The organism is Pseudomonas sp. N2-3-1-14, assembly GCF_041228395.1.
In the GTDB taxonomy this organism is placed as follows: Bacteria; Pseudomonadota; Gammaproteobacteria; order Pseudomonadales; family Pseudomonadaceae; genus Aquipseudomonas.
In genome coordinates, this window is record NZ_CP166199.1 from 2,680,660 (window position 1) to 2,792,447 (window position 111,788).

110 protein-coding genes and 3 pseudogenes (1 of these 113 running past the window's edge) are annotated in these 111,788 nt (G+C 60.3%); 73 read left to right on the forward strand and 40 right to left on the reverse strand.

Annotated elements, in window-relative coordinates; all coding sequences use genetic code 11:
- Positions 1-24: 24 nt before the first annotated feature.
- Complete coding sequence (locus tag AB5I78_RS12410; protein WP_106580301.1) at positions 25-930, forward strand: hypothetical protein; 906 nt, start codon at positions 25-27, stop codon at positions 928-930.
- 102 nt (positions 931-1,032) lie between these two features.
- On the opposite strand, the gene AB5I78_RS12415 is transcribed toward AB5I78_RS12410, so the two are convergent.
- A complete protein-coding gene (locus AB5I78_RS12415) occupies positions 1,033-2,244 on the reverse strand; it encodes a multidrug effflux MFS transporter (RefSeq protein ID WP_369303246.1) in 1,212 nt (403 codons plus the stop codon).
- 92 nt (positions 2,245-2,336) lie between these two features.
- Here AB5I78_RS12415 and AB5I78_RS12420 point away from each other — a divergent pair, with 92 nt between their 5' ends.
- Positions 2,337-3,758 (forward strand): PLP-dependent aminotransferase family protein, encoded by a 1,422-nt coding sequence (locus AB5I78_RS12420; protein ID WP_369303247.1) that lies wholly within the window; start codon positions 2,337-2,339, stop codon positions 3,756-3,758.
- Positions 3,759-3,803: 45 nt separating this feature from the next.
- Complete coding sequence (locus AB5I78_RS12425) at positions 3,804-4,004, forward strand: hypothetical protein (RefSeq protein WP_369303248.1); 201 nt, start codon at positions 3,804-3,806, stop codon at positions 4,002-4,004.
- A 160-nt stretch (positions 4,005-4,164) separates the two neighbouring features.
- Here the strand turns inward: AB5I78_RS12425 and AB5I78_RS12430 are convergent, their stop codons facing one another.
- Both AB5I78_RS12430 and AB5I78_RS12435 read right to left on the reverse strand, forming a co-directional pair.
- Positions 4,165-5,073, reverse strand: coding sequence for a MurR/RpiR family transcriptional regulator (locus AB5I78_RS12430; RefSeq protein ID WP_106580294.1), 909 nt, complete (start codon positions 5,071-5,073; stop codon positions 4,165-4,167).
- A gap of 83 nt (positions 5,074-5,156) precedes the next feature.
- Positions 5,157-5,360 carry a hypothetical protein gene (locus AB5I78_RS12435; RefSeq protein ID WP_369303249.1) on the reverse strand — a complete coding sequence of 68 codons (204 nt, stop codon included), beginning with the start codon at positions 5,358-5,360 and terminating at the stop codon, positions 5,157-5,159.
- Between AB5I78_RS12435 and iolC the strand changes: the two genes are divergently transcribed.
- From iolC to AB5I78_RS12495, 12 genes are all read left to right on the forward strand, one after another.
- Positions 5,359-7,296, forward strand: a complete 1,938-nt coding sequence (iolC, locus tag AB5I78_RS12440) for a 5-dehydro-2-deoxygluconokinase (RefSeq protein WP_369303250.1) — start codon at positions 5,359-5,361, stop codon at positions 7,294-7,296. The genes AB5I78_RS12435 and iolC overlap by 2 nt on opposite strands.
- Before the next feature lie 148 nt (positions 7,297-7,444).
- Entirely contained in the window at positions 7,445-8,332 is an 888-nt protein-coding gene (iolE, locus tag AB5I78_RS12445) for a myo-inosose-2 dehydratase (RefSeq protein WP_369303251.1), read from the forward strand.
- 3 nt (positions 8,333-8,335) lie between these two features.
- Positions 8,336-9,124: a 5-deoxy-glucuronate isomerase gene (gene iolB, locus AB5I78_RS12450; protein ID WP_369303252.1), complete on the forward strand. Its 789-nt coding sequence runs from the start codon at positions 8,336-8,338 to the stop codon at positions 9,122-9,124.
- Positions 9,125-9,149: 25 nt separating this feature from the next.
- Positions 9,150-9,971 (forward strand): TIM barrel protein, encoded by an 822-nt coding sequence (locus AB5I78_RS12455; RefSeq protein ID WP_369303253.1) that lies wholly within the window; start codon positions 9,150-9,152, stop codon positions 9,969-9,971.
- Positions 9,972-10,120: 149 nt separating this feature from the next.
- A complete protein-coding gene (gene iolD / locus AB5I78_RS12460) occupies positions 10,121-12,052 on the forward strand; it encodes a 3D-(3,5/4)-trihydroxycyclohexane-1,2-dione acylhydrolase (decyclizing) (RefSeq protein ID WP_369303258.1) in 1,932 nt (643 codons plus the stop codon).
- A gap of 19 nt (positions 12,053-12,071) precedes the next feature.
- Complete coding sequence (locus tag AB5I78_RS12465) at positions 12,072-13,082, forward strand: Gfo/Idh/MocA family protein (RefSeq protein WP_369303259.1); 1,011 nt, start codon at positions 12,072-12,074, stop codon at positions 13,080-13,082.
- A gap of 158 nt (positions 13,083-13,240) precedes the next feature.
- Positions 13,241-14,101 (forward strand): sugar phosphate isomerase/epimerase family protein, encoded by an 861-nt coding sequence (locus AB5I78_RS12470; protein ID WP_242197514.1) that lies wholly within the window; start codon positions 13,241-13,243, stop codon positions 14,099-14,101.
- A gap of 197 nt (positions 14,102-14,298) precedes the next feature.
- Positions 14,299-15,327, forward strand: a complete 1,029-nt coding sequence (locus AB5I78_RS12475; protein WP_369303260.1) for a Gfo/Idh/MocA family oxidoreductase — start codon at positions 14,299-14,301, stop codon at positions 15,325-15,327.
- A 128-nt stretch (positions 15,328-15,455) separates the two neighbouring features.
- Positions 15,456-15,638, forward strand: a complete 183-nt coding sequence (locus AB5I78_RS12480; protein ID WP_145164602.1) for a hypothetical protein — start codon at positions 15,456-15,458, stop codon at positions 15,636-15,638.
- 48 nt (positions 15,639-15,686) lie between these two features.
- Positions 15,687-16,622, forward strand: a complete 936-nt coding sequence (locus AB5I78_RS12485) for a sugar ABC transporter substrate-binding protein (RefSeq protein ID WP_145164600.1) — start codon at positions 15,687-15,689, stop codon at positions 16,620-16,622.
- Between the two features lie 63 nt (positions 16,623-16,685).
- Entirely contained in the window at positions 16,686-18,239 is a 1,554-nt protein-coding gene (locus AB5I78_RS12490) for a sugar ABC transporter ATP-binding protein (RefSeq protein ID WP_262206318.1), read from the forward strand.
- 58 nt (positions 18,240-18,297) lie between these two features.
- Positions 18,298-19,320, forward strand: a complete 1,023-nt coding sequence (locus AB5I78_RS12495; protein ID WP_026013640.1) for an ABC transporter permease — start codon at positions 18,298-18,300, stop codon at positions 19,318-19,320.
- A 103-nt stretch (positions 19,321-19,423) separates the two neighbouring features.
- Here AB5I78_RS12495 and AB5I78_RS12500 read toward each other — a convergent pair whose 3' ends face one another.
- Positions 19,424-23,914, reverse strand: coding sequence for a dermonecrotic toxin domain-containing protein (locus AB5I78_RS12500; RefSeq protein WP_369303261.1), 4,491 nt, complete (start codon positions 23,912-23,914; stop codon positions 19,424-19,426).
- A 624-nt stretch (positions 23,915-24,538) separates the two neighbouring features.
- Here AB5I78_RS12500 and AB5I78_RS12505 point away from each other — a divergent pair.
- From AB5I78_RS12505 to AB5I78_RS12515, 3 genes are all read left to right on the forward strand, one after another.
- Entirely contained in the window at positions 24,539-24,943 is a 405-nt protein-coding gene (locus AB5I78_RS12505) for a TraR/DksA C4-type zinc finger protein (RefSeq protein ID WP_010564800.1), read from the forward strand.
- 545 nt (positions 24,944-25,488) lie between these two features.
- Positions 25,489-26,721 (forward strand): methyl-accepting chemotaxis protein, encoded by a 1,233-nt coding sequence (locus tag AB5I78_RS12510; protein WP_370004753.1) that lies wholly within the window; start codon positions 25,489-25,491, stop codon positions 26,719-26,721.
- A 115-nt stretch (positions 26,722-26,836) separates the two neighbouring features.
- Positions 26,837-27,040, forward strand: coding sequence for a hypothetical protein (locus AB5I78_RS12515; RefSeq protein ID WP_242197497.1), 204 nt, complete (start codon positions 26,837-26,839; stop codon positions 27,038-27,040).
- Between the two features lie 7 nt (positions 27,041-27,047).
- Here AB5I78_RS12515 and AB5I78_RS12520 read toward each other — a convergent pair whose 3' ends face one another.
- The 3 genes from AB5I78_RS12520 to AB5I78_RS12530 all read right to left on the reverse strand — a co-directional run bounded on the left by AB5I78_RS12520 (position 27,048) and on the right by AB5I78_RS12530 (position 27,972).
- Entirely contained in the window at positions 27,048-27,284 is a 237-nt protein-coding gene (locus AB5I78_RS12520; protein ID WP_106580278.1) for a DUF2789 domain-containing protein, read from the reverse strand.
- Between the two features lie 71 nt (positions 27,285-27,355).
- The gene (locus tag AB5I78_RS12525; protein ID WP_119741687.1) at positions 27,356-27,586 is read right to left on the reverse strand and encodes a hypothetical protein; all 231 of its coding nucleotides are present in this window, start codon (positions 27,584-27,586) and stop codon (positions 27,356-27,358) included.
- 110 nt (positions 27,587-27,696) lie between these two features.
- Entirely contained in the window at positions 27,697-27,972 is a 276-nt protein-coding gene (locus tag AB5I78_RS12530) for a hypothetical protein (protein ID WP_145164590.1), read from the reverse strand.
- A 387-nt stretch (positions 27,973-28,359) separates the two neighbouring features.
- Between AB5I78_RS12530 and AB5I78_RS12535 the strand changes: the two genes are divergently transcribed.
- Both AB5I78_RS12535 and AB5I78_RS12540 read left to right on the forward strand, forming a co-directional pair.
- Positions 28,360-28,830, forward strand: coding sequence for a hypothetical protein (locus tag AB5I78_RS12535; protein WP_145164588.1), 471 nt, complete (start codon positions 28,360-28,362; stop codon positions 28,828-28,830).
- A gap of 133 nt (positions 28,831-28,963) precedes the next feature.
- Entirely contained in the window at positions 28,964-29,980 is a 1,017-nt protein-coding gene (locus tag AB5I78_RS12540) for an ABC transporter substrate-binding protein (protein ID WP_369303263.1), read from the forward strand.
- Between the two features lie 151 nt (positions 29,981-30,131).
- Here the strand turns inward: AB5I78_RS12540 and AB5I78_RS12545 are convergent, their stop codons facing one another.
- Together AB5I78_RS12545 and AB5I78_RS12550 are read right to left on the reverse strand one after the other, a co-directional pair.
- Positions 30,132-32,258: a TonB-dependent receptor gene (locus AB5I78_RS12545; RefSeq protein WP_369303264.1), complete on the reverse strand. Its 2,127-nt coding sequence runs from the start codon at positions 32,256-32,258 to the stop codon at positions 30,132-30,134.
- A gap of 94 nt (positions 32,259-32,352) precedes the next feature.
- A complete protein-coding gene (locus AB5I78_RS12550) occupies positions 32,353-32,742 on the reverse strand; it encodes a DUF2946 domain-containing protein (protein ID WP_369303265.1) in 390 nt (129 codons plus the stop codon).
- Between the two features lie 92 nt (positions 32,743-32,834).
- Here AB5I78_RS12550 and AB5I78_RS12555 point away from each other — a divergent pair.
- A pseudogene (locus AB5I78_RS12555) lies at positions 32,835-33,271 on the forward strand (DUF3995 domain-containing protein).
- Positions 33,272-33,317: 46 nt separating this feature from the next.
- On the opposite strand, the gene AB5I78_RS12560 reads toward AB5I78_RS12555, so the two are convergent.
- The 5 genes from AB5I78_RS12560 to AB5I78_RS12580 form a co-directional block, all read right to left on the reverse strand.
- Positions 33,318-33,662 (reverse strand): hypothetical protein, encoded by a 345-nt coding sequence (locus tag AB5I78_RS12560; protein WP_370004595.1) that lies wholly within the window; start codon positions 33,660-33,662, stop codon positions 33,318-33,320.
- Positions 33,663-33,697: 35 nt separating this feature from the next.
- Complete coding sequence (locus AB5I78_RS12565) at positions 33,698-34,009, reverse strand: hypothetical protein (RefSeq protein ID WP_369303267.1); 312 nt, start codon at positions 34,007-34,009, stop codon at positions 33,698-33,700.
- Between the two features lie 426 nt (positions 34,010-34,435).
- On the reverse strand, positions 34,436-34,732 hold the full coding sequence (locus tag AB5I78_RS12570; protein WP_369303268.1) for a hypothetical protein: 297 nt from the start codon (positions 34,730-34,732) through the stop codon (positions 34,436-34,438).
- 447 nt (positions 34,733-35,179) lie between these two features.
- Entirely contained in the window at positions 35,180-35,815 is a 636-nt protein-coding gene (locus tag AB5I78_RS12575; RefSeq protein ID WP_369303269.1) for a hypothetical protein, read from the reverse strand.
- Positions 35,815-40,428 carry an RHS repeat-associated core domain-containing protein gene (locus AB5I78_RS12580; protein WP_370004597.1) on the reverse strand — a complete coding sequence of 1,538 codons (4,614 nt, stop codon included), beginning with the start codon at positions 40,426-40,428 and terminating at the stop codon, positions 35,815-35,817. The genes AB5I78_RS12575 and AB5I78_RS12580 overlap by 1 nt, the downstream gene beginning before the upstream one ends.
- A 254-nt stretch (positions 40,429-40,682) precedes the next feature.
- Between AB5I78_RS12580 and AB5I78_RS12585 the strand changes: the two genes are divergently transcribed.
- From AB5I78_RS12585 to AB5I78_RS12610, 6 genes are all read left to right on the forward strand, one after another.
- Entirely contained in the window at positions 40,683-43,175 is a 2,493-nt protein-coding gene (locus AB5I78_RS12585) for a TonB-dependent siderophore receptor (protein WP_369303457.1), read from the forward strand.
- Positions 43,176-43,263: 88 nt separating this feature from the next.
- Positions 43,264-43,593 carry a hypothetical protein gene (locus AB5I78_RS12590; protein WP_145164581.1) on the forward strand — a complete coding sequence of 110 codons (330 nt, stop codon included), beginning with the start codon at positions 43,264-43,266 and terminating at the stop codon, positions 43,591-43,593.
- A gap of 104 nt (positions 43,594-43,697) precedes the next feature.
- Positions 43,698-44,393 (forward strand): fumarylacetoacetate hydrolase family protein, encoded by a 696-nt coding sequence (locus AB5I78_RS12595; RefSeq protein WP_369303458.1) that lies wholly within the window; start codon positions 43,698-43,700, stop codon positions 44,391-44,393.
- 36 nt (positions 44,394-44,429) lie between these two features.
- A complete protein-coding gene (locus tag AB5I78_RS12600; protein ID WP_369303459.1) occupies positions 44,430-45,338 on the forward strand; it encodes a helix-turn-helix transcriptional regulator in 909 nt (302 codons plus the stop codon).
- Positions 45,339-45,467: 129 nt separating this feature from the next.
- On the forward strand, positions 45,468-45,914 hold the full coding sequence (locus AB5I78_RS12605) for a GNAT family N-acetyltransferase (RefSeq protein WP_369303460.1): 447 nt from the start codon (positions 45,468-45,470) through the stop codon (positions 45,912-45,914).
- Between the two features lie 4 nt (positions 45,915-45,918).
- Positions 45,919-46,179 carry a hypothetical protein gene (locus AB5I78_RS12610; RefSeq protein ID WP_369303461.1) on the forward strand — a complete coding sequence of 87 codons (261 nt, stop codon included), beginning with the start codon at positions 45,919-45,921 and terminating at the stop codon, positions 46,177-46,179.
- A gap of 265 nt (positions 46,180-46,444) precedes the next feature.
- Here the strand turns inward: AB5I78_RS12610 and AB5I78_RS12615 are convergent, their stop codons facing one another.
- Positions 46,445-47,389: a GGDEF domain-containing protein gene (locus tag AB5I78_RS12615; protein ID WP_369303462.1), complete on the reverse strand. Its 945-nt coding sequence runs from the start codon at positions 47,387-47,389 to the stop codon at positions 46,445-46,447.
- Between the two features lie 246 nt (positions 47,390-47,635).
- Here AB5I78_RS12615 and AB5I78_RS12620 point away from each other — a divergent pair, with 246 nt between their 5' ends.
- On the forward strand, positions 47,636-47,884 hold the full coding sequence (locus AB5I78_RS12620) for a DUF1652 domain-containing protein (RefSeq protein WP_369303463.1): 249 nt from the start codon (positions 47,636-47,638) through the stop codon (positions 47,882-47,884).
- Here the strand turns inward: AB5I78_RS12620 and AB5I78_RS12625 are convergent.
- Entirely contained in the window at positions 47,881-48,021 is a 141-nt protein-coding gene (locus AB5I78_RS12625; protein WP_178119734.1) for a hypothetical protein, read from the reverse strand. The genes AB5I78_RS12620 and AB5I78_RS12625 overlap by 4 nt on opposite strands.
- A gap of 225 nt (positions 48,022-48,246) precedes the next feature.
- Between AB5I78_RS12625 and AB5I78_RS12630 the strand changes: the two genes are divergently transcribed.
- From AB5I78_RS12630 to AB5I78_RS12645, 4 genes are read left to right on the forward strand one after another with little or no spacing between them, the layout of a single operon-like run.
- Positions 48,247-48,558: a YXWGXW repeat-containing protein gene (locus AB5I78_RS12630; RefSeq protein ID WP_242197447.1), complete on the forward strand. Its 312-nt coding sequence runs from the start codon at positions 48,247-48,249 to the stop codon at positions 48,556-48,558.
- A gap of 37 nt (positions 48,559-48,595) precedes the next feature.
- Positions 48,596-49,174, forward strand: coding sequence for an RNA polymerase sigma factor (locus tag AB5I78_RS12635; RefSeq protein ID WP_262206336.1), 579 nt, complete (start codon positions 48,596-48,598; stop codon positions 49,172-49,174).
- Entirely contained in the window at positions 49,171-49,602 is a 432-nt protein-coding gene (locus AB5I78_RS12640; RefSeq protein WP_369303464.1) for a hypothetical protein, read from the forward strand. The genes AB5I78_RS12635 and AB5I78_RS12640 overlap by 4 nt, the downstream gene beginning before the upstream one ends.
- A complete protein-coding gene (locus tag AB5I78_RS12645; RefSeq protein WP_369303465.1) occupies positions 49,599-50,093 on the forward strand; it encodes a periplasmic heavy metal sensor in 495 nt (164 codons plus the stop codon). Before AB5I78_RS12640 ends, AB5I78_RS12645 begins: the two co-directional genes overlap by 4 nt.
- A gap of 432 nt (positions 50,094-50,525) precedes the next feature.
- Here AB5I78_RS12645 and AB5I78_RS12650 read toward each other — a convergent pair whose 3' ends face one another.
- Positions 50,526-50,888 (reverse strand): NUDIX hydrolase, encoded by a 363-nt coding sequence (locus AB5I78_RS12650; RefSeq protein WP_145164559.1) that lies wholly within the window; start codon positions 50,886-50,888, stop codon positions 50,526-50,528.
- A 126-nt stretch (positions 50,889-51,014) separates the two neighbouring features.
- Between AB5I78_RS12650 and AB5I78_RS12655 the strand changes: the two genes are divergently transcribed.
- Complete coding sequence (locus tag AB5I78_RS12655; RefSeq protein ID WP_145164557.1) at positions 51,015-51,995, forward strand: Gfo/Idh/MocA family protein; 981 nt, start codon at positions 51,015-51,017, stop codon at positions 51,993-51,995.
- 44 nt (positions 51,996-52,039) lie between these two features.
- Positions 52,040-52,681 (forward strand): ribonuclease, encoded by a 642-nt coding sequence (locus tag AB5I78_RS12660; RefSeq protein ID WP_369303466.1) that lies wholly within the window; start codon positions 52,040-52,042, stop codon positions 52,679-52,681.
- Here the strand turns inward: AB5I78_RS12660 and AB5I78_RS12665 are convergent, their stop codons facing one another.
- On the reverse strand, positions 52,682-53,530 hold the full coding sequence (locus tag AB5I78_RS12665; RefSeq protein ID WP_369303467.1) for a helix-turn-helix transcriptional regulator: 849 nt from the start codon (positions 53,528-53,530) through the stop codon (positions 52,682-52,684).
- Between the two features lie 109 nt (positions 53,531-53,639).
- Between AB5I78_RS12665 and AB5I78_RS12670 the strand changes: the two genes are divergently transcribed.
- Positions 53,640-54,050 (forward strand): hypothetical protein, encoded by a 411-nt coding sequence (locus tag AB5I78_RS12670; protein WP_262206343.1) that lies wholly within the window; start codon positions 53,640-53,642, stop codon positions 54,048-54,050.
- 507 nt (positions 54,051-54,557) lie between these two features.
- Here AB5I78_RS12670 and AB5I78_RS12675 read toward each other — a convergent pair.
- Positions 54,558-54,905, reverse strand: coding sequence for a hypothetical protein (locus tag AB5I78_RS12675; protein WP_145164548.1), 348 nt, complete (start codon positions 54,903-54,905; stop codon positions 54,558-54,560).
- Positions 54,906-54,996: 91 nt separating this feature from the next.
- Here AB5I78_RS12675 and AB5I78_RS12680 point away from each other — a divergent pair, with 91 nt between their 5' ends.
- From AB5I78_RS12680 to glsB, 4 genes are all read left to right on the forward strand, one after another.
- Positions 54,997-55,119: a hypothetical protein gene (locus AB5I78_RS12680; RefSeq protein ID WP_369302380.1), complete on the forward strand. Its 123-nt coding sequence runs from the start codon at positions 54,997-54,999 to the stop codon at positions 55,117-55,119.
- Between the two features lie 31 nt (positions 55,120-55,150).
- A complete protein-coding gene (locus AB5I78_RS12685) occupies positions 55,151-55,546 on the forward strand; it encodes a hypothetical protein (protein WP_369302375.1) in 396 nt (131 codons plus the stop codon).
- Entirely contained in the window at positions 55,536-55,922 is a 387-nt protein-coding gene (locus tag AB5I78_RS12690; RefSeq protein ID WP_369302374.1) for a hypothetical protein, read from the forward strand. The genes AB5I78_RS12685 and AB5I78_RS12690 overlap by 11 nt, the downstream gene beginning before the upstream one ends.
- 81 nt (positions 55,923-56,003) lie before the next feature.
- Complete coding sequence (glsB, locus tag AB5I78_RS12695; RefSeq protein WP_369302378.1) at positions 56,004-56,912, forward strand: glutaminase B; 909 nt, start codon at positions 56,004-56,006, stop codon at positions 56,910-56,912.
- Between the two features lie 45 nt (positions 56,913-56,957).
- Here glsB and AB5I78_RS12700 read toward each other — a convergent pair whose 3' ends face one another.
- The 7 genes from AB5I78_RS12700 to AB5I78_RS12730 form a co-directional block, all read right to left on the reverse strand.
- On the reverse strand, positions 56,958-57,461 hold the full coding sequence (locus AB5I78_RS12700) for a signal peptidase II (protein WP_369302373.1): 504 nt from the start codon (positions 57,459-57,461) through the stop codon (positions 56,958-56,960).
- A 71-nt stretch (positions 57,462-57,532) separates the two neighbouring features.
- Positions 57,533-57,868: a hypothetical protein gene (locus tag AB5I78_RS12705; protein ID WP_262206349.1), complete on the reverse strand. Its 336-nt coding sequence runs from the start codon at positions 57,866-57,868 to the stop codon at positions 57,533-57,535.
- A 418-nt stretch (positions 57,869-58,286) separates the two neighbouring features.
- Positions 58,287-58,526 carry a hypothetical protein gene (locus tag AB5I78_RS12710; protein WP_369302372.1) on the reverse strand — a complete coding sequence of 80 codons (240 nt, stop codon included), beginning with the start codon at positions 58,524-58,526 and terminating at the stop codon, positions 58,287-58,289.
- A gap of 128 nt (positions 58,527-58,654) precedes the next feature.
- Positions 58,655-59,923, reverse strand: a complete 1,269-nt coding sequence (locus AB5I78_RS12715; RefSeq protein ID WP_369302371.1) for an NAD(P)/FAD-dependent oxidoreductase — start codon at positions 59,921-59,923, stop codon at positions 58,655-58,657.
- Positions 59,920-60,672 (reverse strand): amino acid ABC transporter ATP-binding protein, encoded by a 753-nt coding sequence (locus AB5I78_RS12720; RefSeq protein WP_242197411.1) that lies wholly within the window; start codon positions 60,670-60,672, stop codon positions 59,920-59,922. The genes AB5I78_RS12715 and AB5I78_RS12720 overlap by 4 nt, the downstream gene beginning before the upstream one ends.
- Positions 60,669-61,337, reverse strand: coding sequence for an amino acid ABC transporter permease (locus AB5I78_RS12725; protein WP_369302370.1), 669 nt, complete (start codon positions 61,335-61,337; stop codon positions 60,669-60,671). Before AB5I78_RS12725 ends, AB5I78_RS12720 begins: the two co-directional genes overlap by 4 nt.
- A complete protein-coding gene (locus AB5I78_RS12730) occupies positions 61,334-62,116 on the reverse strand; it encodes an ABC transporter substrate-binding protein (RefSeq protein ID WP_369302369.1) in 783 nt (260 codons plus the stop codon). Before AB5I78_RS12730 ends, AB5I78_RS12725 begins: the two co-directional genes overlap by 4 nt.
- A 215-nt stretch (positions 62,117-62,331) precedes the next feature.
- Here AB5I78_RS12730 and AB5I78_RS12735 point away from each other — a divergent pair, with 215 nt between their 5' ends.
- On the forward strand, positions 62,332-63,111 hold the full coding sequence (locus tag AB5I78_RS12735) for an IclR family transcriptional regulator (protein ID WP_145164526.1): 780 nt from the start codon (positions 62,332-62,334) through the stop codon (positions 63,109-63,111).
- 276 nt (positions 63,112-63,387) lie between these two features.
- Here AB5I78_RS12735 and AB5I78_RS12740 read toward each other — a convergent pair whose 3' ends face one another.
- Positions 63,388-64,632 carry a saccharopine dehydrogenase family protein gene (locus tag AB5I78_RS12740; RefSeq protein WP_369302368.1) on the reverse strand — a complete coding sequence of 415 codons (1,245 nt, stop codon included), beginning with the start codon at positions 64,630-64,632 and terminating at the stop codon, positions 63,388-63,390.
- Positions 64,633-64,660: 28 nt separating this feature from the next.
- The gene (locus AB5I78_RS12745) at positions 64,661-65,758 is read right to left on the reverse strand and encodes a carboxynorspermidine decarboxylase (protein ID WP_145164522.1); all 1,098 of its coding nucleotides are present in this window, start codon (positions 65,756-65,758) and stop codon (positions 64,661-64,663) included.
- 276 nt (positions 65,759-66,034) lie between these two features.
- Here AB5I78_RS12745 and AB5I78_RS12750 point away from each other — a divergent pair, with 276 nt between their 5' ends.
- From AB5I78_RS12750 to AB5I78_RS12780, 7 genes are all read left to right on the forward strand, one after another.
- A complete protein-coding gene (locus AB5I78_RS12750) occupies positions 66,035-67,054 on the forward strand; it encodes a LacI family DNA-binding transcriptional regulator (protein ID WP_145164520.1) in 1,020 nt (339 codons plus the stop codon).
- A complete protein-coding gene (locus tag AB5I78_RS12755) occupies positions 67,038-68,042 on the forward strand; it encodes an ABC transporter substrate-binding protein (RefSeq protein ID WP_369302367.1) in 1,005 nt (334 codons plus the stop codon). The genes AB5I78_RS12750 and AB5I78_RS12755 overlap by 17 nt, the downstream gene beginning before the upstream one ends.
- Positions 68,043-68,861 (forward strand): ABC transporter permease, encoded by an 819-nt coding sequence (locus AB5I78_RS12760; protein ID WP_369302366.1) that lies wholly within the window; start codon positions 68,043-68,045, stop codon positions 68,859-68,861. It abuts the gene before it with no gap.
- Complete coding sequence (locus AB5I78_RS12765; protein ID WP_242197392.1) at positions 68,858-69,652, forward strand: ABC transporter permease subunit; 795 nt, start codon at positions 68,858-68,860, stop codon at positions 69,650-69,652. The genes AB5I78_RS12760 and AB5I78_RS12765 overlap by 4 nt, the downstream gene beginning before the upstream one ends.
- Complete coding sequence (locus AB5I78_RS12770; RefSeq protein WP_369302365.1) at positions 69,649-70,680, forward strand: ABC transporter ATP-binding protein; 1,032 nt, start codon at positions 69,649-69,651, stop codon at positions 70,678-70,680. The genes AB5I78_RS12765 and AB5I78_RS12770 overlap by 4 nt, the downstream gene beginning before the upstream one ends.
- A gap of 9 nt (positions 70,681-70,689) precedes the next feature.
- Positions 70,690-71,523 (forward strand): phosphodiesterase, encoded by an 834-nt coding sequence (locus AB5I78_RS12775; RefSeq protein ID WP_369302364.1) that lies wholly within the window; start codon positions 70,690-70,692, stop codon positions 71,521-71,523.
- Between the two features lie 137 nt (positions 71,524-71,660).
- On the forward strand, positions 71,661-72,980 hold the full coding sequence (locus tag AB5I78_RS12780) for an OprD family porin (RefSeq protein ID WP_145164508.1): 1,320 nt from the start codon (positions 71,661-71,663) through the stop codon (positions 72,978-72,980).
- Positions 72,981-73,024: 44 nt separating this feature from the next.
- Here AB5I78_RS12780 and AB5I78_RS12785 read toward each other — a convergent pair whose 3' ends face one another.
- Together AB5I78_RS12785 and AB5I78_RS12790 are read right to left on the reverse strand one after the other, a co-directional pair.
- Positions 73,025-73,474: a hypothetical protein gene (locus AB5I78_RS12785; protein ID WP_369302363.1), complete on the reverse strand. Its 450-nt coding sequence runs from the start codon at positions 73,472-73,474 to the stop codon at positions 73,025-73,027.
- On the reverse strand, positions 73,465-73,953 hold the full coding sequence (locus AB5I78_RS12790; protein ID WP_369302362.1) for a GNAT family N-acetyltransferase: 489 nt from the start codon (positions 73,951-73,953) through the stop codon (positions 73,465-73,467). Before AB5I78_RS12790 ends, AB5I78_RS12785 begins: the two co-directional genes overlap by 10 nt.
- Before the next feature lie 370 nt (positions 73,954-74,323).
- Between AB5I78_RS12790 and AB5I78_RS12795 the strand changes: the two genes are divergently transcribed.
- Both AB5I78_RS12795 and metE read left to right on the forward strand, forming a co-directional pair.
- Positions 74,324-74,929 carry a LysE family translocator gene (locus AB5I78_RS12795; RefSeq protein ID WP_369302361.1) on the forward strand — a complete coding sequence of 202 codons (606 nt, stop codon included), beginning with the start codon at positions 74,324-74,326 and terminating at the stop codon, positions 74,927-74,929.
- Positions 74,930-75,027: 98 nt separating this feature from the next.
- Complete coding sequence (gene metE, locus AB5I78_RS12800) at positions 75,028-77,316, forward strand: 5-methyltetrahydropteroyltriglutamate--homocysteine S-methyltransferase (RefSeq protein WP_369302360.1); 2,289 nt, start codon at positions 75,028-75,030, stop codon at positions 77,314-77,316.
- A gap of 79 nt (positions 77,317-77,395) precedes the next feature.
- On the opposite strand, the gene AB5I78_RS12805 is transcribed toward metE, so the two are convergent.
- Positions 77,396-78,430, reverse strand: a complete 1,035-nt coding sequence (locus AB5I78_RS12805) for a HoxN/HupN/NixA family nickel/cobalt transporter (RefSeq protein WP_369302359.1) — start codon at positions 78,428-78,430, stop codon at positions 77,396-77,398.
- Between the two features lie 118 nt (positions 78,431-78,548).
- Here AB5I78_RS12805 and AB5I78_RS12810 point away from each other — a divergent pair, with 118 nt between their 5' ends.
- The gene (locus AB5I78_RS12810) at positions 78,549-79,100 is read left to right on the forward strand and encodes a DUF924 family protein (protein WP_145164495.1); all 552 of its coding nucleotides are present in this window, start codon (positions 78,549-78,551) and stop codon (positions 79,098-79,100) included.
- Here AB5I78_RS12810 and AB5I78_RS12815 read toward each other — a convergent pair.
- The gene (locus tag AB5I78_RS12815) at positions 79,097-80,530 is read right to left on the reverse strand and encodes a hypothetical protein (RefSeq protein WP_369302358.1); all 1,434 of its coding nucleotides are present in this window, start codon (positions 80,528-80,530) and stop codon (positions 79,097-79,099) included. The two genes, AB5I78_RS12810 and AB5I78_RS12815, sit on opposite strands and share 4 nt — an antisense overlap.
- 174 nt (positions 80,531-80,704) lie before the next feature.
- Here AB5I78_RS12815 and yfcF point away from each other — a divergent pair, with 174 nt between their 5' ends.
- Positions 80,705-81,337: a glutathione transferase gene (yfcF, locus tag AB5I78_RS12820; RefSeq protein ID WP_369302357.1), complete on the forward strand. Its 633-nt coding sequence runs from the start codon at positions 80,705-80,707 to the stop codon at positions 81,335-81,337.
- A 4-nt stretch (positions 81,338-81,341) separates the two neighbouring features.
- On the opposite strand, the gene AB5I78_RS12825 is transcribed toward yfcF, so the two are convergent.
- Positions 81,342-81,587, reverse strand: coding sequence for a hypothetical protein (locus AB5I78_RS12825; RefSeq protein ID WP_145164489.1), 246 nt, complete (start codon positions 81,585-81,587; stop codon positions 81,342-81,344).
- A gap of 143 nt (positions 81,588-81,730) precedes the next feature.
- On the opposite strand from AB5I78_RS12825, the gene AB5I78_RS12830 reads away from it, so the two are divergent.
- Positions 81,731-82,375 (forward strand): ATPase, encoded by a 645-nt coding sequence (locus AB5I78_RS12830; protein WP_145164487.1) that lies wholly within the window; start codon positions 81,731-81,733, stop codon positions 82,373-82,375.
- 46 nt (positions 82,376-82,421) lie between these two features.
- Positions 82,422-82,763: a hypothetical protein gene (locus AB5I78_RS12835; RefSeq protein ID WP_145164486.1), complete on the forward strand. Its 342-nt coding sequence runs from the start codon at positions 82,422-82,424 to the stop codon at positions 82,761-82,763.
- 132 nt (positions 82,764-82,895) lie between these two features.
- Here AB5I78_RS12835 and AB5I78_RS12840 read toward each other — a convergent pair whose 3' ends face one another.
- The gene (locus AB5I78_RS12840; RefSeq protein WP_119741790.1) at positions 82,896-83,642 is read right to left on the reverse strand and encodes a creatininase family protein; all 747 of its coding nucleotides are present in this window, start codon (positions 83,640-83,642) and stop codon (positions 82,896-82,898) included.
- Between the two features lie 30 nt (positions 83,643-83,672).
- Positions 83,673-84,386, reverse strand: a complete 714-nt coding sequence (locus tag AB5I78_RS12845) for a murein L,D-transpeptidase catalytic domain family protein (protein WP_145164484.1) — start codon at positions 84,384-84,386, stop codon at positions 83,673-83,675.
- A gap of 39 nt (positions 84,387-84,425) precedes the next feature.
- Between AB5I78_RS12845 and AB5I78_RS12850 the strand changes: the two genes are divergently transcribed.
- Complete coding sequence (locus AB5I78_RS12850) at positions 84,426-86,012, forward strand: murein L,D-transpeptidase (protein WP_369302356.1); 1,587 nt, start codon at positions 84,426-84,428, stop codon at positions 86,010-86,012.
- A gap of 54 nt (positions 86,013-86,066) precedes the next feature.
- Here AB5I78_RS12850 and AB5I78_RS12855 read toward each other — a convergent pair whose 3' ends face one another.
- Entirely contained in the window at positions 86,067-86,606 is a 540-nt protein-coding gene (locus AB5I78_RS12855; protein WP_369302355.1) for an AAA family ATPase, read from the reverse strand.
- 42 nt (positions 86,607-86,648) lie between these two features.
- Positions 86,649-87,689 (reverse strand): alginate lyase family protein, encoded by a 1,041-nt coding sequence (locus tag AB5I78_RS12860; protein WP_369302354.1) that lies wholly within the window; start codon positions 87,687-87,689, stop codon positions 86,649-86,651.
- A 109-nt stretch (positions 87,690-87,798) separates the two neighbouring features.
- On the opposite strand from AB5I78_RS12860, the pseudogene dapF reads away from it, so the two are divergent.
- Both dapF and AB5I78_RS12870 read left to right on the forward strand, forming a co-directional pair.
- Positions 87,799-88,598: pseudogene (dapF, locus tag AB5I78_RS12865) on the forward strand (diaminopimelate epimerase).
- A gap of 54 nt (positions 88,599-88,652) precedes the next feature.
- Positions 88,653-89,858: a YgcG family protein gene (locus AB5I78_RS12870; protein WP_369302353.1), complete on the forward strand. Its 1,206-nt coding sequence runs from the start codon at positions 88,653-88,655 to the stop codon at positions 89,856-89,858.
- Positions 89,859-89,862: 4 nt separating this feature from the next.
- Here AB5I78_RS12870 and AB5I78_RS12875 read toward each other — a convergent pair.
- Together AB5I78_RS12875 and AB5I78_RS12880 are read right to left on the reverse strand one after the other, a co-directional pair.
- Positions 89,863-90,144: pseudogene (locus AB5I78_RS12875) on the reverse strand (methyltransferase); the annotation flags it as partial.
- A 129-nt stretch (positions 90,145-90,273) separates the two neighbouring features.
- Complete coding sequence (locus AB5I78_RS12880) at positions 90,274-90,768, reverse strand: DUF1543 domain-containing protein (RefSeq protein WP_145164472.1); 495 nt, start codon at positions 90,766-90,768, stop codon at positions 90,274-90,276.
- Between the two features lie 106 nt (positions 90,769-90,874).
- Here AB5I78_RS12880 and AB5I78_RS12885 point away from each other — a divergent pair, with 106 nt between their 5' ends.
- Positions 90,875-91,696: an aldo/keto reductase gene (locus AB5I78_RS12885; RefSeq protein ID WP_145164470.1), complete on the forward strand. Its 822-nt coding sequence runs from the start codon at positions 90,875-90,877 to the stop codon at positions 91,694-91,696.
- 54 nt (positions 91,697-91,750) lie between these two features.
- Here AB5I78_RS12885 and AB5I78_RS12890 read toward each other — a convergent pair whose 3' ends face one another.
- Entirely contained in the window at positions 91,751-92,266 is a 516-nt protein-coding gene (locus AB5I78_RS12890) for an Hcp family type VI secretion system effector (RefSeq protein WP_106577823.1), read from the reverse strand.
- Between the two features lie 476 nt (positions 92,267-92,742).
- Here AB5I78_RS12890 and tssA point away from each other — a divergent pair, with 476 nt between their 5' ends.
- The 16 genes from tssA to AB5I78_RS12970 form a co-directional block, all read left to right on the forward strand.
- Positions 92,743-94,296 carry a type VI secretion system protein TssA gene (tssA, locus tag AB5I78_RS12895; RefSeq protein ID WP_369302352.1) on the forward strand — a complete coding sequence of 518 codons (1,554 nt, stop codon included), beginning with the start codon at positions 92,743-92,745 and terminating at the stop codon, positions 94,294-94,296.
- A gap of 32 nt (positions 94,297-94,328) precedes the next feature.
- Positions 94,329-94,826, forward strand: a complete 498-nt coding sequence (tssB, locus tag AB5I78_RS12900) for a type VI secretion system contractile sheath small subunit (RefSeq protein ID WP_369302351.1) — start codon at positions 94,329-94,331, stop codon at positions 94,824-94,826.
- Between the two features lie 27 nt (positions 94,827-94,853).
- Complete coding sequence (gene tssC, locus AB5I78_RS12905) at positions 94,854-96,332, forward strand: type VI secretion system contractile sheath large subunit (RefSeq protein ID WP_242197319.1); 1,479 nt, start codon at positions 94,854-94,856, stop codon at positions 96,330-96,332.
- Positions 96,333-96,346: 14 nt separating this feature from the next.
- Positions 96,347-96,748, forward strand: coding sequence for a type VI secretion system baseplate subunit TssE (gene tssE, locus AB5I78_RS12910; protein WP_369302350.1), 402 nt, complete (start codon positions 96,347-96,349; stop codon positions 96,746-96,748).
- Entirely contained in the window at positions 96,738-98,525 is a 1,788-nt protein-coding gene (gene tssF, locus AB5I78_RS12915) for a type VI secretion system baseplate subunit TssF (RefSeq protein ID WP_145164460.1), read from the forward strand. The genes tssE and tssF overlap by 11 nt, the downstream gene beginning before the upstream one ends.
- Positions 98,489-99,496: a type VI secretion system baseplate subunit TssG gene (gene tssG, locus AB5I78_RS12920; RefSeq protein ID WP_369302349.1), complete on the forward strand. Its 1,008-nt coding sequence runs from the start codon at positions 98,489-98,491 to the stop codon at positions 99,494-99,496. The genes tssF and tssG overlap by 37 nt, the downstream gene beginning before the upstream one ends.
- 12 nt (positions 99,497-99,508) lie before the next feature.
- Complete coding sequence (locus tag AB5I78_RS12925) at positions 99,509-101,947, forward strand: AAA family ATPase (protein WP_369302348.1); 2,439 nt, start codon at positions 99,509-99,511, stop codon at positions 101,945-101,947.
- Complete coding sequence (locus AB5I78_RS12930; protein WP_369302347.1) at positions 101,944-103,476, forward strand: sigma-54 interaction domain-containing protein; 1,533 nt, start codon at positions 101,944-101,946, stop codon at positions 103,474-103,476. Before AB5I78_RS12925 ends, AB5I78_RS12930 begins: the two co-directional genes overlap by 4 nt.
- 83 nt (positions 103,477-103,559) lie before the next feature.
- On the forward strand, positions 103,560-103,691 hold the full coding sequence (locus tag AB5I78_RS12935; RefSeq protein ID WP_145164452.1) for a type VI secretion protein: 132 nt from the start codon (positions 103,560-103,562) through the stop codon (positions 103,689-103,691).
- Between the two features lie 17 nt (positions 103,692-103,708).
- Complete coding sequence (gene tagH, locus AB5I78_RS12940; RefSeq protein WP_369302346.1) at positions 103,709-104,899, forward strand: type VI secretion system-associated FHA domain protein TagH; 1,191 nt, start codon at positions 103,709-103,711, stop codon at positions 104,897-104,899.
- A gap of 5 nt (positions 104,900-104,904) precedes the next feature.
- A complete protein-coding gene (gene tssJ / locus AB5I78_RS12945) occupies positions 104,905-105,390 on the forward strand; it encodes a type VI secretion system lipoprotein TssJ (protein WP_369302345.1) in 486 nt (161 codons plus the stop codon).
- A gap of 1 nt (position 105,391) precedes the next feature.
- Positions 105,392-106,720, forward strand: coding sequence for a type VI secretion system baseplate subunit TssK (gene tssK / locus AB5I78_RS12950; RefSeq protein ID WP_369302344.1), 1,329 nt, complete (start codon positions 105,392-105,394; stop codon positions 106,718-106,720).
- Between the two features lie 5 nt (positions 106,721-106,725).
- Positions 106,726-107,586, forward strand: coding sequence for a type IVB secretion system protein IcmH/DotU (gene icmH / locus AB5I78_RS12955; RefSeq protein WP_369302343.1), 861 nt, complete (start codon positions 106,726-106,728; stop codon positions 107,584-107,586).
- A 16-nt stretch (positions 107,587-107,602) separates the two neighbouring features.
- Positions 107,603-110,971, forward strand: a complete 3,369-nt coding sequence (gene tssM / locus AB5I78_RS12960) for a type VI secretion system membrane subunit TssM (protein WP_369302342.1) — start codon at positions 107,603-107,605, stop codon at positions 110,969-110,971.
- On the forward strand, positions 110,968-111,699 hold the full coding sequence (locus tag AB5I78_RS12965; protein ID WP_369302341.1) for a PP2C family serine/threonine-protein phosphatase: 732 nt from the start codon (positions 110,968-110,970) through the stop codon (positions 111,697-111,699). Before tssM ends, AB5I78_RS12965 begins: the two co-directional genes overlap by 4 nt.
- Positions 111,696-111,788, forward strand: partial view of a serine/threonine-protein kinase gene (locus AB5I78_RS12970; RefSeq protein ID WP_369302340.1) — the 5' portion only. Its footprint extends 750 nt past the window's final position; the window shows 93 of its 843 coding nt (coding positions 1-93); it begins with the start codon at positions 111,696-111,698; its stop codon lies off the right edge, out of view. The genes AB5I78_RS12965 and AB5I78_RS12970 overlap by 4 nt, the downstream gene beginning before the upstream one ends.

The following is a 111,788-nucleotide window of genomic DNA, read 5'->3' on the forward strand; positions in this document are numbered from 1 at the left end:
TTTCCTGCCGGGAGCAAAACAACAATGATCACATCGTCATCCACGCTGCAAGAATCGAGCTCGCACTCTGGGGTTTCCTGGGGGGCAATTTTCGCCGGGGCCGCTGCGGCGGCCGCACTGTCGCTGATCCTCGTGCTGCTGGGCTTCGGCCTGGGCTTTTCGGCGGTGTCGCCGTGGGCCGACAGCGGTATCAGCGCCAAAGGGCTAGGCATTTCCACGATTGTCTGGCTGGCGTTCACCCAGATCGTCGCATCGGGCCTGGGCGGCTACATTGCCGGCCGCTTGCGTGTGAAGTGGGCCAACATGCACGGTGACGAAGTGTACTTTCGCGACACCGCCCACGGTTTCCTCGCTTGGGCAGTCGCTACGCTGGTGACCGCAGTGCTGGTCGTCGGCTCGGTGAGCAGTGTGGTCAGCGGCGGCGTTAAAGCCGGTGCCGGTGTCGCTTCGAGCGCCGCCAGTGGCCTGACTCAGGCAGCCGGCAGTGCAGCCAAAGGCGCCAACAGCGGCGACTTTGACTACTACGTCGACAGCCTGTTTCGCGATGATCGCCCAGCCGCCGTCAGCGATGACGCCGTGCATGGCGTTGTAGCGCGCATCTTCACTCGCACCCTGAGCAACGACGGCCAACTGGCCCCTGAAGACCGTACCTACCTGGCTCAGTTGATCAGCCAGCGCACCAACCTCAGCCAGGCTGACGCCGAAGCGCGTATCGACAAGGTGTACGGCGATGCCCGTAAAGCCATCGAAGACGCCAAGGTCAAAGCCAAGCAAGCCGCCGACACTGCCGCCAAAGTGGCTGCCTACACCTCGCTGTGGACCTTCATTGCGCTGTTGATCGGTGCCTTCTTTGCCAGTTTCGCTGCCACCTTCGGCGGTCGTCGTCGCGACGCCGTGGTGTACGTCGAAACTGAAAACTACGTTCGTTAATCAAGGAGAACAACATGCGCTCATTACTGCTTTGGTTCCTCGGTGTGCCTATCCCGCTCATCATTCTGATCGCGATCTTCATGCACTGATCCTGATCGCGCTTCACCCAAGCCGCGCCTGACCCACAGGCGCGGCTTTTTGTTGCAAGGCCCGCCAACCTGCGACCAGCAATGCGCTGGCCACTGACGTCATGATCACCAGGGGGTGCGAGGTGCCGTCGGACAGCATCCCGGTGGCCCAACTGCTCACGGCCGTCAGGAACATCTGGATAAAAAAGAACAACCCCGACGCGGTTCCGGCAATCGCGCCGTAAGGCTGCAACACCGACAGCTGGCAGGCCGGGATCACCATCCCCACCGACACCATGATCACCACCATCGGCAGCACAATCGCCAGCCAGGTCTGGGGCAGGGCGACCGTGGCCCCGGCGAGCATCACGCAACCCAGCACATTCAAGGCGATGGCGGCACTGATCAACTGATCAGCTTCAACGCGCAGTACCAGTCGGCGGAACAGGTTGGCGCCGAGCATGTAGCCACTGATCGTCGCGGCAAACACCAGCGCGTAGGCCGCGGCCGACAAGTGAAAGCCGCGTTGCAGCAGAGCCGACGACTCGCTGATAAAAGGGAAATACGTGCTGTACACGCAGCCGATCGCCAGGGAGTACCGCAGGAAATAACGGTCGCGCAACAGCTGGCCGTACAGGCGCAACAGGTTGCTCGGCGGCGCGGCGGCGACTTCCGGTGGGCGGGTTTCCGGCAGCCGGCGTAGCACCACCAGGCACAGCGTCACGCCGATCATGGCCAATACGATAAACAGGCCGCGCCAATGGATAAACGGCAGCATCAGGCTGCCCAGCACCGGTGCGGCCATCGGCGAAATCGCCATGGCCATGGAGATCAGACCAAGCAGGCGCGCCTGTTCATGACGGTCAAAGTAATCGCGCACGATCACCCGGCCGATGACCGTGGTGCAGCAACCGCCCAAGGCCTGGAACAGGCGGGCGACGATCAGCACACCGATGCTGTCGGCCAGCGCGCAGGCCACGGTGGCGACCGCGTACACCAACAGCCCGCTCAGCAGCACCGGGCGGCGCCCGAAGCGATCGGTCAACGGGCCGCTGACCAGCAAGGAAATGGCCGAGCCCAGGGCGTACAGCGTGAGGGTCAGCTGCAACTGGCTGTCGCTGGCGTGGAAGTCGTCGGCCATGGCCGGCAGGGCTGGCAGGTGCATGTCCAGGGTGATACGTGGCAGGCCGATGAGTACGGTCAGCAGCACCAGCCAGAACCCGGAGGAGAGGGCGCGTTGCGTCATGGGAAGCTTCTTCGCAAGGAGTAGAGTTCGAACTCTAGCGGGTATGTGGTTTAATCCTCAGGGCCACTTGTGCCTCTAATGAATGGACCACTATGAGCCGAGGAAAAGCCGCCTCCCACCTGGACCTGCCGCGCCCCGATAGCCTGGACGCCGGCAAGCAGCAGGGCGCCTACGACGCATTGCGCGCCGCCATCCTGAATCGGCAATTGCCCGCCGGCAGCCGCTTGCCGTCTACCCGCAGCCTGGCCGAACGCTGGCTGGTGTCGCGCGGCACGCTTGAAGCGGCGTTCGAGCGCTTGCACAGTGAAGGTTACGTGCAGCGCGTGGCGGGTTCGGGCACGCGCGTCAGCGCGGTGATCCCCGAGCAATTCATTGCGGCGCCGGCGCCCAGCGCAAGTCCACGCCGCGCGGCCATACCGGATCAGCCCGACGCGGGCGTGCAAAGCCACGTCCCTTTTGTCGCGCGGCGCCCGGACGCGAGCCTGTTCGACCTGAAAACCTGGGCGCGGTGCATCTCCCGAGGCTTGTTGTCTGCGGGGCCAGGCGTATTGGAGGCCGCCCACCCGGCCGGCTTGCCCGCGTTGCGTGAACAGATCGCCGACTACGTGCGCAGTTATCGCGGCATGCACTGCGAGGCGGACGAAATCGTTGTCACCACCGGCATTCGCCATGGCCTGGACCTGATCGCGCGCACGCTGCTCAAACCCGGTGACACCGCGTGCGTGGAAGACCCCGGTTATACACCGGCACGCCGCCTGTTCAGCCTGGCCGGTGCGCAGGTGGTGCCGGTCCCGGTGACAGCCGAAGGTCTTGATACCGCGCAACTCCCCGACACGGCGCGCCTGGCCTATGTGACACCGGCGCACCAGGCGCCGCTGGGCATGACCCTGTCGGTTTCACGCCGCCTGGCGCTGCTGGATTGGGCCGCCCGCGCCTACGCCTGGGTGATCGAAGACGACTACGACAGCGAATACAACTACAACAGCGCGCCACTGGCGGCGCTCAAATCCCTGGATTCCGGCGACCGGGTGATCTACTGCGGCAGCTTCAACAAAAACCTGTTCCCGGGCCTGCGCGTGGGTTTCATGGTGGTGCCCAAGGCGGTGCGCCCCGCGTTGCTGCGCACCCTGCAACTCACCGGGCATTCGGTGGGCGCGACGGATCAGTCGGGGCTGGTGGAGTTTCTCGCCAGCGGCGCGTTTGTGCGGCACCTGCGGGCTTCGCGCCAGGCTTATCAGGCGCGTCGCGATGCGCTGCTCGCTTGTCTGCCGGGTGAATGCCCGGTGAGCGGCCAGCAAGCCGGATTGCACTTTGTGCTGTGGCTGCCAAGCGGTGTCGAGGAAAGCGAATTCTGCACCCGCGCCGCCGCCGCCGGGCTGACCTTGCAGCCACTGGGCAAGTTCTGCGTCGCGGCGAGCTTGCCGCCGGCGGTGATCATCGGCTACACCGCGCTGACCCTGGCGCAGATTCGCTATCACGGCCGAGTGCTCACGCAATTGTTAACAGCGGCTTAACCCGCGCCCCATGGGCCGCCTTCTGCGTTTAATCCTGGTCATGCTGTGCTCTACCTGAAAAGCGCCTGGGCTGAGCGCCAGGACGGTGACCTGCTGGCGGCCATCACCGAAGGCATGAGCCGCATCGCCGCGCCAATGATTGTCGTGGCCAGCGGGCTTGCTGTGGCAAGCAAGCTTGTTGTGGTGAGCCGGTCTGTCGTGGCGAGCGGGCTTGCCCCGCGTTGGGCTGCGCAGCAGCCCCAATAAGGCCGCCGCGCGCTCATTGATAGACCGCGGCGTCAGGTTTCAGGGCCGCTTCGCGCCCCAACGCGGGGCAAGCCCGCTCGCCACAACAAGCCCGCTCGCCACAGTAAACCGGCTCACCAGAACAAGCCCGCGCCCACAGCGGATCTTCAGTACCAGAAGATCAGTCGTCGAACCCCACCTGTTCATGAATCTCATCCACCTTCAACTCCAACCGATACGCCACCGCAATAAACAATGCCTGGCACAGGCACAAGGTGGCGCTCAGCGAGCGAAACGCAAACGACGACCCTTCATTCACCAACAGCACCGCGTTCGCCCGTTTGGCCAGGGGCGACAGGTTGCTGTCGGTGATGATCAAGGTCTTGGCCTGATGATGCTGGGCAATGCGCAGGCAATGCTGAGTCTCTTTGCCATACGGCGTAAAGCTGATGGCGATCACCAGGTCATTGGCACGCACGCTGCGCATCTGCTCGCGGTAACTGCCGCCCAAACCGGAAATCAAGTGAATGCGCTTGTTGGTGTGCTGCAGGTTGTAGACCAGGTAATCGGCCACCGCGAAGGAGCGGCGCACGCCCACCACGTAGATATTGTCGGCATTGACCACCAGGTCCACGGCTTTCTCGAAGGCCACATCATCGAGTTCCAGCCCCAAGCGCTCGATGCCGGAGAGGGTGGCGTTCACGCATTCGCGCGCCAGGTCGCCGCCGCTGGCCTTCTGCGACTTGTTGGCGATCATGCTGCGGATGCGTTGCTGGTAGTTCTGCACCGGCGTGGTCTTGTGGGTGTAGGCCTCGCGAAACAGCGCCTGCATCTCACTGAAACCACTGAAACCGAACCGCTGGGAGAACCGCACGATGGCCGAAGGGTGCACTTCGCACTCGCGGGCGATGTCGCTGATGCGGTCGACCATGATCCGGTCGCTTTGCTGGCTCATGTAGCTGGCGATGCGTTTGAGCTGGCGTGGCAGGCTTTCGTATTCGTCGGTGATCAGCTGCAACAGGCGCTCGGCATTGATCGGAGGGCTGGCAATAGTCTCTTCCAGGGTGGTCTCGGGATCGGTGCGGGACATGGGCAATCCTTCTGGCGTGTTCTTCTGATGCGCTGATGGGTGGGCGCAAGTCTACAGGGTAGGCGCAAAAAAATACCCCGGCATCACGGTGGCCGTGACCTGCTGAAACGATGCAGGAGGGCTGGCAGGCCATTATGCTGGCTTATTGGAAAAAATATTCCACTAAAAATAATTATGGAATAAATATTGATTGCGGCCGCCGGACGTTCTAGTCTGCTTTCACCAAGAGCGTGTGCCGCCACCACGGCGGCACCACGCAGGCTGATAAAAATAACAGGAGCCAGCATGGGCCAGACTCGTTTTGCCAGTGGGCGTCAATTGGATCTGATTTGCCTCGGACGCCTGGGCGTCGACCTCTACGCACAGCAAGTGGGTGCGCGACTTGAGGACGTGTCCAGCTTCGCCAAGTACCTCGGCGGGTCCTCCGCCAATATCGCCTTCGGCACCGCACGGCTGGGGCTTAAATCGGCGATGTTGAGCCGGGTGGGCGACGACCACATGGGCCGCTTCCTGGTGGAGTCCCTGGCCCGCGAAGGCTGCGATGTCAGCGGCATCAAGGTCGACCCGGAACGCCTCACCGCGCTGGTGCTGCTGGGCCTCAAGGACCGCGAAACCTTCCCGCTGGTGTTCTACCGCGAAAACTGCGCCGACATGGCCCTGCGCGCCGAAGACATCAGCGAGGCCTTTATTGCCTCCAGCAAAGCCCTGCTGATCACCGGCACGCATTTCTCCACCGATGGCGTGTACAAGGCCAGCATCCAGGCCCTGGACTACGCGGCCAAACACAACGTCAAGCGCGTGCTCGATATCGATTACCGCCCGGTGCTGTGGGGCCTGGCGGGCAAGGCCGACGGCGAGACCCGGTTTGTCGCCGACCAGAACGTCAGCCAGCACGTGCAGAAGATCCTGCCGCGTTTTGACCTGATCGTCGGCACCGAAGAAGAGTTTCTGATCGCCGGCGGCAGTGAAAATTTGCTCACCGCGCTGCGCACCGTGCGTGAACTGACCCCGGCCACCCTGGTGGTCAAGCTCGGCCCGCAGGGCTGCACGGTGATCCACGGCGCGATCCCCGCACGGCTGGAAGACGGCGCCATCTACCCCGGCGTGCGCGTCGAGGTGCTCAATGTGCTGGGCGCCGGCGATGCGTTCATGTCGGGCTTCCTCAGCGGCTGGATCAACGATGCCAGCGACGAGCGTTGCAGCCAGTTGGCCAACGCCTGTGGCGGCCTGGTGGTGTCCCGCCACGCCTGCGCGCCGGCCATGCCCACGCCTGCCGAGCTGGATTACCTGTTCAACAGCCCGGTGCCCATCACCCGGCCCGATCAAGACGTCACCTTGCAGCGCCTGCACCGCGTCACCGTGCCGCGCAAAGCCTGGAAGCAGCTGTTCGTGTTTGCCTTCGACCATCGCTGGCAACTGGTGGACCTGGCACAAAAAGGCGGCCAGGCCATAACCCGCATCAGCGACATCAAGCAGCTGTTTATCCAGGCCATCGAACGCGTCGAAGCCAAGCTGCGCGAGCAGGGCGTCGAAGCCGACGTGGGCCTGTTGGCCGACCAGCGTTTCGGCCAGGACGCGCTCAACGCCGCCAGCGGTCGCGGCTGGTGGATCGCGCGCCCGGTGGAAGTGCAGAACTCGCGGCCGCTGGCGTTTGAACACGGGCGCTCAGTGGGCAGCAACCTGATTGCCTGGCCCCAGGAGCAAATCATCAAGTGCCTGGTGCAATACCACCCTGATGACGAGCCGATGCTGCGCCTGGAACAGGAAGCGCAACTGAAGGCGGTGTACGAGGCCTCGCTGGTCAGCGGCCATGAGCTGCTGCTGGAAGTCATCCCGCCCAAGGATCACCCGTCCACCTATCCCGACGTGCTCTATCGCAGCCTCAAGCGCCTGTACAACCTGGGCATCTACCCGGCGTGGTGGAAGATCGAGGCGCAGTCGACGCAGGACTGGAAAAAACTCGACGAACTGATCCAGGAGCGCGACCCGTACTGCCGTGGCGTGGTGCTGCTGGGCCTGAACGCTTCAGCCGAATGCCTCGCCGATGGCTTCCGGCAAGCGAGCCAAAGCAGCACCTGCCGAGGGTTTGCCGTGGGCCGTACGATCTTCCAGGAACCGAGCCGCGCATGGATGGCGGGGGAGATTGATGATCAAACGCTGATCGAGCAGGTGCAGGGCACCTTCGAACAGCTCATCAACGCCTGGCGCAGCGCTAGAAGTTAAACACGCTCAAATGTGGGAGCTGGCTTGCCTGCGTTGCAGACAACTCGGTCCGTCAGATACGCCGGGCTGATGCCATCGCAGGCAAGCCAGCTCCCACACAAAGCAAACCTCACCAGGCTTAAGTCAGATAAAAACAAAAGGTGCAGCCATGCCCGCAATCCGAATTGGCATCAACCCGATCTCCTGGAGCAACGACGACCTGCCGGCCCTGGGCGGTGAAACGCCCTTGAGCACCGCCCTGGGCGAAGGCAAGGAGATCGGCTACGAAGGTTTTGAACTCAACGGCAAATTCCCCAAGGACGCCCAAGGCGTCGGCGACGTGCTGCGCCCCTATGACCTGGCGCTGGTCTCCGGCTGGTATTCCAGCCGCCTGGCACGGCGTTCGGTGGCGCAAGAAATCGAGGCCATCGCCGGTCACGTCGAGCTGCTCAAACTCAACGGCGCCAAGGTGCTGGTCTACGGCGAAGTCGCCGATTCGATTCAGGGCGCCAGGGTGCGCCTGATCGAACGTCCGCGTTTTCACAGTGAACACGCCTGGCAGGAATACGCCGACAAACTTACCGAACTGGCGCGTTTCACCCTGTCCCAAGGCGTGCGCCTGGCCTACCACCACCACATGGGCGCCTACGTCGAATCCCCCGACGACATTGACCAGTTGATGCGCCGCACCGGCCCGGAAGTCGGCCTGCTGTTCGATTCGGGCCACTGCTACATGGGCGGCGGCGAGCCTGTCGAGGTGCTGCGCAAACACATCGAGCGCGTCTGTCACGTGCATTTCAAGGACGTGCGCAAACCGGTGGTGCAACTGGCGCGCAACCAGATGTGGAGCTTTCCCGACTGCATCGTCAACGGCACCTTCACCGTGCCCGGTGACGGCGATATCGACTTTGCCGAGTTGCTCGACGTGCTGTTGGCGGCCAAGTACGAGGGCTGGCTGGTGGTGGAAGCCGAGCAGGACCCGGCCGTGGCGCCCAGCTATATCTACGCGAAAAAGGGCTACGACACGTTGCGCACGCTTCTCAGCGAGAGGACTTAAGTGATGAGCTTGTTGGTCAAGAGCAGCAAACGCGGGCAAACCATGGTTGCCCTGGAAGAAGGGCGCCTGGAGTACGTAGGCTTTGCCGCCTACCGCCTGAGCCTGGGTGAAACGTTGCCGGTCACCGCAGGTGATCAGGAGCTGTGCCTGGTGTTGCTCAGCGGCCGGGTGAATATCCAAGGCGAGGGCTTCAACTGGCAGAACCTGGGGGATCGTCAGTCGGTGTTCGAAGACAAATCGCCCTTCGCCGCCTACCTGCCGCCCGGCACCGATGCGCAGGTGACCGCGTTGAGCGATGTGCAAATTGCCGTGTGCGCCGCACCCGGAGCCCCAGGTTTTGAGCCGCGCCTGATTCTCCCCGAGCAGTGTAAGCGCAGCGTGCGCGGCAAGGGCGCCAACACCCGGTATGTGTGCGACATCCTGCCCGACAGCGAGCCGGCCCATTCGCTGCTGGTGGTGGAAGTGCGCACGCCGTCCGGGCACTCGTCCAGCTATCCGCCGCACAAGCACGACACCGACGACCTGCCGCACCAGAGCTTTCTCGAAGAGACCTACTACCACCAGATCAACCCGCCCCAGGGCTTCGTGTTCCAGCGCGTGTACACCGACGATCGCAGCATCGACCAGGCCATGGCCGTGGAAAACAGCGACTTGGTAGTGGTGCCCAAGGGGTATCACCCGGTTAGCGTGCCGTATGGCTACGAGTCGTATTACTTGAACGTGATGGCCGGCCCCAAACGCGCCTGGCATTTCCATAACGACCCGCAGCACAGCTGGCTGCTGGACCTCTGACCGGTTTGAACGGAGAACAACAATAATGAAGTCGCCGCTACGTTTTGCCCTTAACCGCATGGTCGCACCCAACCTTTCCCTGCCGGATTTCATCCAGTTGGCGGCCGCCCTCAAGTGCGATGCCATCGAGATTCGCAACGACCTCAAAGGCCACGAAATCGAATTCGGCACACCCGCCAGCCGCGTGCGCGAATTGTGCGCGGTGCAGGGCATCACGGTGCTGTCGATTAACGCGCTGTACCCGTTTGATGTGTGGAATGACGAGCGCCGCGCCCAGGCGATCAAGCTCGCCACCTACGCCCGCGAATGCGGCGCGCAAGGCCTGGTGATGTGCCCGCTGAACGAGCGCGGCGATACCCGCAATGAGGCCCAGCGCGCGGCCGGTTTGCGCACGGCGTTGAGCGAGTTGGCGCCGATCCTGCGCGAGTACGGGATTCTCGGTTTCATCGAGCCGCTGGGTTTTGAAGAATGCGCGCTGCGCCGCAAGCGTGTGGCCGTGGATGCGATCCAGGCGATTGGCGGCCTGGATGTGTTCCGGCTGGTGCACGACACCTTTCACCATCACCTGGCTGGCGAACAGGAATTCTTCCCGCAGCTGACTGGCCTCGTGCATATCTCCGGCGTCGAGGATCGCGACGCTCCGCTCAATGCCATTCGCGACGGCCACCGCGTGCTGGTGGGCGAGGGCGATATCCTCGGCAATGCCGCGCAGATCGACACCTTGCTCAGCACCGGCTACGGCGGTTATCTGTCTTTCGAGCCGTTTGCCGAAAGCGTGCATGCGCTGGCGGATATCCAGCAGGCATTGGGGGCGAGCATCGCCCATTTACAAAATTCCCGGACCTGACGCCGGCCAAACTGTGGGAGCGGGCTTGCTTGCGAATGCGGTGAGTCAGTAAATAAATCGGGTGACTGACACACCGCATTCGCGAGCAAGCCCGCTCCCACATTGGTTCACAGTTGATCGACAGATTTGCGTTCATACAAGGTGCGAACATGACCACAACAAGATTGACCATGGCCCAGGCCCTGGTGAAGTTTCTGGATAACCAGTACATCGAAGTCGATGGCGTGCAGAGCAAGTTTGTCGCCGGGATTTTCACCATTTTCGGCCACGGCAACGTGCTGGGGCTGGGCCAGGCGCTGGAGCAGGACAGCGGCGATCTGGTGGTGCATCAGGGCCGCAATGAGCAAGGCATGGCCCACGCCGCCATCGGGTTTGCCAAGCAGCACCTGCGCCGCAAGATCTACGCGTGCACCTCGTCGGTGGGGCCGGGCGCGGCAAATATGATTACCGCCGCCGCCACCGCCACGGCCAACCGTATTCCGTTGCTGCTGTTGCCCGGCGATGTCTATGCCAGCCGCCAGCCCGACCCGGTGCTGCAGCAGATCGAGCAGTTTCACGATTTGAGCATCAGCACCAACGATGCCTTCCGCTCCGTGAGCAAGTACTGGGACCGCATCAACCGCCCCGAGCAACTGATGACCGCCGCGATCCATGCGATGCGCGTGCTCACTGACCCCGCGGAAACCGGCGCCGTCACGTTGGCCCTGCCGCAGGATGTACAGGCTGAAGCCTGGGACTATCCCGACTACTTCCTGCAAAAACGTGTGCACCGTATCGAACGCCGTCCGCCGACTGAAGCGATGATCGGCGATGCGTTGGCTGCGTTTCGAGGCAAGCGAAAACCGCTGATCATCTGCGGCGGCGGGGTCAAATACGCCGGCGCGAATGCCGCGCTGCAAGCGTTTGCCGAACGCTTTGATATCCCCTTCGCCGAAACCCAGGCAGGCAAGAGCGCGGTGGTGTCCAGCCATCCGCTGAACCTGGGCGGTCTCGGCGAAACCGGCTGCCTGGCGGCAAACCTGCTGGCCCCGGAAGCGGACCTGATCATCGGTATCGGCACGCGCTACACCGACTTCACCACCGCGTCGAAGTCGCTGTTCAAGCACCCTGAGGTCAAGTTTCTCAACCTCAATATCAGCCCTTGCGATGCACTGAAACTGGACGGCGTGCAACTGCTGGCGGATGCCAGGGTGGGCCTGGAGGCGTTGGCGGATGCCTTGGGCGACTACCGTTCGGACTGGGCGGATCAGCCGCGCGACGCCAAGGCGCAGCTGGATGTCGAGGTGGACCGCATCTACCAGGCTGACTACCAGACGGACAATTTCGTCCCGGAAATCAACGACCACATGGACCCGGCCGTGCTGCGCGAGTTTATCGAGCTGACCGGTTCCTGCCTGACCCAAAGCCGCGTGCTCGGCGTGCTCAACGACACCCTGGCCGACGACGCCATCATCGTCGCCGCCGCTGGCAGCTTGCCGGGCGACTTGCAGCGCAGCTGGCGCAGCAAGGGCGTCAACACCTACCACGTCGAGTATGGCTATTCGTGCATGGGCTACGAGGTCAATGCGGCCCTGGGCGTGAAGCTGGCCGAGCCGGCGCGCGAGGTCTATGCGCTGGTGGGTGACGGCTCCTACATGATGCTGCACTCGGAGCTGGCCACCTCGATCCAGGAGCGGCGCAAGATCAACGTGGTGCTGCTCGACAACATGACCTTCGGCTGCATCAACAACCTGCAGATGGAACACGGCATGGACAGCTTCGGCACCGAGTTTCGCTTCCGAAACCCGGAGACCGGCAAGCTCGACGGCGGTTTTGTGCCGGTGGATTTCGCCATGAGTGCGGCGGCCTATGGCTGCAAGACCTACAAGGTCAGCACGGTGGAACAGTTGCAGGCGGCGTTGGCCGATGCACGTACGCAAACGGTGTCGACGCTGATCGATATCAAGGTTCTGCCCAAGACCATGATCCACAAATACCTGTCGTGGTGGCGGGTCGGGGTGGCGCAGGTCTCGACCAGCGCGCGCACTGACGCGGTGGCCAAACAACTCAATGAACGCCTGGCCAAGGCCCGGCAGTACTAATAACAAGAGGAGTGTTTGTATGTCTTTGAAGTTGGGCGTTATCGGTACGGGCGCCATTGGCCGGGACCATATCCGTCGGTGCAGCCAGACCCTGCTCAATAGCCAGGTGGTGGCGGTGACCGACATCAACCTTGAGCAAGCCGCCAGGGTCGTCGCTGATTTGCAGCTGACCGCCGAGGTGTACGCGGACGGCCATGCGTTGATCAACTCGCCGCAGGTCGAGGCAATTCTCGTGACTTCCTGGGGGCCGAGCCACGAAGAATTCGTGCTCGCTGCGATCGCCGCCGGCAAGCCGGTGTTCTGCGAAAAGCCCTTGGCCGTCACCGCAGAAGGCTGCCGCAAGATCGTCGATGCCGAAATCGCCTTCGGCAAGCGTCTGGTGCAGGTGGGCTTCATGCGCCCGTACGACGAAGGTTATCGCGCCCTCAAGGCGGTCATCGACAGCGGCCAGATCGGCGAGCCTTTGATGCTGCACTGCGCGCACCGCAACCCGACGGTGGGCGAAAACTACAAGACCGACATGGCGATCACCGACACCTTGATCCATGAACTGGATGTGTTGCGCTGGTTGCTCAACGACGACTACGTGTCGGTGCAGGTGGTGTTCCCGCGCAAATCAAGCAAGGCGTTGGCCCACCTGCGTGACCCGCAGATCGTGCTGCTGGAAACCGCCAAGGGCACGCGCATCGACGTGGAAGTGTTTGTGAACTGCCAGTACGGCTACGACATTCAGTGCGAAGTGGTGGGGGAGACCGGTATTGCCAAACTGCCGGAGCCTTCGCAGGTGCAACTGCGCAGCGAGGCCAAGCTGTCGAATGCGATTCTGATGGACTGGAAGGACCGCTTTATCGGCGCCTACGACGTCGAACTGCAGGCGTTCATCGACGGCGTACGCGCCGGGCAAGTGGGCGGGCCGTCGGCGTGGGATGGGTTTGCGGCAGCGGTGGCGGCGGATGCGTGCATTGAAGCGCAACGCAGTGAGCAGATTGTGAAAGTCGGCCTGCCAGAGCGCCCACATTTTTACGGCTGACACCTATTGCACTGGAGGAACCGGATCAGTGTGGGAGCTGGCTTGCCTGCGAAGACGGCGGCACATTCAATATAAATGCCGCCTGATGCACCGCTATCGCAGGCAAGCCAGCTCCCACATCCGAGCGGATTCCAATTTCAGATACGGGAGTTTCACCTATGCGTATCGCCTTAGACCCCTACATGTACCGCCATCTGCCCCTTGGCCAGATGGTCGACAAGGCCGCCGAACTCGGCTACCAGCACATCGAACTCTCACCCCGCGAAGACTTCCTGCCGTTCTACAAAGCCGCTCGCGTTGACCGTGCGCGCATCAAGGAATTTCGCAAGGCCTTGAGCGATGCCGGTGTGCAACTGTCATCCCTGCTGCCGATGTACCACTGGGCCGCGGCCGACGAAGGCCTGCGCGTCGCCGCCGTGCGCAACTGGAAGCGCGCGATCCAGATCGCCGTGGAAATGGACTGCGAGCTGGTCAACACCGAGTTCACCGGCCAGTCCGACAACCCGCTGGTGTGCGAAAACCAGTTCATGCGCTCCATGGACGAGCTGATCCCGGAGTTCGAGCGTGAAGGCATCAAGCTGGATATCCAGGCGCATCCGTATGACTTCTGTGAGCGCAACAACGAGTCGGTGGACATCATTCGCGGCCTCGACCGCGACTGGATCAACTACCTCTACGCCGCGCCGCACACCTTCTTTTATGACGACGGCAAAGGTGATATCGCCTCGATGCTCAAGTACGCCGGTTCCAAGCTCAGCCACTTGATCATTGCCGACACCTATAACCACCGCGCGTCGTCGAACCTGCGCTACATCGTCAACCCGCCGGGCGTTACCGCCACGGTGCATCAGCACCTGGACATCGGTCAGGGCGAGGTCAACTGGGAGGCGTTTTTCGGCACCTTGCGCGAGATCAAGTTCGACGGCATCGCCACGGTTTCGGTGTTTGCTTGGGAAGACCGGCCGGATGAATCCAACCGGATGATGCTGGAGCGGGTGACCCGCGAATTGTGCCAATAAGCAATCGATCATTCCAACGCTCTGCGCAGGAACGATCAAGGATCATTTTAGGGCAGGTGGAATGCAGTCAGTGTGGGAGTCGGCTTGCCTGCGATAGCGGTCTTTCAGTGGCGGGTTCATTGACTGACACGCTGCTTTCGCAGGCAAGCCTGCTCCCCCATTTGAACTGGGTTTCCACTTCATGAAGGAGCGCATCTATGCGAATCGGACTAGTTGGCTACGGCCACGGCGGCCGTTTTTTTCACGCACCGTTGATTGCAACGTTGCCCGGCGCAACGTTTGTCGGCGTGGTGACACGCTCACCCGAGCGGCGCCAGCAACTGGCGACTGACCACCCCGGCCTCAAGGCCTACGACACCATCGGCCAGATCGTCGAGGCCGGTGTCGACGTCCTGGTGATTTCCACCACGCTCAAGGGCCGTCCGGCGCTGGTACTGGAAGCCATCGAACATGGGGTTGCGGTGGTCAGCGACAAACCGTTCGCCAGCAATGCCGAACAGGCCCAGGCACTGATCACCGCGGCCGAACGCCAGGGGGTGTTGCTCAGCGTCTACCAGAACCGGCGTTGGGACTCGGACTTCCTCACGTTGCGCAAATTGATCGACGCCGGTGCGCTGGGCCAGATCACCCGTTTTGAGTCCCGCGTCGAGCGCTTCAATCCGCAAGCCGTGGGCAATGCCAGCGGCGGCGGATGGTTGCGCGACCTCGGCAGTCACCTGGTGGACCAGGCGATGCAGCTGTTCGGCCCGGTGGACCGGGTGTTCGCGCAACTGCAGTTCAGCCCGGAACACCCCACCCTCGATCACGGCTTTTTTGTTTCGCTGACCCACGCCAACGGCGTGATTTCCCACCTGTGGGGCAGTGCGCTGCAAAACAGTCAGGCCCCGCGCTTTCGCGTCAGCGGCACCCTGGGTTGTTACACCGTGGACGGGCTTGATGGCCAGGAAGAAGCGCTGATGGCCGGCAAGACGCCGAAAACCGAAGGCGAGCACTGGGGCGCTGAAGAGCACCGACGCTGGGGCTGGTTTGAGCAAGGCGCGGAACGCGAGCGTGTGCCCTCGGAGAAAGGCTGCTGGACGCAGTTCTATCGCCAGTTGCACAGTGCCGTGCAAGGGCAGGGAGCGCTGCCGGTGAACGCCTATGACGCACTGGAAACCACCCGTATATTGGACGCCGCGCGCCTTAGCAACGAGCACCAGCAGGTGGTTTCAATAAAAATAGAATAAAATTCTAAAACAGGTTGATATGGAAATTATTTTCCAATAAAGTCTTTTCCAGGTTGCAAAAAGTACGCTTCGGGCTTGATCCGGGCGACTCAACAAAAACAAGATCAAAAACAACCAGGTACCGTCAGATGAAAATCTTCAACGCTGTACTGCGAGTTTTACGCCCTGCCCAGCAAGCGCCACGCGGTCTGCCCCGCGCCCGGCCTTTTTATTTCTCCTTCCTCAATGTGCTGTGCGTCGAAAACAAAGGCGCCCTGGTGTGCTGCATTCCGGGGGCACCGATCGTGCGGCTGCCGGCCTCCTCGCTCTGAAAAACGCAACGTCCACAAAACCAACAAGAAATTGGAGACAGACCGTTCATGAAGACCCCGATCCGTTTCACCGCGCTGGCCTTGTCCATGCTGCTTGCCAGCGGTTTTGCCTCGGCTGCCGATATCAAAGTAGGCGTGAGCATGTCCGCCTTCGACGACACCTTTCTGACTTACCTGCGCGAGGACATGGACAAGCAAGCCAAGTCCTACCCCAAGGGCGATGGCGTGCAGTTGCAGTTTGAAGACGCCCGCGCCGACGTGGTCAAGCAACTGAGCCAGGTCGAGAACTTCATCAGCCAGAAAGTCGACGCGATTATCGTCAACCCGGTGGATACCGCGTCGACCAAGAACATCATCAGTGCGGCGACCAAGGCAGGCATTCCGCTGGTGTTCGTCAACCGCCGGCCCGATCAGAAAGACTTGCCTAAAGATGTGGTGGCCGTGACCTCCGATGACGTCGAGGCCGGTCGCCTGCAAATGCAGTACATCGCCGACAAACTCGGTGGCAAAGGCAAGATCGTGATCCTGTTGGGCGACCTGGCCAACAACTCCACCACCAACCGCACCAAAGGCGTGAAAGAGGTTCTGGCCAAGTACCCCGGCATCACCATCGAACAGGAACAGACCGGCACCTGGCTGCGTGACCGCGGCATGACGCTGGTCAACGACTGGCTGACTCAGGGGCGTGAGTTCAATGCGGTGCTGGCCAACAACGATGAGATGGCCATCGGCGCCTCCATGGCGCTGAAGTCGGCGGGCACCAAGCCGGGCAGCGTGTTGATCGCCGGGGTCGACGGTACGCCGGATGGCTTGAACGCGATTACCAAGGGCGACATGGCCGCGTCGGCGTTCCAGGACGCGAAAGGGCAGGCCGTCGGTTCGGTGGAAGCGGCGCGCAAGATGGCCAAGCACGAGCCGGTCGAGCAGAACGTGATCATTCCGTTCAAGCTGATCACGCCGGACAACGTCAAAGACTTCAAGTAGCCCTTCATAACAACAATAAGCGAGCAGGGCGGCCACGGTCGTCCTGCTGATGGAGTACCCGATATGCTTGCTCAAGCGGTTGCCTCGCAGCCTCCCGGCATCCAGCCCCTGGCGCCGGAAGAACCCTACCTGCTGGAAATCCTCAACATCAGCAAAGGCTTTCCCGGCGTGGTGGCCCTGGCCGATGTGCAACTGCGCGTTCGCCCTGGCTCGGTGCTGGCGCTGATGGGCGAGAACGGTGCAGGCAAGTCGACGCTGATGAAGATTATCGCCGGCATCTACCAGCCCGACGCCGGTGAAATACGTCTGCGCGGCAAGCCGATCGTGTTTGAAACGCCGCTGGCGGCGCAGAAGGCCGGGATCGCGATGATCCACCAGGAACTCAACCTGATGCCGCACATGAGCATCGCCGAAAACATCTGGATCGGCCGCGAGCAGCTCAACAGCCTGCACATGGTCAACCACCGCGAAATGCACCGCTGCACCGCCGAGTTGCTGGCGCGTTTGCGCATCAACCTGGACCCCGAAGAACACGTCGGCAACCTGAGCATCGCCGAACGGCAGATGGTCGAGATTGCCAAGGCGGTGTCCTACGACTCCGACATTCTGATCATGGATGAACCGACGTCGGCCATTACCGAAAAGGAAGTGGCCCACCTGTTTTCGATCATTGCCGACCTCAGGTCCCAGGGCAAAGGCATCGTCTATATCACGCATAAAATGAACGAAGTGTTCGCCATCGCCGATGAAGTCGCGGTGTTTCGCGACGGCCACTACATCGGCCTGCAGCGCGCCGACAGCATGAACAGCGACAGCCTGATCTCGATGATGGTCGGCCGTGAACTGAGCCAGTTGTTCCCGGTGCGGGAGACGCCCATCGGCGAATTGCTGCTGTCGGTGCGCGACTTGCGCCTGGACGGCGTGTTCAAGGGGGTGTCGTTCGACCTGCACGCCGGGGAGATCCTCGGCATCGCCGGGTTGATGGGCTCGGGCCGCACCAATGTGGCGGAGACCCTCTTCGGCATCACGCCAAGCTCTGGCGGCCAGATCAGCCTCGACGGCAAGCCGGTGCGCATCAGCGACCCGCACATGGCCATCGAGAAAGGCTTTGCGCTGTTGACCGAGGACCGCAAGCTCAGCGGCCTGTTCCCGTGCCTGTCGGTGCTGGAAAACATGGAAATGGCGGTGCTGCCGCACTACTCGGGCAACGGTTTTATCCAGCAAAAGGCCCTGCGCGCGTTGTGTGAAGACATGTGCAAGAAGCTGCGGGTGAAAACCCCGTCTCTGGAGCAGTGCATCGACACCTTGTCCGGCGGTAACCAGCAAAAGGCCTTGCTGGCGCGCTGGCTGATGACCAACCCGCGCCTGCTGATTCTCGATGAGCCCACCCGTGGCATCGACGTCGGCGCCAAGGCCGAGATTTATCGCTTGATCGCTTTTCTCGCCAGCGAAGGCATGGCGGTGATCATGATTTCCTCCGAGCTGCCTGAAGTGCTGGGCATGAGCGACCGGGTGATGGTGATGCACGAGGGCGACCTGATGGGCACCCTGGACCGTGCGGAGGCGACCCAGGAAAAAGTCATGCAGCTGGCTTCCGGTATGACCGTCGTCCACTGACGAACAGCAGCGCAGGCCTGCGGTTGGCCTGTGCCACAGAACAAGAAGGTGATTGGCTATGAACGCAATAACAGACAACAAGCCTGCCACGGCACCGGTCAAGCACCGCAGGCGCTTGCCCACCGAGCTGAGCATCTTCCTGGTGCTGATCGGCATCGGGTTGGTGTTTGAACTGTTCGGTTGGATCGTGCGCGACCAGAGCTTTCTGATGAATTCCCAACGTCTGGTGCTGATGATCCTGCAAGTGTCGATCATCGGCCTGCTGGCGATTGGCGTGACGCAGGTGATCATCACCACGGGCATCGACTTGTCCTCAGGCTCGGTGCTGGCGCTGTCGGCGATGATTGCCGCCAGCCTGGCGCAGACTTCGGATTTTTCCCGCGCGGTGTTTCCCAGCCTGACGGATTTGCCGGTGTGGATACCGGTGGCGATGGGCTTGGGGGTCGGGCTGCTTGCAGGGGCGATCAACGGCAGCATCATTGCCGTCACGGGGATCCCGCCATTTATCGCGACACTCGGCATGATGGTCTCGGCCCGCGGCCTGGCGCGTTACTACACCGAAGGCCAGCCGGTGAGCATGCTGTCGGATTCGTACACGGCGATCGGCCATGGCGCGATGCCGGTGATCATCTTTCTGGTGGTGGCGGTGATCTTCCATATCGCGCTGCGCTACACCAAGTACGGCAAGTACACCTACGCCATCGGCGGCAATATGCAGGCGGCGCGCACGTCGGGGATCAACGTCAAGCGCCATCTGATCATCGTCTACAGCATCGCCGGGTTGCTCGCGGGCCTGGCGGGCGTCGTCGCCTCGGCACGTGCGGCGACCGGCCAAGCGGGCATGGGCATGTCCTATGAGCTGGATGCGATTGCCGCAGCGGTGATCGGCGGTACCAGCCTGGCGGGCGGGGTGGGGCGCATCACCGGCACCGTGATCGGCGCGTTGATCCTTGGCGTGATGGCCAGCGGGTTTACCTTTGTCGGCGTGGATGCGTACATCCAGGACATCATCAAGGGGCTGATCATCGTGATCGCGGTGGTGATCGACCAGTATCGCAATAAGCGCAAGCTCAAGCGCTGAGTCGATGGGGGGAGTTGGCTCGCGAAGAACCCGAGAGCGCTGCGCGGTGCCAGACTCCCCATGTCAGCGTTGACGATGCTGGCGAGCACGCTCGCTCCAGGGTTTACGGGGCCAAAGGCAGGAACCGGCGCTCTGCCAGTTCACGGCCGATTGTGCCATGGTGCACATCCACCACGCTTTGTGGGCCCCGGGCGTTGGCCAGGAGCGAGTAGTAACTGTCCTTACGCTGATTCTTTTTTTTCAGGTGGGCCACGGTGTAGTCGTGCTTGGGTGTGTCGGCTTTGGCGTAATGAAAATGTGCATACCACAGCGGATAGCCGCGTTTGTCGTTGACCGCGTACTCCTGGATGAAATCCTGTCGGACGCCTCGCATCTCAATGCGTGAGCCGAGCCTGGCCAGTTGCACGAGGTCCTGGTCCAGCAAGTACACCAGGTTAGCGTCGTTCGGCGGCAGTTCCAGTGAGTACTGGACGCGCAGTTCCTGGCCCTTGGTGGTCAAGGTTGTGACCGCCGCTCGCATCTCGTCCAGCAGGGTCTGGTCGGCAAGCACTCTTGAATCCTCCGGCTTGGCCTGGATGGATCGATAGAGTTCGTCGGCCAGCTCGGTGAATCGGCGAGCCTCTTTCTGCAGACTCTCCTGGATCTCGACAGGAAACTTGGAAACCTTTGCATAGCCGGACTCACGCTTGAGGATCGGCGTGAGCGCCTGCAGGTATTTGCGCGCTTCACCTTTGACCACACTCAGTGCCCGCGTGCCTGGCGGCGGCGGCGGGGCGCTGGGGCGTATCTCTATGATTTCGTCCCATTGGTGCTCGCGCTGTGAGTAAGTGCCCAACAGTTGGTCACCCTCTACGGAGCGCACTTCGACCCGATCGATTGGAAACGCTGCGTCGGCAGGCTTCAGGTCGCCGATCAAAACGCCTTGCCTGCGGGTTTTGATCACCTTTTTCTGCGGGCCGCCGTCAGCAGGCCGAGGATGCTTGGGAGGGTGCTTGACCGCGTGGGGTTCAGGCTTGATCTCGGCGGCCAACTGCTGCATGGCATCCTGGTACAGCTCTGTCAGCAGTTTTTGTATGTGTTGGAAAGGCGTCATGTGCAAGTTGTCGGCATGAACCATGGCCATGCTTTGCAGCGCGTCCAGCGCCTGGCCGTAGTGCCGGAAGAGACTGTCCAGTACGTTCAGGCGCTCATCCGGCGTCAGGCTAAGGGTGCTGAGTTCAGCGTGGGTGCGCACTTGGGGGTGCAGCGGCTCAAGCACGGAATACAACTCGGTGTTGGCGCTATGGTCCCAGATTTTGACGCTCAGGTATTTAAGGGTATTGAGTTGCTGGTACTTGATCGCCAATGCGCCAAGCTCTGCAGGGCGGTTCATGGTCAGGCGGTTATAGCTTTCCAGGCCGGGCTGGCCCAGATTGAATAACTCCAGCAGGTAGTGATCCTTGAGTTCCAGGGCCTTTATCTGCCGCTCATTGATTTCACTCATCTCATTGAGAAATTGTAAGTGATGGGCAACGTTGGCGAGCATGACGGGTGTCCGTTCGATCCCTCCACCCATGAACTCCTGGTGCATGGCATAGAGCGCTTTGCGGTCCATGTCGGCGATCACGACTGACTTGCGTGCGTTATTGATGATGTTTTCCAGCAGTGTGGCACTGACCTGGGCCGGGAAAGGGATGTGCAACGCTTCACGCTCTTTGTGACTGTCGAGTATTTTGCGATAGCCCTCACTCTGTTCGTATAAAGCCCTGTCGAAGGCCCTGCGGGTGCTGGCCTTTGCTGCGTCGGAGTACTTGGGGTTGGCGGCCGCCAGGGTCATGAGCATTTCTGCGTCGTCAGCTTTTTTTTGCTGGGCTTGTTGGTCGTTGGAAAATTGCTCGTATTGCGCGTTGAGCTGTATTTTGCGCTCGGCCTGGCGCTTTCGTTCGGCGGCAATGCGTTTGGCTGGCATCCCACCGCGCAGGCGCAGACGCAAGTCCAGCGACCAGTTGCCCAAGCCGTCGGTTTGCAGGAAAGGCCCCAGCCGGGTGGGGTCGATGGGGTCGACAATCACCACGCCCGCGTCGCGTTCAGGGCTCAGTTTGTACCACTGGGTATCCAGCAAGGCGTACCAGTCTCCCAGGTACGAATACAGTCCTCTGCGTGGCCCGTCCAATTGGGGCTTGGGCAATGGCTCGGGCTTGGGTGCCCTGAACCCGGCCAGCCGTTCGCGTTGGCTGGGCGTGAGTCGGTGGTGGGCGTTGGAAAAGCTGAAATCGAACACCGTAGCGTCCCTCGCTAGCCCTTCGTTTTCCAGTACGGTAGGACCTTGGTGCACCGCAGGGGCGGGGGGTGGTGGCCAGTGCTCGTTGCCCAGCCTGGTAAGCGGTGAACGAAGGGCTTGTTGCCTGACATCGTTAGTCAGCGGTGTCGAGGGCGATGTCGTCGGCGGTAGCCATTGGTGCATCAGCATGCCGATGTTCAGCAACAGGTCGACCAGCGCCAATTCCCGGGTCACCGGATCATCGCTGCCAAGGGCTGGAATATCATGGCTGGCACTGCTCATCAGGCTGAGCAGCCAACCCGTGAGCATAAGAGGGCCTCGGGCCAGGGGCAGCAGCAGGGTGTTGAACAGCAGGCCGGCGCCCTCAAGCAGCACGCGCCAGCGGCTCTCGTGGTTGGAAACCGAGGCGCGATCAGCCTGATCGACCAGCGCCCGTGCGTTACTGCCATACAAAAACTGCATCAGTTGGCCGCTGGACAGAAATTGCCTCAGCTCGTCGTTGCTGCCATCAGTCGCCAGGGTGGCGGGTTGCGGTACGTCAGGGACGCTGAACTCATCGCCCATGCCAAATCGCGGGTAATGGGGTTCCTGGAATCCACCGTTGGCGTAGACCGGCCTCGCGCCGTCGGACAACCAGGTCAGCACACTGGTCTGCAATTCACCAGGGTGGGCAATGGCCTGCAGCAAGTCCTCGCGGCTGGCGAACTCCCGGAGGGGATCGGCATACAAGGGCCGGTACAGCAGGTGTGGGCCGGCGAGGGCGCTCTCGGATTCGATGATGTACATATTGGTGACAACATCCGGTGTCGCTTGGGATTTGCGCACCAGGGCGAGGTGGCGAATGACGATGGCCTGGCCTTCGACCTGGCGTTGCTCAATGCGCTCGCCCATCAGTGCAGCCACGTAGCGAGCCCCGCGCAGGGTCATGCCGTGCTGGTTGTTCAGCGCCCATTCCAGGGCCAGCATTGGTAGCTGTGCGACGGTGTGTTGTGCGAAGCGCTCTGTGCGTTGCCGCGCCTGGTCACTGTCGCCGAGCAATTGGGTGTCGAGCAATTCGGGGTAGGCCTTGCCAATATCGACCTGCTCGATCAGCCCGCCGCGGCCTTTGATGTAGTCGGGCGTCAGCCAGGTTGGCAGTGGCAGCGAGCGGCGATGTCGTACGGTGAGTTGCCCACGGGGCTGACCCTGCAGGTTGTTGATGGCCAGGTCAGTGAGGCTCATGTGCACAGGCTCGACGAAGCCGGAGCCTCCTGGGTATCCGACGGCCACGCTGAATGTCAATTGCAGGTCATCAGGGTGAAACTGTGTGGCCTTCGACTGTTCGGGCGTCACCTTGTCGAAGGTGATCTCATCGTGTTTCAGCTGTTGCAACAGGGCATTGGTTGCGAAGGTGTAGATGTCTGGAATATCGCTGAGAAAGGTGTGGCCGTTGCTGCGTTTCTTGGCGCTGGCCAAGGCCAGGCTATAGCGTCCATAGCGTAGCTGGTCAGCCGCGCTGGCATGTTGCAGCCAGGCCGGGGTTTGTTGGCGCAGTGTCGTCTGTAGCTTCGCGGCAGAGGTCGGCGCCTCAAGAAAAGAGTGGGCGGGGTTGCCGATCTCCAGGCACAGCGCGCGAAGTGTATCGAGTTCCAGGCGGGTGGGCAGGGTGAGGGCGCCCAGGTCTTCCAGTTGCTGATTGAGCATCAGTGCCGCCTGGATGTCGAAAACGTTGCCGTCGGGCTCCCATTGTTGGGTGGTGATGTGCTCGACCACGTAGGGCTGCGCAACCTGTCGGGCCCAGGCCTGGAGGCTGGCGTCCATGGACGAAAAACGTTCGCAGGCACCGGTGGTTTGGCAGAGCAGGACCCGGGTTGCCTGGGTCAACAACAGGTGCGGGCTGAGCAGGGGGAGTGTCTGTTGACCTTCCTTGAGCGTCGCCCGCGGGTAATAGGCGCGCACGGCGTTGGCCCCGAATCGACGGATACGTTCGTCGCGGTCGGGGTAGCTGATCAGTTGTTCAAGCATTTCACGCTCAGTGGCGTCCAACTCCGCCTGGCTGATGGCGGCGACCCTGAGGTTGTCGGCCAGCCAATCGCTGAGCCAGCGCCAGCGTGACAGGCCGTTGTCGGCCTCTTCGCGCCAATAAGTGGCCAGGGCGTTTTGCAGGGCTGTCGGCAGGGTCAAGGGTAATTCCTTGATTATGTTTTCGATGATGTTCATGTCGAGGGCGGAGGTCGCCGGGGCTGCAAGCTTGAGACGGCCAGGCGGAGCGTCGGTCAGGTAGCAGGACTCGCCGTGCCGGTCACTTAAGTCCAGCTCGGCGCCGGTGGCGAGAAACGCGAGCACGCGGGCCATGAGCGGATGCAGAGTCCAGCCTCCGGTGGGACTGGGTATGGCCAATTGTGTACGGGACAGATCAATGACCAAAGTTGGATAGTGTTGCCGGATCAGCTCTGTCAGCAGTTGCCGGGTAACAGTGTCCAGCGTCGGGCGTGAAGCAAATTGTGCGCTGACGGCTTGTGCGGGGAGCGCGCGATGGGCGGAGGGGATTGCGGGCATGAGAGGTCCTGTTCGGTAGGGAAACTTCGGAGCCTCTATCTATACCGGGGCGAATTTTCGACGGGAGGTATGTAACTGCCGCCACCGCGTGCTGAGATCTGTTGAATCGCCCTTGCGCATAGGCCTGGTGGCCTTATTCAACCGTTTGTCTTCTATATAGCTCCACAACACTGAATTTCTTGCTATAAACGCACTCCGATGACCATTCGCCAAGCCCGTCCTGGTGCCTTTGGGGGTTAATTGGGAAAAAATGCCTGTCTTTTCAGTTGCTGAGCCCTCAAGTCGGCCTTAGACTGCCGCCCCTCGTAAATTGAGTGCCGGGTGGCGCTTGAAATGGACGGCGCCTTTCCGAGGCCTGCAGAGGTCTGCCGGAACGCTCCCTTATTCGCCTTAATGCACGTATTTTTTATAGAGAAATCAATGACAAAGGAAAAGTTGCTGGCCATGCCGGCGGATGACTACATGAATGCCGAACAGCACGCTTTTTTCGAGCAGCTGCTGCAAGACATGAAAGTGGAACACCACGAGCGCATTGAACAGAACCGTATCGCCATCGAAAGCCTGGACACCCCGGCTGACCCGGCTGACGCGGCGTCCGTTGAAGAAGAACGCACCTGGCTGGTCAATGCCATCGATCGCGACCAGCGCATGCTGCCGCAGCTTGAGCGTGCACTGGAACGCATCAAGGAAGATTCCTTTGGCTGGTGCGACGACAGCGGCGAGCCTATCGGCCTCAAGCGCCTGCTGATCAGCCCGACCACCAAGTACTGCATCGAAGCGCAAGAGCGCCACGAGCAGATCGACAAGCACCAGCGTCAAGCCTGATGTGCTGAAGTTGGGCGCTGCTGATGCGGCGCTCAAGAGAAATACCGGTTACGCCCCTGTCTATTGATCTGCTGCAAGCCTCCCACTAACGGCCCATGGATAATGGCCCGATAGTGGCGTTTAATGCAGAAACAATAACGACAAGCAGTGGGGTAACGACGATGGCTGGAGACGGATCTCTGATGGGCGCAGCAGTGCCCGTGCACGCGCGGGTACGCGCGCTGCCCGGCTGGCTCACGCCGCTCTTGCAGAGCACCGCCCTGGTGCTGGTTCTGCTGGGCCTGGCGTTTGCTGGCTTGCCGCTGTACCTGTGCCTGCCGCTGGCCTTGCTGGTGATATGGCTGCCCACCCTTAAAAGTCGAACGCACCGCGTGGCGCCTGTCCCCGTCGCCGATACGATGGGCGAGCTGACTCGCGATCTTTCCTACACCACCAGCCATAACGCGCTGTCCGCTGCCGGCGTGGCCTATTCGGTCAAGCAATTGGCGGCCCGGTTGCAATCGCAATTAAGCGCAGCCAGGCAAATCGTCAGCAGCGCCGAAGTCATGATCGGCACTGAGCAGGTCACCTCCCAACTCAGCCGTCAAGCCTTGGGCGCGGCCAGCCAGGCGCATCAGCACAGTACGCAGGGCCGTGAAGTGCTGGTCGAGTCAATCACCCGCATGCGCCAGCTCAGCCAGCGTGCCGACGCCAGTCGCGAGTTGATTGAAGCCTTGAGCGTGCGCAGTGAAGAAATCCAGCGCGTCACGCTGGTGATCCAATCAATCGCCAGCCAGACCAACCTGCTTGCTTTGAACGCGGCCATTGAAGCGGCGCGGGCCGGTGAGCACGGGCGCGGTTTCGCCGTAGTTGCCGATGAAGTGCGCGGCCTGGCCGGGCGTACTGCCACGGCGACCGATGAGGTTGGGGTGATGGTCGCTGACATCCAGCAACGCACGGCGCAGGTCGTGGAGCAGATTCGCCAGCTGTCGGCGGACCTGCACACGGGCGTTGAACAGGTGGAGCACGCCGGCGAACAGCTGGAGAGCATCGCCAGCCTGGCGGCGGATGTGGAAGGGCAGGTGAATGAAATTGCGCAGGGCACCGATACCAACCGCGCGCAACTCGACAGCCTGTTCCATGCGGTGGAGCAGATGCGCAGCGATCTGACCGTGAGCGACCAGCAAACCCGCCAACTGGCCGACGCCGCCGTGCAAATGGAAGGGCAAGCCGAAACCATCAGCGAGCGCTTGGCCGAAGTCGGCCTGGATGACTATCACCAGCGCATCTATGATTTGGCCCGCGAGGGCGCACACCGCATCGCCGAGCAGTTCGAAGCCGATGTATTGCAAAACCGCATCAGCCTGCAGGACTTGTTTGACCGCAGTTACACGCCGATCCCGAATACCAGTCCGAGCAAATACCACACGCGTTTTGACCGTTACACCGATGAGGTTTTGCCGGCGATCCAGGAAGCGCTGCTGCCGCGCCATGAGGGATTGGTATTCGCCATTGCCTGCACGCCTCAGGGTTATGTACCGACACACAACAAGGCTTTTTCCCAGGCGCTCACCGGCGACGCGCACGTCGATGCGGTGCAGAACCGCACCAAGCGCAAGTTCGAAGACCGTACCGGCATCCGCTGTGGCAGCCATCAACAGGCAGTGTTGTTGCAGACCTATACGCGCGATACCGGCGAGTTGATGCACGACTTGTCGGTGCCGATCATGGTTAACGGGCGGCATTGGGGCGGCTTGCGTCTGGGCTATAAACCGCAGGCGGCGAAGCCGGCACGCTAGCGATTGTTGCTGTTTATGCAACGGAGCTATTCCGGAGATAGCTTTTTCCAACGGGAAGAAAACCGTAGCATGGCCGACATTGTTAGGTAGCTAACTAATGTGGCGGAGAAGCTCCATGCAAAACAAAGTCGATGTCGCCGTGATGATCGGCAGTGGTGTTCCCGAAACCCTGCGCTCGCTGGGTCAGAAAGCCTGCTGGGTCGTGCTGCTCAATGGCGAGCAACGCGGCACGGCATTCGCCAGTCGCGACGAAGCGCAGGAGTGCAAGGCTGCCTGGGAGGCGTTATTGCGCCTGGAGCAATCCGACAGCCTGCATTGAAGCTGGGTTAGTGAGGTTGATGCAGGCGCTGGTTCAGTTCGTCCACGGGGATAGCCCATTCGGCGTCCTCACGCAGTTCTTCTTTCAGAAACGCCGCTTGTTGCGGTGTCCAGAAAGGCGCATCGATCAGCTTCACGTCTTCAGCCAGCGGGTGCGCATCGATGAATGCGTCGATTGCCTCCGGGGTTGAATCCAGGCCCAGTTGTTCAAACAGTGTTTCGAGAGTAGGGATTGGCGCGTCCATAGTGTTCTCCATACAAGGTGATGGTCGTTGTGCATGTGAGGCGCAGGAGGCGGCAGAGTTCTATCGGATTGTCAGGAATTGAGTGCACCTGAATCCACGGCGGATTTAAGTGCCTTGGCGGCATCTTTTGCCGCTGTTGCAGCGGCATCGACAGTTTTGAACCAACGATCTTTTTCTACCTGGTGTGTTGTGACCGTGGTCAGCGGTGGTTTGGCCCGCATGATGATCACCGCTTGAAACTCACCGTCAACTTCCCTCGCATCGCCATGGATGAAAAATTCGCCAATATCAAATTCCGTCACGTATAGCCTTCCCTTCAAGGTAACTGCACTGATAAAACCTGACCCGATAGGGGCAAACTTCAATGGACGGGCCAGTATGGCAGTTGTTGAGGGGCGGCGGCGCAGTAAACTCATCCAGATGACGAAACGATGCCTGGGTGAAAGGTCAGCGGGTTGGCTTCAAGCTTTTTAGCCAATTCGCAGGCCCGGATGTGGTTGCTGCGAAAGCCTCTGATCCTGCCGCTGGTCACTTCCAGAATATGAAAGAAATTGCGGCCCGCCGGTACAACTTGGTAAAGAACGGAATTGGAGTACCCGTCGGGGCTGTCCAGGCAGTAGTATTGACGCTCGTCTGGACATGATGAACGAGTGCGGGAAGACGTAGCATTGAGTTGACGTGTTTGCATGGCCGGCTCCTGTCGGTCGATCTTGTTGACTTGCCCGCAGCGTTTTCAGGTGGTTTTGACCCGCGTTGCTGTTTTAGTATTGTCGTCCACAGCGTTGGCCTGGTTCCATGGCCAGGTATTTTGTGATGTGTATGCTGTCGGAAACTGCGTTTTTAATTGGGTTATTCTCTGAAGCTGACGGGCCTGTATTCTCAGGTCCTTGAACCTGTGATTTCCTGTGGCGCCTGATGACTTGCACAAGGTCCATCGCGCATCTGTGTACTAGTCTTACAGCGCAGCAGCGGGTTCTCTTCAGTTTTTTAATGAATGTGTGATCGAGCCGTTACGGCCGTTTTTTTGTGCTGTCCGCTGCGGCGGTCGGTGCTTTTTCGATGTGGGGGCGTTTCCTTGGCAGTCAGTAATCTGGATATGCACGCGTTATTCGTGCTGGGTGATTTGCGCGCAAAGTTGGTCAAGCAGTTTCAATCCCGTTTTGTTTACATCACCGAACAGACGCCGGAAGGCATCTACATTGCCGAAATCGACACCGAAGCGGCGATGGTGGTGGATGACAAGCCGCGCCTGGAGCTCAAGGTCGGCGACCATTTTCGCGCGGCGGTGCTGCCGAGCCGTGAAGGCGGCAAATTCGAATTGAAGTTCCGCGATATCAAGTTGACGGTGTATGGCTTGGGCGATTACGCCTTTGTTTCTTCGCCCGAAGGCCAGGGCATCGTGTTCAAGGAAGGCCACAGCGTAATGCTGGTGTTTGCCGCTCACGAGCAGCTGCAGGAAAACCTCACCAAAACGCTCAAAGCCGTAACCGGCAAGGCCGCCAAGTGGCGCAAGGGTGAACTGGTGACCTTCAAGGCCAGTGAATAGTCGTTAAACCTCGCGTGTATTTCTGCTCTCCCGGAACCTCTACTACAGTTGAGTTGACTTAACTAATCAGAGGCTTCGCGCATTGGCAGCAAAGCCGTCCGCTATGGCTGCGAAAACGCGAGGTGCACAAGGCATGAAAGGATTGAGAACCCTGTTGGCAGCGTCCCTGACGGCTTTGAGCCTGTCGGTGGCTTCACTGCCGGTATCGGCCGCCCAAGCTCCGGTGCATTTTGCCGACCTGAACTGGGAAAGTGGCAGCCTGATCACCGAGGTGCTGCGCTTTATTGTTGAGAAGGGCTACGACCTGCCCACCGATACTTTGCCCGGTACCACCATCACCCTGGAAACCGCGCTGGCGAAAAACGACATCCAGGTGATTGGTGAAGAGTGGGCCGGCCGCAGCCCGGTGTGGATCAAGGCTGAGGCCGAAGGCAAAGTGGTAGGCCTGGGCGATACGGTCAAGGGCGCCACTGAAGGCTGGTGGGTGCCGGAGTATGTGGTCAAGGGCGACCCTGCCAAGGGCCTCAAGCCTCTGGCGCCGGACCTCAAAAGCGTCACAGACCTGGCGCGTTACAAGGATGTGTTCAAAGACCCGGAATCGCCAGGTAAGGGGCGCTTTCTCAACAGCCCCATCGGCTGGACCTCAGAAGTGGTCAACAAACAAAAGCTCAAGGCCTACGGCCTCGACGACAGCTATGTAAACTTCCGCAGTGGCTCGGGCGCGGCCCTGGATGCGGAAATCGCCTCATCAATCCGTCGAGGCAAGCCGGTGTTGTTCTATTACTGGTCGCCGACGCCGTTGATGGGGCGTTACAAGCTGATCCAGCTGGAAGAGCCACCGTTTGACGCCGATGCGTGGAAGACACTGACCGATGCGGATAACCCCAACCCGAGGCCGACCCGGTCGTTGGCGTCCAAGTTGAGCATTGGTGTATCGACGCCGTTCCAGCAGGCGAACCCGCAAATTGCCGATTTTTTTACCAAGGTTCAGTTTCCCATCGAGCCGCTGAACAAGGCCTTGGCGACCATGAGCGAGAACCATACGGCGCCACGCGAAGTGGCCCAGGCGTTTCTCAAGGAGCACCCTGAAGTGTGGAAGGCGTGGTTGACTGAGGACGTGGCGCAGAAAGTTGAGGCGAGTCTGAAGTAAGCCGACAATCTTTCTATTCGATGCAGATTCAAATGTGGGCTTGTGTGGGAGCCGGGCTTGCCCGCGATGCAGGCACCTCGGTTTATCAGGTAGACCGAGGTGATGCTATCGCAGGCAAGCCAGCTCCCACATTTTTGATTGTATTTCAGGCTTAGAACTTGGTTTGAACGGCCACCTCGAAGGTCCTTGGCGACCCTAGGTAATACGCCGGCGACACATGTGCAAACTCCGCATACACCTCATTCGTCAGGTTGCGCACCCGGCCGGTTAACGAGGTGTGTGAGTCCACCTTGTAGCGCAGGAAAGTCCCGAACAGCGTGTAGGCCGGTACCGTCAGGGTATTGGCATTGTCCGCATACACCTGCGCGACATACCGCGCATCCACGCCCCCCTGCCAATCCTGTGTGAAGTCATAAGTCAGCCATAGATTGCCTACTCGCTTGGGTACGTTGGTGGGCGTGTTGCCCTTGCGTGAGACCACCGCGCCGCTGGCGATTTTTTCGTTGAAATCATCGTATTCGGCATCCATCCAGGCGAAATTGCCCTCGGCCAGCAGCTTTGGCGTGATGCGCAATGAGCTGGCCAACTCAAGGCCCTTGGAGGACTGCGCGCCCACTGGAATGCTGTTGTTCGGGTCCAGCGGGTCGGTGACGGCGAAATCCTTGCGTTCGATCTTGTAGGCCGCGACGGTGGCCGAGCCGCGACCGTCCAGGTAATCGAACTTGCTGCCCACTTCCCACTGTTTGCCGGTCGACACGTCGAACACTTGCGTGGTGGTCGACGGCTGCTCGGCCGCGGTGCTGTATTGCACATACACATTGGCCGACGGGATGAACTGGTAAGTCAGGCCCACGCGACCGGTCACCGGCTCCCAGTTGCGCTTGAAGTGACGTGGGTTGGTGGCTGTCACCGTTCTGTGGTTGGTAACGTCCAGGTCGATAGCGTCGTAGCGCAAGCCGGTCAGCAGCGAGAGTTTGTCGGTGAGACCCAGACGGTTTTCGGCGAACAGTGCCTGGGTGGTGACCGCATTGGTTTTGTCCATGACGAAGCCCGGCCGAGTGCCCGGTATGTCGTAGAAGTGCCCTGGGTTGTAGTGGTTCGGGTCCACGCTACTGTTACCCGGCACGTTCAGTGGGTTGTTGGTGGTGCTGTTGACCTTGTACTCGAAGCCGCCGGACCAGGTGGTCGACAAGCCGAAGAACGTATCGTCGTGGCGCAGTTCGAACTGGTTGCCGTTCTGTTCGCCCTGATGACGTACCTGGTAGGCCGTCGAACGGTTCACTGCGCTGTTGTCGGCGTTGTATTGGTAGGTCTCCAGGTTGCGGTAGTCGCGCTGGCTGTCCAAGTGATAGAGCGTGTTCTTCAGCGTGGTGCTGTCGTTGATCCGATAATCAATGATCGAACGCGCCCAGATCGTGCGCTGCTCGTAACGACCATCGGCAACGTTGTAGTTGTTGAACCGGTTGTGCCGGTCGATTTTCAACTCACCCGCCTTGGGGTTGAGCACCGGCGTGCCCCAGTACGGGCTGTCCTCATGTTCATCCTGATATTCCAGCGCCAAGGTATGGGACAGGTTGGGCGTCAGGTCGCTGAGCAGGGAAAACGCCACACTCCAGGCATCCCGCTGGTCGCGGTCGATATAGCTGTGGTTGGTGTTGCGGCTCACGTCCAGACGCGCGTAATGCTGCACCTCGGCACCCGGTTCCGTCAGCGCATGGTTGACGCCAAAGGCCATGCCGGCGGTGTCGTAGCTGCCGTAGGTGAGCTGGCCTTCTGCCGCTTGCTCCTCGCGGGTCGCCAGCTTGGTCACATAGTTCAGCGAACCGCCCACGGAGCCGGCACCATTGATCAAGGAGGAGGGGCCGCCAACCAGTTCGACGCGGTCATAGATCCACGCATCCACCGGCCGGGCCAAGCCGGTGGCGACGTTGATGGCGTTGAACATCTGGGTGATCTGGCTGCTGGTGAATCCACGGTAGGACACAAACCCGCCAAACCCCGGCGGCGCGCTGGCGTTGACGCCGGGCAAGGTGTTGGCCGCATCGCGGAAGGTCTTGGCGCCATGGCGCTCAATGTCGTTGCGGGTGGCAATGGCCACCGACGCCGGGGTTTCGCGCACGCTCAAGCCCAGCCGCGACGCCATGCCGCTGGATTGGTCGAGCGCCAGGCCGGGCTCGGCGGCTTGCTCACCATCAATGGTGGTAGGCGCCAACTCGAGCGCCCAGCCACAGACAGGCAGGCAGCCGAACAGGCCCGCCAACAGGGGTAAATGTTTCATGGTTGAATCCTGAAAAACTTGGCTTGAAAACAACGCACAGCCGCGCGTATTCCCGATGGGGACGGTGGCCAGTGCAAATCAGAAAGCGAAGGGATCAGGCGAAAGCGGGAGGCGCGCGCGGGTTGGCCGCAGGCCAGGTAAAGCGGGCAGGGATGTCAGCGGCAAGCACCACCGCCGGTGGTGGCGCATGGGGTTGTGGCAACACCGCCACATTCAGGCTGGAACTCAGTGCCGGGCCCATACCGCCGGTCGAACACAGCGGGCAACCAAACGCCTTCGACAGCGTCGGCAGGCTCTCATCCGTAGAGTTGGTCGACTTGGGCGCCTGGGTACGCGGGTCCACCGTACAGAACTGACCACCGATGCCGTTGAGCTGCATCCCCAGCATCTGCCCATGCCCAATACTGCACGCGAACACATTGAACAGGACGCAGCAATAGAGCATCCAGGCAATGAGCGAGCGGTCGGCACGGGCGATTTTCATGGGGCGGCACTTTACCATCAGCCGCCGACGAAATGCCTACAAAAAATCTCAGGGCGACTATCCTCATTCCCACATTTCAGGGAGCGCCCGCCATGAGCTTTGTCATCGCGCGATGGATCGTCGGGGTTTTTACCTGCATCAGCATGGTGCACTTGTACTGGGCCGCCGGCGGCAAACTCGGCAGCCTTGCCGCCATCCCCAACTGCCCGGCGAATTCGCCCACGGGCCCCGACCAGCGTTCAAACCCTCTGCGCTGGGCACATTCCTGGTCGCGCTGGGGTTGGTGGCGATTGCGCTACTCGTGTGCCTGCGGGCCGGTTTGTATTTCTCACCGGTGTCCCATGGCGCGCTGCAGTGGGGGATCAGTGCGATTGCCGTGGTGATGTTTGCCAGGGCGATAGGCGATTCGGAGTTGGTGGGGTTTTTCAAGAAGGTAGGTGGGTCGAGGTTTGCGCGGCTGGATACGTATTTTTATTCGCCGTTGTGTTTGGTGTTGGGGGTGGGGTTGTTGGTGGTGGCGTGGGGGTGAGGTGGGGGTTAAATGTTTGTTGGGTAGAGGTGAATCCTGGCTGCTCTTACCTCAACAAATCCGGATTCTTGGGGATCGGTCCGTCAAGTTCGATGAGGATTATTGAGTCGCTGATTTTTAATACGGCGCATTTTTCATCTGCGCCTTGGGATAGTTCAGCCGTAATATAAGTGACGTTGGCTATCGCACTGATTTTCGGTGTTTTTTCAGAGGAGTGCGTCATATTTTTCCCCCACGAAAAAACCTCATCCAAATCGAACTCCATATCAACGATCTCACCGGCTTTTGGCACAGAGTCGCTCCATAGGGCAGTGCCACTTCCGACGGGTGATTGGAAGCTCACGTGCAATACGCCTAGCTCAGAAAATGTATCGATAATTCGAATTTTCATTTTGCTTCTACTTAGTTCGACTCTAGCCGGTTGTGCTATTGACAATCATAGCGTTTTTGTTCGCGATGGATGTAGGTGTATACATCGCCTTGTTGAATTTCTGTTATTTTCATCGTGGCAATAATTTCGTTTAATAGTTCTGCGTGCTTAGAGAGGCAGATAAGTTGCGCGGCTCCACGCGTTTCCGGGTCATAAAATCTGAAGGAGAGAGACATTTTGTCGAAAAGTATTACTTTGAAATCTTCCGTGGTGGAAATCTCTCTAAGATAACTTAGCATGCGCCATACTTTTTCGAAGTTATTTTTGGGTGTTTGCATGAGTGTGACGGACGTGCGGTCAACAGTCATGCGCGCAGGATCTATGTGTGGTGGTGGAGCGCCAAAGGCTCAGAATATGTCTGGCTCCGAATCAGCGCTCAATTAGCTTTGTTACTTTTTTTACCTGTGCCAAATACTCAGTTATAAAATTTTCTAATGGCTTGGTTTTCATCGTATTGTCTATCCAGTCTATCGGCTCTGGTTGACGTAATCTGAGTGTCTAAGCCGAACAAAAAATCACACTCGTTGCCTAGGATAGATACTCTTCCACGGCGCCAGGATTATAAGCATAATAGCTGCCCATTTTGTGTAGAAATATCAGTATGGACTCGATCTCTTTAAGGGTGTCAAGTGCTTCCTTTTCATTAAGTGCTATTTTTTTATTTTGCACTAGCATTGTTTTCCTGTGATTGTATTGTCCTGAATGAAACTAGCGATGGGTTTAAGATTGAACGGTTAAAAAAAGAAAAATAACCCTGTGCTTTTATTGATTGCTAATTCGTTTAATTGGATTAATTTGGTTAATGTTTTTGAGTTTTCAGGTTTTAAGTGGGCTTTCAATATTTGCAAGGTTGTTTCTAGTTCTTCAGGAGTGGTTATGATTTCGTCCTCATACTCATCGATTATCTTCCCTGTCGCATAATTTATGCTTTCTAATGCACCAGAATTTAAAAATTGTTGGTGTTCTTTTTCAGTAAGCGAGACAGTCTCAAGTAGAGCGACCGGGCAGTCGTTTATGTCCAGCAATTTCATTGCTTCTGTCGTGAGTGGCACGCAAATTATTTTCATTTTCTGGGTGTCTTATTGAAGTGGGTGACTTCATTGTATTCGCTTTGGTTCCTACCCCATTTGCTTTCCAGTCGGGAAGGTCTTGTTACTAGGAACCACGCCATCTAGGCTTAAATAACGTCTTGTACCCAGTAATGAAAGGTCGTAGATTTTGACGTCGCCTCCGTTGAGGTCTTCTGCGACCTTAATATTCTCGAGATGTTTCCTGACTTTTTGTCTTCGTCTGTCGTAGCCACGATTGGATCACTATCAGCAAATTAATCTACGCTTTTACTCAAATAAGGGCTCCTCCAGTTTTAGAGTATTTATCCACTGTCTGTGCTCCCCGGCTGATACAGCGTCTCATCCATCCGTTACCGGGTCGCTGGCTACCAAGTCGGCCATATATCCGAAACAGGTGTTCAGTCAATCTCATATCCTCTCAATGCTGTAGCTACCCGCTATCACTGAAAAGATAACTTCGCCGCTGCTGCTGTCCTTGAAGCAATAATTTTTACCTGATTTGTCTGGAGCGATGCGTGCTACCTCTTGCGAAAGGTTAGAATCCTTTTCCTCGTATATCTCACATTGAGAGGTGATCGCATTTATACTTTTAAAGGCGGCCGGGTTATGAAAAGTGATCAGCAGTGATTGATCTTGTTGGTCCGTAAAAAAAACTAGTAATTCATTTCTTTTGCAAGTGACTTGTTCAATGATTCCCTTTGAGATAGTAATCTTTTCTGTACTAGGGCTTGTTCGATTCATCGGTTGACTGGGCTCCCAGAATTTTAAATCGGAGAAATATCTTTCCATGTCATCCATCTCGTCATCACCGAGAGAGTCGTCAAAGGGCATAGATACGATCCTGCGGACCTTTGCCAAGCGCTGTGTAACGGCGCAATCGTCGATGAAGTCAGTGGTTGCTTTTCGATACTCTTCTAGAGCGCCAGGCTTTTCAGCATAATAACTGCCCATTTTGTGTAAGGATATCAATATAAACTCGATTTCTTTAAGGGCGTCAAGTGCTTCTTTTCCGGGAAGTACTATTTTTTCATTGTTTTCTAACATTACTTTCTCCTTGTGAATTTTGGGTTTTTTAACGTCAAGTTTCCTTTTACGGTTAGCTCAGTAGAGTTATATCTGGGGTTTTTTATCAACTCCAATCGTGATTCCTCTACATCCGTTTCAATGTAATCTCGACCTTTATTTTTTTTGATGTGATATTTGTCCTGCGCTTCTGTCGGGTTTAGTACTTTGCTTTTTGCGGATTCAAGATAAACTCTATTGCTGTCTTGAGCCAATATTGCTCCCTCTTTTTCAATGCCTTTTGAGCCAGCCCTGCTCGTATAGTGTCGTACTCTTACGGTTTTTTCTTGGTTTGATGTGTTAAATGGTAACGTTGGCTCGCCATCGGAAGCTTTTGCGTTCCGTGTTGGGCTCTCGGCTTTATGTTCGGGTTTACATACATTGGCGCCGGGACAGGTGTTTAAGCCTAGCGGATCTACCCACCCTATAGGATTGGGCACGTACTGGTATGTGTTGATCCCACCCGCCAGCTTCACCGGGTCTGGTGTCAGGTAGCGACCAATATCTGGATTGTAGTAGCGATGGCGGTTGTAGTGCAGTCCGCTTTCCGGGTCGAAGTATTGACCCTGGAAACGTAGCGGGTTGTCGATTTTGTTGATGTCTAGGCGGCTGATCTGGCCATAGGCGCGGTAGTGCGCGGACCAGACGATTTCTCCGTCGGGGGCGGTGAGTTCCTGCGGGGTGCCGAGGTGGTCAAGTTGGTAGTGGTAAGGCTGGGTATCTTTTGGGCCGAAGCCTTCCAGCAATGCTAACGGCCGAAAGCTGTCCGGCTCGTAGAGGTAACTGCGATGACGATCCGCGTAATGTTCCGCAACCAGCTTGTCGCCTTGCCAGAAAAACTCCGTGGTTAGGTCGTCGACGGTTTTGCTGATGCGCCGACCAAACGGGTCGTAGCAGTAGCTCGCGGTTTGGCCATTGGGTTGAGTGATACCAATCAACCGATGCTGGCAGTCGTAGCGGTACTCGGTAACGAGTTGCTGACCCTTACCGCGCCTTTGTCGGATCAGATTGCCGAACGCGTCATAGTCGTAATGATGATCGCCCTGCATCACCAACCGATTCCCCGCCACGATGTCCGGACCGGGGCGGTCCTGCATCAGCAGGTTGCCCGCCGGGTCGTGGCCAAAGCGCTCTTGCACGTCTTGCGAGTGATCGGCCCGGGTCAGACGGGCGAGGGGGTCGTAGTGGTAGTGGTGATCGCCTTTGCGCGTATCTAGCAGGCGGGTCAGGTTGCCGGATTTGTCGTAGTCGTAGTGGCGGCGGTAGAGCTTGTGTTCCTCTTGACTCACCGCGTGGGCGTGTAGACGGTTTTGGTCGTCGTAGTCGTAATGGCTGAGCAGTTGGCCTTGTTGGCGCTGGCGTTCTTTTCCGTTGTTGAACAGGTGAGAGGTGAGGGTTTTGCCGTTCAGCTCGACGGTGGCGAGGTGGCCGCTTTTGTCGTGGTTGAAGGTGACGCGGTTGTTGTCCGGCAGGCGCAGGTTTTTCAACTGGCCGCAGGCGTCGTAGCCGTAGCGTAAGGTGCCCCAGCCTTGGTGGTCGGCGATGAGGCGGTTTTGGCTGTCGTACTCGTAGGCTAGCGCCCAGTGACCGTCGTCGACGCTGAGGAGGTTGCCTTGGCGGTCGTAGGCGTAATCGACCACTCTACCGTCTGGAAGGGTTTTTCGTACGAGGCGGCCGGAAAAGTCTCGCTCGTAGCGGGTGACTAACTGACTGCCATCGTCGCCGTGCTCGGTCTTTTCCAGCAGGTTGCCGTTGAGATCGTAGGCATAGGCCGTGCGTTGACCGTCAAAACCAATTTCCTGCTGGATCAGCCCGTTGGGGTGGTAATCAAGCCGGTAGGTCTCGCCAACCTCGTTTTCTATCTCGGTCAGCAGCAGCCGGGCGTTGTCGTAGCGGTATTTAACCTGGGTGCCATCGGCATTGAGGCGGCGGCTGACCAGGTGCAAACCGTCGGCATATTCGTAGCGGGTGACATGCCCCAATTCGTCACGTTCGGAGGTGATTTTTCCGTAGGGGTTGTAGCTGAATTCTCGCGTCGCTCCATCGGGCTTGGTGAGTTTCAACAAGCGCCCTGCGGCGTCCCATTGATACTGCGTCAGCGCGCCATGCTCATCCTCGCGCGCAACCTGCCGCCCTAGATCGTCATAGCGATAACGCTTAACCCCGCCATTCGGCAGCTGTTCCTCAACGAGCTGCCCACGCTCATTCCAAACCAGCCGATGACACCCGTTATCCGGATACCAAACCCCAATCAGTTGCCCATGTTTGTCGTAGGTGTAGTCCGTAATGTGGCCGTCAGGATCTGTCTGACGCGTAACGTCGCCTTGTTCGTTACGCTCATACTTCCAAACCGCCTCGCCCCGCCGTACAACCCGTACGAACCTGTTGTCATGCTCGTAGGAAGTCGGCTCATCCTCCCCAGGAAACATCGCCACCAAACGTCCGGCGTCGTCATACTGATACGCCGTCACCGCCCCCAGCGGGTCTTGCTCAACCGTCAGCCGACCCTTGTCGTCGTAGGATTTGAAATGCTCCGCACCGTCCGGATCAATCCGCTGCACCAGCCGCGCGCGCTGGTCGTGGACATACACTTCCTGGCTGCCATCGACGTTGTGAACCGTAACCCTGCCGTTATCATCCCAGGCATAGCGCGTGTCCATCTGCGAAAAACTGGCCCAATGCCGAACACAGCGCGCGGCCTTGCCAGCCCGTTCCCACGCCCAAAAGAAACTCGCCCCACCGGCCAGTTGCCGCTCAAGAATGACGTGCTGATCGTCGTACCGATAAACCTCACTTTCACCTACAGCATTGGTCGCGGAAACCAGTCGCCCAGCGTCGTCATAGGCGTAGGAAACGACGTTTTGCTCCGTCACCCACACATACGGCTCATGCCCTTTGGCGCGATGAACCTGATAGTCCACCGCCACAATGCGACCGAGTTCATAGCGCAAAAAAAGCGACCGACCCGCGCCGTTATCCAGCCGCTCAATGCGCCCCACGCGATCACGAGAAATCAGCAGCCGGTTGTCATACGCATCACTGATCGCCGTCAGTACACCATCGCGAAAGTGATAAAAGCGTGATGCCTGAGCCAGCACCAACTCATCGGGCAGGGCACCCAAATAGATCGCCGCTTCGGCCAAGCTGTTGGTGATTGCCGATCGAGCGGCGGTAGGCAAGGGCAGGGCAGTCGACCGATTCTCATGATCCGTCCAAACCACCGAATCACCCGTCACCACCAGCCTTTGCGCCAGCGCATGACTCCAGCCAAACCCCAACCCGCAATCCACTTCCACCGCACTGGTGCGATACAACCGCGTCCACTCAAACGGCAAAATCCCGTCTAGAGCGCCATCAGTGAGGGTCAGCAATTCTTCGCCGGTGACCATCGACACCGGACAGCCATTGGTGACGGTTTTGTCCGCAGGCGCCGCCGCATCGCCCTGCGGGTTCTTCGCAGAGGCCGGCACATCATCCACATGCTCTTTCTGCTTCAGCACCGCGTTCTGCCGCGCGCGCCAGCGCATCTGCATCGTGCCTTGCTTCAGCCCACCGACAACCCCGCGAACCGCCACCGCCTTGTAGCGATCCACCGCCTGCATGAACTTGCTCAGAATCCCGAGCAGGCCACGCACAAAGCCCACCGCCGCATTCAGTATCCGCGCGCCATACTTGACCAACCGCAAGCTCAGATACGCCACACCCGCCGCTGGCAGCGCGATCATCAACACGGCGCCAATCACCAGGTCGATCAGCAGCGACACCGCAAACCCCGCCGCCGCCTCGGCCGTCTCGCCCGGTGGCAACGCGTCCAACCACAGCATCGTCGTGCGCACCATCAGGTACAGCGCCGCCTCATCACTGACCAGCAACATGGCCTTTTCCATGACTTGCGGCGCATCGGTGGCCAACTGCGCCAACTTGGCGGCCTCGGCACCCAGTTGCTCGCCGAACTTCATGGGGTCTGCAAGAATCGCCTGCACCAGCTTGATGCTGTCCCACACGTCCCGGATCGCCGCCCAACTGCCCGCCAGAACGCCGCTGCCAATCGCGCTGGCTGTCGATTGTTGCCAAGACGGTTTGAAGCCGTTCCATTGCTCGCGCAGCCATTGCTCCAGGTCTGCGGTCAGCCCGGCGTAGGAGGCAAACAACGCGTCTACCTGCTGCGTGGAGACACCGCCTTGTACCCGCACCTGATAGCGCCCGCCAGCCACGCAGGTGTGGGAGCCTTTGCCATGTTCATCCAGCATGATCTGCGTGGAACTGCCGTCCTCCAGGCGGATAACCTCAACCGGGATTTTGCCGATCGGCACGTCGTACACCGATTCGAACTTGCTCTCGATCTTCAGCTCGCCACCCGCCGAGCAGCGCGCAACGGTGGAAAAATCCGCATCGGAAATGCTGAAGGAACGTTGCGAATCCCCCACCCGCAATACCCTGTCCATCCCCAGCAACGACGGCATGTCCGCTGCATGGCTGACCGAATCCAGCGCCCGCGCATACCAGGCGCCCATCTGCTGGCGATACTCCGCCAAGCTCTGATGGAAGCCATTGAGCTCATGTTCGATAAAGGCAATGTGGGCGGCGTGGGTCATCCGTGACGTCTCGGCAAAAGGGCAAGGCGTCGGAGCATGCCGCAGGAAAAAGCGCCTGGATGAACGGCTGAGAAAATCAGAAAGGGACGACTTTAAGCGGGTAAAAACCGCCAAGAACTAGCCTGAAGGCCTACACAAAAAAGCGATCAAGCTCATTGCGTAAAACCTCAGCAAATAAAAACCACTCTCATCCTTGCCCGATTTCCGGACATGGCCGTCATGGTTAATAGAACCTCTATTACGCAGGATTTCCCATGTCGCGCCTTGCTCGTCCCTTGCATCCACTGGCCCTGTCAGTGGCGTTTGCCTTCGCCGCCGTGCCGTTGCTGACGATCCAGTCTTCCTTCGCTGATGAAAGCAGCAGCGCGTCGCGCCGTTTCTCGATTCCCGCCGGCGACCTGAGCCAAGCGCTCAATAGCCTGGCCGAGCAGGCGGGCCTGGTACTGGCATTCGATGCAAGCTTGACGCGCGGCAAGCACAGCAACGGCTTGAGTGGGCAATACGACACCGACGTGGCACTCACCCAACTGCTCGCCGGCAGCGGCTTGCAGGCGCTGAAGATCTCCGCCGAACGCTACCGCCTGGAAGCCATCCCGGAGAACGGCGGCGCCATGGAGCTACAGGCCACCACCATCAGCGGTGCCTACCAGAGTGAAAGCCCCACTGGGCCGGTGATCGGTTATGTGGCCACTCGCAGCCTGTCGGGCACCAAGACCGACACCGCGCTGATCGAAACCCCGCAGTCGATCTCCGTGGTCACCAAGGACCAGATGCGCGCGCAGAACGCCGAAAGCCTTAACCAGATCTTGCGCTACAGCGCCGCCGTGGTCCCGGAAACCCGTGGCGCCACGGCGTCGCGCCTCGACCAGTTGACCATCCGCGGCTTCGCCCCGGCCACCTACCTCGATGGCTTGCGCATGCCGTCGAGCCGTGACGCCTTGCCGCAAAAAGATGCCTTTGACCTGGAGCGCGTCGAGGTGCTGCGCGGCCCGGCGTCGGTGCTGTACGGGCAGGGCACGCCGAGTGGGGTGATCAACATGGTCACCAAGCGTCCGTTGGACACGCCGTTTCATGAAGTCGGCGTCGAGTACGGCACGTTCAATAAGAAGCGCACCACCTTCGACCTCAGTGGACCGATGGACGAGCAGGGCGTGTATTCCTACCGGGTGGCGGGGTTGTTCGATGATGCCGATGGCCAAGTCGAACACACCGAAACCCGTCGCCAGTCGCTGTCCAGCGCCTTCACCTGGCGCCCGGACGAGGACACCTCGCTGACCCTGCTCGGGCATTTCCAGAAGGACCCCAAAGGTGCGTCCTACGGTTCTATTCCCGCTTGGGGCTCGGTGTTGCGCAGCCCCACCGGGCGCAAGATCGACGTGGATTTCTACGACGGCGAAAAGAACTTCGAGAAGAGCGACCGCGAGTACTACTCCGTCGGCTACGCCTTCGAGCATCACTTCAACGATGTCTGGACCGTGCGCCAGAACGCGCGTTACCTGCGCGCCGAAGGCATCTACCGCAGTATTTACAACAGCAACCTGCAGGCCGATTACCGCACTTCCAACCGCTCGACCATCGCCACTGACGTCGACATGGATGCCTACACCCTCGACAACCAGGTGCAGGCCAAATTCGGCACCGGGCCGCTGCAGCACACGCTGTTGATGGGCCTCGACTACCAGAACACCAGCACCGACACCAAGGCCGGTTACGGCAAGGGGCCGGACCTGGACATCTTCGACCCGGTCTACGGCGCGCCCGTGGTCACGCCGGCATTCGCCACCGACGCCACCTCGCGCAGCGAGCAGACCGGGGCGTACCTGCAGGAGCAAATGAAGTGGGATAAATGGGTGCTGTTGCTCGGCGGTCGTTATGACTGGGCCAGCACCGACAGCACCACCAAAACCCTCCAGACCGGCGCCAAGAGCAAGTCGTCGCTGGACAGCAAGGCGTTTACCGGCCGCGTCGGTGTGGTCTATCTGTTCGATAATGGCCTGGCGCCGTACGCCAGCTATGCGGAGTCGTTCAACCCGCAATCGGGCACCGGTTACGGCGGTTCGGTGTTCAAACCGACCGAAGGCAAGCAGTATGAAATCGGCATCAAGTACCAGCCGCCGGGCAGCAACAGCTTTATTACCGCGGCGATTTTCGACCTGCGCCAGAGCAACGTGCCGACCCTGGACCCGGACCCGAGCCATCTGTGTGGCAACGGCCGCTGCAGCATCCAGGATGGCGAACAACAGTCGCGTGGTTTCGAGCTGGAAGGTAAGGCCAGCCTTAACGATAACCTGGACATCACCGCGGCCTACGCCTACCTGGATAACCGCGCGAGCAAGTCCAACAGCACCGTGCAGTACGCGCCGCTCACGGATAAAGGCATAGGCCCGGCGATTCCGGTTGAGGGCACCACCACCTACGGTGTACCGCGTCACACCGCCTCGGCGTGGGCCGACTACACCTTCCACGACGGTCAACTCAAGGGCTTTGGCGTTGGCGCGGGGGCGCGCTATGTCGGTTCGTCCTGGGGCGATACCGCCAATACCCTGAAAGTGCCGGGCTACACCTTGGTCGATGCGGCGGTGCACTACGACATCCCGAACATCGCCAACCCCAAGGGCAACCTGCGCCTGGCGCTGAACGCAACTAACCTGGCGAACAAGGAATACGTGGCGTCCTGCTATTCCTATTCGTGGTGCTGGTATGGCTCGCAGCGCACGGTGCAGGCGAGTGCGACCTATCAATGGTGAAAGGCAGATAAGGCAATTTAATGGCCCCTTTGTAACAAAATTCTCGCCAGAATCACTTTTATTTTCAGGTGGTTAGGTGAGGAAGCACATGCGCACTGTTGGAATCATGCTGATCGCCTGCTCATTGGCGGGCGGCGCGGCTGCCGTGCAGGCACGGGAGCTGCGCGAGGGTGACAAGTACATGTGCAGCTGGGGCGCCGGCACGGCGGCCAGGGCTCAGGAACTCAAGCTGTCGGGCGTGTCGCTGTACGCCGCGCGGCAAAAGATCCAGACGATCAAGTTCAACAAATCGTGGATGCGCATGATGGCCATGGGCATCACCGAGCAGACTTACGACAGCCGTTCCCGGCTCAAGCCCGAGGCGATTCGCCAGAGCTTTTACCAGGATTGCCTGCGCTATAAGGTCGCGCGCAAATAACCGGTTAACCTGCACCGGCCAGTGCAAAATCTGCGTCAGCCTGTCCAACTTTGCCCTGGCACGCCTCGTCATACTGGCGCCAGGCAAACCAAGAGGCGCAGGCCATGACTGATTATGTAATTACCCCTGAACCCACCCCATCCCTGGCCATTCACGGCAGCGCGGCGCGTTTTCCGCTGCGCCGCGTGTTCTGTGTGGGCCGCAACTACAGCGAACATGCCCGCGAGATGGGGCATGATCCGGATCGCGAGCCGCCGTTCTTCTTCATGAAACCGGCTGACGCGGTGGTGCCGGCCGAGGGCGTGATTGCCTATCCGCCGCTGACCGCTGATCTTCACCATGAAGTGGAGCTGGTGGTGGCCATCGCAAAAGGCGGGGTAAACATCACTCCCGAGGATGCCTTTTCCCACATCTGGGGTTACGGCGTCGGCATCGACCTGACCCGCCGCGACCTGCAGGCCCAGGCGAAAAAGCTCGCGCGTCCGTGGGAATGGGCCAAAGCCTTTGATGAGTCGGCGCCCAGCACCGCGTTGCAACCCGTGAGTGCGGTGGGGCACCCATCTACCGGCAAAATCTGGCTGAAGGTCAATGGCGAACAGCGCCAGGTTGGCGACCTGGCCGACTTGATCTGGTCGGTCAGTGAAGTGATCAGCTATGCCTCGCAATCCGTCGCACTCAAGGCCGGCGACCTGATCTTTACCGGCACTCCTGCCGGCGTGGGCGCGCTGCAGCCGGGCGATGTGGTTACTGCCGGCATCGACGGCGTTGGCGAGCTGAGCTTCACCCTCGGCGAGGGTTGAGGCTACAGTGGGGCCCAGGCCACCCGAGATTTCGTTATGCCAGGCACCCGCGTCACCACCTATGGCATGGAACAACGCAGCGACCGCCCCGACTTTTATATCCGCGACAAGCGCGGGCGGGCGGCGCTGACCAGCCCGCATCGGCATGAATACTTCCAGATCCAGATCAACCTGGGCGGCGACACCGTTCAGCATATCGGCGGCGCGGTGCGGCCGTTTCCGCACAAGGCGCTGGCGTTTATCCTACCCCATCGCCTGCATGTAATTCCCCACCCCGAAGACGGCGAGTTCATGCTGATCAACTTCAGTCAGGCGTTTTTCCTGCCGCAGCTGACCTGCGACCCGCTGGACCTGGAAGACATTCCCATCGGCCAAGCGCCGGAGCTGTCGCCGTTTCGCTTTCAGGAGCAGCTGGATTTCATCCTCGACGATGCGGCCTTCGACGAAGTCAAAACCTGGCTCGCGCACATGCGCGACCTGGACGCCCAGCGCACCTTCGGCGCCCGTGAGCGGTTAAAAGGCTATCTCTTCCAACTGATCGGTCTGGTCTGTGAGCAGTACGCCGAACCGCTGCAGGCATTTGCCGCCACTAACGCGACCCGGCGCGGGCGCAAGGACGCTCTGGCGCGGGTGCAGGGCTACATTCGCGAGCATCTGCACGAGCCAACCCTCAACCTGACGGAGGCTGCCGCCGCTGCCTTCCTCTCGCCCAACTACCTCACCCATTTGTTGCGCAAGGAAACCGGCAAACCCTTTTCGCAACTGGTGCTGGATCGCCGCATGCAATTGGCGCGCACTTTGTTGCTCAACAGCGCGCAAATGATCGGTGTGATCGCCCAGCGCTGCGGGTTTACCGATGAGGCGTACTTTTCGCGCTGCTTCCGCAAGGCGCATGGCATCGCGCCGGGGCAGTATCGTCGTCAGCAGCAGGCGAATGCCGTGTAGTTAAAGCGGGTGTATGCCTGTAGGGCTCGACACCGCCCCTATACACCTGCCGGCTGGGCTTTTTACAAATCCACGACAATGCTTATGTTTCTATGTGCATACAATTGCGCCCTTCAACAGGAGGCCCGTATGCAAATGCTGATACGCGTGGCGACGCCGGATGATATCGACACGCTCTTCGCTATCCGCACCTCGGTGGTGCAAAACCATTTGAGCCGCGAACAGATGACCGCGCTGGGGATTACCCCGCAGGTGCTGGCGGACAGCATTCGTGCAGCGCCCTGTGTGTGGATCGCCGAGGTGGAGGGCCAGCCCGCCGCCTTTTCCATGGTCGACCGAGCCGCAGGTGAGGTGTTTGCGATGTTCGTACAGCCTGGCTACGAAGGCCAAGGCTTGGGTCGCCGCTTGATGGCGGTGGCTGAAGCGGCACTGTTTGAACAGCATGAGCGGTTGTTTTTGATCACCGATGGCCGCGATGAAATCCGTGCCAACGGGTTTTACCAGCGGTTGGGCTGGTCGATGGTTGATCGGCTAGAGGGCGACGACGTCCGATACGAGAAGAGCAGGGTGCCTTAGTGTCATGAACCCGACAGAACCCCCAGCGTCCTACGGCTTTCGCTACTTTGCGATCGGGGTGCTGTGCGTCGCGGTGTTACTGGGTGGCTATTTCATGCGGCTCAATGCCCAGGTCGACCAGGAGCGGGTCGAGGCGGTCGAGCGTTTGGCGCTTTGCAGGCAAGTGGAGCGTGTCGCCAGTGCGGCGTCGTCCAACAGTCTGGAACTTCGCGATACATGCCAGCAGTTAAACGGGCAATCGTCCAACAGTGTCGCACCCCTGTGATCCATACCCTTTTTTAATATAAGGAGATACAAGCGTAACTTGCACCAAAAAGTGGCATTTATAACCTCGTCCTCCTTAAAAAACGTGTGGTTATTGAATGACTTACGGCGTTTTCAATCCGACGAAAGGATTAAAATCCTCTTGTTACAGGTTATTACAATCGTTACTATAGCCGGGCGTTCACCTCCCACGGTTTATGCAATTTTAAATCCCAAGTTTCCATCAGCTACTTGGGATTTTTTTTGCCCGCAATTTGACGTCGGCGTCAAACTTCACCGTCGGCAAACTCTGCCCGCATACGTCCGTTATGTTTGGCCTTGTACAGCAACTTATCGACTGACTCGACAAACCCGAGCAGGTTGCTGTTGGGCGTCACCAGGTGCGTACCAACGCCCAGGCTCAGGGTCAGCAGCTTGGAAACCGCTGAAAAGCCATGTTCGATCTGTTGTTGGCAGATCAGGTGCAGGCAGCGCCGCGCCACTTGCCTGGCCGACGCCGCGTCAGTCTCCGGCAGCAGCCACACAAACTCCTCGCCGCCGATCCGTGCAATGAAATCCCGTGGCCGATTAGCCGCCAGCGACAAGGTGCGCGCTACCTGGCGCAAGGCTTCATCGCCTTTGATGTGGCCGTAGTGGTCGTTGTACTGCTTGAAAAAATCGATATCGAGGATGATCAACGACAGCGGCAACTGGCTGCGCTGGGCACTGGCCCATTCGCGTTCCAGCACGGTGTCGAACATGCGGCGGTTGGCAATGCCGGTGAGGCCGTCCTGGAAGGAATATTCCTCCAGTTGTTTTTGCAGGCGAATCAAGTGTTCTTCGGTCTTTTTGCGCTCGCTGATATCGAACATGAAGCCGATCAACGCTTCAACCTCATCGCCGTTGCGCACCACATGCACCACATCGCGAATCCACACGTAGTCACCGCTTGCCGTCAGCGCGCGGTAATCGGCCTCGTGGTCAACGCCGGCGCGCGATTGCGATACGCAGAAGTTCACTACGTATTCACGGTCATCCGGGTGCATGCGCTCGACCCAGTCGTCCACGCTGACCCAGCTTTGCGGGGTCCAGCCCAGCAGCGCTTCGATCTGCGGGCCGATGTAACTGAACGTCATGGTCTGCCAATCGATGCGCCAGGGAATGGCCTTGGTCGATTCCAGCAGCGTTTTGTACACATCATTGTCGGGCAGTTTTGGGGGATCGATGCTCATGGCGGACGGCTCTAGATGATGGCAAAGAGCCAAGAGCGTCTTGTGAACGCCGTGCAGAGTCAAGCGCTTGCCAGCGCAGCGGACGAGAGGTTGCATGCTGGGTTTTTGGCGCCAGGGCGCCAGCGTCCACAGGGCAAAATGCGGCGCAGGTATCACTTTTGAATTAATTGTTCAGTGCTCGGCAAAAGCATATCTATGCTGGATGCAATGCACCTACAGGGTAGAACCCAAGGACGGGGGCTTGTCATGATGTCGATCACCGAACTCAATCGCATCATGGCCTCGGGCTTCCTGCCGCTTGCGTGTGAATGCAGCCTCAACAGCGACGGCTCGCTGCGCATCAGCGTATTTGAACCGGCGTCCGGGCGTGTCGACCTGTTGCTGACCCGGGTGTCGCCCCAAGGTCTGGACAGCGTCCGTTCCATCGCAAACCTGATTGGCGAACTGCGCACCGAGCTCAAAGCCGGGCGTCGTGGCTTTGCGGCAGTCGGTTAGCTATTGACGGTGCTGCTTGGCGTGGACACAGCGCCGTAGTAGCGCCAGCAGCAATGCCGGTGTTCCGGCAGGATCACACAGCCGCTGAGGCTGGCGATCAGCAGGGCGGCGACAAGCATGGTCAGGCGACGAGACATGGTTATTTCCTCATGGTGTGCATTGCGTTACACCTTGAACGCCGCCACCTGCACAAATCCGTCGTCATGCTTTCAAACATTTCATCAAGCGCCGCCTCCCCCTGAGTAATACTCGCCTTAACCACCGTCGAGAAAAATGTCGTATTTCTCGCGACGGATTTTTCCTACCCCGGCGTTCAACCCATCAGCAGCAAACATTTTCGTTCGCCGTATGAAGGAGTTGCCATGAATCCACTGGCCAAATTGCGCTATGCCTTGCTGGTCCCGCTGGCGTTTGCCGCGCTTGTCAGCACCCCCACCTTTGCCCAAACCGAAGTGATCATCCGCCAGGCGCCACCGGCGGAGCGCGTTGAGGTGATTCCCGCCGAACGCCCAGGCTTTGTCTGGGACCGTGGCCACTGGCAATGGACGCACGGCGCGTATGCCTGGGTGCCGGGCCACTGGCAGCACGTGGTGCGCAACGCCCGTTGGGAGCCTGGGCACTGGGAATCCCGTGGCCCGAACTGGTACTGGCGCGAAGGCCATTGGATCCGCTGAACCCTGAACCTTAGCCAGTGCATTGAGAACCACCCGATTGAAAGACACTGATCCGGACGTTGAGCTACTGGCGCGTATCAGCAACAACGAGCCCGCCGCCGTCAACGAAATGGTGACGCGCAAGCTTCCGCGTTTGCTCGCGCTCGCCAGTCGGATCCTCGGGGATGCCGACGAGGCCAAGGACGTGGCCCAGGAAAGTTTCCTGCGTATCTGGCGCCAGGCGGCCAACTGGCGGCCTGGCGAAGCGCGTTTTGACACCTGGCTGCACCGCGTGGCACTCAACCTGTGCCACGACCGTTTGCGTCGGCGCAAGGAGCGCCCGTTGAACGAAGACGAGGTGCTCGAACTGGCGGACAGCGCGCCGTCCCCGGATGAGCAGTTGGAAACGGCCGATCGCAGCGCAAGGATGGCCGCCGCCTTGGCGACCTTGCCCGAGCGTCAGCGCGAAGCCATTGTGTTGCAGTACTACCAGGAGCTGTCGAATATCGACGCCGCGGCCCTGATGAACATCAGCGTCGAGGCACTGGAGAGCCTGCTGTCGCGGGCCCGACGCCAGTTGCGCAGTCAACTTGCCGACACACCCGGGCTTGCCCGCCCAGGAAGGGGAAAATCATGACACCTGAACGATTTGCGCACCTGGCTGACGCCTACGGGGCCAGCCTGCACCGCTGGCCTCTGGCTGAACAGGCGCCCGCCCAGGCGCTGCTCGACAGCGGCAATGTCCACGCCCGCGAGGCATTGCGTGAGGCCAGCTGGCTGGATGGGCAGCTGGACAGCCATCAGTTGGCATTCGCCGACCCGTCGCTGGCACGCCAGATCCGTGAGTCTGCGCCGCGACGGGCGTCGTTCTGGTCGCGTTACGCCAACTGGCTGTCGCCCGCCGGCCTGGTGGGCGTGGGCATTGCCGGCATCGCCGCCGGGGTGCTGGTGGCGTCGCTGAGCGTGCCGCTGCCGATGCTGTCATCCGAAGTGCTGCCCAGCGTCTTCGATCAGGGCGATGCCGACGTCGTCTTCACCGTCAACGCCGAGGAAATTGAGCAATGACCCCAAAATCCCTTAAACCGTGGTTGCTTGTCTCGGTGCTGCTCAACGTGTTTTTGATCGGCGGCGTGGGTGGCGGCCTCTACCACTGGATGGCCACACCCCAGCCTGCTGAGGCGGTCGTCAACCAGCACGGTTTGCGCCAGGCGATGATCAAATTGCCGGCAGAGCGGCGCAAGGAGTTGCGCCAGTTACTGCGCCAGAACCGTGCCGACAGCCAACCGCTGATCATGGCCGGTCGCGAAGCGCGGCTGGGCGTGATCAAGCAGCTGGAAGCACCGACCCTCGATCGCGAAGTGCTGGTGACGGAACTGGCCAAGGCGCGTGAGGCCGACGCAGCGCTGCGGGCCTTGGTGGACACCACCCTGGCGCAGTTCGCGAGCAATCTGCCGCAGGAGGAACGGCAGAAACTGGTCGAAGCGTTATACCAGCGCGGGCAGGCCAAAAGTCGCGAGAAACTTCCCCAGGTAGCGGGGAATAAACCGCGCTCTTGAGCCGTTATGCACTCACGACCACCTTGGAGAGTTGCATATGCCGGCTGCTAAAAAGAAACAGGCCTTTGGGTTTTCCTGCTGTGCGCGGTGGTTACCACAAAAGTGCTTCTTCGCTGTGCGGCGGCGTGTTGCGGTCCACCTGATTGTAGGTAAACCCAATGTGGGAGCGGGCTTGCCCGCGAAGGCGGTGGATCAGGTACGAATCCATTGACTGACACACCGCCTTCGCGAGCAAGCCCGCTCCCACATTTTTGACCGCGCAAGGCTCCCAGGCTAACAGGCCCATCTTTGGAATCTGCGCGGTTTGGCGGTTCTCGCGCGGTTCTGGTGGCGCATGCAGCCGCTGCCGCGTTCGTCAAATCCTTTGTCGAACGGCAGAAAGCGAATGGCGTGGTGAAGTGAGGTGTGCCGGACAGCGGGCAGAGCGCGGAATTACAAGCGGCGTAGGAAGGATTTGACGATGTGGCGGGTGGCGTCGGTGGTGTCCAGTTCGTCCAGGGCGCCATAGGCGTGCCAGCGACAATCGACGATCTCGTTGCACGGCCGCGCGTCGGCGATATTCACCACCGAGGCTTCGAACACGTGGTGCACGGTGTCGCGGGCCTTTAACTCCTGCAAGTACAACAATCCGTCCACGTTCAATCCGGTTTCTTCTTCCAGCTCGCGTTCGGCCGCGCCAACCGGGCGCTCATCACGCTCGACCTTGCCGCCGGGTAATGCCCATTTCGATCTGGCCTTGCGCACGAAGAGGATATGCCCCTCGTGTTCGCAAATGACCGTGGCCCTTATTTTCATCGTGTGTGCCCCGCAGCGGGATGAATGTCACAAAAGTGTAATGCAATTGTCATGCTAAGTGCTTATGGCGCGCACGGGTGGGGATGTGGATACTGACCGATTGATGAAAACCGACGAGGACAACAGATGACTACCGTACGTTGGGGCATGATCGGTTGTGGCAGTGTCACTGAATTGAAGAGTGGACCCGCTTTCTACAAAGCGCCAGGTTCTGCGCTGGTGGCCGTGATGGGGCGTCGCGAGGAGGCGGTGCGCGATTATGCGGCACGCCACGGCATTGCGCGCTTCTATACCGACGCCCAGGCCCTGATCGACGACCCTGAAGTGGACGCGGTGTACATCGCGACACCGCCCGACAGTCACCTCGAATACAGCCTGATGGTGGCGGCGGCCGGCAAACATTGCTGTGTCGAGAAACCCATGGCCCTCAACGCCGAGCAAAGCGCGTTGATGCAGCGCACCTTCGAACGCGCCGGGTTGCACTTGTTTGTTTCGTACTACCGCCGCTCGCTCCCGCGCTTTCAGCAGGTGCGTGACTGGCTGCGGGACGGGCGCATCGGTGAATTGCGCCAAGTGATCTGGACCTTGAGCAAACCACCGGCCGCCGCGGACGCCAGCGCCACCAATTGGCGTACCGACCCGGCTGTTGCCGGTGGCGGCTACTTTGCGGACCTCGCCAGCCACGGGTTTGACCTGTTTCAGTTTCTGGCCGGCGATATCGTCGAAGTCACCGGGTTTACCGCCCGACAAGCCGGGGAATATGCCGCCGAAGATGCGGTGACGGCCTGCTGGACCTTCGGTTCCGGCGCGCTGGGCATGGGCTGCTGGAACTTTGTCGCGGACCGCCGCGAAGACCGCGTCGAGCTGATCGGCAGCCGGGGCCGCATCACCTTTGCCGTGTTCGAAGACCAGCCATTGCGCCTTGAAGGTGAAGTCGACGAAGTGCTCGAAGTGCCTTGCCATGCGCATATCCAGTGGCACCATGTGCTGGCGATGAACGCGCACATTCGTGGCGAGGCCGAGCATCCTTCGCTCGCGATCGAGGCGCTGAAGACCGATCGGGTTCTGGACAAGGTACTGCAGCGCAATCCCAACCGCCCCGAATAACTGTCCTGCGGTGCGTGGCGCTTATTTTTTCAAGGAACAGATGGATGAACTACAAGACAGCCTGGATAGCGCTGTGGCTGGTGCTGGCCAGCCTGGTGGCGCAAGCGGCGCCACGCGAGCAGCGGCCCGCGGGAGATTTTGATTTTTACCTGCTGTCACTGTCGTGGTCGCCGACGTTTTGCCTCACGCACCCGGACAACCAACAATGCTCCGGCAAGGGCTATGGGTTTGTCTTGCATGGGCTATGGCCGCAATACGCGAAAGGCGGATGGCCGGCGTCGTGTGACCCGCAATCGCGATTGTCGTCGGATGAACTGGCCAAGGGCGCTTTGATATTCCCCACGCGCACGCTGCTTAAACACGAATGGTCCAAGCACGGCACGTGCAGCGGACTGGATGCGTCGCGCTATCTGGACGCGACGGATGCGGCGCTGGCGACAGTGCAGATCCCGCAGCAATTGCAGCCGTTCAATGTGCCCAATTACCTGGAAGCGCGCGATATCGAACAGCTGTTTCGCCAGAGCAACCCGGCCATGGGCGACCATGGCATGGCCGTGATCTGCAAGGGCAAGGTGTTGTCCGAAGTGCGCGTGTGCCTGACCAAGGAATTGCGCTTTGCCGGTTGCCCCGCAAGCGTGAAGACTCAGTGCCGCAGCGGGGATATCCGGGTCCCGGTGCAGCGCTGATCATGCGCCCGGGTGCATCGAAATGGCCGCCGGCGTGGGGCTCGACGCCCCGGCGCGGTCCGCCAGGTAACGGGCCGGTGGCTGGCCCACCGCCTTGCGGAACATGGTGATAAAACCGCTGGCGTTTTCATAGCCAAGGTCCAGCGCCACGCGCTGCACGCTTTCACCCTTGGCCAGGCGCTGCAGGGACAGGATCACATGCAACTGCCTGCGCCAGCGACCGAAACTCAGGCCCAGCTCCTCCAACAGCAAGCGCGTCATGCTGCGTTCGCTCATGCCGATGCGCACGGCCCATTGGCTGAGGGTCGCCTTGTCGCTGGGATCGGCCAGCAAACTTTCCGCCAGGCGTCGCAGCCTCAGGTCCTGGGGCATGGGCAAGTGCAGGGCCTCGACCGGTGCTTGGGCCAGTTCATCGAGCAGCGTGTTGATCAAACGCCCCTGGGCGCCGTCTTCGTCATACAGCTGCGGGAAACTCACCGCCTTGCCGATCAACTCATGCAACAGGCCCGACACGGCCAGGGTGCAGCATTGCGCGGGCAGGGCGCCGCTGACGTCGGGGTCGATCAACAGGCAATACACCTCGGCCTCACCTGAACCCCTCGCGGCGTGCGGCAGGCCACCGGGAATCCACAGCGCGCATTGGGGCGGCACGATCCAGATACCGGCCTCGATCTGACAGTGAATCACCCCGCGCAGGGTGTACATCAGTTGGCCCTTGCGATGCGAATGCGGCGCGTGCTCCCAGCGTTCGCTGGTGCTGCTGGCACGCACGGCCACCACCGCACGCGGGAACAGGTCGGCATCCTTGGACATCGAGGGATGATGCAGATCGAGGCGATGGTGCTTCATGGTGAGTTCGCAGCTTGGCTGAATTGCGAAACAGTCTGGCTATTTTGTGCAATGCCGTCCAGTGGCGTGGTCACTATAGTGAGATCCACTCTCATTCAGGAGCTGTGCCATGCGACTCGACAGTACAACGTTCCCCGTGGTGAAAATCGTCTTCGACGCGCCCAACGAAGGCGGCCCGGAAGATGCCTTTGTGGTCTTTGAAGGGCTGTTGGCCAGAGAGCAGGCGTTCTTGCTGCTGCACGAAAAATCCGTGGACGAAAACAACCACGAGCACTCCCACGAGCAGCGCAAGCAAGCCTCGATCTGGATGAAGAAAAACAAACAGGCGCTGCGCACCTTCGTCAAAGGCATGATCCAGGTAGAACCCAGTGCCGCCCAACGCCTGGCCCTCAAGCCATTTGCCGTGATGTTCGGCAAAGCCTGGGGCTACCCGCTGCTAGTAGTAGAGTCCAGGGACCAGGCATGGGCGCTGGCGCGGGATCTGCTCGATGAGCAGATATCCGACGTGGCGCACTTTTGACGTGTACTCGGTAAAACTGTGGGAGCGGGCTTGCTCGCGAATGCGGTGGGTCAGCTACACATGCAGTGACTGACACTCCGCTTTCGCGAGCAAGCCCGCTCCCACATTATTTCGGTGACGTCCTTTGGTTCAGGCACAGCACTCGGCCAACGGTGCTGAATGAGCCAGTCTCCAACGTCGCTCACTTTCGACGTGTACGCGGTAAAACTGTGGGAGCGGGCTTGCTCGCGAATGCGGTGGGTCAGCTACACATGCAGTGACTGACACTCCGCCTTCGCGAGCAAGCCCGCTCCCACATTATTTCGGTAGCGCCCTTTGGTTCAGGCACAGTACTCGGCCAACGGTGCTGAACGAGCCAGTCTCCAACGTCGCTCACTTTCGACGTGTACCCGGTAACAACTGTGGGAGCTGGCTTGCCTGCGATAGCGTTGGCTAAGCAACATCGATGCCGGCTGACACGCCCTCATCGCAGGCAAGCCCGCTCCCACATTGTTTCGGCGGCGCCCATCAATCCACACAAATTGCCCGGCCCAGCTTGCCTTTCTCCACCGTCGCCGAGCAGCCGAAGTGACTGTTGTCCACCTGGCACGTACCTGCTACCGGGCCGTTGCCCGATTGCGTGGTCACACTGGTCTGGCACTCACCCTGGCATTGGCTCGAATCCGTGCAAGCCTTGCCCGCATCCTTGTACGGCGTGATGCACTTCCAGCTCTGCAACTTGCCGACCTGCCTCATCGTGCCACCGCCCGCCAGGCACGTGGATGCGGCAGAGTCCTGCGCCGGTGCAGCGGTGGGCGAGTGGGTCGAGCAGGCCGATACCAGCAACAGGGCGGCCAAGCCAATCATCAATTTCATGCAAAAGTCCTCGTGGAGTAAGCGCAGCGGTGCAGTGTACGGGCTATTGGACTACTTTGATTGGCGAGCGATCCCTACCCGGAAGTGACCCATGCACACCTTATGGAAACGCTATGTCACCCTGCTGGAAAACGACCTGAGCACGCAGATTTTCGACAACGTAAAAAACCTGCTGGCCAACCGGATTGATCCGCATCCGCCGCGATCGCGTTAGACTCGCCACTCGCAGATCCGGGATGCACAACATGCAGACGCTTTATTGTTACGTTGATGGTGCTGACAACGAAACCATTGAGCCCGTGTTGGTCGACGCCTTTCGCACATTGACCCTCGACTGGGCGCCATTTTCCGCTGTGCTGGTAAATCAAGTACACGAGCGTGCCTCAGGCATGGCGCCTGATGACCTGAGCGATTGGTTTATCGGGCTCAATCTTCCTTTGCACCATGCAGGCCGCGCTCAAATCACCCAATTGGTGCTATTCATAAAGGCCTTGGCCGGCGTAACACGGCGTGATTTCGTGGTGGGTATTTCATCGGCTTCGGGGCTGTCTGAAGATTTGATCTTTCTCGACGCAAATGCCGACGAGAGCGACGCTGTGCGCCTCTGTGCGAAGTTGCAGGCTGCACCCCATGGGGCTTGATATTCATCTGGAAGCTGACACGCGAATGTCCATGGCGCACTTGGCCGATGCGGTAAACGCTGTAGGCGGCGTTGAGCTGGACCAGAATGAACAGTCACTAGAGGCCCGCTTTGAGTCGGGCCTTTGCCTGAGTGGCTTCTATGAAGTGGAGGATCCGGCTATTCGCGCACAGGGTCTGCACGATCTGGCGTTTACAGTGGCCACCCGAGGTTATCTGCGCATCAAAGGGCCAGTTCCCGAGGATGCCGATCCGTTGGCTGATGTAAGGGCGTTGATGGAGCAACTGGCCGCGAGGTGTGATGCCTGTTTCTTGCTGTCGTTCCAGTACGAGTCGCTGATGTATTGGCGCGACGATGGCGGGCTTCACGTTCTCTAGTGCGCCACCTGAGCGGCGCGTTTCAGGTATCCTGCGCGCCCCGCTTATCACTGATTCAAAGAAACAATGACCGGACAAGACATGCAGGCGTTGCTCGAGTCGATCCTCGACGAAGTTCGTCCACTGATCGGCCAGGGCAAAGTCGCCGACTACATCCCCGCACTGGCCGATGTGCCCGCCAATCAACTCGGTATCGCCGTGTACGGCAACGATGGCTCGGCCTACTGCGCCGGTGACGCCGACACGCTGTTTTCGGTGCAGAGCATTTCCAAGGTGTTCAGCCTGGTGCAGGCCATCGACCACGGCGGCGAAACCATCTGGGAGCGCCTGGGCCACGAACCGTCGGGGCAACCGTTCAACTCCATGGTGCAGCTGGAATTCGAACGCGGCCGCCCGCGCAACCCGTTCATCAACGCTGGCGCGCTGGTGATCTGCGACATCAACCAATCGCGCTTCGCCGTGCCGATCCTGTCGATGCGCGACTTCGTGCGGCGCCTGTCGGGCAACCCGCAGATTTTGGTCAACAGCGTTGTTGCCGACTCCGAAGCGCAGCACGGTGCACGCAACGCGGCCATGGCCTACCTGATGAAAGCCTTCGGCAACTTCCACAACGACGTGGACGCAGTGCTGCACAGCTACTTCAACTACTGCGCATTGCAAATGAGCTGCCTGGACTTGGCCAGGGCCTTCAGTTTCCTCGCCAACCAGGGCGTGAGTGCCCACAGCGGCGAGCAGATTCTGACCGCGCGCCAGACCAAGCAAGTCAACTCGATCATGGCCACCAGCGGGCTGTATGACGAGGCGGGCAATTTTGCTTATCGCGTGGGTTTACCGGGCAAGAGCGGGGTAGGTGGCGGGATTGTCGCGGTGGTGCCGGGGCAGTTCACCGTATGCGTGTGGTCACCGGAGTTGAATGCGGCGGGCAATTCGCTGGCGGGGATGAAGGCGTTGGAATTGTTGAGTGAGCGGATTGGGTGGTCGGTGTTTTGATGGCCTGGGGATTCAGGGTTTTGATGCCCTGAATCCCCTTGCTGGTTAGGCGTTGCGCGGCTTAACGAACAAATCGAGCATCAAGAACAACGCCCCGGCCGTAATCGCAATATCGGCAATATTGAACACGCCGGTATGCGTCGGCCCCACGTTCAGCACCATGTAATCCACCACATGCCCGTCGCGAAATACCCGGTCGATCAGGTTGGCGATACCGCCCAGGGCAATCGCATAAAGCGGTAAGACTTTACGCAGCGGCTGGTTCCAGTGGGTCAGCGACCACGCCATCGCCCATGCGACCACGATGGCCACGCCGACGATAAAAATCAGTTGTTTGACCTGCGGCGGCAGCGCAGCGCCCAGGCTGAGAAAGGCGCCTGGGTTAAGGCTCAGTTCCAGCGCCAGGTTGATGGGGTTAGAGCCGATTTTGAAACTGTTGGCGTGCAGTGAAACCAGGGCCAGCAGTTTGACCAGTTGGTCCAAGGCAATAAAGGCGATGCCGGCGAAGAGAGCGAAGGTGCGGCTTCGCAGTAGGGGCGAGGTGCTCAAGCGGTAACTTCCTGTTCCGGGTCTGTCGATAGAGCGCCCGAAGATAGCTCAGGCGCTCTATCTCGTCCATCTCAAGCCGTCGGGTGGGCCACGTTCAGGGCTTTGTCCACCAGCAGTTGCACCCCTTCGAGCATCCGGCAGATGCCCAGCGCGACATTGCGTTGGGAACCGTCGATTTCAAAGGCCATATGGTTGGCAATATCACAGATGGACGCCAGGTCCTGGGAGGCGTTGACCAGCAAGGTTTCGGTGCCCAGGTCGGCGCGCACGGTGAAAAGGCCTTCGCTGGGTTCGGGGATGGGTTTGCCGGGATTGAGGTAGTGATTGATCGCACGGTAGGCCACTTCGTGCAGGGTGCTGGTGTCGAAGTCTTGCAGGCCTGGGGGATTGGGGCTGTCTTTAATCATGGTGAAGCTCCTTTATAAATGGAACTGCCACGATTCGCGGTCAAACGAAAGAGGGTGGCAGCTATACGCGGGTTGACCGACCGGCCAAAAGGAGCAAAACCGGCATACCCGAAGGTATCCCGCGCACAGCTGCCGCGACACGATACCTCAGACGTAAAAAAACGCCCAATATCGGTGTTAGCGCATTTGCTCTTTTGGAATCGGACGGTCAAATCCGGTCGCTGAATTGGCAGCGACGACGAGAGGTTAGTCAGCCCCTATCCGAGCCACAACCTGAAACCCTTGTCGGAAACTTCCGAGAGCCGCAAGCCCGGCAAGTGTTGGTGTGTTTTACCTTCGAGCTGTGAGCTAAACGCGGTCTGGAAACCCTGCGAAAGCCCTGTGGCGAGAGAGCAAGCGCCCTCGCCACAGGTGTTCATCACGCCTGTACACACCCCCGCACCCAGCCCATCCCTAACAGCATGAGCACGCCGACGCCCAGCAATAGGGCGTGCGCTGGCCGCACACGGCGAGTGCGCTCTTGCAGCACGCCGATGCCGCAGAGTGCGATAAGCACCGCGAACGCCCAGCGCGGCAGGCGGGCGGTGTTGCCCAAGCGGTTTCGTCCTTTAGGCTTGAGAGGCGAAGGGTTGCGGTTTGAGGTTTCGTGGAACGTCATGGACGAATCCTTTCGCACATGCCGAGTGGGTAAGCCAATCGATGATTGACTCTCGACTGGCGAAGCTAACGGATTTTGCGGGTTCGGTAACCTGTGAGAGTTGACAGTTTTCTAGACTGTCTGGGCCGTCAACTGATGTTCAATCTGTCCAGCAAGCTATACCAAGCCACACCCGCTCCAATGTAAAAGCGCTGCAACCCATGCAACGGCAAACGCTGTAATGGCGTCACCGGGTAAGCGAAATCCGCGTTGCCGTCACACAAACGCCCGGCCAATTGCTGCCCCAGGCTGGTACACAGCGCGATCCCACGCCCATTGCACCCCAATGCCAGCGTCAGCCCCGGCGCCGGTTGGTGAATGTGGGGCATGAAGTCGCGGGTGATTGCGATACGCCCGGCCCAACGGTACTCAAACTCCAGCGGCCCCAATTGTGGAAACAGCAACGCCAGCGAGCGCTCCAGGTGCGCAAAATCGGCGGGTGATGTGGGGTCGTTGAACAGGCCGCGCCCGCCCATCAGCAAGCGGCCATGGCTGTCCTTGCGAAAGTACAGCAGCAGCCTTTGCGCGGTGGACACGGTTTCCTGCCCCGGCAAGATACTGTCAGCCGCACGCCCGCTCAACGGCTTTGTGGCGACAATGAAGCTGTTCGCCGCCAAGATACTTTGTGCCATGCCCGGCCACAGGTTGCCGCTGTAGCCATTGGTAGCCAGCACCACCTGATCGGCCGTGACCTGTGCGCCAGAAACTGTCTGCAATTGCCAGCCGGAACCCTGGCGCTGCAACCCCGTCACGGCGCTGTGGCCATGAATTTGCACATCCGCCGCCAACGCCGCGCCTACCAGCCCACGCGCATACGCCAACGGCTGAATCGCCCCGGCGCGGCCATCCATCCAGCCGCCGGCAAAGGCCTCGCTGCCCATGCGCGCCGCCACGTCACGTGCTTCCAAGCGCTGCACCGGTACGCCGCGACGCGCCCATTGATCGGCTCGAGCATGCAGCCCGGCCACGCCTTTTTGCGTGTACGACACCTGCATCCAGCCTTTGCGCACCGGCGCGCAATCTATGCGATGGCGTTCGATCAACTTGAATACCAGGTCCGCCGAATTCGATACCGTGGAAATCAACGGTTCGGCACGTTCCGGCCCGTACATCTGCACCAACTGTTCGGGGTCGTATTTGAGTGTCGGGTTGACCTGCCCACCATTGCGCCCCGATGCGCCCCAGCCGGGCTCGTTGGCCTCCAGCACGCACACGTTGACGCCGCGCTCGGCCAGGTGCAGGGCGGTCGACAGGCCGGTGTAACCCGCGCCCACAATCGCCACATCGACCTTCACCGACTCACTCAACGCCGGTGTTGGCAGCACCGAGGGTGCAGTCGCTGACCATAAAGACTTCATGACAGGCTCCGCGTATTGCCGGTGGGGTGCAGCACGCGCCGCAGGAAATCCTGGGTGCGTGGGTGTTGCGGGTCGCCAAGTACTTGCTCGGCCGCACCGCTTTCGACGATGTAGCCGCCGTGCAGAAAGCACACGCGGTCGGCCACTTCGCGGGCAAAACCCATTTCGTGGGTGACCACGATCATGGTCATGCCTTCATCTGCCAGGGTGCGCATCACCGCCAGCACATCGCCGACCAGCTCCGGGTCCAGTGCCGAGGTGGGTTCGTCAAACAGCATGGCGTCGGGTTTCATCGCCAAGGCGCGGGCGATGGCCACGCGTTGTTGCTGGCCACCAGAGAGCTGTTCCGGGTAGGCGTCGGCCTTGGCACTCAGGCCGACTTTTTCCAGCAGCACCAAGGCTTCTTCGCGGGCTTGTTTGAGTGGCTCGCCTTTGACGTACACCGGGCCTTCCATCACGTTTTCCAGCACCGTGCGGTGCGGGAACAAGTTGAACCGCTGGAACACCATGCCCATGCGGCTGCGCAGGGCGTGCACGCTCTTGCTGCCGCGCTGCACGGTTTCGCCAAACACCGTGATAACGCCGCCGTCGTAGGCTTCCAGCGCGTTGATGCAGCGCAACAGGGTGGATTTGCCCGAGCCCGACGGGCCGATAAGGCACACTACTTCGCCCTTGGCTACATCGAGGTCGACGCCGTGCAGCACGCGGTGGCTGCCGTAATGTTTTTGCAGTTGGCGTATCGCGATCATGCTTTTTTCCTCCGGCCCAAGTGCTGTTCCATCCGGCGCAGGCCGTACACCAGCGGCAGGCTCATCAGCAGGTAGAGCAGGGCAACCAGGGTGTAGACGGTCATGTTCTGGAAGGTCGACGAGGCGATCAACTGGCCCTGGCGGGTCATCTCGGCCACGGTGATGGTCGACACCAGGGATGAGTCCTTGAGCATCATCACCAGGGTGTTGCCGTAGGGCGGCAAGGCGATACGGAAGGCTTGCGGCAGGATCACCCGGCGCATCATCAGCACCGAGCGCATGCCCAATGCTTCGGCGGCTTCGCGCTGGCCTTGTTCGACGGCAATGATGCCGGTGCGAAAGTTCTCCGCCTGGTACGCCGAGTAGGCGATGCCCATGCCGATCACGCCCGCGTAGAACGCGGTGAGGTGCACGCCCATGTCCGGCAGCACGAAGTAGATATAGAACAGTTGCACGATGATCGGCAGACCACGGATCACGTTGATCACGGTGCTGGCCGCCCACGACAACGCGCGTATCGGCGACAACTTGAACAGTGCCAACACCAAGCCAATCGCGCTGCTGAGCAGAAACGACAGCACGGTGATCTGGATCGTCACCCACGCGCCTTGCAGCAGGATCGGCAAAAAGTCCTGGGCGTTTTGCAGGAATTCAGCCGGGTTCATGGGCGCACCTGGGTATCAAGCCCCCACTTCTCGAGGATGGCGTCGAGCGTGCCGTCAGCCTTGATGCTGGCGATCGCGGTGTTCAGGCGATCGAGGGTTTGCGCATCGCCTTTGCGTACCACCAGGCACACTTCGCCGACGTTGGTGGGTGTGTAGTCGGGGGCGAGTTTCACGCCTTTGAACAGCTTCTGGCGGATCTGGTAGGCGACGACCGGCTGGTCGCCGACCGCCGCCTTGATGCGGCCCAAGGACAGGTCGCGGACCATCTCGCCGATGGAGTCGTAGGTGCGGATTTCCTTGAAGATGCCGAGCTTGTTGAGTTGGTCGTAGAACACCGTGCCGGCTTGCACGCCGACCACTTGGTCCTTGAGTGGCGTGAGATCGGGGTAGGCGGTGTTGTCGTCGGCACTGATGATCAGGCCTTCACCGTAGGCATACACCGGAGCGCTGAAGTCGACGACTTTGGTGCGCTCTGCGGTCTTGAGCATGCCGGCGGCGATGAAGTCGAGTTTGCCGGAGGTGAGAGAGGGGATCAGCGCGGCGAAGTTGGTCTGTTCGATCTGGCTGGTAAACCCGCCAGCCTTGCCGACGGCCTCGGCCACATCGACCATTACGCCTTGAATGCTGTTGCTCTTGATATCCAGGAAGGTAAACGGCGAGCCACTGGCCGTTGCACCGACTTTGTACGAGGACGCACTCTCTGCGTGCACGGCGCTGACACAGAGCGCGGCGCAAAGACCGAAGGCAAGGCGGCGAAACAAGGGCGAAAGACTGTTCATCGGGTTACTCCAGAAGGAAAACGGATCGTCAGTACCGCAAGCGGTTGCTGATGAAACCGCAAGCTCTGTGCCATTTCGATTCAAATAAATCGTATGTTGGGTTGTAAAATCGACAAAATGAATCTCTCGTATCGATATGCGATATTTGGTGGTCTATTTTTGTGATCTGAGGTAAGAATATCGCCACGCCTGATCGACCTGACCGTGAGTCCGCCATGTCTGAAGAACGCAACAGCTTGCACAACCAATCCCTGGAAAAAGGCCTGTCGGTGCTCAAGGCATTCAGCGCCCAGCGCCGCAGCATGAGCCTTGCAGAGGTGGCCGAGGCCGCCGGCATGACCAAAAGTTCGGCTCAGCGCATGGTGTTTACCCTCGAGAGCTTGGGTTACCTTCGGAAACACTCGCGCACACGGCATTACCAACTCACACCGCGGGTGCTGGAGTTGGGTTTCAGTTATTTGGATGCGCATTCGTTGATTGAGGTGGCCAACCCGTTTCTGTCTGAGTTGACGCGCTTGACCGGCGAAACCTCGTGCCTGACCGAGCCTGCGGGCTACGACATGACCTACATCGCGCGGTTTGTCAGCGCGGGCTTCGTGCCGGTGCACATGCCGATTGGCTCGCGGGTGCCGATGTATTGCACGGCCTCGGGGCGCGCGTATTTGAGCGCGTTGCCGACGGATGAGGCGTTGGTGTTGATTGAGAGCAGCCAGCGCATTGCCCACACCAGCCAGACGCTGACTGAAGTCGACCAGATTCTTGAGTCGCTGCAACAAGTGCGGGAACAGGGTTATGCGGTGAACGGCCAGGAACTGTTCCTGGGCGACATGACCATCGGCGCGCCGGTGCTCGGCGCCAATGGCCGGCCGGTGGCGGCAGTGCATGTGGTGGCGCCGACCAGTCGGTGGAGTAGGGCAGATGCCGAGAAGCAGCTGGCACCGGCGTTGTTGCAGTGCTCGCGGGCGCTGAGCAACTCGGCCAGAAATCTGGAGTAACTCGACCTCTCAAATCCACTGCAAATCTAGTGCGGTGTTTGTTCGATGCTTGCGTGCGCCAAGCCACTGGGGAATAACAGCCACAAATTAAAATGTGGGAGCGGGCTTGCTAGCGAAAGCGGAGTGTCAGTGCCGAATATGTTAACTGACACCCTGCATTCGCGAGCAAGCCCGCTCCCACATTTGAATCTTTATTGGGTTCTGGGTCTGCATGTGGCCCAAACAAAAAATGCGCCCCCAAGGGCGCATTTTTTTGTTCAGTCAGCAATCGCCTGTTCAGGCAATCGCATCCCACGCACGGTCACCATTCTCGTCTTTGATCCGAGTCGGCAGGCCCATCACGTCCAGCGCTTTAAGGAACGGCTCAGCCGGCAGCTCCTCGACGTTGGCCATGTGCTTCACATCCCACTCGCCACGTGCAACCAGCAGCGCTGCGGCCACCGGTGGTACGCCTGCGGTGTAGGAGATGCCCTGGCTGTCCGTTTCAGCAAAGGCTTCTTCGTGATCGGCCACGTTGTAGATGAACATCTCACGCGGCTGGCCATCTTTGGTGCCCTTGACCAGGTCGCCGATGCAGGTCTTGCCGGTGTAGCCAGGGGCGAGCGAAGACGGGTCGGGCAGTACGGCCTTGACCACTTTCAACGGCACCACTTCCAGGCCTTCGGCGGTTTTGACCGGTTTTTCGGAGAGCAGGCCGAGGTTTTTCAGCACGGTGAACACGTTGATGTAGTGTTCGCCAAAGCTCATCCAGAAACGCACGTTGGGCACGTCGAGGTTTTTCGACAGCGAGTGCACTTCATCGTGGCCGGTCAGGTACAGGTTTTGCGAACCGACTACCGGCAGGTCGTCGGTGCGTTTGACTTCGAACATGGTGTTGCTGGTCCACTGGCTGTTCTGCCAGCTCCACACCTGTCCGGTGAATTCGCGGAAGTTGATTTCCGGGTCGAAGTTGGTGGCAAAGTATTTGCCATGGCTGCCGGCATTGACGTCGAGAATGTCGATCGAATCAATGCGGTCGAAATGCTGTTGCTGCGCCAGCGCGGCATACGCGTTGACGACACCCGGGTCGAAGCCCACGCCAAGGATGGCGGTGATGTTCTTCTGTTTGCACTCTTGCAGGTGGTTCCATTCGTAGTTGCCGTACCACGGCGGGGTCTCGCAGACCTTGCCCGGCTCTTCGTGGATGGCGGTGTCAAGGTAAGCGACGCCGGTATCGATGCAGGCGCGCAGCACCGACATGTTGAGGAAGGCGGAACCTACGTTGATGACGATCTGCGAGTCGGTCTCGCGGATCAGGGCCTTGGTCGCTTCCACGTCCAGGGCGTTCAGCGCGAAGGCTTGGATGTCGGCGGGCACCTTGAGGCTACCCTTGGCCTTGACGCTGTCGATGATGGCCTGGCATTTGGAGATGTTGCGCGACGCGATAGCAATACGACCGAGTTCGTCGTTGTGCTGCGCGCACTTGTGGGCCACCACCTTGGCGACACCTCCTGCACCAATGATAAGAACGTTCTTTTTCAATTGCTTTATCTCTCCTTTATCCGCCAGCTTACGAAAGGCTGGACAGGTAGTCGTCGTAACCAAATTCACGAACCACCTCGACAGTACCGTCGAGTTGTTTCACTACGATGGACGGCATTTTCAGGCCGTTGAACCAGTTTTTCTTGACCATGGTGTAGCCCGCGGTGTCGATGAACGACAGCCGATCGCCGATGGCCAGCGGACGATCAAATTGATACTCGCCGAAGATGTCCCCAGCCAGGCAGGATTTGCCGCACACCATATAAGTGTGTTCACCCTCGCTCGGCGCCAGCTTGGCGTTGAGGCGATAGATCAGCAGGTCCAGCAGGTGGGCTTCGATGGAGCTGTCGACCACGGCGAGATTTTTGCCGTTGTAGAGGGTGTCGAGCACGGTGACTTCCAGCGAAGCGCTGTTGGTGATCGCCGCTTCTCCCGGTTCCAGGTAAACCTGCACGCCGTACTTCTCGGAGAACGCTTTCAAACGGGCGCAGAACGCGTCGATGGCATAGCCTTCGCCGGTGAAGTGAATGCCGCCGCCGAGGCTGACCCACTTGACCTTGTGCAGCAGCGCGCCGAAGCGTTCTTCGATGGTGCCGAGCATCTTGTCGAACAGGCTGAAATCGCCGTTCTCACAATTGTTGTGGAACATGAAACCGGATATCTGCTCGATGACGCCTTCGATCTTCACCGGGTCCCATTCGCCCAAACGGCTGAATGGTCGCGCCGGGTCGGCCAGCAGGTAGTCGGAGCTGCTCACCTGTGGGTTGACTCGCAGGCCACGGGTCTTGCCTTCGCTGCGTTCGGCAAAGCGTTGCAGCTGGCTGATCGAGTTGAAGATGATCTTGTCGCAGTTCTCCAGCATCTCTTCGATTTCATCGTCGGCCCAGGCCACGCTGTAGGCGTGCGCCTCGCCTTCGAACTTCTGACGGCCGAGCTTCAACTCATACAGCGACGACGAGGTGGTGCCGTCCATGTATTGCTGCATCAGGTCGAACACCGACCAGGTGGCAAAGCACTTGAGCGCCAGCAAAGCCTTGGCGCCGGACTGTTCGCGCACGTAAGCAATCTTCTGCATGTTGACCAGAAGTTTCTGTTTATCGATGAGGTAGTACGGCGTTTTGATCATTTTTGAGAGCCTGCGGCGGTGCCTGCCAAAAAAGGACACGCATTGTGCCCGCACTTGGATCAGATCGAAAGGTTAGCGGGCGGATTTTGCTGCGCCGGTTTCCAAGCATACCCGCGGAGTATGACTATCTGTGGCTACACACCGATCTGATGGGGCAAGCCCCCTCCCACATTTAGCACGGGGGCGCTGCCATCAAACCGTCATCTTGGCACCACGCTACTGCCACATTCCGCCGTTACTGTCCTCGCCAATGAGATCGATCTCAAGCGAGTGACCATGACTGACCTGAAAGACGTTGCGCAGCTGGCCGGGGTATCCCGCGCCACCGCCGCCCGTACCTTTGCTTCCCCCGACCAGGTGCGTCCGGCGACCCGTGAGCAAGTGTTCGCCGCCGCCCGCGAGCTGGGCTTTCGGCCGAACCTGCTCGGCCGCCAACTGCGCCTGCAAACCACCCAACTGATTGGCGTGGTGGTGCCCAATCTGCTTAACCCGGTGTTTGCCGAACAGTTCCAGGCCATGGAGCGTGCCGCCCGGCTGCGCGGCTATAGCCTGCTGCTGGCGACCACCGACTACAGCAGCGAACGCGAAAGCATTGTGGTGGAAGAGTTGCTGCGCCAGCGCGTCGACGGGCTGGTGTTAACCGTGACCGACGCCGAAAGCAACAGCGTGCTCAACAGCCTTGCCAGCGAACAAACACCGTTCGTGCTGGCGTATCACCAACCCAGCAACCCCAGCTACAGCGCCGTGTCGGTCGACAACCGCGCGGGCATGGCCCTGGCCACGCGTTATTTGCTCGAAGCCGGGCACCGGCGCATCAGCATGGTCGCCGGCCCCGCGTTGCAGTCCGACCGTGCGCGCCTTCGTTACGCCGGCTATTGCGACGCGATGCGCGAGTACGGGCTCAAAAGCCGCGCGGTGATTGAAATGCCGGCCCACACCCAGGCCGAGTTCGCGGCAATCGAGCCGTTCCTCCAAGGCCCGCAGGCGCCGACCGCGCTGGTGTGTTCCAACGACTTCCTGGCGATCAGCCTGATCGCCGAGTTGCGCCGCAACGCCTGGAATGTGCCCGAGCAACTCTCGGTGATGGGCTTTGACGGCATCGCCCTCGGCACCCAGATGCACCCGACGCTGTGCAGCGTGGTGCAGCCCATCGGCCTGCTGGCCAGCACGGTGATTGACCAATTGCTGGCGCAGATCGCCGGCAACGCCCCGATTTCCCATTGCCTGCCGTGCCATATCCGGCCCGGCGACAGCACTCAACCCCTTGAGGAGACACCTGATGCGCGCGTTCAGTAAAACCCTGGCAACCGTGCTGCTGTGCGGCGTGGCCAGCCTTGCACAGGCGGCCGACACCGCAATTTGCTACAACTGCCCACCCGACTGGGCCGATTGGGGCAGCCAAATCAAGGCGATCGCCGCCAATACCGGCGTGCAGGTGCCGCTCGACAACAAGAACTCCGGCCAGTCGCTGGCGCAGTTGGTGGCGGAGAAAGCCGCGCCGGTGGCCGACGTGGTGTATTACGGCGTGACCTTCGGCTTGCAGGCGCAAAAGGCCGACGTGGTCGGCACCTACAAGCCCAAGGGCTGGGAGCAGATTCCCGCTGGTTTGAAAGACCCGGCCGGCCACTGGTTTGCGATTCACTCCGGCACCTTGGGCATCATGGTCAACGTCGATGCACTGGGCGGCTTGCCCGTGCCGCAAAGCTGGGCCGACCTGCTCAAGCCTGAGTACAAAGGCATGGTCGGTTACCTCGACCCGTCCAGCGCGTTTGTCGGCTACGTCTCCGCCGTGGCGATCAACCGCGCCTTGGGCGGCGACCTGGATAACTTCGCCCCGGCCATCGACTACTTCCAGAAGCTCGCCAAAAACGCGCCCATCGTGCCCAAGCAAACCGCCTATGCGCGGGTGCTGTCCGGTGAGCTGCCGATTCTGGTGGACTACGACTTCAACGCCTACCGCGCGCGTTACAAGGACAACGCCAACGTTGCCTTCGTGATCCCCAAAGAAGGCAGCATCAGCGTGCCGTACGTGATGAGCCTGGTGGCCAACGCGCCGCACCGCGCCAACGCTGAAAAGGTCCTCGATTTCGTGCTCTCCGATGCAGGCCAGGCATTGTGGGCCAAGGCCTACCTGCGCCCGGTGCGCGCAATGAAAATGCCGGCCGACGTCGCCGCGCAGTTCCTGCCCGACAGCGACTACGCCCGCGCCGGTGTGGTGGACTACGAAAAAATGGCCGCTGTGCAGGAAGCCTTCGCCGCCCGTTACCTGAGCGAGGTCAAGTAAGTGGCAACCTCGGCAAAACATGCCGCCTGGGCACTGGCCCCGGCCTTTGCAGTGCTGCTCGCGTTCTGGCTGTTGCCGCTGGCGCATTTGATCGTGCTGGGCACCGAGCGCCGCGACAGCAACGGCAGCGGCTATTGGCAGGTGCTCAGCAGCACGCAGTACCTGGGCAGCCTGGCGCAGACCTGCGTGCTGGCCGTGTTTGTGACGCTCACCGCGTTACTGATCGGCGGCATCAGTGGTGTATTCCTCGCGCGGCAGCAGTTCTTCGGGCGTTCGGCATTGGTGGCATTGCTCACCTTTCCATTGGCGTTTCCTGGCGTGGTGGTGGGCTTTCTGGTGATCCTGTTGGCCGGTCGCCAAGGCCTGTTTGCGGCCCTGGGCCTGCAACTGGCCGGTGAACGCTGGATTTTCGCGTACTCGCTGGCGGGGTTGTTTGTCGGCTACCTGTACTTCTCGATCCCGCGGGTGATCCTCACGGTGATGGCCGCGTGCGAAAGCCTCGACCGCAGCCTGGAGGAAGCCGCGCACTCACTGGGCGCCGGGCATTGGCGGGTGGTGTGCGACGTGATCGTGCCGGGGCTGGCGCCTGCGTTGGCCTCGTGCGGGGCGATTTGTTTTGCCACGTCCATGGGCGCGTTCGGTACCGCCTTTACCTTGGGCACGCGGCTGAATGTCACGCCCGTGGCGATCTACAACGTGTTCACCAACTACGCCAACTTTGCCGTCGCCGCCGCGCTGTCGGTGGTGCTCGGTGCCGTGACCTGGGCGGTGTTGCTGCTCACGCGTCGCCTGGTGAAAAACGCGGGGACGGTCCTGTGAAGCGCTCATCGCTGTTTGTGGTGCAACTGCTGTTTACCCTGCTGGTGTGCGCCTTCATGTTGGTGCCGGTGTTGATGTCGTTGCTGGCCGGGCTGACGCGTAACTTCTTCGTCGGCCTGTCCAGCGGCTTGACCTTCGACTGGCTGGTGCAGGTGTGGCAGGCCTATTCGCCCACGGTGTGGCTGTCGCTGCAATTGGCCCTGGCCTGTGCAGTGTGCGTTTGCGTGGTCGGCGTGCCGGCGGCCTATGCCTTGGTGCGCATGAACAACCGCTTCAGCCGAGCCTTCGAAGAGCTGATGGTGCTGCCGGTGGCGATGCCGGGTTTGGCCAGTGCGTTGGCGTTGCTGCTGACCTACGGCCAATTCGGCGGCTTTCGCAGCAGTTGGCTGTTCATCCTTGTCGGCCATGTGCTGTTCACCTTGCCGTTCCTGGTGCGCCCGGTGATGGCGGTGATGCAACGTCAGCAACTGCCGGTGCTGGAAGAGGCTGCCGCCAGCCTTGGCGCGGGGCCGATCAAGCGCTTTTTCAGCGTGGTGGTGCCCAATTGCCGGGCGGGCATTCTGGCCGGCGTGCTGATGGTGGTCACCCTGAGCCTGGGTGAGTTCAACCTGACCTGGATGCTGCACACGCCGATGACCAAGACGCTGCCGGTGGGTTTGGCCGACAGCTACGCCTCGGCGCGTCTGGAAATCGCCAGCGCCTACACCCTTATCTTTTTGCTGATGATCGTGCCGCTGCTGATTGCGTTGCAGGCCATCAGTGCTCGTTTGTCCCGTGGAGAGCGTCGATGACCGCTATCACTATTCGCCTGCAGGGCTGTCGCAAGGCATTCGCCGACGGCACCGTGGCCGTGCATGACCTGAACCTGAGCGTCGAAGGCGGCGAAACCCTGGCAATTCTTGGCCCGTCCGGCTGTGGCAAAACCACGACCTTGCGCCTGATTGCCGGCCTGGAACGCCCGAACGTCGGCCAGGTGTTTTTCGGCGATCAAGATGTCACGCGTTTGCCCATTGAGCGCCGTGATGTGGGCATGGTGTTTCAGAATTACGCGCTGTTTCCCAACCTGGACGTGGCCGGCAACATTGTCTACGGCTTGAAGATTCGCGGCGTGTCGGCGCCTGAGCGCAACAAGCGCTGCGAGGAACTGTTGGAACTGGTGGGCTTGCAGCACCACGGCAAGCGCAGCATCCATGAACTGTCGGGCGGCCAGCGTCAGCGTGTGGCCTTGGCCCGCGCGCTGGCACCGCGTCCCAAAGTGCTGTTGCTCGATGAGCCGTTGGCCGCCCTGGATGCGCAATTGCGCGAGCGCCTGCGCAGCGAGCTGGATCAACTGCTGCGCGGGCTTGGCATCACCTCGGTGTTCGTCACCCACGACCAGGGCGAAGCCATGGCGCTGGGCGACCGCATCCTGGTGATGGAGCAGGGGCGTATCGCGCAACTGGCCAGCCCTCGGGAGATCTACCAACAACCGGCCAATGCGTTTGTCGCAGGCTTTGTCGGCAACCTCAATGCCTTCTCTGTGTTGGCGCGGACTGCCCACGGCCTGAAAGTCTGCGGCGGCGAACTGCCGTGGCACGGCGCCAGCTTACCGAGCACCGTGTACTGCCGGCCCGAACACCTGCGCGTGATGGAAGACGAAGGGCACCTGCACGGCCATCTGGTCGCGCAGTTCTTCCAGGGCGCACAAAGCCGCCTGCTGGTGGATGTGGGCGGCCCGCAACCGCTGCTGGTGGACAGCAGCGACAACCAACTGCACCGCGTCGGCGCGCCGATTGCCCTGGCAATCGCGCCGCACGTGGTGTTCACCCTGAATGCGTGAGAGCTTATTTTGAACCGTCCGTTTCTTGTTGCGCAGATCAGCGACCTGCACCTTAAAGCCGGTAATCGCCTGACCTATGGCGTGGTCGATACCCTGGGGGCACTGCGCCGCGCCGTCGACCATCTGAACGCCAGTCACCCACGGCCCGATATCGTAGTGATCAGCGGCGACCTGGTGGATTTTGGCCGCGCCGATGAATACGCCGTGCTGCACCCGGAGTTGGCGCGCCTGCACATGCCCTGCTACCTGGTGCCCGGCAACCACGACACGCGCGGGCCGTTACTGGATGCGTTCGGCGATCACGCTTATCTGCCGACGTCGGCAGACGGCCCGCTGGATTGGGTCGTGGATGAGCATCCGCTGCGCTTGATCGGCCTGGACTCGACCATTCCCGGTGGTCACGGCGGCCAACTGCTCGACAGCCAATTGCAGTGGCTCGACGCGCAATTGGCGCTGCGCTCCGAGGCACCGACCTTGCTGATCCTGCATCACCCGCCGTTTAGCAGCGGCATCGGCCATATGGACCGCGAGCCCTTTATCAACGCCGCCGCCCTGGAGCGCGTCGTCGCCCGCCACCCACACGTGGAGCGCCTGTTGTGCGGGCATTTGCACCGCCCGATGCAACGGCGTTTTGGCGGCAGCCTGAGTTGCGTATGCCCCGGCACCTCGCACCAGATCGTGCTTGACCTGCAAGACGCCGCGCCTGCGCATTTCAACCTGGAGCCGGCCGGCTACCTGCTGCACCGCTGGGATGCACAGCACGGGTTGATCAGCCACAACGGCGTGTTCGGGGACTACCCGGGGCCGTATCCGTTTTATGACGCTCATGGATTGATTGACTGAGGTTTTACGGAGGTTCACTTCACTCAACTAAGCACTTAAACGTTGGTTAACGCGGCGGCCACCCTAAGTTGGTCGCGTGCATCCTGCTGCCCTTTTTACGCGCCCGGAACCTGGATTCCGCGCCGGAGTTCGTCCTGATGAAAGCTACTTTGAATGTACTGAGTGTATTAACCGGCGGCCTGGGTATTGCCCTGAGCCCCTTGGCCTCGGCTGATTTTTTGAGCGACAGCAAAGCCAACTTGGGCCTGCGCAACTTCTACTTCAATAACGACAACCGCGATGGCGCCGCCGCACCGTCGAAGACCGAAGAGTGGGGCCAGGCGTTTATCCTCAACTACCAGTCGGGCTTTACCGACGGCACCGTCGGTTTTGGTCTCGACGCCGTCGGCATGCTCGGTGTGACCCTCGACAGCGGCGCTGGCCGCCACGTGGGCAGCTCGATGATCCCCACCGATGACGGCAAGGCAGCCGACAGCTGGGCGCGCGGTGGCGCGACGGCCAAGGCGCGTTTTGCCAAAACCGAACTGCGCTACGGCTACCTGCGCCCGAACTTGCCGATCCTGGTGAGCAACGATGGCCGCCTGCTGCCGCAATCCTTCGAGGGCGCGCAGGTCACCAGCAAAGACATCGACAACCTGACGCTGATCGGCGGCCAGCTGCAACACACCACCGGCCGTGGCTCAAGCGATCGCAGTGGCCTGGCGGCCGCGGGTGGCACGCAAGAGAGCAATAAATTCAACTACGCAGGTTTCGACTACCAAGTGAACAAGGACCTGCTGGTCCAGTACTACTACGCCAACCTCGAAGACTATTACCAACAGCACTTTGCCGGGTTGATCCATGTATTGCCGTTGGGCGATTACGGCTCATTGAAAACCGACCTGCGTTATTTCAACACCACCTCCGATGGCAAGAACAGCACTGCCGCCGGGCGTGCCGAAGGGTATAAATTCAGCGGCTATACCCGGAACGGCAACGGCGAAATCGACAACAACACCTGGAGCGCCGCGTTCATCTACTCGCTGGGCCCGCACGCGATCACCGCGGGTTACCAGCAAGTCTCCGATGACAGCAACTTCGCCCAACTCAACCAGGGTGGCCTGGTCAACAAAGGCGAGGGCGGTTCGAGTCTGTACCTTTACACCGACCGCACCGTGCAAACCTTCATCCAGGCCGGCGAACGCACCGCCTTTGCGCAATACGCCTACGACTTTGTCGCGCTGGGCCTGCCTGGCCTGAAGGCGTCGGTGATGTATTTGAAGGGCGACCATATCCTCACCACCGCCGGCAACACTGCCAGCGAATGGGAACGGGACATCTCCCTGGATTACGTGGTGCAGAGCGGCACGTTCAAAAACGTCGGCTTTGGCTGGCGCAACGGCGTGTCGCGCAGTGAAGTGGCGCGCGACCAGGATCAGAATCGGGTGTTTGTGAGTTATTCGATTCCGTTGCTGTAAGTCGTCGAGTGGCGTACGCCCCAATTCACGATTGGGGTTTACGCCTAATCGCTGCTGCAACCCAGCAGAATCCAACGACTGCCTCGCGCATGGACATCCAGGGCGAACTCCCACCACACCGGGTAGCCTGGGTGGCCTTTAGCGAGGTGAAAGCTGTAGATAGCGTCGGCTTTATTGACCTGGGCACCTTCCAGCAGTTGCTCAACCAGTGAGGTTATTTCACTGCATTTAGCAGGCAGGTCGATTGGCCCGGCAGCCGGATCACCTGAGTAAAGCAACGACTCAAGAATGTGTGCCCGCGCTTCATCAACACTGATGAGTGCACTGCGGGGGACTTCACATGACGAATTCACCGCTGATTTAAGCACCTCGATCAGCGGAAGGTTCGCATCCAGTGGGCCATACAGGTCTATTGAGACGCTGTAGTTATTGCCGTACAGAAGTTGCTCGAGCCTGGACATGTACTCAGGTCTGCTGTTGTTTATCACCTGCATGCGGTCTCCGGGTCATTGCCGATTGAGGGTAGCAGCGACTTTGCGTGGGTTGCGGTGTCGTCGCTCACGGGGTGAAAACCACAGCGCAGATAAAACTTCATGGCATTTGGACTATCCGTGGAAAGACGCACTGCTTGAAACTGTTTAGCGGCGTATTCCAGTAAATAGCTGACAAGCTCTCCACCAATACGACGCTCACGCATCGCTGGATCTATGTATACCCGGCGTAGCCGACCGATTTGCGGGCCTGCGTATGGGTCGCGGGATAGGCCTCCAACGCCAATCAACTGGCCCTGTCGAAAGACTCCCACAAGGCACTCTCCCGGTTGGTCAAACCGGTTCGTGCGGTTTTCCCATTCGGTTATCAGCCGCGTCAGGAACCTGAACCCTTCGGCAACGGCCTGCTTTTCCAAATTGCGCAGCTGCGCGGGAGGGTCTTCCAACGTGCGTATCGAAAAGTCTTCGCTGGATTGAGTCATAAATAATCCCACTAGGTACCCGCACAGTTTATTTCAGCACGCAGAGGCTGGGGTGAATGAATCGCTGCGGGAAACAGGGCTCGCTGTTGCTAGCGGACCTGTTGTGGCTAGCGGGCTTGTTGTGGCGAGCGGGCTTGCCCCGCGTTGGGCTGCGAAGCAGCCCCAATAAGAACAACGCATTTATTCAGGCAAATCACGTCAGCCGGTTTTTGGGGCGGCTTCGCCACCCAACGCGGGGCAAGCCCGCTCGCCACAACAGGCCTGCTCGCCGCTGAAAGACTGCTCACCACAGGCTGAACCACAAACGTACAAGATTCAGCGCAAAGCGCCTCAGTAGACTCGCCGGACTTCTTCTACGGCAGGTTTCTCCATGGACATTTTCCTCTACGCCTTCAGCGTCATGTACAGCCCGGGCCCTGTGAACCTGATGGGGCTGAACGCCGGGCTTACCGGCAAATTCCGTCGCTCCAGCGGGTTCTACTTCGGTGTGGGCTGCGCGATGCTGTTGATGTTCGTGCTGTTTGGCTACACCGGCGAGGCGATCATTTCCCAGGCGGCGCTGCCGTATATCTCGCTGGTCGGCGGGGTGTACACGCTGTACCTCGCCTATCAGGTGTTCACTGCCCGCACGGTGGTTGAAGAAACTTCAAGCACGCCCGGCAAGGCCCTCACGTTCTGGAATGGCCTGGTGATTCAGTTGCTCAACCCCAAGGGCATCGTGGCGGTTTTGCCGATTACCAGCGTGATGTTGCCGGCGGCGCATATCACCGGCGCGTCCATTGCCGGGGTTTCGGCTTTGCTGGGGCTGGGCGCGGTCGGCGCGCCGTGGGTGTACGCCTTGTTGGGCGCCATGTTAGGACGCAGGATCAGTGGGGCGGCGGCGTTCACGTGGTTCAACCGCTGCATGGGCCTGGCGTTGGCCGGCTGTGCGTATTTCATGTTTCACGCGTTCTATCTCCACGTCGCTTCAATATGAGCAGATCTTGTGATCATCTGGAATAGAATGAGTTTGTCTCACGATGAGTGGGTGTCGACAATGGCTGCCATCAAATATCGACATTGGAGTTGTAAGTCATGGCAGTCGCTCATTCCCTGGGATTTCCGCGCATTGGACGCGATCGTGAATTGAAAAAAGCGCAGGAAGCGTTCTGGAAGGGCGAACTCGACGAAGCCGGCCTGCGCGCCGTTGGCCGTGACCTGCGCAACACTCACTGGGCGTTGCAGAAGCAGGCCGGCATCGAGCTGTTGCCGGTCGGCGATTTCGCCTGGTACGACCAGGTCCTGACTCATTCCTTGATGTTCGGCGTGATCCCTGAGCGCTTCCGCCCAGCCGACGGCCAAGCCACATTGCACACGCTGTTCGGCATGGCCCGTGGCGTCAGCGACAACTGCTGCGGCGGTGCCCACGCCCAGGAAATGACCAAGTGGTTCGATACCAACTACCACTATCTGGTGCCTGAATTCAGTGCTGACCAGCAATTCCACCTGGGTTGGGAGCAGCTGTTTGAAGAGGTCAAGGAAGCCCGTGACCTGGGCCACAACGTCAAGCCCGTCGTCATCGGCCCGCTGACCTACTTGTGGTTGGGCAAGGCCAAGGGCGGTGACTTCGACAAGCTGGACCTGCTCGATCGCCTGCTGCCGCTGTACGGCCAGATCTTTCAGCGCCTGGCTGACCTGGGCGTTGAGTGGGTGCAGATCGACGAGCCGATCCTGGTTCTGGACTTGCCGCAAGACTGGAAAAACGCTTTTGAGCGCGCCTACAACCTGATCCAGCGCGACCCGCTGAAAAAGCTCGTGGCCACCTACTTCGGTGGTCTGGAAGAAAACCTCGGCCTGGCCGCCAACCTGCCGGTCGATGGTTTGCACATCGATCTGGTGCGTGCACCGGAGCAGTACCCGACCATTCTTGATCGCCTGCCGGCTTACAAAGTGTTGTCCCTGGGCGTGGTCAATGGCCGCAACGTCTGGCGCTGCGACCTGGAAAAAGCCTTGGCGACCTTGCAGCACGCACATGAAAAGTTGGGTGATCGTTTGTGGGTGGCGCCGTCCTGCTCACTGCTGCACAGCCCGGTCGACCTGGGCCGTGAAGACACGCTGGATGCCGAGCTGAAAAGCTGGCTGGCCTTCGCCGTGCAGAAGTGCGCGGAAGTGGCGGTGCTGGCCCAGGCCGTCAACGCGCCGCAGGCACCGAATGTACGCGCCGCGTTGGCGCAGAGCCGCGCCGTGCAAGCGGTTCGCGCGGCTTCAACGCGAATTCACAAACCTGCCGTACAAGCCCGCGTGGCGGCGATCACCGCCAAGGACAGTCAGCGCCAGTCGCGGTTTGCCCAACGTATCGAGCAGCAACGTGCCGGCCTGAACCTGCCGCTGTTACCGACCACCACCATCGGTTCGTTCCCGCAAACTGCCTCGATCCGCCTGGCGCGCCAGTCGTACAAGGCCGGCAAGTTGAGCGAAGCCGAGTACGTCGAAGCGATGCACAGCGAGATCAAGCACGCCGTGCAAGTGCAGGAAAACCTCGGTTTGGACGTGTTGGTGCATGGCGAAGCCGAACGAAACGACATGGTCGAGTACTTCGCCGAACAACTCGACGGCTACGTGTTCACCCGCTTCGGTTGGGTGCAGAGCTACGGTTCGCGCTGCGTGAAACCGGCGGTAATCTTCGGCGACCTGAGCCGCCCCAAAGCCATGACCGTGGAGTGGATCCGCTACGCCCAAGGCCTGACCAGCAAGGTGATGAAGGGCATGCTGACCGGCCCGGTGACCATGCTGATGTGGTCGTTTGCGCGCGAAGACGTGAGCCGCGAAGTGCAGGCGCGTCAACTGGCGCTGGCGATTCGTGACGAAGTGGTTGACCTGGAGGCGGCCGGCATCAAGATCGTGCAGATCGACGAAGCGGCGTTCCGTGAAGGCTTGCCGTTGCGCCGGGCGCAGTGGCAACACTACCTGGACTGGGCCACCGAAGCGTTCCGCCTGTGTGCCTGCGGCGTGCGTGACGAAACCCAGATCCACACGCACATGTGCTACAGCGAGTTCAACGATGTGATCGAGTCCATCGCGGCGATGGACGCCGACGTGATCACCATCGAGACGTCGCGCTCGGACATGGAGTTGCTGGACGCGTTCGAAGCGTTCGCGTACCCCAATGACATCGGCCCGGGCGTCTACGACATCCACTCGCCGCGCGTGCCGGATGCGTCGGAAATGGCCAACTTGCTGCGCAAGGCCGCCCAGCGGATTCCGGCCGAGCGCCTGTGGGTCAACCCGGATTGCGGTTTGAAAACCCGCGGCTGGCCGGAGACAGAAGCGGCGTTGGTTCATATGGTCACCGCGGCGCGTCAACTGCGCGCTGAGCTGGCGTAACGCGGTTTAAACATGTGGGAGGGGCTTGCCCGCGATTGCAGTGTGTCAGTCCCGAATGTGGCTGACCTGCTTCTCGACTTCAGGCGAGCCGGTCGAAGCCCTTCAAGCGGTACAGCAACACCGACGCCGCCCAGCTGGCGACGAAAATCCCGATGATGATGTAGCCGAGCATCCCGAAGCTGTCGTTCAGGTTGCCGATAAAGCCCCAGAAATCACCCTTGAGCTCCAACTGGTCGGCCATCAGCCCCAGCGCCTCGATGCTGCCGATGATCACCGCCACGACCACCGAGACCAAGGTAATGCTCATGTTGTAGTAGAGCTTGCGCAGCGGCTTCATGTACGCCCAGCCGTAGGCGCCGAGCATCAAGTGGCCGTCCAGCGTGTCAACCAGCGACATGCCGGCGCTGAACAGCAGCGGGAACACCATGATCGACCACGGCGATAAGCCCTGCGCCGCCTGCGTGGCGGAAATGCCCAGCAGGGCGATTTCGGTGGCGGTGTCAAACCCCAGCCCAAACAGAAAACCCAGCGGGTACAGGTGCCAACTGCGGCTGATCAGGCGAAACAGCGGGCGGAAGATTCGCGCCATGAAACCGCGGTCGGCCAGCAGCAGGTCGAAATCCTCATCGACGTAAGCGCCGCCCTCGCGCACGTGGCGCCAGGCCTTGTAGATCGACCGCAGGATGACCAGGTTCATCAGCGCGATCACCAGCAGAAAGACCGCCGACACTGACGTGCCGATCACACCGCCAACCGCCTTGAACGCCTCGACATGGGCGGCGGTAAGGGCCACGCCAATCGAGGCCAGCACCACCACCGACGAATGCCCCAGAGAGAAAAAGAACCCCACCGCCACCGGGCGTTTCTGCTCTTGCATCAGCTTGCGGGTGGCGTTGTCGATGGCGGCGATATGGTCGGCGTCCACCGCGTGGCGCAGGCCGAAACTGTAGGCGAGCAGGGCAGTGCCCAATAACACGGGGTGCTGATGAAACGCCACCAGCGCCCAGAGCCAGGCGCCGACGTTAATGGCGACCAAAATGCCGTAAATGCCAAACAGCTTGGTGCGCACGTGGCCATTGGAATCACTGAAAACCTGGGCAAGACGGTGAATCATCCGGTAAACCCTATGTGCGATGGCACGACCGCTGCGAAGCAGGAGCGGCTCCAGAGCGGAAACTTAATGGATTCTGCCGGCGTCAATGATGAAATCTGCAAGCCAATGGGAGGTAATGATGTCGAGCATCAACGGGCAACCGGCCGAGGCGGTGATCGAGTTCTGGAAGCAGGCAGGCCCCAAGCGCTGGTTCGCCAAGGACGACGCGTTTGACGCGGCCTTTCGCGACACCTTCCATGCCACGCATATGCAAGCGGCTCGGCGCGAACTGGAGGGCTGGCTGGATTCGGCACACGGCGCGCTGGCCTTGTTGATCCTGCTGGATCAATACCCGCGCAATGCCTTTCGTGGCACCGCGCACATGTTTGCCACCGACCCGCTGGCGCGTTTGTACGCGCGGCGGATGGTCGATGCTGGCCTGGACCAATTGATCGAGCCCGAGCTGCGGGCGTTCTGTTACTTGCCGTTCGAGCATTCGGAAGACCCCGCCGATCAGCAGCGCTCGTTGGTGCTGAACCAGCAGCTGGATGCCAGCACCTACCATTGGGCCAAGGAGCATGCCGCGATCATCGAGCGGTTTGGGCGCTTTCCACACCGTAATGAAGTGTTGGCCAGGGGCACCACGGCGCAAGAGCGTGAGTTTCTCGATAAAGGCGGTTTTGCCGGCTAAGCCTGCGTCAGGCTTTCTTTGGCGCGCGCCGGGCGCAAGCGCCGCAGGCCCTTGAGGTCGACGGCCCAGCGCAACGCTTCGGTGGCTGACGGACGCGGGCCCTGGGTGATCGCGTGTTCATCCGTGGAGAGCGCACCGAGGTAACCTTGGGCGCCGCCGCGCTCGCTCCAGTAGTGGGTGTGGCTGAGCCATGAGCGGGCGAGCCAGCCTTTGCGCGAGCCCACGGTCACCGGCAAATCCAGCACGCCTGCGCCCATCACCGGGCTGACCGGGCCCGCGACGATGTCGCCAAACAGGCCATAGGGCGCGGGAAAATAGAGGTTGGTCCAGCGCGTCACTGCAAATGCCGCCGCGTGGTGCAAATACTGGGGCGTGAAGGGTTTCTGGCCGAGCATCACCGGATGACGGGCGTTGTAGCCGTAGCCCTTTTCGTCCTGAGTGGGCGGGCAGGCGGGGGCTTCGCGGCGCTCCATGCGTTTTTGGAAGTCACTGACGCTGCGTCCCAGCAACAGGCTCGCGTGGGCCATCGGGCTGCCGACGGTTACCAGATCGGTAATGCGCCATGGGTTGCCCAGGCCGCGCTGCTCGATAAAGGCTTCGGTCTGCTGCTCGCGAAATTTCAATACGCTGCCCAGGCTGCCGTCAAGCGCGGCGCCGGCGTTGGGCAGCGTGTCCTTGATGACCGGCTGCAGCGCTTCGTGATTGGCATAACGGCTGGCGAGTTCGCGGTTGCTTGGAATGACTTGGGTCAGCTGATCGTGATGTTCGTGCCACAGATAACCGACGATGTCGTAGGCGATCACGCTGCCCAAACTGTGGCCGACCACGATGATGCGGTCGTAATCGCCTTTGTTGTGCAGGGCCCGCAGCAACGCCACGCCGTCGGCGCGAATCTGCTCGCGCACCACCACGTTCTGCGGGTTGGGGCTCAGGTAACGGGCGGCGTCGCCCAGGTAGGACAGGGCCGAGTAACGCAGCGCCAGGCCTATAGCGCCGAGCAGCAACGGCACCAGCGCGAAGGGGTTGTCGCTGTGATCGAACTGGCCCCAGGCCGTGGCGAGGGTGCCGCTAGCGATCAGCAGCACCAGCAGCATCACCGTCCAGCGCGTGGTGCGCCAGATCGGCACGATGGCGTCGGGAATATCGCGGCGTGGGCGCTTGAAGATGTCCCAGAGCCAACTGAGCAGGTGGCCGACTTTGGTGCCCTGCATCTTGTGGGCCCAGTAGTACTCGTAGAAATCCGTGCTGGTGCGGCCGGACGACTTCAAGACGCGCAGGTCGAAATTGCGTGACAGCCGATCCGGCTTGCTCCAGTAGAAGGGCGTGCCGTCGGGCGTGTCGGCGGGAATCATGGCATCCACAAAGCCATGCAGGGTGTCCATCGGGCGTTGCTCGCCGATGCCGTGTATGACGACAACTGCTTGTTTCATAAGCTGATCGTTCCTTGAAAGCTTCGAATGGCGGGGCGTTTTCGCAAACTAGCGAATCGATGTGATATTGCCACTATCGAGGCTATTCCCGCCAGGAATGCCCCCATAAAAAACCGCCATTGTCTTTATTGCCCCGCCTCTCGTAGCGTGGGTGCTCACCCAAGGAGACCTGCCATGCACCCACGCCCGTTACGCCTCTATGTGGATTCCCAGTTCACCAGCCCCTACGCGATGTCGGTGTTTGTCACCCTGCGCGAAAAAGGCCTGACGTTCGACATGCTCACCTTGGACCTGGACACCGCGCAAAACCAGACGGCGGACTTTACCCAACTGTCGCTGACCCAGCGTGTGCCGACGTTGGTGGAAGGCGAGTTTGCCCTGTCGGAATCTTGCGCAATCACTGAATACTTGGAACAGGTCTATCCCGAAACGCCGGTGTACCCGGCTGACCCACAGCAGCGGGCGAGGGCGCGGCAGGTTCAGGCGTGGTTGCGCAGTGATTTGCTGGCGATCCGTCAGGAGCGCTCGACGCTGGTGGTGTTTTACGGGCAGAAAATGCCGCCGTTGTCGCCCGCCGCCGAAGCGGCCGTACGCAAGTTGTTCAGTGCGACGCAGACGCTGTTGGCCGGCAACCCACCGTACCTGTTCGGCGAGTGGTCGATTGCCGACCTTGACCTGGCGGTGATGCTCAATCGCCTGATCCTCAACGGTGACAGTGTGCCCACCGAATGGGTGGACTACGCGCAGCGCCAATGGCAGCGGCCGTCAGTGCAGGCATGGGTCAACCTGCAACGCCCAGCGCTCTAAGGGTTTACATCCATTCCTGGGACACGCGCCGGTCGAGGTCTTCCCAGTCCGCCATGCCCAGCACTCGGGTGGTGTTCAAGCCCCGCAGGTAGCCGCGCAATTGCTGGGCGCTGGCGTAACGCTGGTCGGCGTCGGCGGCCTCGTCCTGCAGCACGTCTTCATAATCGACCAGGTAATCGGCGACCCGCTCGCGAAACTCCGGCAGTACGGCTTCGCGGATGCGGTCGAAGGTTTTCTGGTGGGGCTTCATGGCGTGGTCCTTATAGTTTTATAGAGGTCGGGAGACGCGACACTATCGGTTCAAATGATAGTCACCATCAAGCATCGCAAGTTCTGTTTTTATGCCAAAAGCGCAGAATCAGCGCATCGAGACGCTGATCAAGGAAATGCGCGATGAGGACGATTATCCAACTGGGTTTAATGATGCTGATGTTCGGCAGTGTGGTTCTGACCAGCCCCGCATTTGCTGATGATCTGCCTACGGGCCATTTGCTGCCACTCGTCGGTAGCGTAGACTCCCTGCAGCGCGCGCAGTCGGTGGGTGTGCTGTACAGCGAAAACACCCGCGACAACCTCAGTTACCTTGAACGCTACCACGCCATGGCCATGAACGGCGCCAAGGATGCCCTTGACGGGCGCATCCGCGAGGCGTTCGTCAACAGCTCCGACCCGGAACTGGCGATAGATTGGCTGATGAGTTCATTGCAGGGCACGTTTCGCATCGTCACGGTCTACAGCAGCCTGGATGAGCTGGTGCAGGCTCACCCGGATGTGGTGGTGATGCTCGATACCCATAACCAATTGCTGACCCAGCGTAACGATCAGGTCGAGGCGCGTTTTGTGGCGCGGTTCTATGACGCCGATCTGCAATACATTGCCAAGGCTGAAGGCTCGGTGCACAAACAGGTGCCGTCGGTATGGGTGCATGACAAGGCGGCCCCGGACATTGCCGCGCAGATTGAACAACAGCGTGATGTACAGCTCGATGCCTTGAAGCAGTTTGATGCGTCGCTAAAGGCCCTGGTCCGCGCGGGATGACGCGCGGATCGTTGTGAACCCTATTTGGTTATTTTCAGGAATGTTTATGCGCTCTTTTTTCGTCCCGGCCCTGGCTTTTGCTTCGTTGTTGCTGACCGGTTGTATCACTGCTCCCAACGCTCCAAGCTTGACCCTGCAAACCGACAAAACCCCTGAAGGCTATGTGCAGTGCGTAGTGCCCAAGCTTGAAAAACGCGGCATCACCTCGACGGTGACGCAGAACTCGCGCCACGCCAAGGTGGTGTTGACCAGCAAGATTGCAGCCGATGATGTGCTGGAGGCCTACAAGTCCCAGGACGGCACCAAGGTGTTCCTGTACGAGCGCAAGCCACTGGCCTCGGCGATCAAACCGTCGCGGCTGGAGCTGGCGGCGCAGGACTGCAAATAATCCAGGCACGCCTGAGGGTTTGAATGTGTGGGAGCGGGCTTGCTCGCGAAGGCGGCGTATCAGTCGATACATTTATTGACTGATCCACCGTTTCGCGAGCAAGCCCGCTCCCACATTTGCGATGGGCCTGGCCTAGGGTTTTGCTTCGCTGCTGAAGGTGTTCACGGTCTTGACCAACCCCTTGGCTGCCAACGCCACCAACTCACCGCCTTTTTCCACCGTCGCCAGCGCCGGGTCCGAACCCATTCGCCCGTCGGGGAAGCGGGCGCGGAAGTCCAGCGCTTCGCGGATCGGCCCGGTATTGGCGATTTGCGGAGAATACTCGGCGGACTTGATCGATTGCGGGTACGCCCACTGCGTCACCGCAATTTCTGACGGCGTGGCATGGCTGCCGTGGCCCACCGGGAATTGGCGTTGAGCCAAATCGTGTACGCCTTCCAGGTCCCACCAGTTCACCAGCTTGAGCGCGAAACCGGCGGGGCGGCGGGCAAAACTGGCTTCGGCGTACAGCTCGGAAAACGCCGCTTCAATCGTGGCGATATTGCCGCCGTGGCCGTTCAGGAACAGGATCTTCTCGAAACCGTGTCCGGCCAGCGAGCGCACCCAGTCGCCAATGGCGGCGATAAAGGTGGAAGGGCGCAGCGAAATGGTGCCGGGAAAACCCAGGTGGTGCTGGGCCATGCCGATATTGAAGGTCGGGCCGATCAGGATGTCGGCGTTCTTCTGCGCCTCGTGGGCGATGATCTCCGGGCACATCCAGTCGGTGCCCAGCAGGCCGGTGGGGCCGTGTTGTTCGTTGGAACCGATGGGAATCACCACCGTGCGGCTGCGTTCCAGAAACTGCCCAATCTCGATCCAGGTGGAGGTATGTAGAAGCATGCGGCGCTCTCTTTTATCTGTGGGGACAGGCTAACCACCACGGATTGTACGACTACTCGCCACTTGTTGGGGCTTGCAGTTCAGATACGTCGATGACTTCAACCAGCGCTGGTCCGGGTACCAGGAAAACATGAACTGCCCATCCTTGAGTTTATCCACCACCTGGCGCGCCACTTGCGGGCGCACCGCCGGGCAACCCTGGCTGCGGCCGATGCGGCCTTCGCGCTTGCTCCACGCCGGGTTGACGTAGTCGGCGGCATGAATCACCAGCGCACGGTCGCGTGCCTGGTCATTGAAACCGGGCTCCAGGCCGTCCATGCGCAACGAGTAGCCGTGGGCGCCGAGGTAACTTTCCTGGGTGCGAAACAAGCCCAGGCTGGACTGATGGCTGCCTTCGAGATTGGAAAATTGCGTGGCGAAGTTTTCCCCGGACTTGGCACCGTGGGCCACCAGGTCGCGCAACACGAGGGTCTTTTTGCGCAAATCGAAAATCCATAACCGACGGGCGGTCGAGGGTTGGGAGTAGTCAATAACCGCTAGGCGCTCTGACCGTTCCTCGCCGTTATTGACCGCGCACTGCACCGCGCTCAGGGCGCTTTTCAGTACGGCGGGATTGAGTTCTGGAGCCGAGCGCGCCAGGCTGCTATACAAGTTAGGAGGATTCCCATTGGCGGCGAGCGCAAAATTGCTCAACGTTGCCAGCGTGACGGTGATCAAACCGAAGCGACACATAAAAGTCAGCATCTACAAAGCGTCCCCCGCTGTGGATTGGAGCCAAGTCAATTGTTCAAAAAACACGCATGTTACTTGAGCATTTGCCTGCTCGTTGCACCACTGGTCGCGACGGCTGATGAGCTGCCGATGGGCGCCGTGCCGGTAATTTCCGCAAGCCCGGTGCAACAGGCCCTCGCGCAGTTGCCCAGTGTGTGCCCCAGCCTCGCCCCGCAGATCGACGCCGCAGCCCTGGCGCGCCTGCAGGCGTTCTATCAGCAGCAGGGTGATGGGCCGCTGTGGTCTGGCGAAGAACGCCGCCAAGCCTTGCACACCCAGTTGCTGACGCTGGCCGACGACGGCCTGGACCCCAGCCACTATAGTCTGCCCACGGCGGATGCCACGGCCAACGTGCTGTGCAGCGACATCGACACCAGCCGCCAGTACCTGCAAGCCCTGCAGGATTTGCATTACGGGCGCCTGCAGCAATCGCGCTTCGAACCGTTGTGGCATTCCCAGCCACCCGCCCGCGACCCGAATACCGAGGTGCTGGCCTTCGCCGCCGCCGGCCTGCAAGACATGGCGCAAGCCTTTGACCAGGCGCGGCCCAGCGCCGATCTGTACCGCAGCCTGCGCAATGCCTATGCCGCCGTGCGCCTGCAACCGTTGCCGCATTGGGACCCGGTCGCCAGCGGGCCACTCTTGCGTCCCGGCATGGAAGACCCGCGCGTGCCGGAACTGGCGCGGCGCCTGCACAGCGGTGGCTACTTGGCCAAAGTGCCCAGCGGCACTGGCAAGCAATACCGCGACGAGCTGGTCAAGGCAGTCAAGGCCTTTCAGGCCAGCCACTCGTTACAGGCCGACGGCGTGATCGGCGCCGGCACCGTGGCCGAACTCAACATCAGCCCGGCGATGCGCCGCGACCAACTGCGTATCAACCTGGAGCGTTTTCGCTGGCTCGCCCAGGACCTTGAGCCTGAAGGCGTGCTGGTCAACGTCGCCGCCGCGCAATTGAGCGTTTACCAGAGCGGCATTCCGGTGTGGCAAACCCGCCTGCAAGTCGGGCGCGCGGAGCGTCAGACGCCGCTGCTCAAGTCGCGCATCACCCGGCTGACGCTGAACCCCACCTGGACCATCCCGCCCACCATCATGCGCGAGGACAAGCTCCCGGCTATCCGTCTGAACCCCGAATACCTGCGCCAGCAAAACCTGCAAGTGCTTGACGCCCAGGGTCACCCCCTGGCGCCCGATCAGGTCGACTGGTCGCGCCCCGGCAACATTCTCCTGCGCCAGGAGGCCGGCCCGCGCAACCCATTGGGCAAGATCGTGATGCGCTTTCCTAACCCGTACTCGGTGTACCTGCACGACACGCCCAGCCAACCGTTGTTCACCAAAGGCCCACGGGCGTTCAGTTCGGGGTGTGTGAGGGTGGAACAGCCGTTGTTGCTGCGTGACCTGCTGGTGAGCCCGGCCGAACGCGCTCGCACCGATGAACTGCTGGCAACCGGCGTGACCCATGAATTCAGGCTCGCCACGCCGGTGCCGGTGTTGCTGGGGTACTGGACAGTCGAAGTCGATCGCCAGGGCGGCCTGGTCTACGCGCCGGATATTTATGGGCGCGATCCAGTGTTGATGAAGGCGATGGGAGCAGTGCTTTAAAAAATGCCACCTACGCAGGGCGAGGGCGCTTGCGCTGGTTGGACTGCGCGACCGTCACACCTTTAGCGCCCCACCGGGCGCCAGCGCATTCGCCTCGGGTTTGAGGTGCGCCAGGATCAACGCCACCGCCTGATCTGCTGTCACATGGGCGGTATCGACCGTCAGTGGCTTTTGATCCCAGGCCTCATATTCGTGCGCCGATACGGACCGCCAGTCGGGCGGAGTCAGGCCGGGAATATCCCCCGCACGCTGTTCAACACGGCGTTGATGTTCTCGCTCATCAGAGCAAATCACCTGGATATCAACCCACGCGGCGCCTGCTTGAATCGCCACCGATTTCCACGCCTCGCGGCTTTCCCTGACCGGGTTCACACCGTCTGCGACGACGGTGTGCCCCAAGCGCAAATTGCTCAACGCCAGCGCATTGGCCACGCCGTAGCCGCTGGCACCTACGCCTTGCGCTAACACGCCCGCGTCCCGAAGCGCCTGTTCGATCACATCGATGCGCAAGTAGGCGGCACCGGTCTGGCGCGCCAGTTGGCTGGCAATCGTGGTCTTGCCGGTGCCGGGCAGGCCGCTGAATACAACAAGCATGGTCAATCCCTTGAAAGAGCAACCCGGCCAGTCTAGCCGCGCTTACGGCAAATAGCAGGCACTGATCCAATCGGCCGGGTGGGCGGCCAATTGCGTCGCCACAGGCAGGTAGCGCTTGTCCAGTTGCGCCGCCAGCCAGAACAGCGTGGCGCTGCTTTTGGGCTCCCAGGTGCCGCTGTAGCCGGCTTCGCCCACCCCGGCGCGGTCCTTGTCGAATTGCACGTGGGTGTGCACGAACTCCTGGTGGCTGCGCTGGCCATTGGCATAGGGCACCAGCCAATCGAGGGCGGCCCCCAGGGACGCGCCATTGGCCTTGAGGTTCAGCCAGTCGCCGCCGTAGGGCTTGGCCGCCAGGGCAGCTTGCACCAGAGGCTCAAGGTCGTAGACCACGTAGTGCAGGGCATCGCGGTCGTGAAAATCGGTGACCGAGCCATCGGGCAACACATTGTCGGCCATCTGCTGTTTGAACACTTGGTGGGCTTGCTCGAGCATCGTCCGGTCGCCCAGTGCAGCGGCGGCCACCGTGATCAACTTGACGCGATGGCTTTGCCAGTTGTTGGTTTGCGTGCCTTTGTTCTGGCCGTGGAACTGCTGGATACGCGCGAGGTAGCCGTTACCCAGATCACTGATCAAGCGGCGGCTGGCTGCGCGGGTTTCCAGGCGCAGGTTATCGGCAGTCAGCGCATAGGCATTGATCAGCTGGTCGAGGTTGGTTTCGTCAATCGGGTTGAAGTCCGGTTGGTACACATCGGCCCAGGCGCCAAGGTAGTCGTCGACTTGCCTGAGGTAACGCGGGTCGCCGCTCAACCGCCACGCCAGCGCGGCCTGGCGCATCACCGGCCAGTCTTTTTCGGCGGCAATGCTTTGCTCGCGAATGCCGTGGTGGGGAAGTGTGCCTTCAGTGTGCAAATGGGCCAGGGGGGTGGGACGGTCAGCCAGGTGCCGTTCTGCGGCAGCGAGCAGCGCCTTGGCCGTCGACTTCGAGGCGCTCGGCTGGCACAGGCTGGGAGGCTGGGCGGCCGCCAGGGTCGCGTGGGAAAACGCGAGCAGCAGTGCGGTCAAAGCGAAGAGGTTTTTTTTCATGGCGGGCTCTGCCGGATCAAAACGCACACACGCTAACATGCGGTCGAATCGGTCTGGATGAAACTGCCGTATGCTCACCCTCCCATTGCGCTCACCGACCGGACAGCCCATGACATTGCCCTTTGTGAAGATGCATGCCCATGGCGATGATTCATCATCATCGACCGCCGTGGCCAGGACGACCCGATCACCGCGCAGGTCGCCCGCCGTCTGGGCGACCGCCACACCGGCATCGGTTTCAATCAGCTGGCGGTGATCCTCGACGGCGTTGACGCCGCCGCGCGTATCAAATTCTGGAACCCCAACGGCACGCCGCTGCAAACCTGCGGCAGTGCCACGCGAGGTGTCGCCGACCGCTTGATGCACGAAGCCGGCACCGATTCGATTGTGCTGCGCACCGACCGTGGCCTACTGACGTGCGTACGCGCGGCGGGCCAGCGGGTGTCGGTGGACATGGGCGCGCCGTCGCTGGAGTGGTCGTCAGTACCGCTGGCCGCCGCCATGCAGACCCTTCTCTTGCCGATCAAGGGCGACCCGGCGGCGTGCAGCATGGGCAACCCGCACTGTACGTTTTTTGTCGATGACCTCGCCGCCATCGACGTGGCAGCCGTAGGTCCGGCGCTGGAAACCCATGCACTGTTCCCGGCCAGGACCAATGTGCATTTCGTGCAGGTGCTGGACCGCGCGCATATTCGTCTGCGCATCTGGGAGCGCGGCGGCGGTGTGCCGCTGGGTTCCGGTTCGTGTTGTTGCGCCGCGGTGGTCAACGGGATCCGGCGCGGCCTGCTGGATGACACGGTGCAGGTGCAGTGCGACGGCGGCACGGTCACGGTGCAGTGGGACGGGCAGGGCGGTGTGGTATTGACCGGCAGCGTGCAGCCGATCATGCAGGGCACGGCCTACGTGTGAACGTTTCAATAAGGTAAAGTCGGCGCCTTCAGGATGAAACTTCAGGTATCAAACATGATGGCGATGCTGCGGCAATCCGTGTTGAGTCTACTGGCGCTGATGTTCATCGGCCTGCTGAGCACTGCCCAGGCGCAGACGTCGCCCATCGGCGTCGCCCTCGACCAGCGGGTGATCGACCTCACCAATACCCTCGACGCCAGCATCACCGCGCGCCTCAAAGACCAACTCGCCGCCCTTGAACAGCGCAAAGGCGCGCAAGTTGCGGTACTGCTGGTGCCCACTACCGGCGGCGCGAGTATCGAGGATTACGCCAATCAACTGTTCCGCGCCTGGAAGCTGGGGCGCAAGGACGTCAACGACGGCATCCTGCTGGTGGTGGCGAAAGACGACCATACGGTACGCATCGAGGTGGGCTATGGCCTGGAAGGCACGGTCACCGATCTGTTGGCCCATCGCATCATCGAAGAACACATCACGCCGGCGTTTCGCCAGGGCGACTACGCGGGCGGTGTGCAACAAGCGGTCAATGACTTGACTGTGCTGGTGGACGGCGGCGACCTGCCAAAGCAGGCCGCGCCGCAGGTTAACCCGCAGATCATCGCAGTACTGCTGGCATTTATCGCGGGCGGCATCGGCGGTGTGCTGATCGCTGCCGGTAAGCTGCACTGGCGCCGTGCGCTGATCGCCACCGTCGTGGTGACGGTGTTGCTGACGATTTATGCCGGTGGCCATGAGTGGCCGCTATACCTGCTGGTACTTGCGCTGACCCTGCTGATCGGCGGCGCCACGTTCGGCGCCCTGTGGCTGGCGCGCGCGGTGTTTTACTGCGTGGTGGGCGCGCTGGCGTATATCGTCGGGTTGCTGGTGGTGGACCACTTTGTGGCGGTCAACTTCGTACACTGGCTGGCGTTGCCGTTTGGCGGCGCCTTGGTGCTGGCGTTGTACGTGGGGCTGTTCTTCGTCATCCGCGAGTCGTGGAAGACCAAACCACGCTTTTTTCTCGTGCGTGCGTTGGCCGTCGCGGCGGTTTATGTGGCGGTCGGTTTTATGCTGGGGCACGGCTACCAGGGCTGGATACTGGCGATACCGGCGGCCTCGGTCGTGGCGCTCATTGTCTTTATCCAGAGCATTTCCGACGGCGGCTCGGGGTCGGGCGGAGGGTCTGGTTCGAGTTCCGGCAGCTCCGGTTCAAGCTCCAGCAGCAGCTCGTCCGGCGGCGGTGGTTCCAGTGGTGGCGGTGGTGCGTCGGGCAGTTGGTAAGCCGTTAGCGCAGTTTGTAGCCCACCCAGCCCTTGAAACTGAAGCCGGCATAGAACAGCTCCACGCCTTCGAAGCCGGCTCGGCTGATCAAGGCAGCGTCCTCCTCGGGAGACAGCACCGGCAACTGTGCGCTGATCGCCGCTATCGCCCGCTCGGCATCCGCCGCGGGCACGCCGGAGTCCACGGCAAACGCGGCGTAGCGTTTCAACCAGCGGGCTTTTTCCTGCGCTGCCTGCGGGAAACTGTGGTGTGCCACGATCAGCGGCGCGCCCGGCAATACGGCGCTGAACAGGGCGATAAAGGTTTTATGCATGGCGGACCCACCTTGAGTTGTGCGTGTTATCAGGTTCGGGGACTGATTGCACTGTCAGGCAGGTGGAGGGTGGGCGCCATACCCCGTTCGGGTAGGGATGACTCAGGGCAGCACGATGTAGTCGTTCTGTTGCACGATTGGCCTGTGCGAACCTTGCACCAGGTGCAGGTAGCGACCGTCGACCAGGTCGATGGGCAGGCAGTCGTCAATATCCATCACCCCGTCGGTATGGGCCTGGGACCAATGGCGCAGCATCTGCTGTTTCCCCTTGCTTTTCGCTTCCTTTTTGTCGCGGGCGACCACCAGCAAATAGTGATGGGCTTCGCCAAAAGCGTTGGCTTCGTAGCCGCCCAGGTTGATGAAATACAGATGGTGCGCGCCGGCAGGCGGGGCCAAGTGGCTGAGTTCAACTTTCCAGCCATCAACGCCATCCACTGCCATCCAGGAGTCGATGTGCACACCCTTGGGGCTGCCAAACCAACCATCGCGCAATTGCGGGTAGGTGTCTTGCAGTGTGTTCGCTACAGCGAACACCACATCGTGAACTTCAATTCTGGCCCGCGGGTGCTTGCCCCCGAGCATCACGACAAACAGCATTGCAGGTCCTTCCTGGCGACTTTTCAGAGGGCAACCATACTTCGATTGAACCCTTTTGTCCGCCCAATGCCACATTGTTAATCCGCGAACTCATCAGGAGGTTGTCATGCGCACCATCGATCTGGCCGGCGTTCCCGTCCCTGTCATCGGCCAGGGGACCTGGCGCATGGGCGAAAACCCGGACCGGCGCAGCGCCGAGGTTGCCGCGTTGCAGTTGGGTATCGACGAGGGCATGACCCTGATCGATACCGCCGAAATGTATGGCGAAGGCGGGGCCGAGGAAGTTGTCGGCGAAGCCATTCGCGGTAAACGTGATCAGGTGTTCCTCGTCAGCAAGGTCTATCCGCACAATGCCAGTCGCAAGGGCGTGCCCCGTGCCTGCGAAGCCAGCCTGCAGCGCCTGGGTACCGATTACATCGACCTGTATCTGTTGCACTGGCGGGGCCAGTATCCCCTCGAAGAAACCGTCGAAGCCTTCGAAACATTACGTCAGGCCGGCAAGATCGGCCGTTGGGGCGTCTCCAATTTTGACGTGGCAGACCTGCAGGAACTTGCATCCCCGGCGTGTGCAACCAACCAAGTGCTCTACAACATCGAAGAGCGCGGTATCGAGTTCGACTTGCTGCCATGGTGGCAACAGCACCATTTGCCGTTGATGGCTTACTGCCCGATCGCCCAGGGTGGTGAGCTGTTGTCCAGCCCGACGCTCAAGCAGATCGCCCGTCGCCATGAGGTCACGCCCGCTCAAGTATCCCTTGCCTGGGTGTTGCGTCAGGACGGCGTGATCGCAATTCCCAAGGCTGTTACGCCCGAGCATGTGCGGCTCAACGCCGGTGCCGCGAACCTCAAGCTCGATGAGCACGATCTGGACGCGATCGACCGCGTGTTCGGCGCACCCAAGCGCAAGCATCCGCTGGCAATGGTCTAGCCAACCAAGCAGGCGCGGCGCCGTCCCTGGCGGCCGCTTCTGCCTGACCCGATGTTAGCCGGCTACCGGACTACGCCAGTCGTCCGAGCCTGAAGTACCGGCGACTTCGTGGGTCCAGACGATCTTGCGGTAAGTGAAATACACATCCTCCAAATGGGTGAAATGAGCGTTGTCCGGGTCCTGGCAGTTGGGCATCCGCGATTGAATGTCCACGATGGTTGCGCCTTCCAGTTCGGTGGTGAAGTAATGCTCCTGGGTGCCAGCCGAGGAGGTACGGAACCATTCCAGTCGACATGACACTTCTTCACCCGTGGTCAGCGCGCTGAATAGCAGCGGTGAGGACTTGTCGAAGACCTTGCTGACCATCAGCGGCTTATGAACCCTTTGGCCGGTCGGCTGGCCCGATTGTGGGTCGCGGGGAATGATCACCTGGTGGGCAAACGCCTGCACGAGGATCTGATCCTCATGACCTTCCTGATAAATATTGCCTACCGAGTCCTGAGTAAATGTGCCTGCCGTGATCAAGCCTTGCTTGACACCGGTGATAGTGAGGTACGCGGGTGTTGGCATGACTGGTTTCCTTGCCTGATTGAGTAGGTAATTCCGACGGCGTGTTTGCCAGCGGGCAATTGCCTATAACAAAAAGCGTGCCTGAAATAATGAGACCCAATGGAATAAAGGGGTTGGGGGAGTTGTTAGTTTAAATATATAAAAGTTGTCGTCGGTTGGCGCTTATTTTCGTGTCGATGTTTGCGCGAGTGTGCGCAGTTAGTTGCTCATGCTGTTTTATTAATGAGTACGCGGGTGCGCAAGGTATTCGGTTTTATCACTGCGCGTGAAGTGCGCAAATAGCTGCGCAGGCCCGTTTTTATTGGCTTTGTAGGAAATTGCTTAAGTGCGGGTTGACCGCTTGATGATTGATTCTTGTATGGCTAAGGTTCGCCTACTTCGTCACGTGCTGGACGAAGATTAATTGGCCTTCTAATGCGTATGTGGATTGCGGTTAGTTTGTCGCCCTTGCCTTGAACAGTTATGTGCGGACCGGAATGGTTTATTCAGACACGCTCTACGCTTATCACCTTGAACTTGCGCGCTTACCCTGTTCGTCAGGGGGCTTTGCCGGCTGTGATATGCGTTTTTCGAGTGAGTATGAAGCCCTGGAGTCCGAACTCGGCAAGGCACATTCGATACATGGTGCAGGCTTGCCGGATTGGCAGCGCGTCAGCGAGCTCGGCGAGCGGGTTTTGCGTGAGCGCTCCAAGGATCTGCGCGTCGCCGTCTGGTTGACCTGGGCGTTGCACCAGCGCGATTCATTCCCCGGGCTTCTGGCGGGCCTCGGCGTACTGCTTCATCTGTGCAAGCATCACTGGGCGATTGTCTACCCTGCTAAATCACGTACGCGTATGGCTGCGTTTGGTTGGCTGGTGTTGCGGCTTGACCCCCTGTTCACGAAGCATCTTTCACTTACCGATCAAGTGCCATTGTTTCAGGCGCTTTTGGAACACCTGGAAAGTCTCGACGAGCTGTGGCGTGAACATCTGGGGGACGACGCGCCCTTGTTGTTACCGATCCGCAGGCAACTGTCGGAGCGTTTGGCGCTTGCCCTGCAGGGCGGTTCCGAGCCACGTGGTGTTGCGGGTGCCATCGCTCAGGTCAAGCAGGTGGCAACGCAGCTGCTGAGGCCTGAACAGCCGGTCAACAACGAAAAAGACGCGCAAAAACTGTTGCGGGCATTGCAGGAGCAGGCTCGGCCACTGTGCGCCTGGTGGCTGCGCCAGAGTGCTACTGATCTGCGTGCCTTGCGCCTGAGCCGCACCCTGGCCTGGCTGGCGCTTACCAACTATCCCGACGCCAACAGTGAGCGAGTAACCGCTTTGCGCGGGCTTCCTCACGACAAACTCAAACGCTACCAGAACCGTCTGACCCAAGGTCATCACGCCGACCTTTTGCTTGAGCTTGAAGCGAGCCTGGCCGGTGCGTTGTTCTGGTTTGACGGGTTGCGTATGGCCTGGGAGTGCCTCGAAGCCCTGCAGGCAGAGTGGGCCATGACCGAGCTGGAAATGAGTTTTGCGTTGTTGTTGCAGCGCCTGCCGAGTCTGCCGGAGTTCAGGTTTGACGACGGCACCCCATTTGCCGACCCCGCGACGTGCGATTGGATCACGCTCCACGTCCTTCGCCACGTACATAAAGCCGAGCCTTCAACCGCCGTCATCGATGCCGGAAACGAGCCCTGGGAGACGGCCTTGCAGGCCGTTATGTCCAGGCTACGCAAAGAGGGCCTGAAGGCGGCGATTGCCACGCTCAAAGAAGGACTGCACGCCGCCCGCGGCGACCGGACCCGCTTTCATTGGCGATTGGCGCTGGCCAGATTATGCATACGAGCAGGCAAACACGAACTGGGCAGGATCCAGCTCGAACAACTGGACCTTGAATTACAACAGGCGGGCCTGGAGCGCTGGGAGCCAGAACTGGCCTTTCAAGTCTCCCGGCTCCTGTATCGCTGTTATGACCTTTTGCCACAAGACCATGCCGTGCGCGAGCGCAAGGAAGTCACCCATCGCAGGTTGTGCCACTTCGATCTTGAAGCGGTGCTTGATTAGGCTCGCGAGCCTACCGAAAAAGGAGAAACACCATGCTCAAAGACGGTTCGGTAGCACCCAAGGAACGTATCAATATCACCTTCAAACCTGCCATTGGCGGTGTGCAGGAGGAAGTCGAACTGCCACTGAAGTTACTGGTGCTGGGCGATTTCAGCCAGCGCGAAGATCTGCGCAAACTTGAGGATCGAAAGCCCATTGGTATCGACAAAAACACCCTTGACGAGGTGTTGGCCAAACAAGCGCTGAGCTTGACATTGAGCGTTCCGAATCGATTGCAGGAGGAGGGTGGCATCGAGGAGCTGTCCGTCGAGGTTCGGATTAACGCGATGAAGGACTTCAACCCCGCAAACCTGGTTGAACAAATACCCGAATTGCAAAAGTTGATGGCGTTGCGTGAGGCGTTGATGGCACTCAAGGGGCCGCTGGGTAACACACCAAGCTTTCGCAAAGCCATTGAGCAGGCGCTGGCCGATGACGAGTCTCGTGCGCGCGTACTCGCCGAGCTGGGGCTGAGCGGCCCGACCACCTGAACCCTTCAGTAAAAGGACACTGACACCATGACGACCACTCAACAGAACCTGCAGCCGGCCCAGGCTGGCGGCGAGTACAGCATCCTCGACACTATCATCGCCCAGACATTATTAAGCGCCGATGACGAGGCCTACGGCATTGCCAAGCGCGGCGTGTCGGCCTTCATCGAAGAGTTGCTCAAACCCCATAACAGCGCGGAGCCAGTGAAGAAACGCCTGGTTGACCGGATGATCGCCGAGATTGATACCAAGCTCAGCCAGCAAATGGACGAGATTCTTCATCATCCGGATTTCCAGGCGCTGGAGGCTTCCTGGAGAGGCCTGCAGTTGCTGATCGACCGCACCAATTTTCGAGAAAACATCAAGATCGAGCTGCTCAATGTCTCGCGTCAAGACCTGCTGGATGACTTTGAAGACTCGCCGGAAATTACCCAGTCCGGGCTGTACAAGCATATCTACAGCGCTGAGTACGGACAATTTGGTGGCCAGCCGGTGGGCGCGATCATCGCCAATTACTTCCTTTCACCCAGTGCGCCTGATGTGAAGTTGATGCAATACGCTTCAAGCGTTGCCTGCATGGCCCACGCCCCCTTTATCGCTGCTGCGGGGCCGGCTTTTTTCGGATTGGAAAGCTTTACTGGATTACCTGACCTCAAGGATCTCAGGGATCATTTCGAAGGCCCGCAGTTTGCCAAATGGCAAAGTTTTCGTCAGAGCGAAGATGCCCGCTATATCGGCCTCACTGTGCCGCGCTTTCTACTGCGAACCCCTTACGATCCGATTGATTGCCCAGTTAAAACCTTTGCCTACCAGGAGAACGTGGTGAACAGCCACGAGCACTACCTCTGGGGTAATACGGCCTACGCCTTTGCCACGCGCCTGACTGAGAGTTTTGCGCGCTTTCGCTGGTGCCCGAACATTATCGGCCCGCAAAGTGGCGGCGCGGTAGAAGACTTGCCATTGCATCATTTTCAGAGCATGGGCGAGATCGAAACCAAGATTCCTACAGAGGTACTGGTTTCGGATCGGCGCGAGTACGAACTGGCGCAAGAGGGGTTTATTGCCCTGACCATGCGCAAGGGCAGTGACAACGCGGCGTTCTTTTCGGCCAGCTCGGTCCAGAAACCCAAAACCTTCGGCATCAGTGAAGAGGGCAAGGCAGCCGAACTCAATTACCGGCTCGGCACCCAATTGCCCTACATGATGGTGGTCAACCGTCTGGCGCACTACCTCAAGGTCTTGCAGCGCGAGCAACTGGGCTCCTGGAAAGAACGCACGGACCTGGAGCTGGAGCTCAACAAGTGGATTCGCCAATACGTGGCCGATCAGGAAAACCCCAGTGCCGAAGTGCGCGGCCGCCGGCCATTGCGGGCAGCACGCATTGTTGTCAGTGATGTCGACGGAGAGCCAGGCTGGTATCGGGTCAACCTGAGTGTGCGCCCTCATTTCAAGTACATGGGGGCTGACTTCACGTTGTCCCTGGTCGGCAAGCTCGATAAAGAATGAGCAGAAGCCGGCGGATGCCCCATAACGTGGGCCTTTTCGAGCGTCTCGAAGGCGATGCATCAACCCAGCGGTGCAGTGTGGCGTCCGTCGCCGCACACCTGGGGAAAATGCTCAGCACCCGGGCAGGCAGTGTTCAGACACTGCCCGACTATGGTTTGCCCGATCTCAATGACATGCGGCTTAGCCTGCACGAGTCCTTGATCCGCTCACGCGCCTTGATCGAGCGATTCATCCGTGCCTACGAACCGCGACTGGCAAATGTACAGGTCGAGGTGCTGCCGCGTGCTACTGAACCTCTGGCCCTGGCCTTTGCGATCGAAGCCGCGCTGATCGTTGACGGTGTCACACGGCCCGTTGTGTTCCAGGCGCGCCTGGTGGATGGCGGGCGGGTTGAGGTCTGCGCCGATGGGCTTTAACCGTTACTTCCAAAGCGAGCTCAGCGCCCTGCGGCACCTCGGGCGGCGTTTCGCCGAGCGTAATCCCGCACTGGCGCCGTTTCTGGCTGAAAGCGGCCAGGACCCGGATGTTGAGCGATTGCTGGAGGGGTTTGCGTTTCTGACCGGTCGCCTGCGCCAGAAGTTGGACGACGAGCTGCCGGAGTTGACGCATTCCTTGATGCATTTGCTGTGGCCCAATTACATGCGGCCAATACCCGCCTTCAGCATCCTGCAATTTGACCCATTGAAACGTGCAGGTCCCGCCGTTCGGGTTGCCCGTGATACGGCGGTAGAAAGTGTTCTTATCCAGGGTGAGCGGTGTCGCTTCAGGACGTGCTACACCACTGATGTCATGCCACTGCAACTCACAGGTCTGGACTTCAAGTGCCAGGGTGACGGGGCATGGTTGGATTTGCACCTGGACATGAGTGTCGAGGGTAACTTCAGCCAGTTAACCTTTGACTCACTGCGACTGCACCTGTCGGGCGACCGCTACATCAGCCAGGGGCTCTACCTCAGTTTGCTGCGACATCTGGATGGCATTCACTTGCTGTTACTGGATGGCGAAGGGGGGCCGGTCAAGGGCAACGATGGGCAACCAATGACGGTGCGGCTGGGCGCTGCCCAGGTCAAGCCGGTGGGGTTTTCGCAAGACGAGGCGTTGATACCGTATCCACAGAATACGTTTCGCGGTTACCGCCATCTGCAGGAGTACTTCGCCTTTGCCGAAAAGTACCTGTTTGTCGATATCGAGGGGCTGGGTGTGCTGCACACACTTGCCCCTGAACGGCTCGGCCAGGTCCGCGGCATGGTGCTGCGCTTTGAACTGCGCACCCACGGGCACGCACTGCAACAGCCCACGCTGGACAACGTGAAGTTGTATTGCACGCCCATTGCCAACTTGTTCAAACATGATGCGGTCCCCATTCGCCTGAATGGAAAAGAGGATGAGTACCTTCTGGTGCCGGGGGAATATACCCCGGGCAATGCCGCCGTGTTTTCCGTCGACAGTGTCACTGGCTGGCGCCCTGGCGGGCTGGGTTACCAGGCCTATGTGCCGTTCGAATCCTTTGAGCATGACTGGGGGGTTGACCGAGCTACAGCGCCGGCCAGCTACAGCATTCGCCAGCGCTCGTCGCAGCAGCATGGGGGGCTCGACACCTGGATGGGGTTTGGCAGTCGCGAAGGTAAAGGCCAGGAAACGTTGTCGATCGAAATGACTTGCACCAACTGCAACCTGCCTCGGCAGTTGCAGCCAGGCGACATCAACCAACCCTGCGAGCAGGCACCGGAATCACTGACGTTTCGCAACATCACCGCACCAACGGCGAGCTTCGCGCCGCCGCTGGACCAGGATTTCCTGTGGAAGCTGATCAGCAATATGTCGCTCAACTATCTGTCGTTGACCGATATCAATGCCTTGAAAGTGATTCTCGAAACCTATGACCTGCCGCGCTATCACGATCGGCAGGCGCAAAAGGTCAGTCAGACAAGGCTCGGTGCGCTGCAGTCCATTCGCCATGAGCCGGTTGACCGATTGCACCGTGGGTTACCTATTCGCGGCCTACGTGTGGAATTGACAGTCGACCCCCAGGGGTTTCTCGGTCAGGGCGATCTGTTTGTGTTCGCCTCGGTCCTCAATGAGTTCTTTGCGCTCTATGCCAGCCTCAACTCTTATCACGAGTTACGAGTCATCAGCACACAAGGAGACGTGTACCTATGGCCATCCCGCATGGGGCAACAGCCCCTGCTTTGAATGCGCTCTGTTGCGGCATTCGTGAGTACACACTGTTCCAGGCAATTGAGCAGGTGATTGAGCGATTGCGCGAAGCTCATCCGCTGATGGATGAAGACGCGCTGTACGACCTGTTGGAATTTCAGGCCAATCCAGGTCTGGGGTTTGCCGGACACGATATCGATCGCGTGGCGTTCTTTATGGAGCGCGGGCAATTACGCGCTCGCCTGCGGCTCAACATATTGGGTTTGGTCGGGGCCGGGTCACCGCTGCCAGCGTTCTATGCAGAGCAGGCGTTTGGCGAGCTGTCCGGAGGTAACCCCACTCGTGACTTCCTCGACCTATTCCACCACCGACTGCATCGGCTGATGTGGCCGATCTGGCGTAAATATCGCTATCGAGCATGTTTCCAGACTGGCGCGAGCGATGCGTTCTCGGAGCAGATGTTTGCGCTGATCGGCCTGGGTGGCAACGCGATACGAGGTACCACGCAACTGGACTGCAAACGCCTGTTGCCTTACCTGGGGCTGTTGAGTTTGCGCGTGCATTCGGCCGCCTTGATCGAAGCCGTGCTGCGGTACTACTTCAAGCATGCCCCGGTGTTCATCGAACAATGGGTTGAGCGCCGTGTGGAGGTTGCCCATTTTCAGCGCAATAGCCTCGGTATCACCCGCTGCGAATTCGGTGAGGATCTGGTGCTGGGGCATCAGGTCAGCGACCGCAGCGGGAAGTTCAGGGTGCATGTCCTGGCGCTGAGCTGGCAGCAGTTTCACGCGTTCCTGCCCACGGGAAAGGGCTACCAGCCCTTGTGTTCACTGGTGCGGTTAACCACGCGAGACCCGTTGGAATACGACCTGCGCCTGGTGCTTGCCGCCGGTGAAATCAGAGCCCTGCACATTGGCGCGCGCAATGTCTGTCGCCTGGGCTGGACCAGTTGGTTGGACCATGAGCAAGCCGACGGTGTGGTCACGTTTGCTGGCAACTTTCATTAGGGACGGGTGATTATGATCAATGTGGACCTGCAACAGCTTATACGCACGCTGACAACCCAGGTACGTCGCGACCTGGAGCGTTCCTCGCAACGTTGTGTAAACCGCGGTGGCCGAGAAGTACTCGTCGAAGACCTGCTGCTTGCCTTGCTTGAGCAGCCCGGCGGCCTGCTGGCCAAGGCCCTGGCCGACGCTGATGTGCCGATGAGCGAATTGCAAGCAACGTTGCAGCCAAGAAGTGAGCAGAGTGCAACCCGTAATCCGGTCTTCTCTCAGGCGCTGGTGCATTGGTTGCAACAAGCGTTGATGGTTGCCCATCTCGAGCTGGGGCAACGCTTTGTGGATGAGGGCGCCCTGTTGCTGGCGCTGTTGCGTCATCCGCTGGAGTACGCCGGTGCTGGCTATCAGGCCGTGCTGGGCCGCCTGGATGCAGAGCGTGTACGGGATTTTCTCGCCAGCCAGGAATCTGCGGCTGATCCGTTGGCGACAGAATCGTTGTTGCAGCGTTTTACGCATGACCTCACAGGCCAGGCGCGTGAAGGTCTGATTGATCCGGTGCTGTGTCGCGACGGTGAAATTCGGCAACTGATTGACATTCTTTTGCGACGCCGCAAGAACAATCCGATCCTGGTCGGGGAGGCCGGGGTAGGCAAAACAGCGATTGTCGAAGGCCTTGCGCTGAAAATTGTCGCTTCGCAGGTGCCCGATGCCCTCAAGGCTGTTCGCGTACTGACCCTGGACATGGGGCTCCTGCAAGCGGGTGCCAGCCTCAAGGGCGAGTTCGAGCGGCGGCTCAAAGGCGTGATTGATGAAGTCAACGCCTCGCCGCAGGCCGTGATCCTGTTTATCGATGAAGCCCATACGCTGGTCGGCGCAGGAGGCCCGGCAGGCGGTTCCGACGCGGCCAATCTGCTTAAGCCTGCGTTGGCTCGAGGCGCTCTGCGCACCATTGCGGCCACCACCTGGTCGGAATACAAGCAATACATTGAGAAAGACCCGGCATTGGCGCGTCGTTTCCAGCCAGTGCTGGTCGGTGAGCCAAGTGTCGAGGAAGCCGTGTCGATCCTGCGCGGTCTGGTTCCGGTGTATGAGGCAAGCCATGGTGTCTACGTCCGCGATGATGCCGTCGTAGCGGCGGCACACCTGAGCGCTCGTTATCTGGCGGGCCGCCAGTTGCCGGACAAGGCCGTGGATGTGCTGGACACCGCCTGCGCACGAGTGCGCACGCGTCAGGCAATGCCCCCTGAGGCGCTGCAAAACCTGCACGCGGAACGGGCGGAAGGCACGCGGCAACATGAGGCGTTAAGCCGGGACGCCGAGGCGGGGCTGCCGGTGGATGCTCAAGCATTGCAAGCGCTGGGCCGACGCTTGGACGCCATCGAGCAGGAACGTCAGGTAGTGGAGCAGCAGCGGATTCAACAGGCTGGCCAGTCATCGGACAAACTTGAGGTGTGCCCGCGTTTGATCGCCGAGGTGGTCAGTGCCTGGACCGGCATTCCGGTTGAGCAGCTGGCGCTGGAGCCCAACGAAAAGGTATTGAGCCTTGCTGCTGCCCTGCGCACGCGCATTCTGGGACAAGAGCATGCCGTGCAGGTGCTTGATCGTGCCTTGCGGGCGGTTGCTGCGGGCCTCAACAACGCGGATGCGCCGGTGGGTGTGTTTCTGCTGGTGGGCCCCAGTGGCGTCGGCAAAACCGAAACAGCGCTGGCATTGGCGCAGCTTCTGTATGGCGGTGAGCGGTTCGTGACCACCATCAATATGTCGGAATACCAGGAGAAGCACGCGCTGTCCCGTTTGATCGGTGCGCCACCGGGCTACGTCGGTTATGGCGAAGGTGGAGTCCTGACCGAGGCTGTGCGCAAGCGGCCTTATTCAGTGGTACTGCTCGACGAGGTCGAGAAAGCCGACCCCGAGGTGTTGAACCTGTTTTACCAGGTCTTTGACAAGGGCCGCGCCAACGATGGTGAAGGCAGAGAAATAGATTTTCGCAACACGCTGATCCTGATGACTTCCAACCTTGGCAGCGACTGCATCAACGAACTGTGTGAAAACGGTCGGCGGCCTGAGGCCCAGGTGTTGCAGGACGCTATACAGCCCGTGTTGCGTAGCCACTTCAAATCAGCCCTGCTGGCCCGGATGCGTGTCGTGCCGTATTACCCGATTGCCGGTCCAGTCCTGCATGAGGTGGTAAGGCTCAAACTGGCAAGCCTCGGTGAGCGGTTGCATCGGCGCAAGTTGGCCCTGACGTGGTCCCCTGAGCTGATCGCGCATATGGCCGAGCGCTGCGCGGACCGTGACAGTGGTGCGCGGTACATCGATCAATGGATCGAGCGCTACTTGCTGCCGCAAATGGTCGATCGCGTTCTGACTGCCATGGCCACGGATGAGTCCTTGTCGTGGGTGCGTGCAGGGTTGGATGGCAATGGCCTGCCCAGCTGTGAGTTCGGCCAATGACGAACGCTATGTTTACCCTAGTGGCCGAACCGCTGGTGTACGCCGCCGCCTTGCTGGACGGCTTCACGCGCGTGAGCCAGGAAAGTGACCCGACGACGTTGCCAGGCCTATGTGCTGTGAGCGCTGCGCACCTGAGCCAGTGCGAGCTCACTCAGCTGTATCTGGTGGATGAGGTGACTGGCCAATTCGAGCTTATTGCTCAACATTTGCCTGAGGCGCTGCCGGGCGGCGAACCGACTTCACGTCCGGCAGCGAAAAACCAACAGCTGTTGCACTACGTCCTGAGAACGCGTTGTTGCCTGGGCCTCGATGACGTCGGAAGCAGCCGCTATGACAGCGGCTTTTTGCCGGCGGCGCGGGCGCCCTGGCGTGCGCTATTGTGTGTTCCGCTGTTCAACCGCACCAATGCGGTCACAGGCGTACTCCTGTGCGCGAGCTGGCGTGTGACGCCACTGCTGGGTTACGCGCCATCGCTGGGTCAATTCGGCAGTTTCGCCGTGAACCAACTGCTTATGCTGCGTCGCATGCAACCGGCGCCAGCCATTGCCCGTTCACCGCGCGGTGGGTCGACTGCGGGGGCCTATGGCTTGATCGGCAACAGCACTGCGATGGAAGAAACCTGCCATCTGATCGGCAAAGTCCTGCAGACCCCTTATACGGTGCTGTTGCGTGGTGAGACCGGCACCGGCAAAGAGGTCGTGGCGCGGGCGATTCACACGGCCGGGCCACGCAGTGCCCAGGCATTCGTGGTGCAAAATTGCGCTGCGTTTCCAGAAGGTTTGCTCGAGAGCGAACTGTTTGGCTACCGCAAAGGGGCATTCACCGGTGCCGAGCGCAACTATGCGGGGCTGTTCGACGCCGCGCATGGCGGTACGTTGCTGCTGGATGAAATCGGCGACATGCCGCTGTCATTGCAGGCCAAGTTGCTGCGGGTCTTGCAGGAGGGTGAGATCCGCCCGTTGGGCGCCAGCGTCGCGCATAAGGTTGACGTGCGCATCATTGCCGCGACCCACCGCGACCTCGCTGCGATGGTGGCGCAAGGCAGTTTTCGTGAAGACCTTTATTACCGGCTCGCACAGTTCCCCATTCAATTGCCTGCCTTGCGTGAACGCGATGGCGATGTGTTGCAGCTGGCGCGGCACTTCGCCGACAAGGCGTGCGCTGCGCTGGGGCGGGCGCCTGTCGATTGGTCCAATACCGCCCTTGATCAACTGTCGAGCCATGGCTTTCCCGGCAATGTCCGCGAGCTCAAGTGTCTGGTGGAACGCGCAGTGCTGCTGTGTGACGACGGTGTGATTCTGCCGGCGCATTTGTCGTTGCCACTGGCCCCGGATGCGACCGATGCCGTTGATGTGACGCTACGCCAGCGTATGGAGCGAGTGGAACGCGTATTTCTGATTGATTGCTTGCACAAGAACCGTGGCAATCGAACCCGCACTGCCCGTGAACTGGGGGTTGCTCGGCGCACGCTGCTCTATCGTCTCGCGCGCCTGAACATTCCTTTCGACGATGCCAGAGGCGAGGGCTGAAGTGTGCTTTTGTGCATTGCCATGCATGACCGACGCCTGTGCCGTATCGAGCAGGGCAACCTTATTTCTGTGGGAGAAACCTGATGCCTGATCGTCCGTGGCAAGCCGTTGTGCTTGTGTTGTGTCTGCTGAGTGGCTGCAGCGCCAATTACGTGTTTGACGACGCTGATTACCGCCCGCTGGGTGAGCCCAAGTCGATCAATCGTGGCCAGTGAAAGGGGAGAGGCTGACCATGCAACTTGTGTTTGAGCTTTTGGGTACCGAGGACGGAAGCCGCGCACCCACGGCGCGCAAGCTATTTTGCGCTGCAGGCGGCGTGATCGGTCGTGGTGCCGGGTGTGACTGGGTGATTCCGGACGCCAGCCGTCTGCTCTCCAGCCACCATGGTTTGGTCGCCTATCGTGAGGGCCAGTACCTGTTGACGGATATCAGCAGCAACGGGATCGGTGTAGCCGGCAGCGCCGAACGTCTGCGCAAGGGGCAGGCGCGATTGATCAGTGATGGCGACATTTTTCAACTGGGAACCTTGTCGATTCGGGCAAAACTGGTGGCGTTGACGCAGCCTTGCGGTGAGCAATGGGATGCCAACACAGGGCTGATTCCCGATGATGCCTACCTGGCGCTGGACCCAATTCAAGCGCTCGACGTCGAGCAGCAGCGTCAGACCACGTCGCAGGACCTGGAGGCATTGGCAGATGGGGGCAGCACGCCGGGTCCGTGGGCCGACGATCGGGTGACCAACAGGGACCATCTGACGTTACCCCGACGCGCCGAACCCGCTCAGGAAGCCGTCCCGGTTCGCTCCGATGCGATGCCAGCAGCGGGCAGCGACGTTTTTTGGGGGCGGTTTGCGACAGCACTGGGTATTAGCCTGGAAACTCTCGATACGACGGGTCGCGAGGCGTTGGCGATCAGAGCAGCGCGCCTGCTGCGTATGGAGGTAGAAGGTCTGCAACAAAGCCTGCGGATTTGCGAAGAGCTCAAAAGCGAGCTGAATCTGCCGCTTTTCGAGACGCTGCAAAGGCGCCGGAGCCCTTTGAGAGACAGCGTCGAAACCGATGCCGCAATGGCGATGCTGCTGGGCACCGAGGATCTTGGCCAGTTGCCGGCCGAACACGCCATCACCCAGGCCCATCGGGATATGCAAGTCCATCAGGTTGCGTTACTGGCGGCCTGCCGCAATGCACTGCGCGCTACGCGCAGCGCCTTTGCCCCGGGTCATCTGCTGACATGCTTCGAATACCAGGGGCAACGGCGCCGATTTTTCACCGACGGTGGGTATTGGCGGGCTTACCAGCGTCACTACCAGCGTTTGCTCGAGGATGAGCAGTTCACCGATCGCCTGCCGGGCAGTGACTTCGCCAAGGCTTACGAAGAGCAGGTGCGCTTGATCTCAACCCTGCACGTCGATTATCCAGGATGAACATTATGTTTCGAGCCGCGCTTGCAACAACGCTGCTTTTGCTCGGCCTGTTGGCCGGCTGCAGCAGCCTATCGCCGTTTTCTACCTTGACCAAGTTGGACATGGCGCTGGCCGCCAGCGAGCAAGTCAACCCCGACCTGCACGGCAGGCCGTCTCCGGTGGTGGTGCACTTGATTGAATTGCGTCACGCCGTGGCGTTTGAAAATGCTGACTTCTTCAGTCTGTACAGCAATGCCGAGCAGTCGCTGCCCAAGGACTGGCTGCGCAGTGAGGAACTTGAACTGCGACCGGGTGAGCGGCTGGCGCTCAAGCTCGGGCTCGAGCCCGGCACGCGTTTCTTGGGCGTGTTGGCAGCCTATCGAGATCTGCCCCATGTTCAATGGCGGTGGGTCGTGCCCATTACCGCGCAGCAGTTAACCCGTGCCGATCTTGTGCTGGACCAGGCCGGTATTCGCGTTTCTTCGTCCATGCATGGCCAGGAGTCCGAGTGATATGCAGGTTCATAAAGTCATCTGGCAGGAAGGCATGCTGTTACGGCCGCAGCATTTGCAGCACAACGATCGCTATTACCACCAGCAGCTCAATCGGACGCGCTTGCTGGGGGCTGATGCGTGGGGGTTTCTGACGCTGGAAGTCGATTTGCAATACCTCAATTTCGGCAAGGTGGTGGTCAACCAGGCCAGTGGCGTATTGCCGGACGGTAGTCTGTTCGAGTTGGGCGGGGCGATGGAGCCGCTGGTCTTGCAGGTGCCCGCCAACGCCGGCAAACAGCCGATTTATCTCGCGCTGCCGCTGGATACCGGCAATCAGAACGAAGTTCGCCGCCAGCAGCAAACCGACGTCCTGGCCCGCTATCTGGCGTGTGACATTGAGGTGGGGGATTCGAATGCCGGTGTCGACTCCCGTTGTCACATCAGTTGCGCGCGTCCTGACCTGCGTCTGCTGCTGGGCGACCCTCCAAGCGAGCAGAGTTTCGTCAAACTCAAGGTTGCTCAAGTGCTGGAGTCGACCGATGCAGGCGGCGTGAGCCTGGATGCCGACTTCATTCCATCCTTCATTTTTCTTCAGGGCCACGGCTATTTGCCGTCGTGCCTCAAGGAGGTGATCAGCTTGCTCTCCAGCCGTGGGGATGCCATTGCAGCGCGTATTCGGGGTGAAGGCACCGCCGCAGGTACGGAAATCGGCGACTTTCTGATGCTGCAATTGATCAATCGTACCGAGTTGGAATTGCGTCACTGCCTGAGCCAGACCCACGTGCGCCCGCAAGCCTTGTTCCGGGCATTACTGTCGCTGTTCGGTGAGTTGTCAACGTTCGCCAACGACAGCAAACGTGCGCACCTGGATGTGCGTTATCGACATGAAGACCAAGGTGAAAGTTTTCGCGGGTTAATGGAGGGCGTGCGTGGCGTGCTGTCAATGGTGCTTGAGCAACACGCCATCGAGTTGACGTTGCAGCAACGCCAATACGGGGTGTTGGTATGCCCGGTGAGCGACCTGAAATTGCTCGGCACTGCGACGTTTATTCTGGCGGCCACTGCTCAGTGTGATTCGGAGGAATTGCGCCATCGCCTGCCTTCGCATTTGAAGGTCGGGCCGGTGGAGCGCATACGCGAGCTGGTCAACTTGCACCTGGCGGGAATCAAGATCAAGCCATTGCCTGTGGCGCCACGGCAGATTCCGTTTCATGCAGGCAAAACCTATTTCATGCTGGATCTGAGTGCCCGCGACATCACGCAGCTGGAGCAGTCGGGTGGGTTTGCCTTCCATGTAGGCGGTGAATTTACAGCGCTCGAACTCAACTTCTGGGCCATCAGGAACTGAACACAATGGACAGTGAATACCTGCAGGATGAAAAGACTGTTTTGCTCGACCATCAGGGCCGTGGGCCGGGCCACGGCCCGATCACGGAGTTCCCTGCGCCGCCACGCTTTGAGCAGTTGGAAGATCGAATGATCTACGCCGCCCACGAGCAAGGTACCCCGCGCTTCAAGATGGGGTTCAACCCTCTCGTTGAGGCCGCATGGGCGTTGTTGTCGCAAGTGGTTCAGCTCAAGAGCGCCTCTGGCCGCGAAAGCTTGGGCACGGTCAACGACAGAATGGTATTGGCGGTCACTCAGTTTGAAGCCCGCGCGTTGCAGAGTGGTGTTGAGAGCAGCCAGGTGATGTCGGCCCGTTATGTGTTGTGCAGCGTCGTCGATGAAGCCGTGGTCACCACGGCGTGGGGCAGCCGCAGCGACTGGTCGAAGATGAGCCTGTTGAGCCGCTTTCACAACGAAACCTTCGGTGGGGAGAAGGTTTTCCAACTGTTGGAGCGGCTGTCCCGCGACCCGGTCAAGCACCTGGCAATGCTGGAGCTGATGTACCTGTGCCTCTCCCTCGGATTCGAAGGCAAATACCGAATCATGGAGCGAGGTGTCAGCCAACTTGAAGCTGTGCGCGATGCCTTGTACCGACAGATCAGGCACGTGCGAGGCGAGCCACTGTCGGCGCCTTTGCAGCCCGCGCGAGCAGGGCGTGCGCGCCGTAAACGGCTCCCCGTTATCCCGGTGACTTGGGTCGCAGTCTTTACCCTGGCCTGTTTGCTGGCGATGTACACAGGATTTGCCTGGCGGCTGGGCGAAGAAGCCGCGAGGGCGCTGCAACCCTTTCAATTTTCGGCGTCGGAACTGACTCAGACGCCCTTGTAAACGCTGGGAGCAATGAATGAACGCATTCCTCAAGAACGCGCGCACTGTGCTGGGCACGATTTGGGTCTGGAGCTTGTTGCTGGTGCTTTCCTGCGCGGTGTTGGTGTGGTGTTTCGGGCCGTTGCTGGCCGTGGATGATCACCGCTTCTGGCAAGGCGCGAGTGCTCGCCTGGTCACCATCAGCGTGTTGTTTCTGCTGTGGGGGCTGGCGATGGTCCTCGTCGGCGTACGCCGGGCAGCTGAGCTCAAGAGACCTGAACGCCAGGCACACCATGAGCAACTGGGATGGGTTGAGGACGAGCAGCGACAGGTACGCGGTCGCTTCAAAGAGGCCCTCCAGCGCTTGAAAACCTCGCCGCGATACGCAGGGCATAACCAGCGATGGCGTAATAACTTGCCCTGGTACTTGTTGATCGGCGAGCAAGCCAGCGGCAAAACGCGGCTGTTGGCGGCGGCGGGCTTACAGCTGCCATTTGACCGCGTAGAAGCAATGCCAGTGGGAGGCACGGCTCATGCGCAATGGCATTTCACTGGCGAAAGCGTACTTATCGATACCCCCGGGCGTTACCTGACACAACCTGACAGCACGCTGGACGCCGCCGGTTGGTCGATGCTGTTGCGTCTGCTCAGGCAGCGGCGCCGAGTGCGCCCGCTCAATGGCGTGGTGGTAGCTTTGTCGGTCGAAACATTGTTGGGCCGTAACGAGCACGATCTGGACCTGCAGGCTCGTCAGGTGCACTCGCGCCTGCAAGAGGTCCAGCAAACGTTGCACGTGGACGTTCCCGTGTATCTGGTGCTGACCCAGGCTGACCGCGTGCCGGGGTTTGCCGAGTTCTTCGATGCGCCCCAGGGAGAGGAGGCAGAAAGCGTGCTTGGCCAGCCACTCGATGTTGGCAAGGGCGGCGTTGATATCGCACAGGTGCGCCGCGCGTTCGACGAGCTGCTGCAGCGTTTGAGCGGTGAATTGATTACGCGATTGCATCAGGAGCGTAATGTCGAGCGCCGTGGCCTTATGCTCGACTTCCCCCAGCAGGCGGCGCAACTCGGCGAGCGTTTGTGCCTGTTCGTGGAGTCGGCTTTTTCCGCCCATCGTTATCAGCGCATCAGCGGGTTGCGGGGCTTCTATTTGACCTGCGCCGGCGACAGGCACAGTCATTTCGTGCAGGGCCTGTTCAGTCGGGTGATCTTCGCCGAGGCAGACCTCGCCGGTCTGCAGATCCCGGAGCAACGGCGCATCCATTTGCGCCAGGGGTTACTGGCCATCGCCGTTGTGCTGGTTATCGGGAGCGCCGGGTGGCTGTGGACGCACAGCTACACCGTCAACCAGCAACGCCTGGCGCAAGTGGCTGCACTGGCGGTGCAACCTGCACCTGCTGCGCAGAATGCTGACGACACCCTCACACTGCTGGCGCTGTTGGATGCCCGCTGGGCAGCGACGCAGGTTTTCCCTGCAACAGAAGACGCACGGTTTATCGAGCGCGCCGGTCTTTATCAGGGTGATTTGAGCCGTCCACCCTTGAGCCACGCGTATCAGCTGGCCGTGCAGCAACTGTTACTGGACCGCCTAACAGTGCTGCTCGAGGAGCAAGTTCGAACCAACCTTGGCAATCGCGAACGACTGCTGGAAAACCTGCGCGCCTACCTGATGCTCAATCTGCGGGAGCGCCGTGATACCGGGTGGCTGGCACAGCATATGGCAGACCATTGGTCTGCGCGTTATCCAGGTGACGCGTCGGTGCACAAACGCCTGAATGAACACTTGGCGCGGCTGCTTGAGCAACCGTTCATTGCGCCGCTCGATGAAGCCCTTGTGGCCAAGGCTCGCGAAGCACTGCGGGGTGAGTCCCTGGCGGATGTGGTTTATCGGGCGTTGCGCGAACAGTCACGCAACCTCGAGCCTTTGCGGCTTGTCGAGGGCAAGGTATTCGCGGCCATTGATCCACCTATTCCTGGTTTCTACACCAAAAGGTATTGGCAGTACTTTGAGGCACAGGGCCCGCGGCTGGTGAATGCCATTGCGCAGGACAACTGGGTATTGGGGGAGGGTGCCGACCTCAGTGTCATGGATTTGCGGCGGCTGATGATTGAGCTGCAGCAGCGCTATTTCAGTGAGTATGCCGATACTTGGAGTGCCGCCCTTGGCCGCGTCAGCCTGCAACAGAGCGACAGCCTCAGGCAGGATGCCGAACAGCTCGCGGGCTTGACGTCAGCCCAGTCGCCGCTGATGCAATTATTGCTGCTGTTGCGTGAAAACACGCGTTTGCTGCCCGGTCATGACCCTTTGGCCAACGTACCCGCTCAGACGGGAGCGTTGGGGGTGATCGCTCAGACGGCTGTGGCTGAAGGGGCGAAGGTCGTCCTTCCAGACTCTGCCCGCCGAGCGTTGCAACGACGCTTTGAGCCATTGCACCAGTTGCTCGACGAGCAGCACAACCCTGGCGTCGAGTTGACGCAGGCATTGCGTTTGCTCGACGAACTGCACCTGCAACTGGCTGCGCTCAACCGCGAAAGCTCGCCCGAGCAGGCGGCTTTTCAACGGGTAAAGCGGCGAATGGAGGGGCAGCAGGATGTGCTCGGCACTCTGCGTGACGCCGCTGCACGGTTGCCGTTGCCGCTCGTAGGCTGGTTTGAGGGGGTGGCTGACAACAGCTGGCGTCACTTGTTGGACGGGGCCTATGCGCACGTCAATCAGCGCTATCACAGCGAGGTGTATGGACTGTATGCCAAGGCGATCCGCCAGCGTTACCCGTTCAATGCTCATGCGAGCAGCGATGTCGCCCTCAATGACTTTCAAGAGTTCTTCAAACCCCAGGGCGTCATGGCGCGCTTTTATGAAAGCTACCTGCGGCCTTTCGTCAGTGTTGACGGCAACCGTTACAGGTTGCGTGGTCTGGATGGCAGTGGGTTGCCGGTCTCGCGTTCGGTGCTGGATCAACTGACGAAAGCCGAGGTTATCCGCCAGGTGTTTTTCACTGAACCGCAGGGTGAGGTGTCGGTTCGATTTACCGTGGCGCCCTACAGCCTGGATCAGTCGGTCAGTCGGGCGACCCTGCGCTTTGGCGATAAACAGCTGGAATATCGCCATGGACCCATCGTGCCCATGGTGTTTGATTGGCCGATGGAGGCCGACAACGGTCGCAGCAGCCTGGTACTGGAGCGGGGCACGGAGCAACGCCCCCTGGGTATCGAGAAAGATACCGGCGCCTGGTCGTTGTTCCGGTTTTTTGACTTGATGCAGCGAGAGCCGGCGAGCGGCAGGAACGCGCTGATATTCAAGGCCGACCTTGCCGGGCTGCGGGCCAATTACCTGTTGACCAGCCAGCGTACGCCCAGCCCGTTTGACATGGAGGCGTGGCGCACTTTCCGCCTGCCTGAGCAACTGTGAGCAGTCGGCCTATTGAGTGGCGCAGTGCCGGGCGCACACAACAGGGCCAGGCCCGGTCGCGTAACGAGGATGCGTTCCTGGACGGTCCGCGACAAAGCTGTTGGGCCGTGGCGGATGGCATGGGCGGTCACCAGCGCGGTGATGTGGCCAGCCAGTGGGTGGTTCGCAGTCTCGCTTCGCTGTCTGCCACAGGTAACCTTGATCAACGCGTCAACGCGGCTCGGCAACGTTTGCAACACGTCAGCCAGCAGTTGGCGAAGGCGGGTATCAGGTCTGACGCGCGCGGCGACGTCACGATGGGCAGTACGGTGGTGGCATTGCTGCTTGAGCAGGGGCGTGCTGCCTGTGTGTGGGCGGGGGACAGTCGATGTTATCTGTGGCGCGAGCAAAGGCTTTACCAATTATCGCGCGATCATTCACTGCAGCAGCGCCTCATGGATGAGCGCCAATTGAGTGTGGCGCAAGCTCGGGCCCACCCGGAGGCCAGGGCATTGACCCGGGCCATCGGTGCGCGAGCGCTGCTGCAGCTTGAGGTGCTGGAACTCAGCACCCGGCCAGGGGACGTATTTCTGCTGGCCAGCGATGGGTTGTATCAGGCGCTCAGTCACGCCGACCTGGGGCGTGCGTTGAGCGTGGGAACGCCGCGGCAGGTGGTGGACCGTTTATTTGCAACGGTATTGCGCAGGCCCGCGCGGGATGATTTGACCGCCGTGGTGGTACAGCCATGAATGACACGTCAATGGCGCCAGGCTTACTCGCCGGGCGTTATCACCTCGAACGCGAATTGGGCAGGGGCGGGATGGGCGTGGTTTATCGC

Bases quoted from the DNA above. Each gene is read 5' to 3' on its own strand.
- AB5I78_RS12510 (WP_370004753.1), top strand. From the start codon at position 25,489: ATGATCGGCACTGAGCAGGTCACCTCCCAACTCAGCCGTCAAGCCTTG.
- AB5I78_RS12880 (WP_145164472.1), bottom strand. From the start codon at position 90,768: ATGCTGTTTGTCGTGATGCTCGGGGGCAAGCACCCGCGGGCCAGAATT.
- AB5I78_RS12935 (WP_145164452.1), top strand. From the start codon at position 103,560: ATGCCTGATCGTCCGTGGCAAGCCGTTGTGCTTGTGTTGTGTCTGCTG.
- AB5I78_RS12815 (WP_369302358.1), bottom strand. From the start codon at position 80,530: ATGAAACAAGCAGTTGTCGTCATACACGGCATCGGCGAGCAACGCCCG.
- AB5I78_RS12830 (WP_145164487.1), top strand. From the start codon at position 81,731: ATGAGGACGATTATCCAACTGGGTTTAATGATGCTGATGTTCGGCAGT.
- AB5I78_RS12645 (WP_369303465.1), top strand. From the start codon at position 49,599: ATGACCCCAAAATCCCTTAAACCGTGGTTGCTTGTCTCGGTGCTGCTC.
- AB5I78_RS12540 (WP_369303263.1), top strand. From the start codon at position 28,964: ATGAAAGGATTGAGAACCCTGTTGGCAGCGTCCCTGACGGCTTTGAGC.
- AB5I78_RS12810 (WP_145164495.1), top strand. From the start codon at position 78,549: ATGTCGAGCATCAACGGGCAACCGGCCGAGGCGGTGATCGAGTTCTGG.
- AB5I78_RS12495 (WP_026013640.1), top strand. From the start codon at position 18,298: ATGAACGCAATAACAGACAACAAGCCTGCCACGGCACCGGTCAAGCAC.
- AB5I78_RS12420 (WP_369303247.1), top strand. From the start codon at position 2,337: ATGAGCCGAGGAAAAGCCGCCTCCCACCTGGACCTGCCGCGCCCCGAT.
- AB5I78_RS12455 (WP_369303253.1), top strand. From the start codon at position 9,150: ATGAAGTCGCCGCTACGTTTTGCCCTTAACCGCATGGTCGCACCCAAC.
- AB5I78_RS12615 (WP_369303462.1), bottom strand. From the start codon at position 47,389: ATGAGCATCGATCCCCCAAAACTGCCCGACAATGATGTGTACAAAACG.
- tssK (WP_369302344.1), top strand. From the start codon at position 105,392: ATGCAGGTTCATAAAGTCATCTGGCAGGAAGGCATGCTGTTACGGCCG.
- AB5I78_RS12505 (WP_010564800.1), top strand. From the start codon at position 24,539: ATGACAAAGGAAAAGTTGCTGGCCATGCCGGCGGATGACTACATGAAT.
- AB5I78_RS12480 (WP_145164602.1), top strand. From the start codon at position 15,456: ATGAAAATCTTCAACGCTGTACTGCGAGTTTTACGCCCTGCCCAGCAA.
- AB5I78_RS12640 (WP_369303464.1), top strand. From the start codon at position 49,171: ATGACACCTGAACGATTTGCGCACCTGGCTGACGCCTACGGGGCCAGC.
- AB5I78_RS12835 (WP_145164486.1), top strand. From the start codon at position 82,422: ATGCGCTCTTTTTTCGTCCCGGCCCTGGCTTTTGCTTCGTTGTTGCTG.
- AB5I78_RS12630 (WP_242197447.1), top strand. From the start codon at position 48,247: ATGAATCCACTGGCCAAATTGCGCTATGCCTTGCTGGTCCCGCTGGCG.
- metE (WP_369302360.1), top strand. From the start codon at position 75,028: ATGGCAGTCGCTCATTCCCTGGGATTTCCGCGCATTGGACGCGATCGT.
- AB5I78_RS12670 (WP_262206343.1), top strand. From the start codon at position 53,640: ATGCGACTCGACAGTACAACGTTCCCCGTGGTGAAAATCGTCTTCGAC.
- AB5I78_RS12485 (WP_145164600.1), top strand. From the start codon at position 15,687: ATGAAGACCCCGATCCGTTTCACCGCGCTGGCCTTGTCCATGCTGCTT.
- AB5I78_RS12465 (WP_369303259.1), top strand. From the start codon at position 12,072: ATGTCTTTGAAGTTGGGCGTTATCGGTACGGGCGCCATTGGCCGGGAC.
- yfcF (WP_369302357.1), top strand. From the start codon at position 80,705: ATGCACCCACGCCCGTTACGCCTCTATGTGGATTCCCAGTTCACCAGC.
- AB5I78_RS12565 (WP_369303267.1), bottom strand. From the start codon at position 34,009: ATGACTGTTGACCGCACGTCCGTCACACTCATGCAAACACCCAAAAAT.
- tssJ (WP_369302345.1), top strand. From the start codon at position 104,905: ATGTTTCGAGCCGCGCTTGCAACAACGCTGCTTTTGCTCGGCCTGTTG.
- AB5I78_RS12605 (WP_369303460.1), top strand. From the start codon at position 45,468: ATGCAAATGCTGATACGCGTGGCGACGCCGGATGATATCGACACGCTC.
- AB5I78_RS12840 (WP_119741790.1), bottom strand. From the start codon at position 83,642: ATGCTTCTACATACCTCCACCTGGATCGAGATTGGGCAGTTTCTGGAA.
- AB5I78_RS12500 (WP_369303261.1), bottom strand. From the start codon at position 23,914: ATGGCCCGCGTGCTCGCGTTTCTCGCCACCGGCGCCGAGCTGGACTTA.
- AB5I78_RS12430 (WP_106580294.1), bottom strand. From the start codon at position 5,073: ATGTCCCGCACCGATCCCGAGACCACCCTGGAAGAGACTATTGCCAGC.
- iolE (WP_369303251.1), top strand. From the start codon at position 7,445: ATGCCCGCAATCCGAATTGGCATCAACCCGATCTCCTGGAGCAACGAC.
- AB5I78_RS12755 (WP_369302367.1), top strand. From the start codon at position 67,038: ATGCGCGCGTTCAGTAAAACCCTGGCAACCGTGCTGCTGTGCGGCGTG.
- tssG (WP_369302349.1), top strand. From the start codon at position 98,489: ATGGCCATCCCGCATGGGGCAACAGCCCCTGCTTTGAATGCGCTCTGT.
- AB5I78_RS12705 (WP_262206349.1), bottom strand. From the start codon at position 57,868: ATGATTAAAGACAGCCCCAATCCCCCAGGCCTGCAAGACTTCGACACC.
- AB5I78_RS12770 (WP_369302365.1), top strand. From the start codon at position 69,649: ATGACCGCTATCACTATTCGCCTGCAGGGCTGTCGCAAGGCATTCGCC.
- AB5I78_RS12435 (WP_369303249.1), bottom strand. From the start codon at position 5,360: ATGCTGGCTCCTGTTATTTTTATCAGCCTGCGTGGTGCCGCCGTGGTG.
- AB5I78_RS12675 (WP_145164548.1), bottom strand. From the start codon at position 54,905: ATGAAATTGATGATTGGCTTGGCCGCCCTGTTGCTGGTATCGGCCTGC.
- AB5I78_RS12750 (WP_145164520.1), top strand. From the start codon at position 66,035: ATGACTGACCTGAAAGACGTTGCGCAGCTGGCCGGGGTATCCCGCGCC.
- AB5I78_RS12490 (WP_262206318.1), top strand. From the start codon at position 16,686: ATGCTTGCTCAAGCGGTTGCCTCGCAGCCTCCCGGCATCCAGCCCCTG.
- AB5I78_RS12680 (WP_369302380.1), top strand. From the start codon at position 54,997: ATGCACACCTTATGGAAACGCTATGTCACCCTGCTGGAAAACGACCTG.
- AB5I78_RS12805 (WP_369302359.1), bottom strand. From the start codon at position 78,430: ATGATTCACCGTCTTGCCCAGGTTTTCAGTGATTCCAATGGCCACGTG.
- tssE (WP_369302350.1), top strand. From the start codon at position 96,347: ATGCCCCATAACGTGGGCCTTTTCGAGCGTCTCGAAGGCGATGCATCA.
- tssA (WP_369302352.1), top strand. From the start codon at position 92,743: ATGGTTTATTCAGACACGCTCTACGCTTATCACCTTGAACTTGCGCGC.
- AB5I78_RS12860 (WP_369302354.1), bottom strand. From the start codon at position 87,689: ATGAAAAAAAACCTCTTCGCTTTGACCGCACTGCTGCTCGCGTTTTCC.
- AB5I78_RS12710 (WP_369302372.1), bottom strand. From the start codon at position 58,526: ATGACGTTCCACGAAACCTCAAACCGCAACCCTTCGCCTCTCAAGCCT.
- AB5I78_RS12855 (WP_369302355.1), bottom strand. From the start codon at position 86,606: ATGCTTGTTGTATTCAGCGGCCTGCCCGGCACCGGCAAGACCACGATT.
- AB5I78_RS12655 (WP_145164557.1), top strand. From the start codon at position 51,015: ATGACTACCGTACGTTGGGGCATGATCGGTTGTGGCAGTGTCACTGAA.
- AB5I78_RS12930 (WP_369302347.1), top strand. From the start codon at position 101,944: ATGACGAACGCTATGTTTACCCTAGTGGCCGAACCGCTGGTGTACGCC.
- AB5I78_RS12725 (WP_369302370.1), bottom strand. From the start codon at position 61,337: ATGAACCCGGCTGAATTCCTGCAAAACGCCCAGGACTTTTTGCCGATC.
- AB5I78_RS12925 (WP_369302348.1), top strand. From the start codon at position 99,509: ATGATCAATGTGGACCTGCAACAGCTTATACGCACGCTGACAACCCAG.
- AB5I78_RS12590 (WP_145164581.1), top strand. From the start codon at position 43,264: ATGCGCACTGTTGGAATCATGCTGATCGCCTGCTCATTGGCGGGCGGC.
- tssB (WP_369302351.1), top strand. From the start codon at position 94,329: ATGCTCAAAGACGGTTCGGTAGCACCCAAGGAACGTATCAATATCACC.
- AB5I78_RS12575 (WP_369303269.1), bottom strand. From the start codon at position 35,815: ATGTTAGAAAACAATGAAAAAATAGTACTTCCCGGAAAAGAAGCACTT.
- AB5I78_RS12870 (WP_369302353.1), top strand. From the start codon at position 88,653: ATGATGGCGATGCTGCGGCAATCCGTGTTGAGTCTACTGGCGCTGATG.
- AB5I78_RS12665 (WP_369303467.1), bottom strand. From the start codon at position 53,530: ATGAAGCACCATCGCCTCGATCTGCATCATCCCTCGATGTCCAAGGAT.
- AB5I78_RS12600 (WP_369303459.1), top strand. From the start codon at position 44,430: ATGCCAGGCACCCGCGTCACCACCTATGGCATGGAACAACGCAGCGAC.
- AB5I78_RS12580 (WP_370004597.1), bottom strand. From the start codon at position 40,428: ATGACCCACGCCGCCCACATTGCCTTTATCGAACATGAGCTCAATGGC.
- glsB (WP_369302378.1), top strand. From the start codon at position 56,004: ATGCAGGCGTTGCTCGAGTCGATCCTCGACGAAGTTCGTCCACTGATC.
- AB5I78_RS12515 (WP_242197497.1), top strand. From the start codon at position 26,837: ATGCAAAACAAAGTCGATGTCGCCGTGATGATCGGCAGTGGTGTTCCC.
- AB5I78_RS12690 (WP_369302374.1), top strand. From the start codon at position 55,536: ATGGGGCTTGATATTCATCTGGAAGCTGACACGCGAATGTCCATGGCG.
- AB5I78_RS12790 (WP_369302362.1), bottom strand. From the start codon at position 73,953: ATGACTCAATCCAGCGAAGACTTTTCGATACGCACGTTGGAAGACCCT.
- iolC (WP_369303250.1), top strand. From the start codon at position 5,359: ATGGGCCAGACTCGTTTTGCCAGTGGGCGTCAATTGGATCTGATTTGC.
- AB5I78_RS12530 (WP_145164590.1), bottom strand. From the start codon at position 27,972: ATGCAAACACGTCAACTCAATGCTACGTCTTCCCGCACTCGTTCATCA.
- tssF (WP_145164460.1), top strand. From the start codon at position 96,738: ATGGGCTTTAACCGTTACTTCCAAAGCGAGCTCAGCGCCCTGCGGCAC.
- AB5I78_RS12845 (WP_145164484.1), bottom strand. From the start codon at position 84,386: ATGCTGACTTTTATGTGTCGCTTCGGTTTGATCACCGTCACGCTGGCA.
- AB5I78_RS12520 (WP_106580278.1), bottom strand. From the start codon at position 27,284: ATGGACGCGCCAATCCCTACTCTCGAAACACTGTTTGAACAACTGGGC.
- AB5I78_RS12795 (WP_369302361.1), top strand. From the start codon at position 74,324: ATGGACATTTTCCTCTACGCCTTCAGCGTCATGTACAGCCCGGGCCCT.
- AB5I78_RS12415 (WP_369303246.1), bottom strand. From the start codon at position 2,244: ATGACGCAACGCGCCCTCTCCTCCGGGTTCTGGCTGGTGCTGCTGACC.
- AB5I78_RS12825 (WP_145164489.1), bottom strand. From the start codon at position 81,587: ATGAAGCCCCACCAGAAAACCTTCGACCGCATCCGCGAAGCCGTACTG.
- AB5I78_RS12620 (WP_369303463.1), top strand. From the start codon at position 47,636: ATGATGTCGATCACCGAACTCAATCGCATCATGGCCTCGGGCTTCCTG.
- iolD (WP_369303258.1), top strand. From the start codon at position 10,121: ATGACCACAACAAGATTGACCATGGCCCAGGCCCTGGTGAAGTTTCTG.
- AB5I78_RS12745 (WP_145164522.1), bottom strand. From the start codon at position 65,758: ATGATCAAAACGCCGTACTACCTCATCGATAAACAGAAACTTCTGGTC.
- AB5I78_RS12610 (WP_369303461.1), top strand. From the start codon at position 45,919: ATGAACCCGACAGAACCCCCAGCGTCCTACGGCTTTCGCTACTTTGCG.
- icmH (WP_369302343.1), top strand. From the start codon at position 106,726: ATGGACAGTGAATACCTGCAGGATGAAAAGACTGTTTTGCTCGACCAT.
- tagH (WP_369302346.1), top strand. From the start codon at position 103,709: ATGCAACTTGTGTTTGAGCTTTTGGGTACCGAGGACGGAAGCCGCGCA.
- AB5I78_RS12660 (WP_369303466.1), top strand. From the start codon at position 52,040: ATGAACTACAAGACAGCCTGGATAGCGCTGTGGCTGGTGCTGGCCAGC.
- AB5I78_RS12785 (WP_369302363.1), bottom strand. From the start codon at position 73,474: ATGCAGGTGATAAACAACAGCAGACCTGAGTACATGTCCAGGCTCGAG.
- AB5I78_RS12720 (WP_242197411.1), bottom strand. From the start codon at position 60,672: ATGATCGCGATACGCCAACTGCAAAAACATTACGGCAGCCACCGCGTG.
- AB5I78_RS12885 (WP_145164470.1), top strand. From the start codon at position 90,875: ATGCGCACCATCGATCTGGCCGGCGTTCCCGTCCCTGTCATCGGCCAG.
- AB5I78_RS12470 (WP_242197514.1), top strand. From the start codon at position 13,241: ATGCGTATCGCCTTAGACCCCTACATGTACCGCCATCTGCCCCTTGGC.
- AB5I78_RS12685 (WP_369302375.1), top strand. From the start codon at position 55,151: ATGCAGACGCTTTATTGTTACGTTGATGGTGCTGACAACGAAACCATT.
- AB5I78_RS12410 (WP_106580301.1), top strand. From the start codon at position 25: ATGATCACATCGTCATCCACGCTGCAAGAATCGAGCTCGCACTCTGGG.
- AB5I78_RS12730 (WP_369302369.1), bottom strand. From the start codon at position 62,116: ATGAACAGTCTTTCGCCCTTGTTTCGCCGCCTTGCCTTCGGTCTTTGC.
- AB5I78_RS12715 (WP_369302371.1), bottom strand. From the start codon at position 59,923: ATGAAGTCTTTATGGTCAGCGACTGCACCCTCGGTGCTGCCAACACCG.
- AB5I78_RS12780 (WP_145164508.1), top strand. From the start codon at position 71,661: ATGAAAGCTACTTTGAATGTACTGAGTGTATTAACCGGCGGCCTGGGT.
- AB5I78_RS12570 (WP_369303268.1), bottom strand. From the start codon at position 34,732: ATGAAATTGCTGGACATAAACGACTGCCCGGTCGCTCTACTTGAGACT.
- AB5I78_RS12550 (WP_369303265.1), bottom strand. From the start codon at position 32,742: ATGAAAATCGCCCGTGCCGACCGCTCGCTCATTGCCTGGATGCTCTAT.
- tssC (WP_242197319.1), top strand. From the start codon at position 94,854: ATGACGACCACTCAACAGAACCTGCAGCCGGCCCAGGCTGGCGGCGAG.
- iolB (WP_369303252.1), top strand. From the start codon at position 8,336: ATGAGCTTGTTGGTCAAGAGCAGCAAACGCGGGCAAACCATGGTTGCC.
- tssM (WP_369302342.1), top strand. From the start codon at position 107,603: ATGAACGCATTCCTCAAGAACGCGCGCACTGTGCTGGGCACGATTTGG.
- AB5I78_RS12475 (WP_369303260.1), top strand. From the start codon at position 14,299: ATGCGAATCGGACTAGTTGGCTACGGCCACGGCGGCCGTTTTTTTCAC.
- AB5I78_RS12545 (WP_369303264.1), bottom strand. From the start codon at position 32,258: ATGAAACATTTACCCCTGTTGGCGGGCCTGTTCGGCTGCCTGCCTGTC.
- AB5I78_RS12890 (WP_106577823.1), bottom strand. From the start codon at position 92,266: ATGCCAACACCCGCGTACCTCACTATCACCGGTGTCAAGCAAGGCTTG.
- AB5I78_RS12595 (WP_369303458.1), top strand. From the start codon at position 43,698: ATGACTGATTATGTAATTACCCCTGAACCCACCCCATCCCTGGCCATT.
- AB5I78_RS12625 (WP_178119734.1), bottom strand. From the start codon at position 48,021: ATGTCTCGTCGCCTGACCATGCTTGTCGCCGCCCTGCTGATCGCCAGC.
- AB5I78_RS12735 (WP_145164526.1), top strand. From the start codon at position 62,332: ATGTCTGAAGAACGCAACAGCTTGCACAACCAATCCCTGGAAAAAGGC.
- AB5I78_RS12560 (WP_370004595.1), bottom strand. From the start codon at position 33,662: ATGAAAATTCGAATTATCGATACATTTTCTGAGCTAGGCGTATTGCAC.
- AB5I78_RS12650 (WP_145164559.1), bottom strand. From the start codon at position 50,888: ATGAAAATAAGGGCCACGGTCATTTGCGAACACGAGGGGCATATCCTC.
- AB5I78_RS12585 (WP_369303457.1), top strand. From the start codon at position 40,683: ATGTCGCGCCTTGCTCGTCCCTTGCATCCACTGGCCCTGTCAGTGGCG.